The sequence below is a fragment of the Pseudomonas sp. IPO3747 genome (assembly GCF_013385245.1).
GTDB classification, from domain to species: Bacteria; Pseudomonadota; Gammaproteobacteria; order Pseudomonadales; family Pseudomonadaceae; genus Aquipseudomonas; species Aquipseudomonas edaphica.
In genome coordinates this window covers 117,585-232,927 of record NZ_JACAQL010000009.1, presented here as the reverse complement: position 1 = coordinate 232,927, position 115,343 = coordinate 117,585, and the positions used below count along the sequence as shown (strand labels likewise).

The 115,343-nt window shown below is 60.7% G+C and carries 104 protein-coding genes, 2 tRNA genes and 2 pseudogenes (1 of these 108 only partly in view); 62 read left to right on the top strand and 46 right to left on the bottom strand.

What is annotated here, in order from left to right; genetic code table 11:
- A protein-coding gene (locus tag HX790_RS14285; RefSeq protein ID WP_099549501.1) for an OFA family MFS transporter crosses the window boundary here: on the bottom strand, positions 1–532 show its 5' end (the start). Its footprint begins 1,130 nt before the window's first position; the window shows 532 of its 1,662 coding nt (coding positions 1–532); the start codon lies at positions 530–532; the stop codon falls past the left edge of the window.
- A gap of 326 nt (positions 533–858) precedes the next feature.
- On the opposite strand from HX790_RS14285, the gene HX790_RS14280 reads away from it, so the two are divergent.
- The 5 genes from HX790_RS14280 to HX790_RS14260 all read left to right on the top strand — a co-directional run bounded on the left by HX790_RS14280 (position 859) and on the right by HX790_RS14260 (position 5,428).
- Entirely contained in the window at positions 859–3,075 is a 2,217-nt protein-coding gene (locus HX790_RS14280; RefSeq protein WP_176991711.1) for an AsmA family protein, read from the top strand.
- Entirely contained in the window at positions 3,072–4,139 is a 1,068-nt protein-coding gene (gene mutY / locus HX790_RS14275) for an A/G-specific adenine glycosylase (RefSeq protein ID WP_176991710.1), read from the top strand. The genes HX790_RS14280 and mutY overlap by 4 nt, the downstream gene beginning before the upstream one ends.
- Entirely contained in the window at positions 4,136–4,408 is a 273-nt protein-coding gene (locus tag HX790_RS14270; RefSeq protein ID WP_017138649.1) for an oxidative damage protection protein, read from the top strand. The genes mutY and HX790_RS14270 overlap by 4 nt, the downstream gene beginning before the upstream one ends.
- 103 nt (positions 4,409–4,511) lie before the next feature.
- Positions 4,512–4,587: transfer RNA gene (locus tag HX790_RS14265), tRNA-Phe, on the top strand.
- A gap of 166 nt (positions 4,588–4,753) precedes the next feature.
- Entirely contained in the window at positions 4,754–5,428 is a 675-nt protein-coding gene (locus HX790_RS14260; RefSeq protein WP_176991709.1) for a hypothetical protein, read from the top strand.
- 8 nt (positions 5,429–5,436) lie between these two features.
- Here HX790_RS14260 and HX790_RS14255 read toward each other — a convergent pair whose 3' ends face one another.
- Both HX790_RS14255 and HX790_RS14250 read right to left on the bottom strand, forming a co-directional pair.
- Positions 5,437–7,044, bottom strand: coding sequence for a glycosyltransferase family 39 protein (locus HX790_RS14255; protein ID WP_176991708.1), 1,608 nt, complete (start codon positions 7,042–7,044; stop codon positions 5,437–5,439).
- 88 nt (positions 7,045–7,132) lie between these two features.
- Complete coding sequence (locus tag HX790_RS14250; protein ID WP_176991707.1) at positions 7,133–8,098, bottom strand: arsenic resistance protein; 966 nt, start codon at positions 8,096–8,098, stop codon at positions 7,133–7,135.
- A 171-nt stretch (positions 8,099–8,269) separates the two neighbouring features.
- Here HX790_RS14250 and HX790_RS14245 point away from each other — a divergent pair, with 171 nt between their 5' ends.
- Positions 8,270–9,178: an alpha/beta fold hydrolase gene (locus tag HX790_RS14245; protein WP_176991706.1), complete on the top strand. Its 909-nt coding sequence runs from the start codon at positions 8,270–8,272 to the stop codon at positions 9,176–9,178.
- Positions 9,179–9,250: 72 nt separating this feature from the next.
- Positions 9,251–9,664: a hypothetical protein gene (locus HX790_RS14240; RefSeq protein ID WP_017138654.1), complete on the top strand. Its 414-nt coding sequence runs from the start codon at positions 9,251–9,253 to the stop codon at positions 9,662–9,664.
- A 282-nt stretch (positions 9,665–9,946) separates the two neighbouring features.
- On the opposite strand, the gene gabP is transcribed toward HX790_RS14240, so the two are convergent.
- Positions 9,947–11,338: a GABA permease gene (gene gabP, locus HX790_RS14235; RefSeq protein WP_017138655.1), complete on the bottom strand. Its 1,392-nt coding sequence runs from the start codon at positions 11,336–11,338 to the stop codon at positions 9,947–9,949.
- 554 nt (positions 11,339–11,892) lie between these two features.
- Between gabP and HX790_RS14230 the strand changes: the two genes are divergently transcribed.
- The 5 genes from HX790_RS14230 to HX790_RS14210 all read left to right on the top strand — a co-directional run bounded on the left by HX790_RS14230 (position 11,893) and on the right by HX790_RS14210 (position 16,101).
- Positions 11,893–12,666 (top strand): ABC transporter ATP-binding protein, encoded by a 774-nt coding sequence (locus HX790_RS14230; RefSeq protein ID WP_169986642.1) that lies wholly within the window; start codon positions 11,893–11,895, stop codon positions 12,664–12,666.
- A gap of 13 nt (positions 12,667–12,679) precedes the next feature.
- Positions 12,680–13,432, top strand: a complete 753-nt coding sequence (locus HX790_RS14225) for an ABC transporter substrate-binding protein (RefSeq protein WP_017138657.1) — start codon at positions 12,680–12,682, stop codon at positions 13,430–13,432.
- Between the two features lie 77 nt (positions 13,433–13,509).
- A complete protein-coding gene (locus tag HX790_RS14220; protein ID WP_017138658.1) occupies positions 13,510–14,205 on the top strand; it encodes an ABC transporter permease in 696 nt (231 codons plus the stop codon).
- Between the two features lie 38 nt (positions 14,206–14,243).
- Complete coding sequence (locus HX790_RS14215; protein WP_026013808.1) at positions 14,244–14,933, top strand: ABC transporter permease; 690 nt, start codon at positions 14,244–14,246, stop codon at positions 14,931–14,933.
- Entirely contained in the window at positions 14,914–16,101 is a 1,188-nt protein-coding gene (locus HX790_RS14210; RefSeq protein WP_176991705.1) for a methyltransferase, read from the top strand. Before HX790_RS14215 ends, HX790_RS14210 begins: the two co-directional genes overlap by 20 nt.
- Before the next feature lie 241 nt (positions 16,102–16,342).
- Here HX790_RS14210 and bcsQ read toward each other — a convergent pair whose 3' ends face one another.
- Together bcsQ and HX790_RS29595 are read right to left on the bottom strand one after the other, a co-directional pair.
- Positions 16,343–17,242: a cellulose biosynthesis protein BcsQ gene (gene bcsQ, locus HX790_RS14205; RefSeq protein ID WP_176991704.1), complete on the bottom strand. Its 900-nt coding sequence runs from the start codon at positions 17,240–17,242 to the stop codon at positions 16,343–16,345.
- A gap of 247 nt (positions 17,243–17,489) precedes the next feature.
- Positions 17,490–17,654 carry a hypothetical protein gene (locus HX790_RS29595; RefSeq protein ID WP_240792791.1) on the bottom strand — a complete coding sequence of 55 codons (165 nt, stop codon included), beginning with the start codon at positions 17,652–17,654 and terminating at the stop codon, positions 17,490–17,492.
- Positions 17,655–17,964: 310 nt separating this feature from the next.
- Between HX790_RS29595 and HX790_RS14195 the strand changes: the two genes are divergently transcribed.
- The 4 genes from HX790_RS14195 to HX790_RS14180 all read left to right on the top strand — a co-directional run bounded on the left by HX790_RS14195 (position 17,965) and on the right by HX790_RS14180 (position 19,441).
- Positions 17,965–18,198, top strand: coding sequence for a DUF2790 domain-containing protein (locus tag HX790_RS14195; protein WP_176991703.1), 234 nt, complete (start codon positions 17,965–17,967; stop codon positions 18,196–18,198).
- A 127-nt stretch (positions 18,199–18,325) separates the two neighbouring features.
- A tRNA-Thr gene (locus tag HX790_RS14190) sits at positions 18,326–18,401 on the top strand.
- A gap of 508 nt (positions 18,402–18,909) precedes the next feature.
- On the top strand, positions 18,910–19,194 hold the full coding sequence (locus HX790_RS14185; RefSeq protein ID WP_176991702.1) for a DUF3077 domain-containing protein: 285 nt from the start codon (positions 18,910–18,912) through the stop codon (positions 19,192–19,194).
- A 67-nt stretch (positions 19,195–19,261) separates the two neighbouring features.
- On the top strand, positions 19,262–19,441 hold the full coding sequence (locus tag HX790_RS14180) for a hypothetical protein (protein ID WP_256351592.1): 180 nt from the start codon (positions 19,262–19,264) through the stop codon (positions 19,439–19,441).
- 18 nt (positions 19,442–19,459) lie between these two features.
- Here HX790_RS14180 and HX790_RS14175 read toward each other — a convergent pair whose 3' ends face one another.
- From HX790_RS14175 to HX790_RS14165, 3 genes are all read right to left on the bottom strand, one after another.
- A complete protein-coding gene (locus tag HX790_RS14175; RefSeq protein ID WP_169986650.1) occupies positions 19,460–20,161 on the bottom strand; it encodes an SDR family NAD(P)-dependent oxidoreductase in 702 nt (233 codons plus the stop codon).
- The gene (locus tag HX790_RS14170; RefSeq protein WP_176991701.1) at positions 20,158–20,379 is read right to left on the bottom strand and encodes a 4-oxalocrotonate tautomerase family protein; all 222 of its coding nucleotides are present in this window, start codon (positions 20,377–20,379) and stop codon (positions 20,158–20,160) included. Before HX790_RS14170 ends, HX790_RS14175 begins: the two co-directional genes overlap by 4 nt.
- 338 nt (positions 20,380–20,717) lie before the next feature.
- A complete protein-coding gene (locus tag HX790_RS14165; RefSeq protein ID WP_017135394.1) occupies positions 20,718–22,004 on the bottom strand; it encodes an OprD family porin in 1,287 nt (428 codons plus the stop codon).
- 408 nt (positions 22,005–22,412) lie between these two features.
- Here HX790_RS14165 and HX790_RS14160 point away from each other — a divergent pair, with 408 nt between their 5' ends.
- Positions 22,413–24,500, top strand: coding sequence for a TonB-dependent siderophore receptor (locus HX790_RS14160; protein ID WP_176991700.1), 2,088 nt, complete (start codon positions 22,413–22,415; stop codon positions 24,498–24,500).
- Positions 24,501–24,798: 298 nt separating this feature from the next.
- Here the strand turns inward: HX790_RS14160 and HX790_RS14155 are convergent, their stop codons facing one another.
- Both HX790_RS14155 and aguA read right to left on the bottom strand, forming a co-directional pair.
- A complete protein-coding gene (locus HX790_RS14155; protein WP_017135392.1) occupies positions 24,799–25,017 on the bottom strand; it encodes a hypothetical protein in 219 nt (72 codons plus the stop codon).
- Positions 25,018–25,251: 234 nt separating this feature from the next.
- Positions 25,252–26,358 carry an agmatine deiminase gene (aguA, locus tag HX790_RS14150; RefSeq protein ID WP_176991699.1) on the bottom strand — a complete coding sequence of 369 codons (1,107 nt, stop codon included), beginning with the start codon at positions 26,356–26,358 and terminating at the stop codon, positions 25,252–25,254.
- 365 nt (positions 26,359–26,723) lie between these two features.
- On the opposite strand from aguA, the gene rfbB reads away from it, so the two are divergent.
- The 5 genes and pseudogenes from rfbB to HX790_RS14125 all read left to right on the top strand — a co-directional run bounded on the left by rfbB (position 26,724) and on the right by HX790_RS14125 (position 31,818).
- Positions 26,724–27,806: a dTDP-glucose 4,6-dehydratase gene (gene rfbB, locus HX790_RS14145; protein ID WP_017135390.1), complete on the top strand. Its 1,083-nt coding sequence runs from the start codon at positions 26,724–26,726 to the stop codon at positions 27,804–27,806.
- A gap of 88 nt (positions 27,807–27,894) precedes the next feature.
- Positions 27,895–28,089: pseudogene (locus HX790_RS14140) on the top strand (dTDP-4-dehydrorhamnose 3,5-epimerase family protein); the annotation flags it as partial.
- A 65-nt stretch (positions 28,090–28,154) separates the two neighbouring features.
- On the top strand, positions 28,155–29,963 hold the full coding sequence (locus tag HX790_RS14135; RefSeq protein ID WP_176991698.1) for an ATP-binding protein: 1,809 nt from the start codon (positions 28,155–28,157) through the stop codon (positions 29,961–29,963).
- A complete protein-coding gene (locus HX790_RS14130) occupies positions 29,960–31,345 on the top strand; it encodes a sigma-54 dependent transcriptional regulator (protein ID WP_017135387.1) in 1,386 nt (461 codons plus the stop codon). Before HX790_RS14135 ends, HX790_RS14130 begins: the two co-directional genes overlap by 4 nt.
- A 17-nt stretch (positions 31,346–31,362) precedes the next feature.
- A complete protein-coding gene (locus HX790_RS14125; protein ID WP_017135386.1) occupies positions 31,363–31,818 on the top strand; it encodes a thioesterase domain-containing protein in 456 nt (151 codons plus the stop codon).
- A gap of 129 nt (positions 31,819–31,947) precedes the next feature.
- Here the strand turns inward: HX790_RS14125 and cysQ are convergent, their stop codons facing one another.
- Together cysQ and nudE are read right to left on the bottom strand one after the other, a co-directional pair.
- The gene (gene cysQ / locus HX790_RS14120) at positions 31,948–32,784 is read right to left on the bottom strand and encodes a 3'(2'),5'-bisphosphate nucleotidase CysQ (protein ID WP_017135385.1); all 837 of its coding nucleotides are present in this window, start codon (positions 32,782–32,784) and stop codon (positions 31,948–31,950) included.
- Positions 32,781–33,347 carry an ADP compounds hydrolase NudE gene (gene nudE / locus HX790_RS14115; protein ID WP_017135384.1) on the bottom strand — a complete coding sequence of 189 codons (567 nt, stop codon included), beginning with the start codon at positions 33,345–33,347 and terminating at the stop codon, positions 32,781–32,783. The genes cysQ and nudE overlap by 4 nt, the downstream gene beginning before the upstream one ends.
- An 87-nt stretch (positions 33,348–33,434) precedes the next feature.
- Between nudE and yrfG the strand changes: the two genes are divergently transcribed.
- A complete protein-coding gene (gene yrfG, locus HX790_RS14110; RefSeq protein WP_017135383.1) occupies positions 33,435–34,097 on the top strand; it encodes a GMP/IMP nucleotidase in 663 nt (220 codons plus the stop codon).
- Between the two features lie 154 nt (positions 34,098–34,251).
- Here the strand turns inward: yrfG and lysM are convergent, their stop codons facing one another.
- On the bottom strand, positions 34,252–34,692 hold the full coding sequence (gene lysM, locus HX790_RS14105; RefSeq protein WP_017135382.1) for a peptidoglycan-binding protein LysM: 441 nt from the start codon (positions 34,690–34,692) through the stop codon (positions 34,252–34,254).
- Positions 34,693–34,926: 234 nt separating this feature from the next.
- Between lysM and fdhD the strand changes: the two genes are divergently transcribed.
- The 3 genes from fdhD (at position 34,927) to HX790_RS14090 (ending at position 38,918) form a co-directional block, all read left to right on the top strand.
- Positions 34,927–35,766, top strand: a complete 840-nt coding sequence (gene fdhD / locus HX790_RS14100; RefSeq protein ID WP_017135381.1) for a formate dehydrogenase accessory sulfurtransferase FdhD — start codon at positions 34,927–34,929, stop codon at positions 35,764–35,766.
- The gene (locus HX790_RS14095) at positions 35,763–38,111 is read left to right on the top strand and encodes an FdhF/YdeP family oxidoreductase (protein ID WP_017135380.1); all 2,349 of its coding nucleotides are present in this window, start codon (positions 35,763–35,765) and stop codon (positions 38,109–38,111) included. Before fdhD ends, HX790_RS14095 begins: the two co-directional genes overlap by 4 nt.
- 327 nt (positions 38,112–38,438) lie before the next feature.
- Positions 38,439–38,918, top strand: a complete 480-nt coding sequence (locus HX790_RS14090; RefSeq protein ID WP_017135379.1) for a YMGG-like glycine zipper-containing protein — start codon at positions 38,439–38,441, stop codon at positions 38,916–38,918.
- A gap of 157 nt (positions 38,919–39,075) precedes the next feature.
- On the opposite strand, the gene HX790_RS14085 is transcribed toward HX790_RS14090, so the two are convergent.
- Complete coding sequence (locus tag HX790_RS14085; protein ID WP_176991697.1) at positions 39,076–39,507, bottom strand: thioesterase family protein; 432 nt, start codon at positions 39,505–39,507, stop codon at positions 39,076–39,078.
- A gap of 23 nt (positions 39,508–39,530) precedes the next feature.
- Positions 39,531–41,468, bottom strand: coding sequence for an ATP-dependent DNA helicase RecQ (locus HX790_RS14080; RefSeq protein WP_176991696.1), 1,938 nt, complete (start codon positions 41,466–41,468; stop codon positions 39,531–39,533).
- A gap of 163 nt (positions 41,469–41,631) precedes the next feature.
- Between HX790_RS14080 and HX790_RS14075 the strand changes: the two genes are divergently transcribed.
- From HX790_RS14075 to HX790_RS14055, 4 genes and pseudogenes are all read left to right on the top strand, one after another.
- Positions 41,632–41,853, top strand: a complete 222-nt coding sequence (locus HX790_RS14075; protein WP_138453849.1) for a hypothetical protein — start codon at positions 41,632–41,634, stop codon at positions 41,851–41,853.
- 142 nt (positions 41,854–41,995) lie between these two features.
- Positions 41,996–42,118: pseudogene (locus tag HX790_RS14070) on the top strand (serine protease); the annotation flags it as partial.
- 1,054 nt (positions 42,119–43,172) lie between these two features.
- Complete coding sequence (locus tag HX790_RS14060) at positions 43,173–43,529, top strand: DUF1493 family protein (RefSeq protein ID WP_017135374.1); 357 nt, start codon at positions 43,173–43,175, stop codon at positions 43,527–43,529.
- Between the two features lie 158 nt (positions 43,530–43,687).
- Positions 43,688–44,551: a DMT family transporter gene (locus tag HX790_RS14055; protein WP_236447282.1), complete on the top strand. Its 864-nt coding sequence runs from the start codon at positions 43,688–43,690 to the stop codon at positions 44,549–44,551.
- A gap of 56 nt (positions 44,552–44,607) precedes the next feature.
- On the opposite strand, the gene HX790_RS14050 is transcribed toward HX790_RS14055, so the two are convergent.
- Both HX790_RS14050 and hslO read right to left on the bottom strand, forming a co-directional pair.
- Positions 44,608–46,149: a phosphoenolpyruvate carboxykinase gene (locus HX790_RS14050; RefSeq protein WP_017135372.1), complete on the bottom strand. Its 1,542-nt coding sequence runs from the start codon at positions 46,147–46,149 to the stop codon at positions 44,608–44,610.
- A 179-nt stretch (positions 46,150–46,328) separates the two neighbouring features.
- On the bottom strand, positions 46,329–47,231 hold the full coding sequence (gene hslO, locus HX790_RS14045; RefSeq protein WP_017135371.1) for an Hsp33 family molecular chaperone HslO: 903 nt from the start codon (positions 47,229–47,231) through the stop codon (positions 46,329–46,331).
- 104 nt (positions 47,232–47,335) lie between these two features.
- On the opposite strand from hslO, the gene HX790_RS14040 reads away from it, so the two are divergent.
- Positions 47,336–48,139: a phosphatase PAP2 family protein gene (locus HX790_RS14040; RefSeq protein WP_017135370.1), complete on the top strand. Its 804-nt coding sequence runs from the start codon at positions 47,336–47,338 to the stop codon at positions 48,137–48,139.
- Positions 48,140–48,215: 76 nt separating this feature from the next.
- On the opposite strand, the gene HX790_RS14035 is transcribed toward HX790_RS14040, so the two are convergent.
- Complete coding sequence (locus HX790_RS14035) at positions 48,216–48,623, bottom strand: RNA-binding S4 domain-containing protein (protein WP_017135369.1); 408 nt, start codon at positions 48,621–48,623, stop codon at positions 48,216–48,218.
- Between the two features lie 115 nt (positions 48,624–48,738).
- On the opposite strand from HX790_RS14035, the gene HX790_RS14030 reads away from it, so the two are divergent.
- From HX790_RS14030 to rimK, 3 genes are read left to right on the top strand one after another with little or no spacing between them, the layout of a single operon-like run.
- Positions 48,739–49,518 carry an EAL domain-containing protein gene (locus HX790_RS14030; RefSeq protein ID WP_169986658.1) on the top strand — a complete coding sequence of 260 codons (780 nt, stop codon included), beginning with the start codon at positions 48,739–48,741 and terminating at the stop codon, positions 49,516–49,518.
- Positions 49,519–49,549: 31 nt separating this feature from the next.
- Positions 49,550–50,014, top strand: a complete 465-nt coding sequence (locus HX790_RS14025) for an ATP-dependent zinc protease (RefSeq protein WP_169986753.1) — start codon at positions 49,550–49,552, stop codon at positions 50,012–50,014.
- Entirely contained in the window at positions 50,011–50,916 is a 906-nt protein-coding gene (gene rimK, locus HX790_RS14020; protein WP_003171022.1) for a 30S ribosomal protein S6--L-glutamate ligase, read from the top strand. Before HX790_RS14025 ends, rimK begins: the two co-directional genes overlap by 4 nt.
- 154 nt (positions 50,917–51,070) lie before the next feature.
- Here rimK and HX790_RS14015 read toward each other — a convergent pair whose 3' ends face one another.
- Together HX790_RS14015 and ompR are read right to left on the bottom strand one after the other, a co-directional pair.
- Positions 51,071–52,384 (bottom strand): ATP-binding protein, encoded by a 1,314-nt coding sequence (locus tag HX790_RS14015; RefSeq protein ID WP_017135367.1) that lies wholly within the window; start codon positions 52,382–52,384, stop codon positions 51,071–51,073.
- Positions 52,385–52,501: 117 nt separating this feature from the next.
- Complete coding sequence (gene ompR, locus HX790_RS14010; RefSeq protein WP_017135366.1) at positions 52,502–53,242, bottom strand: two-component system response regulator OmpR; 741 nt, start codon at positions 53,240–53,242, stop codon at positions 52,502–52,504.
- Between the two features lie 357 nt (positions 53,243–53,599).
- Here ompR and HX790_RS14005 point away from each other — a divergent pair, with 357 nt between their 5' ends.
- The 7 genes from HX790_RS14005 (at position 53,600) to tauD (ending at position 61,823) form a co-directional block, all read left to right on the top strand.
- On the top strand, positions 53,600–55,927 hold the full coding sequence (locus HX790_RS14005) for a Tex family protein (protein ID WP_169986660.1): 2,328 nt from the start codon (positions 53,600–53,602) through the stop codon (positions 55,925–55,927).
- Complete coding sequence (locus HX790_RS14000; RefSeq protein ID WP_017135364.1) at positions 55,927–56,310, top strand: PaaI family thioesterase; 384 nt, start codon at positions 55,927–55,929, stop codon at positions 56,308–56,310. The genes HX790_RS14005 and HX790_RS14000 overlap by 1 nt, the downstream gene beginning before the upstream one ends.
- Before the next feature lie 214 nt (positions 56,311–56,524).
- A complete protein-coding gene (gshA, locus tag HX790_RS13995; RefSeq protein ID WP_176991695.1) occupies positions 56,525–58,108 on the top strand; it encodes a glutamate--cysteine ligase in 1,584 nt (527 codons plus the stop codon).
- Between the two features lie 258 nt (positions 58,109–58,366).
- Positions 58,367–59,344, top strand: coding sequence for a taurine ABC transporter substrate-binding protein (gene tauA / locus HX790_RS13990; protein ID WP_176991694.1), 978 nt, complete (start codon positions 58,367–58,369; stop codon positions 59,342–59,344).
- 18 nt (positions 59,345–59,362) lie between these two features.
- On the top strand, positions 59,363–60,142 hold the full coding sequence (gene tauB / locus HX790_RS13985; protein ID WP_017135361.1) for a taurine ABC transporter ATP-binding subunit: 780 nt from the start codon (positions 59,363–59,365) through the stop codon (positions 60,140–60,142).
- Positions 60,139–60,975, top strand: coding sequence for a taurine ABC transporter permease TauC (gene tauC / locus HX790_RS13980; RefSeq protein WP_017135360.1), 837 nt, complete (start codon positions 60,139–60,141; stop codon positions 60,973–60,975). The genes tauB and tauC overlap by 4 nt, the downstream gene beginning before the upstream one ends.
- 11 nt (positions 60,976–60,986) lie before the next feature.
- A complete protein-coding gene (gene tauD / locus HX790_RS13975; RefSeq protein WP_176991693.1) occupies positions 60,987–61,823 on the top strand; it encodes a taurine dioxygenase in 837 nt (278 codons plus the stop codon).
- A gap of 555 nt (positions 61,824–62,378) precedes the next feature.
- Here the strand turns inward: tauD and mgrA are convergent.
- The 4 genes from mgrA to epsC all read right to left on the bottom strand — a co-directional run bounded on the left by mgrA (position 62,379) and on the right by epsC (position 68,435).
- On the bottom strand, positions 62,379–63,416 hold the full coding sequence (gene mgrA / locus HX790_RS13970) for an L-glyceraldehyde 3-phosphate reductase (RefSeq protein ID WP_176991692.1): 1,038 nt from the start codon (positions 63,414–63,416) through the stop codon (positions 62,379–62,381).
- A gap of 108 nt (positions 63,417–63,524) precedes the next feature.
- Positions 63,525–64,853, bottom strand: a complete 1,329-nt coding sequence (locus tag HX790_RS13965) for an OprD family outer membrane porin (RefSeq protein WP_017135726.1) — start codon at positions 64,851–64,853, stop codon at positions 63,525–63,527.
- Positions 64,854–65,144: 291 nt separating this feature from the next.
- Positions 65,145–67,106 carry a choline transporter BetT gene (betT, locus tag HX790_RS13960; protein ID WP_169986756.1) on the bottom strand — a complete coding sequence of 654 codons (1,962 nt, stop codon included), beginning with the start codon at positions 67,104–67,106 and terminating at the stop codon, positions 65,145–65,147.
- Between the two features lie 402 nt (positions 67,107–67,508).
- Complete coding sequence (epsC, locus tag HX790_RS13955; protein ID WP_176991691.1) at positions 67,509–68,435, bottom strand: serine O-acetyltransferase EpsC; 927 nt, start codon at positions 68,433–68,435, stop codon at positions 67,509–67,511.
- Between the two features lie 166 nt (positions 68,436–68,601).
- On the opposite strand from epsC, the gene HX790_RS13950 reads away from it, so the two are divergent.
- The 12 genes from HX790_RS13950 (at position 68,602) to HX790_RS13895 (ending at position 80,625) form a co-directional block, all read left to right on the top strand.
- On the top strand, positions 68,602–69,597 hold the full coding sequence (locus tag HX790_RS13950; protein ID WP_176991690.1) for a D-cysteine desulfhydrase: 996 nt from the start codon (positions 68,602–68,604) through the stop codon (positions 69,595–69,597).
- Positions 69,598–69,877: 280 nt separating this feature from the next.
- A complete protein-coding gene (gene tcyJ, locus HX790_RS13945; protein WP_170039524.1) occupies positions 69,878–70,672 on the top strand; it encodes a cystine ABC transporter substrate-binding protein in 795 nt (264 codons plus the stop codon).
- The gene (gene tcyL, locus HX790_RS13940; protein ID WP_017135731.1) at positions 70,672–71,337 is read left to right on the top strand and encodes a cystine ABC transporter permease; all 666 of its coding nucleotides are present in this window, start codon (positions 70,672–70,674) and stop codon (positions 71,335–71,337) included. Before tcyJ ends, tcyL begins: the two co-directional genes overlap by 1 nt.
- Positions 71,338–71,339: 2 nt before the next feature.
- Positions 71,340–72,086, top strand: coding sequence for an L-cystine ABC transporter ATP-binding protein TcyN (gene tcyN, locus HX790_RS13935; protein ID WP_017135732.1), 747 nt, complete (start codon positions 71,340–71,342; stop codon positions 72,084–72,086).
- 375 nt (positions 72,087–72,461) lie between these two features.
- Positions 72,462–73,247, top strand: coding sequence for a hypothetical protein (locus tag HX790_RS13930; protein WP_176991689.1), 786 nt, complete (start codon positions 72,462–72,464; stop codon positions 73,245–73,247).
- A 187-nt stretch (positions 73,248–73,434) separates the two neighbouring features.
- Positions 73,435–74,676 carry an SfnB family sulfur acquisition oxidoreductase gene (locus tag HX790_RS13925; protein ID WP_176991688.1) on the top strand — a complete coding sequence of 414 codons (1,242 nt, stop codon included), beginning with the start codon at positions 73,435–73,437 and terminating at the stop codon, positions 74,674–74,676.
- A 24-nt stretch (positions 74,677–74,700) separates the two neighbouring features.
- The gene (locus HX790_RS13920) at positions 74,701–75,894 is read left to right on the top strand and encodes an SfnB family sulfur acquisition oxidoreductase (RefSeq protein ID WP_176991687.1); all 1,194 of its coding nucleotides are present in this window, start codon (positions 74,701–74,703) and stop codon (positions 75,892–75,894) included.
- A complete protein-coding gene (locus HX790_RS13915; protein ID WP_176991686.1) occupies positions 75,895–77,247 on the top strand; it encodes an LLM class flavin-dependent oxidoreductase in 1,353 nt (450 codons plus the stop codon). It begins immediately after the preceding gene.
- A gap of 142 nt (positions 77,248–77,389) precedes the next feature.
- Entirely contained in the window at positions 77,390–78,205 is an 816-nt protein-coding gene (locus HX790_RS13910; protein ID WP_176991685.1) for a MetQ/NlpA family ABC transporter substrate-binding protein, read from the top strand.
- Positions 78,202–79,314: a methionine ABC transporter ATP-binding protein gene (locus HX790_RS13905; protein ID WP_176991684.1), complete on the top strand. Its 1,113-nt coding sequence runs from the start codon at positions 78,202–78,204 to the stop codon at positions 79,312–79,314. Before HX790_RS13910 ends, HX790_RS13905 begins: the two co-directional genes overlap by 4 nt.
- Positions 79,304–79,948: a methionine ABC transporter permease gene (locus tag HX790_RS13900; RefSeq protein ID WP_017135739.1), complete on the top strand. Its 645-nt coding sequence runs from the start codon at positions 79,304–79,306 to the stop codon at positions 79,946–79,948. The genes HX790_RS13905 and HX790_RS13900 overlap by 11 nt, the downstream gene beginning before the upstream one ends.
- 50 nt (positions 79,949–79,998) lie before the next feature.
- Positions 79,999–80,625, top strand: coding sequence for a bifunctional 2-polyprenyl-6-hydroxyphenol methylase/3-demethylubiquinol 3-O-methyltransferase UbiG (locus HX790_RS13895; RefSeq protein WP_176991683.1), 627 nt, complete (start codon positions 79,999–80,001; stop codon positions 80,623–80,625).
- A gap of 115 nt (positions 80,626–80,740) precedes the next feature.
- Here the strand turns inward: HX790_RS13895 and HX790_RS13890 are convergent, their stop codons facing one another.
- The 4 genes from HX790_RS13890 to HX790_RS13875 all read right to left on the bottom strand — a co-directional run bounded on the left by HX790_RS13890 (position 80,741) and on the right by HX790_RS13875 (position 88,236).
- Entirely contained in the window at positions 80,741–82,921 is a 2,181-nt protein-coding gene (locus tag HX790_RS13890; RefSeq protein WP_176991682.1) for a glycoside hydrolase, read from the bottom strand.
- A gap of 115 nt (positions 82,922–83,036) precedes the next feature.
- A complete protein-coding gene (locus HX790_RS13885; protein WP_176991681.1) occupies positions 83,037–86,090 on the bottom strand; it encodes an efflux RND transporter permease subunit in 3,054 nt (1,017 codons plus the stop codon).
- Complete coding sequence (locus HX790_RS13880; RefSeq protein ID WP_176991680.1) at positions 86,087–87,157, bottom strand: efflux RND transporter periplasmic adaptor subunit; 1,071 nt, start codon at positions 87,155–87,157, stop codon at positions 86,087–86,089. Before HX790_RS13880 ends, HX790_RS13885 begins: the two co-directional genes overlap by 4 nt.
- The gene (locus HX790_RS13875) at positions 87,154–88,236 is read right to left on the bottom strand and encodes an efflux RND transporter periplasmic adaptor subunit (protein ID WP_176991679.1); all 1,083 of its coding nucleotides are present in this window, start codon (positions 88,234–88,236) and stop codon (positions 87,154–87,156) included. The genes HX790_RS13880 and HX790_RS13875 overlap by 4 nt, the downstream gene beginning before the upstream one ends.
- A gap of 120 nt (positions 88,237–88,356) precedes the next feature.
- Here HX790_RS13875 and HX790_RS13870 point away from each other — a divergent pair, with 120 nt between their 5' ends.
- Complete coding sequence (locus tag HX790_RS13870) at positions 88,357–89,517, top strand: AAA family ATPase (RefSeq protein WP_176991678.1); 1,161 nt, start codon at positions 88,357–88,359, stop codon at positions 89,515–89,517.
- Between the two features lie 116 nt (positions 89,518–89,633).
- Here HX790_RS13870 and HX790_RS13865 read toward each other — a convergent pair whose 3' ends face one another.
- From HX790_RS13865 to HX790_RS13815, 11 genes are all read right to left on the bottom strand, one after another.
- Entirely contained in the window at positions 89,634–90,485 is an 852-nt protein-coding gene (locus tag HX790_RS13865) for a transporter substrate-binding domain-containing protein (RefSeq protein ID WP_138452525.1), read from the bottom strand.
- On the bottom strand, positions 90,482–91,258 hold the full coding sequence (locus tag HX790_RS13860; protein ID WP_017135747.1) for an amino acid ABC transporter ATP-binding protein: 777 nt from the start codon (positions 91,256–91,258) through the stop codon (positions 90,482–90,484). The genes HX790_RS13865 and HX790_RS13860 overlap by 4 nt, the downstream gene beginning before the upstream one ends.
- Positions 91,255–91,914, bottom strand: a complete 660-nt coding sequence (locus HX790_RS13855; protein WP_065930871.1) for an amino acid ABC transporter permease — start codon at positions 91,912–91,914, stop codon at positions 91,255–91,257. The genes HX790_RS13860 and HX790_RS13855 overlap by 4 nt, the downstream gene beginning before the upstream one ends.
- Positions 91,895–92,560 (bottom strand): amino acid ABC transporter permease, encoded by a 666-nt coding sequence (locus HX790_RS13850; protein ID WP_017135749.1) that lies wholly within the window; start codon positions 92,558–92,560, stop codon positions 91,895–91,897. The genes HX790_RS13855 and HX790_RS13850 overlap by 20 nt, the downstream gene beginning before the upstream one ends.
- Before the next feature lie 518 nt (positions 92,561–93,078).
- Positions 93,079–93,861: a MetQ/NlpA family ABC transporter substrate-binding protein gene (locus HX790_RS13845; RefSeq protein WP_017135750.1), complete on the bottom strand. Its 783-nt coding sequence runs from the start codon at positions 93,859–93,861 to the stop codon at positions 93,079–93,081.
- A gap of 125 nt (positions 93,862–93,986) precedes the next feature.
- Positions 93,987–94,925 (bottom strand): sigma 54-interacting transcriptional regulator, encoded by a 939-nt coding sequence (locus tag HX790_RS13840; RefSeq protein ID WP_017135751.1) that lies wholly within the window; start codon positions 94,923–94,925, stop codon positions 93,987–93,989.
- A 48-nt stretch (positions 94,926–94,973) separates the two neighbouring features.
- Entirely contained in the window at positions 94,974–95,555 is a 582-nt protein-coding gene (locus HX790_RS13835; RefSeq protein ID WP_058422586.1) for an alpha/beta hydrolase, read from the bottom strand.
- A gap of 309 nt (positions 95,556–95,864) precedes the next feature.
- Positions 95,865–96,266, bottom strand: a complete 402-nt coding sequence (locus HX790_RS13830; protein WP_169986689.1) for a biopolymer transporter ExbD — start codon at positions 96,264–96,266, stop codon at positions 95,865–95,867.
- A 1-nt stretch (position 96,267) separates the two neighbouring features.
- Positions 96,268–96,990: a MotA/TolQ/ExbB proton channel family protein gene (locus HX790_RS13825; RefSeq protein ID WP_085985974.1), complete on the bottom strand. Its 723-nt coding sequence runs from the start codon at positions 96,988–96,990 to the stop codon at positions 96,268–96,270.
- 51 nt (positions 96,991–97,041) lie between these two features.
- Entirely contained in the window at positions 97,042–97,854 is an 813-nt protein-coding gene (locus tag HX790_RS13820) for an energy transducer TonB (protein WP_176991677.1), read from the bottom strand.
- A 284-nt stretch (positions 97,855–98,138) separates the two neighbouring features.
- Positions 98,139–98,990, bottom strand: a complete 852-nt coding sequence (locus HX790_RS13815; protein WP_176991676.1) for a LysR family transcriptional regulator — start codon at positions 98,988–98,990, stop codon at positions 98,139–98,141.
- Positions 98,991–99,099: 109 nt separating this feature from the next.
- Here HX790_RS13815 and HX790_RS13810 point away from each other — a divergent pair, with 109 nt between their 5' ends.
- On the top strand, positions 99,100–100,299 hold the full coding sequence (locus HX790_RS13810) for a CynX/NimT family MFS transporter (protein ID WP_176991675.1): 1,200 nt from the start codon (positions 99,100–99,102) through the stop codon (positions 100,297–100,299).
- Here HX790_RS13810 and HX790_RS13805 read toward each other — a convergent pair.
- A complete protein-coding gene (locus HX790_RS13805; RefSeq protein ID WP_176991674.1) occupies positions 100,270–102,585 on the bottom strand; it encodes a TonB-dependent receptor in 2,316 nt (771 codons plus the stop codon). The genes HX790_RS13810 and HX790_RS13805 overlap by 30 nt on opposite strands.
- Before the next feature lie 155 nt (positions 102,586–102,740).
- Between HX790_RS13805 and HX790_RS13800 the strand changes: the two genes are divergently transcribed.
- Together HX790_RS13800 and HX790_RS13795 are read left to right on the top strand one after the other, a co-directional pair.
- A complete protein-coding gene (locus HX790_RS13800) occupies positions 102,741–103,685 on the top strand; it encodes a LysR family transcriptional regulator (RefSeq protein WP_169986699.1) in 945 nt (314 codons plus the stop codon).
- Between the two features lie 190 nt (positions 103,686–103,875).
- Entirely contained in the window at positions 103,876–105,483 is a 1,608-nt protein-coding gene (locus HX790_RS13795; protein ID WP_176991673.1) for an alkaline phosphatase family protein, read from the top strand.
- Positions 105,484–105,622: 139 nt separating this feature from the next.
- On the opposite strand, the gene HX790_RS13790 is transcribed toward HX790_RS13795, so the two are convergent.
- Positions 105,623–106,528 carry a TauD/TfdA family dioxygenase gene (locus HX790_RS13790; protein ID WP_017136707.1) on the bottom strand — a complete coding sequence of 302 codons (906 nt, stop codon included), beginning with the start codon at positions 106,526–106,528 and terminating at the stop codon, positions 105,623–105,625.
- A 181-nt stretch (positions 106,529–106,709) separates the two neighbouring features.
- Here HX790_RS13790 and HX790_RS13785 point away from each other — a divergent pair, with 181 nt between their 5' ends.
- Positions 106,710–107,630 (top strand): LysR family transcriptional regulator, encoded by a 921-nt coding sequence (locus tag HX790_RS13785; RefSeq protein WP_017136706.1) that lies wholly within the window; start codon positions 106,710–106,712, stop codon positions 107,628–107,630.
- Between the two features lie 98 nt (positions 107,631–107,728).
- Here HX790_RS13785 and HX790_RS13780 read toward each other — a convergent pair whose 3' ends face one another.
- On the bottom strand, positions 107,729–108,730 hold the full coding sequence (locus tag HX790_RS13780) for an ABC transporter substrate-binding protein (protein ID WP_169986703.1): 1,002 nt from the start codon (positions 108,728–108,730) through the stop codon (positions 107,729–107,731).
- Positions 108,731–109,009: 279 nt separating this feature from the next.
- On the opposite strand from HX790_RS13780, the gene HX790_RS13775 reads away from it, so the two are divergent.
- Positions 109,010–110,596, top strand: a complete 1,587-nt coding sequence (locus HX790_RS13775; RefSeq protein WP_099549544.1) for an ABC transporter permease — start codon at positions 109,010–109,012, stop codon at positions 110,594–110,596.
- Complete coding sequence (locus HX790_RS13770) at positions 110,593–111,408, top strand: ABC transporter ATP-binding protein (RefSeq protein WP_017136703.1); 816 nt, start codon at positions 110,593–110,595, stop codon at positions 111,406–111,408. Before HX790_RS13775 ends, HX790_RS13770 begins: the two co-directional genes overlap by 4 nt.
- Here the strand turns inward: HX790_RS13770 and HX790_RS13765 are convergent.
- Positions 111,395–112,465, bottom strand: a complete 1,071-nt coding sequence (locus HX790_RS13765; RefSeq protein WP_026013676.1) for a fatty acid desaturase — start codon at positions 112,463–112,465, stop codon at positions 111,395–111,397. The two genes, HX790_RS13770 and HX790_RS13765, sit on opposite strands and share 14 nt — an antisense overlap.
- A gap of 101 nt (positions 112,466–112,566) precedes the next feature.
- Here HX790_RS13765 and HX790_RS13760 point away from each other — a divergent pair, with 101 nt between their 5' ends.
- Entirely contained in the window at positions 112,567–113,571 is a 1,005-nt protein-coding gene (locus tag HX790_RS13760; protein WP_176991672.1) for an AraC family transcriptional regulator, read from the top strand.
- Positions 113,572–113,656: 85 nt separating this feature from the next.
- Here the strand turns inward: HX790_RS13760 and HX790_RS13755 are convergent, their stop codons facing one another.
- Positions 113,657–114,016, bottom strand: coding sequence for a response regulator (locus HX790_RS13755; RefSeq protein WP_017136700.1), 360 nt, complete (start codon positions 114,014–114,016; stop codon positions 113,657–113,659).
- Positions 114,017–114,054: 38 nt separating this feature from the next.
- Positions 114,055–114,741, bottom strand: coding sequence for a Crp/Fnr family transcriptional regulator (locus HX790_RS13750; RefSeq protein ID WP_169986705.1), 687 nt, complete (start codon positions 114,739–114,741; stop codon positions 114,055–114,057).
- Between the two features lie 83 nt (positions 114,742–114,824).
- On the opposite strand from HX790_RS13750, the gene HX790_RS13745 reads away from it, so the two are divergent.
- A partial coding sequence (locus HX790_RS13745) for a DUF962 domain-containing protein (RefSeq protein WP_176991671.1) occupies positions 114,825–115,343 on the top strand: 519 nt, incomplete at its 3' end.

The following is a 115,343-nucleotide window of genomic DNA, read 5'->3' as shown; positions in this document are numbered from 1 at the left end:
TGTCCGGGAACCACTTGATAAGCGTCGATACAGGCGAGATATAACCCAGGCCCAGGCCAATACCACCGATCACACCGGAGCCGATCCACATCAGCCAGATCTGGTGGGTATAAATCCCCAGCGCCGAGATCAACAGGCCGCCGCACCAGCACAACGCCGATACAACGCCCGCCTTACGTGGCCCGGCATGTTCCAGCCAGCCGCCCCAGATGGCTGCCGAGCAACCCAGGAAGATGAAGAACAGGGTGTAGATCCAGCCCAGCATGGAGATGGGCCAGTCGCACTGGGACGAGAAGACTTGCGCGATAAAGCTCATGTCCGGCGCGCAGGCGACCGGCGCGGTGATACCCAGAGCCTTGGACAGAGGCAGCCAAAACACCGAGAACCCGTAGGCCATGCCGATGCAGAGGTGGATGGCCAGGGCGGCCGGCGGAACCAGCCAGCGGTTGAAGCCGGGCTTGGCGATAATGCGCTCCTTGGACAGGAACGCGGGCTGCGCGGCAGTACTACCGGCCGCAGTGCTAGTGCTCATTGGTGTTTCCCCCAGTTATTAGTATGTGTCCGTCAGGCGCTCTCTCCCTCGACCTTGCACGCAGAGCGTTGGCCGTTGTTGTTGAGTAAAGCTCCTTTTAAGCGCGACGCTGTGTCGCAGACGACAGACGAACCCGCGAAGATTAGCACCAGTGGATGACAGAAAAACCAAACTGACATCACCTTTTTCACTCAACCTGATCTGCCTGACGGCAAAATCCTATTTTGCCGTCCCTGGATACAATGTAACGATGCGTGAACTGACGCAGGCCTTCGGGCGTTATACTCTGCGGCTAAATTTTGAAATCGACATACAAGGACTCGCCCATGAAAGCGTTCGGCAAAATCCTGGGTCTGGTACTCCTCGGGCTGTTGCTGATCATTGTGGCCCTGGGCTTTGCCCTGACCCACCTCTTCGATCCCAACGACTACAAAGACGAGATTCGCCAGATTGCCCGCGACAAGGCCCACATCGAGCTGACGCTCAATGGCGATATTGGCTGGAGCCTGTTCCCCTGGCTGGGCCTTGAGTTGCACGAAGCCAGCGTGGCAACCCTGACCACCCCGACCCAACCGTTCGCCGACTTGCAAATGCTCGGCCTGTCGGTGCGCGTGCTGCCACTGCTGCGCCGCGAAGTGCAGATGAGCGATGTGCGTGTCGAAGGCCTCAACCTGCGCCTTAACCGTGACAAGCAAGGCCACGGCAACTGGGAAGACATCGGCAAGAATGTGCCCGACGCGGCCGAAATCGCCAGCGCCCCTGCCCCAGCGCAAGCCCCCGCCGAACCCGAACCGGAAAAGCCACCCAAGCCGATCCGCCTGGACATCGACAGCTTGACCATCAACAACGCCCGCGTTGAATACAACGATGAACAGACCGGCAAACAGTTCAGTGCCGAAAGCATCCAGTTGAGCGCCGGCGCCGTGCACGAAGGCGCGAGTATTCCACTCAAACTCACTGCATTCCTGGGCAGCAACCAGCCGCTGATGCGCGTCAAAACCGAACTGAACGGCAACCTGCGCATCCAGCGTGCCCTGCAGCGCTACCAGTTCGAAGACATGAAACTCAGCGGCGAAGCCACCGGCGAGCCGCTGCAAGGCAAGACCGTGACCTTCTCCACCCAGGGCCAATTGCTGGTGGACCTGGCGGCCAACATCGCCGAGTGGACCAACCTCAAGCTCTCCGCCAACCAACTGCGCGCCTTGGGCGAACTGAAGGTCAATGACCTGAACAAATCCCCGCAAGTCAGCGGCGCGTTGTCGATTGCCCAGTTTGACCTGGCCAAGTTCCTCGACAGCATCGGCCACCCGCTGCCGCCCATGGCTGACGGCAGCCTGAGCAAGGTCGAGCTGGTCAGCCGCCTCAAGGGCACCCCGACCAGCGTGGCGCTGGAAGACCTGAACCTGAAACTCGACGGCAGCACCTTCACCGGTCGCATCGCCGTGGATGACTTCGCCAAGCAAGCCTTGCGCGTGCAGCTCAAGGGCGACACCTTCAACGCCGACAACTACTTGCCGGCCAAGTCCGAATCGGCCAAAGGCGCAACCGCTGCCCGCCAGGCTGAAGTACAGAACAGCGAAGCCGGCGCCATGGCCGCCGGTGGCACCACACCACTGCCGGAAGCCCCGACCAAAGGCGCGTGGAGCACCGACAAGCTGCTGCCACTGACCCGCCTGCGCACCCTGGACGTCAACGCCGACCTGGCTTTTGGGCAACTGACCCTGAGCAAGCTGCCGATCCAGAATGCAGCGCTCAAAGCCTCCGGCGCCGATGGCCAGCTCAAGCTCGACACCTTGAGCGGCGGCCTCTACAACGGCACCTTCCAGGCCAACGGCACACTCGATGTGCGCCAGGACATCCCGCTGCTGGCGCTGCAAACCCACATCAAGCAAGTACCGGTTGAACGCATCCTGCAAGCCCAGGGGCAAAACCCGCCGGTCAAAGGCCAGGTTACTCTCGACAGCAACCTAACCGGCCGTGGCAACAGCCAAAAAGCGCTGATCGACAGCCTTAACGGTACCGCCAGCTTTGTGATCAATAACGGCGCGCTGCTCAACGCCAACATTGAACAGCAGCTGTGTACCGGTATTGCCTTGCTCAACCGCAAGACCCTGAGCACCACGCCGCAGGGCAAGGACACGCCGTTCCAGGAACTGCGCGGCACGCTTAACTTCCGTAACGGGGTGGCGAGCAACCCGGACCTCAAAGTGCGCATCCCGGGCCTGGCGGTCAACGGCAACGGTGACGTCGACCTGCGCGTGCTGGGCATGGACTACCGCGTTGGCATCATCGTCGAAGGCGACCAGCGCGACGTGCCGGACCCGGCCTGCCAGGTCGGCGCCAACTTCCAGAACATCGAAGTGCCGCTGCGCTGCCGTGGCCCGCTGGAGCTGGGCGCCAAGGCCTGCCGCCTGGACAAGGACGGCTTGACCCAAGTCGCCATCAAAGCCGCCGGCAACAAGCTCAGCGACAAAATCGAAGAGAAGCTCGACAAGGTTAATCCACAGCTTAAAGACGCCCTTAAAGGCCTGTTCAAACGATGAGAAACGAGCAGTTTTCACAGGCGGTGCTGGATTGGTACGACCGCCACGGTCGCCATGACCTGCCCTGGCAACAGGGCATCACGCCTTACCGGGTGTGGGTCTCGGAAATCATGTTGCAACAGACCCAGGTGAGCACCGTGCTCAATTACTTCGACCGGTTCATGGCTTCCTTGCCGACGGTTGAAGCCCTGGCCGCCGCGCCGGAAGATGAAGTGCTGCACCTGTGGACCGGCCTGGGTTACTACACCCGCGCACGCAACCTGCAGAAGACCGCCAAGATTGTCGTTGCTGAATACGGCGGCGAATTTCCCAAGGATGTTGAAAAACTCACTGCGCTGCCTGGCATTGGCCTGTCCACTGCCGGCGCCATCGCCAGTTTGAGCATGGGCCTGCGCGCGCCGATCCTAGACGGCAACGTCAAACGCGTGCTGGCGCGTTTTACTGCGCAAGAGGGCTACCCCGGCGAACCCAAGGTCGCGAAGCAGCTCTGGGCCACCGCTGAGCGCTTTACGCCCCACGATCGCGTCAACGCCTACACCCAGGCAATGATGGACATGGGCGCCACCCTCTGCACGCGCAGCAAGCCAAGCTGCCTGCTGTGCCCGCTGGAAAAAGGCTGCGAAGCCCACATGCTCGGCCTGGAAACACGCTACCCGATCCCCAAGCCACGCAAGACCATCCCGCAAAAGCGCACGCTGATGCCACTGCTGGCCAACGCCGAGGGCGCGATCCTGCTTTACCGTCGCCCGTCCACGGGCCTGTGGGGCGGCTTGTGGAGCTTGCCGGAACTCGATGACCTGCAAGACCTGGAACACCTCGCCAACCAGCACGCGCTGGCACTGGGCGAGCAACAGGCGCTGCCGGGGCTGATCCACACCTTCAGCCACTTCCAGCTGGCCATCGAGCCCTGGCTGGTGCAGGTCGAGGAATCCGCCCATCACGTGGCCGAGGCCGACTGGCTCTGGTATAACCTCGCCACCCCGCCGCGCCTGGGCCTTGCCGCCCCGGTGAAAAAACTGCTGAAGCGCGCGGCCGACGTATTGAACGCAGGAGTTTCGTCATGACCCGCACCGTAATGTGCCGCAAGTACAAAGAAGAACTGCCAGGCCTGGAACGCCCTCCGTATCCAGGTGCCAAGGGCCAGGACATTTTCGAGCATATCTCTGCCCAAGCCTGGGGTGACTGGCTGAAACACCAGACCCTGCTGATCAACGAAAAACGCCTGAACATGATGAACGGCGAAGATCGCAAATACCTGGCGGGCGAAATGGACAAGTTCTTTTCCGGCGAGGATTACGCCAAGGCCGACGGTTACGTGCCGCCTGCTCAATAATTGATCAAAAACCGGGGTCGGCACGTAAGCGACGGTAATAATTAAATATTTTTTGAAAACTTGCTTGACGACCCCCTGAAAAACCCGTTTAATGCGCCCCGTTGCCCAGATAGCTCAGTCGGTAGAGCAGGGGATTGAAAATCCCCGTGTCGGCGGTTCGATTCCGTCTCTGGGCACCACTAATACCGAAAAACCCCAAGCGAAGATGATTCCTTGGGGTTTTTTATTGCCTGCGATTTGATGGCCGCGGGCCAATGCCCCGCCCGATTCACACCCGAGGGTTATTTATCCCGCTGCTCGATCGTTTAGCTGTTACTGAATTTTCTGTTGCAAGGTAGTTATTTGATGAACCGGTACTTGATCTGCGCGCTGTTGCTGCTGACGGCGTTGCTCAGTGGCTGCGCCACACAAATGGATGTCTCGATCAACGCAACCCCCGATCCGGACTATCACTTTGATCGACAGGCGCTGGTGCTGGTGACCACATCAGTGGGCGGCAGCGCGCAAAACACGCTCAATGCCCGCTATTACCTGCGGGACATGGTCAGCGCCATGAAGGACCAGGGCTTTCGCGAGGTGTACACCGATGCCAGCCTGCCCAAGAACCATGGGCCAATCAAAATGACCATCATCCTGGACGTCGACAGCAAGCAGGTCACTTACCGCTATACCGCCACCGATTACGGCCAGGTGCCCACCAGCACCACCACCGAGTGCAAGAAGAACAAAAAGAAAGCCGACCAGCTGACCTGCACCAGCAAGCCGAACACCACCTACGGCCCGGTGGGCACCTCGGAGCGCACCGGCTACACCACGCTCACTACCTTCACCGCCACCGCGCGTGACGAAGCAAGCCGGCGCGCGGTGTACGTGTTGCGGGTGATGTCCTACAACGAAGACTGCCAGGCCACCAAGATCGAAGCGTTCCTGGTCGAACAGGGCCTGCAGAACCTCAACTTCCAGGACCGCGTGCAGCGCAACTACACCGTGACGATGCCCGAGGGCTACCAGTGCAAGTAGGCGCCTGCCTACTGCAGTAGAAACACCATCAGCGGGTTGTCGTTAAGCCGCCCTTCGAAGTTTGGCGCCTGCTGCTCCATCGGCGTGCCCTTGAGCAGTGCTGCTTCTTTGCGCGGCACCAGCACCCAGGATGGACGCGGCAGGGTGGCGAGCTTCTCAGGCTCGTTACCGGCGACGAACAGCGGTTGCTCATCGTACGTCAGGTTCATCATGTAGCGGATAGCCCAGGTGTCGCGGCCAAGGTCGACAAACACCAATGGCCCCGGCTGCGTCGCACGTAATGCCTCTACCTGGCTGACAAACTTGCGGGTGTCGTATTGCAGGTCCTTGGCCGGGTCGATCACCACCACCAGCAGCAACCATTGCGCCGCCAAGGCGATCACACTGAGCCACACCAGGCGCAACGGGCGACGCCAGGCAATCAGCGCCGCCACTTGCAGCACCACCCACACGCCAATCAACGGCAGCAGCGACACGTCGGGCCAGTAACCGTGCTTCTGCCAGGTGTGCCGGCAGATAAACAACACCACCACGCACAACGCCGGTAGCGCCACGACAAGCCATTCGTAGCAGCGGCGCACGCCGACGAACCAGTTTTGCGCCTGGAGCAGCCCATAGGCAGCGACAGCGGCAAACATCGGCACCATCGGCAGAATGTAGTAAGCGCGCTTGAAGTGCGGCACCGACAGCCCGAGCAGGATCATCAGGCCACAGGCCGCCAGCCGCACCACCATTTGCACGTCTTCGTTGACCCAGCGCTCAGACCAGCGATGCCGCAGCGCGATCATCGCCGCCAACGCCAACGGCACCACCGGGAAATAGCGATACAAACTCAGCTTGAAGTAGAAGTAGAACGGCTCGCCGGACTCGTCGAGGCGCCCACTGACCTGCATCCTGAACACATCGTCGGCAAAGGCCTCGCCACCGCTGAAACGCGCCAGCTTCATCAACGCCCACCAGCAGGCCCCGAGCAACGCCAGCCCCACAAAACCATGGATCAGCACTTGCTTGACCCGCTCGCCCGGCTTGCCCAACGCCCAGTAAACGCACACCACGCCGCAGACTTCGATAAGCCCCAAAGGCCCACGAATCGCGAAGGCCAGCACAAACAACGGGAACACCGCCAACTGTCGAAGCCGTGACCCGAGACGCTCGCCCGTGTGCAGCAGGTAGAAGCCGCCTACGCATAAGAGCGCGACCATCAGGTCCAGGCAGACCGAGCGCGACTTATCGAGCAATTGGGTGGTAAGCAGCGTCAGCAGCACCGTCAGCAATGCCCAAGGCCGACTGAACGGCACCAGCAGGCGATAGATCAGGGTGATCACGCCCGCCGCAGCAAGGGCCGTCGGCAGTACGTTGGCCAGGTGGTTCGGCGCGCCGAACAGGCGGGCAAACACAAAGCTGAAGAAAGTCGCAGTGCCGGGATAGTCCGGGTACGGCTGGCCGTAGGTGGTAGGAAAAAGACTCGCGCCATGGCGAAACATTTCCTGCATGAACAACGCCCAGCGCCCGTCAAAGCCTTGGGGTTGCTCGTCCCAGATACCCAAGGTAAACAGCAATAAAGCGATCAGAAACAGGCCCAGAGACTCCAGGCGATAACGGCTGCGGTGGTCCATCGAATGTCCTTTCAGGTGGGGTACGCCGACTCCATGGTGCCGACTCCACCCCTGAATAACGCCTGAACAAATCCGAGTATTTATGGACTTATCGACCGGCGCGCCACACCAGCGCGGGAATCAGCCGGATGTAGAGTAGCTCGCCCACCAGCTCAAGCAGGGTTTGGAGGATCACCGCCGTTGCGGCCAGCCCGCGCACGTCTTCAGGCAGGGCCAACGCCAGTGGCAGCACCACCAATGAGTTGCGCGTCGAAGCACTGAAGGTCACCGCCCGCGCGGCAACAGCAGGCAACGCAAACAACCGCGCAGCCAGCGCGCCTATCAGCGGCGCCAGCAACAGGAAGCCGAGGTACACCGGGATCACCGGCAACAACAACGCAATATCGCGCACCACCGAAGTGATCTGCGAGCCGATCACCACAAACAGCACCAGCGCCATCGCCGGCACCGGCAGCCAGGCCCAGGCGTTGCTCCAACGCTTGATAATGCTTGAGCGCCGCGCCAGGGAGGTGGTCAGCACCGCCAGGACCATCGGCAGCACAATCAGCAACAGGAACGCCTCGACAAACGGTCCCACCGCCACCACCACGGCGGACTGCCCGCCCAGCATGAAGCTCAGGTACACCGGCAGCAGCACCAATTGCAGCAACAACAACACCGGCGTCGCCGCCAGCATCAGCCGCGAGTCACCCTTGCCGATATGGGTAAACACCACCACATAGTCGATACACGGCGTGAGCAACACCAGCAGCGCGCCCACCAGCAACGCCGGGCGTTCCACCAGGCCTCGGGTCAACGCCCACACCAGCAAGGGCACCAGAATGAAATTGGCCAGCAGCAATGCGCAGATAAAGCGTTTATTGCCCAGGCCCTGGCGCAGGTCCAGAAACGGAATTTGCAGGAACATGGCGTACATCAGCACTGCGATGGCAGGTGTGACCAGCACGCCAAGACCTTGGGCTGACAAAGGGGCGAACACGCCAAATGCGACCGCCAGGAGCACGGCGACGAAGTAGATCGGGATTTGGTTGTGTTCGAGGGTGTCACGGGTCATGGGCTGACTCTGGTTGATCAATTGATCGCAAGCCTAAGCACCGGGAGCGCCGAGGTCGAGCATCGCGACATTTCCTGCGCCCATCACGCGCCAAATTTGTTAGTTTCGGCTTCTTATAAAAGCGCGCGGTCCTCAAGCCCAGACCAAAAAGCGCAAGTATCGAGCCGAACCATGAACCTGCCCACCCGCCCTGCCCCACAAACATTCTGCGAGCCCGCTGCCGACGGCTACCCAATCGGCGGCTTCACCTGGCGCCACCCGTGCACCGACTTCGAACGCCCGGTCGTCATCATCAACGCCGCCACCTCGGTCCGCTGCCGCCACTATTCACGCTTTGCCGACTACCTGTTTGCCAACGGCTTCGACGTGATCACCTACGACTACCGTGGCATCGGCGAATCCCGCAGCGGCGCGTTGCGAGGCTTCAAGGCATCCTGGTCGGATTGGGGCGTGCTGGATTTCGAGGCGATGCTGCAGCGCGCACAGCGGGAGTTTCCGGGGCAGCCGATTGATGTGGTCGGCCACAGTTTCGGCGGGTGCGCGACAGGGCTCGGTGCTTGCGGCGCAGTGATTCGGCGCATCGTCACGGTCGGCGCGCAGTTTGCGTACTGGCGCGATTACGCGGCGAGCGGGCGCTGGCGCATGTTTGCCAAGTGGCATGTGGTGATGCCGCTGGTGACGGCCCTGTGCGGCTACTTCCCCGGCAAGCGCATGGGCTGGCTGGAGGACACGCCGGCAGGCGTGGTGCGCGACTGGAGCATGCCGACACCGCGCTATGAAACGCGCCCCAGCGGGCGTGGCCTGAGCGAGCTGCCCTTTGCCCGAGTGAAGGCGCAGTTGCTGGCCATCAGCATCACCGACGACCCTTTTGGGACTGTGGCGGCTATTGAGCGACTGCTGGGCTATTTTGAAAACAGCGCGCGCACTCACCTGCGAATCGCGCCCGATGACATCGGCGAAAAAGCCGTCGGGCATTTCGCTTTCTTTCGCAGTGAATATCAGGACCGGTTGTGGCCGATTGCGCTGGGATGGCTGCAGAAAGGCGAATTGGCGCCCGGCACACCCGGCGTGCGTGTCTAGATTTCCTTGGGATTTCCCCCAACCTGCGCTTCAATACCCCACCCCGATTAAGAACCCAAGGACGTTGAGCCCATGGCCTCGCCGAACAAGCAGCAAAAACGTGCCCACCGGGCCAAGGCCAAGGCCAAGCAAAACCGCACCCAGCGCGCCGTCGCGACCAAGCCGGATGCGTTCGCTGGCGACGACAGCCGCATTGACCTTGAGTCGGTGGATTTGACCGAATTGTTTGTCGAGATGCGCGCAGCCGGCGAGAGCAGCCAGCAGGCGTTGTGTGCGGCATTCCTGGCGCACCCACTGTTGGCCGTGGTGCTGGAGCAGGAAGGCGAAGAAGACGCGACAGATTTTATCCTGGCGGCGCTGATCGAGTATCGCCAGTGGGCGACGGACACCGAGGATGAAGCAGCGGCGCTGGCGTGGATTGAATCCCCGCAGTTTCAGGCCGATTACGTGGCGGCATCCCAGGCGCTGGCCAACTCCCAGGACTGATACACAACACAATGTGGGAGCGGGCTTGCCCGCGATGGCGGTGTGTCAGGCGAGGAATTTATCGACTGCCAGCCCGTCATCGCGGGCAAGCCCGGCTCCCACAGGGTTCAGTGTTTCTAGCTGATACTGCGGACTGACACAAAACAACTGTGGGAGCGGGCTTGCTCGCGAAGGCGGCGTGTCAGCCGAAGAATTTATCGCCTGCCAGCCCGTCATCGCGGGCAAGCCCGGCTCCCACACTTTTTTTGAACTGCGGCGCACTGCGCACCGCAGTTCATCACATCAATTGAGCACCGCAGCGCCTACCTTCTGCGCCTTGCGACGGCTCGCCACGAACAGCCCCGCCAGCACCACCAACAAGCTCAGAATGCCGGTTGCGATGATCTCGACGCGGTGGGCTTCCTGGAACAGCATGATGGTCAACGTACCGACGATGAACACCATCACCGCGTAGGTCAGGCCCGGGAACAGCCACATCTTGAAGACAATTTTCTCGCCAGCAGCGGTACGCTTCTGGCGCATGCGCAGTTGCGATACGGCGATCACCAGGTACACCAGCAACGCGATAGCGCCGGAGCTGGCCAGCAGGAATTCGAACACTGCAGCCGGCGCCACGTAGTTGGCGAATACCGCCAGGAACGCAGCACCGGTCGACAGCAACACCGCCCAGTAAGGCGTGCCGCTTTTGTTGGTGCGCTTGGCCACGGCCGGTGCATCACCGCGACGGCCCAGGGAGAACAGCATGCGCGAGGCGGTGTACAGCGCCGAGTTGAGGCAGCTGGTCACGGCAACCAATACCACCAGGTCGACGATCAGCTTGGCATTCGGGATGCCCATGCGTTCCAGCACGGTCTGGTAGGAACCTACCGCCGCCAGGGTCGGATCGTTCCATGGCACCAGGGACACCACGATGAAGATCGACAGCAGGTAGAACAAACCAATCCGCCAGATCACCGAGTTGGTGGCCTTGGTGATTTGCTGGCCAGGGTTCTTCGATTCGGCCGCTGCAATGGTGACGATCTCGGTCCCCATGAACGAGAACATGGTGGTCAGGATCGCCGCCAATACCGCGCCCATGCCATTAGGCATGAAGCCCTGGGTGTCGAACAGGTGCGAAACACCGCTGACCTGGCTGGTCGGCAGGAAGCCGAAGATCGCCGCGAGGCCAAGGATCACAAAGGCTACGATCGCCACGACTTTGATCAGCGCAAACCAGAACTCAAACTCGCCGTAGTTCTTCACGCTGAACAGGTTGGTGGCCGTGAGCAGCAAGGTGATGATCAGGGTAAACGCCCAGATCGCCACATCGGGAAACCAGGCATGCAGGATGGTCGCGGCGGCGTTGGCTTCCAGTGGAATCACCAGCACCCAGAACCACCAGTACAACCAGCCGATGGTGAAACCGGCCCAGTGACCGATCGCACGGTCGGCATAGGTGGAGAACGAACCGGTGTCCGGGGAGGCCACGGCCATTTCGGCGAGCATGCGCATCACCAACACCACCAGCGTGCCCGCAGCGGCGTAAGCCAGCAGCACGGCGGGGCCGGCGGCAGCAATCGCGTGGCCGGAGCCGACAAACAAACCGGCACCAATAACGCCGGCAATCGACAGCATGGTGACGTGACGCGGTTTGAGCCCCTGTTCGAGGTCATTGGAGCTTTGCGTACTACTCATTGACACACCTTTGCGAGGAATTGCGAAAACGGTCCGCCCGGCCTGCGATCCTTCTCGTGAAAAGAAACCAACGGGGCGTTCTTTATTTTTTACGCAAGATTTGCGCCAAAATATTACAAAGCCACGATTGACGCGGGCTGTAGGACAATTCATTAGCTCACGCAAGTCGTTGAGAACTATGGCATTCCGCTATAGCGTTACCGTGCGACCCAACTGCGACACGAAAATACGCACCAAAAACACACACAAAAAGTACGTGACGCTCCATAAAAGGGCTGATAAGGACCGTTTGCCCGGTTAACCCTTCCAACACCCGGCCAAAGCTGGCACCATCGCGCCCTTTTTTACGCGAAGCCTGTGGATTTATCGGGTTCAGACGTCTGTAGGTTGTTGATAGCGCGACACGCTGCTGTGCCGATGCGACACCTTGCCGCAGACCACCCGTTAACCGTCCGCAGCGCTGTTGGCTGCCATCCGAACGCTATGCTAGCTTGGCGCCTCGCCAGGAAGGCGGCCCAACAGCAAGAATGCACTGAACACAATGAGGACCGCACATGGCTGAGGCCGCGCCCGCGCTTGAAATCCGCAACTTGCATAAACGCTATGGTGAGCTGGAGGTACTCAAAGGTATCTCGCTGACCGCCCGCGACGGCGACGTGATCTCGATCCTGGGTTCCTCCGGTTCCGGCAAGTCCACCTTTTTGCGTTGCATCAACCTGCTGGAAAACCCGCATCAGGGCCAGATCCTGGTGGCCGGTGAAGAGCTCAAGCTAAAAGCCGCGAAAAACGGCGAGCTGATGGCCGCCGACGGCAAACAGATCAACCGCCTGCGCAGCGAAATCGGTTTTGTGTTTCAAAACTTTAACCTGTGGCCGCACATGAGCATCCTCGACAACATCATCGAGGCGCCCCGCCGTGTGCTCGGCCAGAGCAAGGCCGAAGCGATAGAAGTGGCCGAAGCCCTGCTGGCCAAGGTCGGCATCAGCGACAAGCGCCACGCCTACCCTGCGCAACTGTCCGGCGGCCAGCAACAACGCGCGGCCATAGCGCGCACCCTGGCCATGCAGCCCAAGGTCATCCTGTTCGACGAGCCGACATCGGCGCTTGACCCGGAAATGGTCCAGGAAGTACTTAATGTGATCCGCGCGCTGGCCGAAGAAGGCCGCACCATGCTGCTGGTCACTCATGAAATGGGCTTTGCCCGTCAGGTTTCCAGTGAAGTGGTGTTCCTGCACCAGGGCCTGGTCGAAGAGCAAGGATCGCCACTGCAGGTGTTTGAAAACCCGCTTTCGGCGCGCTGCAAACAATTCATGTCCAGCAACCGCTAACGGAGCAACATGCATGCAGAACTATAAAAAATTCCTTCTGGCCGCGGCCGTTTCGATGGCGTTCAGCGCCACGGCCATGGCAGAAACCTTGAAAATGGGGATCGAAGCGGCCTACCCGCCCTTCAACAATAAAGACGCCAGCGGCAACGTCGTGGGCTTTGACAAAGACATCGGCGACGCCCTGTGCGCCAAGATGAAAGTCGAAAAATGCGAAGTGTATGTGTCTGATTGGGACGGCATCATCCCGGCCCTGAACGCGAAGAAGTTCGACTTCCTGGTGTCTTCGCTGTCGATCACCGATGAGCGCAAGCAAGCCGTCGACTTCACCGACCCGTACTACTCCAACAAGCTGCAATTCATCGCACCTAAAGCCACAGCCGACTTCAAGACCGACGCCGGTTACCTGAAAGGCAAGATCATCGGTGCACAGCGCGCAACGCTGGCCGGTACTTACCTGGAAGACAAGCTGCCGGACACCACCGCCAAGCTCTACGACACCCAGGAAAACGCCTACCTCGACCTGACTTCCGGCCGTTTGGACGGGATTCTCGCCGACAAGTACGTGCAGTACGAATGGCTCAAGAGCAAAGACGGTTCGGCCTATGAGTTCAAAGGCGACCCGGTGGTAGAAAGCGACAAGATCGGTATCGCCGTACGCAAGGGCGACCCGCTGCGCGAGCGCCTGAACAAAGCCCTGGCAGAGATCAAGGCAGACGGCACCTACAAGAAGATCAACGACAAGTACTTCCCGTTCAGCATCGAATGATCTGAATGGCCTGACCGGCGCGCTTCTATAAGTAGCGCGCCGGCTTTCAGCAATGCCTGCCGCGATATGAAAACACCATGAATTTCGATCTCTACGGATTCGGCCCGGCGCTTGCCGCTGGCGCGCTGATGACCGTCAAACTGGCGCTCACGGCCCTGTGCCTGGGGCTGGTGCTCGGCCTTGCCGGCGCCTTGGCCAAGACTTCACCGTACAAGCCGTTGCAATGGCTGGGCGGTGCTTACTCGACCATCGTTCGTGGCATTCCCGAGCTGTTGTGGGTGCTGCTGATTTACTTCGGCACCGTCAACCTGATGCGTGCCCTGGGCGAGTTTTTCGGTAACCCCGACCTTTCTCTCAGTGCCTTTGCCGCCGGGGTTATCGCCCTGGGCCTGTGCTTTGGCGCCTACGCCACGGAAGTGTTCCGTGGCGCGATTCTCGCCATTCCCAAAGGCCACCGCGAAGCCGGTGTGGCGCTGGGCCTGTCGAAGGTGCGGATTTTCACCCGCTTGATCATGCCGCAGATGTGGCGCATCGCCCTGCCGGGCCTGGGCAACCTGTTCATGATCCTGATGAAAGACACCGCGCTGGTGTCGGTGATCGGCCTTGAAGAAATCATGCGTCACGCACAAATCGGCGTGACCGTGACCAAGCAGCCGTTCACCTTCTTTATGGTGGCAGCCTTCATGTACCTGGGCCTCACCGTGCTGGCCATGACGGGCATGTACTTCCTGGAAAAACGCGCCGCCCGCGGCTTTGCAAGGAGCACCCAATGAGCGGTGACTACAGCTGGCTATCGCACTTCGACCTGGGCCTGAACTGGGCCGTGATCATCAAGTGGCTGCCCAAACTGGCCCAAGGCGCAACCCTGACCCTGGAACTGGTGGCCATCGCCGTGATCGCCGGCCTGCTGCTGGCGATTCCGCTGGGTATCGCGCGTTCCTCGCGCCGCTGGTACGTGAGCGCCCTGCCCTACGCCTATATTTTCTTCTTCCGTGGCACGCCGCTGCTGGTGCAGTTGTTCCTGGTCTATTACGGCCTGGCGCAGTTCGATGCCGTGCGTGAGAGCTTCATGTGGCCGTACCTGCGCGATCCGTTCTGGTGCGCCACGGCCACCATGACCTTGCACACCGCCGCCTATATCGCCGAGATCCTGCGCGGCGCTATCCAGGCCATCCCGCCGGGTGAGATCGAAGCGGCGCGCGCCCTGGGCATGTCCAAACCCAAGACGCTGTTCTACATCATCCTGCCGCGTGCCTCGCGCATTGGCCTGCCGGCGTACAGCAACGAAGTGATCCTGATGCTCAAGGCCAGCGCCCTGGCCAGCACCGTCACCCTGCTGGAACTGACCGGCATGGCGCGCACCATCATCGCCCGCACCTACCTGCCGGTGGAGATCTTCTTCGCCGCCGGGCTGTTCTACCTGCTGATGGCCTACATCCTGGTGCGGGGCTTCAAACTGCTCGAACGCTGGCTGCGCGTCGATGCTTGCCAGGGACGTTGAGGCTCGCTTTGCGGCGCTGGATGCGTTTCTAATCGAGCACCAAGGGCTGTGGCGACCACGGCCCTTTACGCACCTGCACTTACCCTGGGAACACCAGCACCCCGAGCTGGCCCAATGGCTGCGCCAGCGCTCGCTGGCCGATGCCGAAGCCAGTCACAACCACCCCTATGACCTGCCGGCGCCTGCGCCATTTCCACAGCTGGCTTTTCAGGCAGCGCAGCTTAGCGCTGTGGATAAGTTACCCGCACACAGGCTGGAGCCTGCCCGCCATCGCCTGAACGTGGATGTGCCAGGGCGTAAATGGCAGCAAATTGAAGCGTTCGGCGCCGCGCTGAAGTTTGCCGCAACCCCCAAGCATTGGCTGGACTGGTGCGCCGGTAAAGGCCACCTCGGCCGGCGCTTGCTGCAACCTGGCCAACAGCTGACCTGCCTCGAGTACGACCCGGCGCTGATCGCCTCGGGCCAGGCCTTGAGCGACCATCACGGCCTGGCCATCACCCATCGCCTGCAAGACGTGATGGCCGATGTGGCGATCAGTGCCGAGCACACGCCCGTCGCCTTACACGCCTGCGGCGATCTGCATGTGCGACTGTTGCACGTGGCCAGCGCGACGGGCTGCAAGCAGCTCGCGCTGGCACCTTGCTGCTATAACCGCATCGGCGCCGAGCGCTATCAGGCCTTGTCGACCGCCGGGCGCGCCTCGTTACTACAGCTTTCGGTCGATGACCTGGGGTTACCGCTGAGCGAAACCGTCACCGCCGGTAATCGCGTTCGCCAGCAACGGGACACGTCCATGGCCCGGCGCCTGGGTTTCGATCAGTTGCAACGCCAGCTGCGTGGCTGCGATGATTACCTGCCCACGCCTTCCCTGCCTGCCAGTTGGCTGGACAAACCCTTCGCTGACTACTGCCGGGAACTGGCGCGTCTCAAGGATTTATCCACAGGTGAACAGGATTGGGTGGCGCTGGAGGCACACGGCTGGCGGCGCTTGGCCGAGGTGCGCAACCTGGAGTTGGTCAGAGGATTGTTTCGGCGGCCGCTGGAACTGTGGCTGGTCTTGGATCGCGCGCTGTTCTTGAAAGACCAGGGCTACAAGGTTGAGATAGGCACCTTCTGCGAACCTACGCTAACGCCGCGCAACTTGATGGTGCTGGCAGAGCGCGATTAAAGGGCGAAACTTCCTACACGCGCCCTGTGGATAACTCTGTTGATGAATTCTTTACAGAGGCCGTAGCCATCAGCGCTACAGACCAAAACCCACCCTGGTCATTTTTTGTTCACAAAATAAAACGCACACAAAACAGGCAGTTGCAGCGTGTTGAGAACGGCTCCACAAAATGGCTGTTTCGTGACAGGCCCGACCAACCGATTGTGCATAAGCATCTGGCGCTAACTGCATAAAGCGCGATTTATGCGGTTCTTTTCGGTGCTTTCAGCACGCGACAAATCTCGTTGATATCGTCGCCAGCCAGCCGCTTTGTGGCGTTATCCAACGGGTCGGCCGCAAACGCCAACGCTTCGTTGATCGCCATATCGCGGTGCATCTCCAGCGGCGCTTTGCCCAGCCGCTGTTTGAACGCCTCCAGCATGTCCAGGCTAAAGGCGTTGCTCTCATCCACTTGGTTGACCACCACATGCACCACTGGTGGGCGTTCACCCTCAAGGTGCGGCGCGAGCAATCCATCCAAATGATCAAGGGTACCCAGGCAGGCGGCGTCGGCCTGGGTGATAACCAGCACCACATCGGCCACGCTCAGCGCTTGATGGGAGTAAACGTTATTGCCGGCGGGCGTATCGATGATCACCGTCTGCCGCTCGCTCAAGCCCAGGGCCGCCAGGCGCTGCGCCAACCAGCTGGGTTCATGTTTGAGCCAGCGCTCGAGGCTTTCCTGCTGCTCAATGTCGATATCGCCAAAGGTTATGACCTGGCAACCGGCAAAGCCAAGCTGCTGCAGTGGGCTCCACTGCCCATGCTCCAGGCTGGTACGGCCGATACCCGGCAATGTCGCACTGAAGCCAAAGTGATGGTGCAAGGCATTCTGTGGGTCCAGGTCCAGCGCCACCACCGATTCGCCATGGCGCTGCAAACCGCTGCTCAACGCTGTGGCTAGGGTGCTGCGGCCGACACCGCCATTGATCGACACCAACGCCACCACTTTGGGGCGCAGCGCTGCTGAATGAGTCGATTGGGAATGGGGGTTTTCGTTTGCGGGCACACTGCCAAAAACGTGCATGCGTGCATTGATGCCGTCGGCATCATGGCTGACGTTCTTACCGAACAACGTCAACAGCTCTTCGCTAAGGCTCATGGGCAGCTCCTCACGACGCAGCTAAAGACGTGAAGGTCGGCAAGCAGGCACTTACCGCAGGTCTTATTATGGGCGTCTTAGTGAGGCATTCTGTGTCACACGCAGGCAGGTGTCATTATTTTGGTGTTTTAGCTGATCGTTTTTTAGACAAGCGGTAAATAGTCAATTTAATGGCTATTTCCAGGCTGATGCATCCGAAAGCTCAACGCACGGCATAACGCAGTTACATCCTGGCAGCCGCCGCTATTCAACGCTGGGTCAAACGTGTCGCGCCCATAGGCCTGCGCCGCCCCGCAAGGTACGGCGCGAGCACCTCGTCCATCTTGGCCAAACGGCGAAACGAAGCGGCCAGGCGCTTGGCGAGAAATGCCTGGTCCTGGCCGAGCCAGCGATTAAGGCTTTGCTGCTGCACAGCATCGGTTTCACCAAAGGTCGCCAGCCGGCAAACCCGCGCCTGGGCAACGCCTGCCAGGTTTGAAGATGAGCGGCATTACGCCATTTTTATGGCTGTTCTTTTGCCAGGTGATATACATCTATAAAACAACGCATGACGCGATCACTGTGTGTTTTTTAACCAATACAAGCTCGCCGTTCGTATCAACAAGTACATAGATCCACACGCCATACACAACGAAACAAAACCCGCCCTGCGCGACACAGCCCGGATACCTCCCCGGCATTCAATGGCCTCACCCCACCACTGCACCTCAGAGGCCAACACCATGAACACCAACAACTGGAAAACCCTAATCGCCGCCAGCCTGCTTGGCCTGACCTTCACCGCCCATGCCGAGGCAAGTCATAAGCCGGATATCCAACGGGTACTGTCGACCACCGAAGACACCCGCTATGGATGCGGCGTGGTGAACGCACGCATGACCTACCTGGACTCTAAAGGCGAGACGCAGGTGTTGGCGTACATGAAATTTACCGACCAGTGTGGCGACGGCAATTGAGTCGGATTTGAGGCTCATGAGGGTAAGAAAAAGCAGCGAGCGTAAAAAAACCTTGGTATCTGCAAAAATAGTCAGAATTCAGGGGTTTACAGAAGCTTGGCAATCGCTATAATCGTCGCCCTAACACGCCGGTATAGCTCAGTTGGTAGAGCAACTGACTTGTAATCAGTAGGTCCCGGGTTCGACTCCTGGTGCCGGCACCATATCTCAAAGCCCCGCAATGCGGGGCTTTGTGGTTTCTGGGGTTTGGGAAACCGCAAAAAGTCAGATCACTGTTTTGGCCGAAATGCCCAAAAAGTGTCCACACTTAACATCTCGGGCTGCTTGCCTCAGTCCAAATCTCGACTTCTATGATGCCTTGCTCAGCTCAACGTCAGCCCCGGGAGACGTATTCTCCAAACCCACCGGACCACCAAAAGCCACCCTCACCCGCCTCCCAAGCTTTATTCAAAATTATGCCCAGCCAATAATTATGCCGCCCTCATAAAACCAATAATTCCCCCAGCCACCTATCCGTACCACCTGACCCAACCGAAAAAACAACCCATCAATTTTCCCGATTGCTCCCCACCCCTCACCACGCTAACCTCCCCCCGTCGCTACCACCCAGCGACCGGGCCTGAGAACCCGATTTGATGCAGGCGCCACTAGCGCCACGCATTCGTTGTCACAACGAACGTGTTGCTCTCACTCAATATGGGAGTTCCACCAATGACCGCAACAAATTCACCCGCACTCACCACCCTCGGCGTCACCCCTTTCTCCTTTCACTCCGACCAACCTCTGTTCCGCGTCAACAGCGGTGTTTCCCTGCATGAAGCCTTGCACCACGTTTCCGATTTGCTCCACGTCGCCAAGTTGCTCGCAGAAGATGCGGCGATGACGAAGGAGACGGACCGTTATGCCTGGGCGTCGCATTATTTGCAGGAGATGAGCAAGGCGGTGATTGATGATGTGGTGAAGGTGTTGGCGTCGCCCTGTAATGCTGAGCAGTAAGCGGTAAATGGGCTCGCCGGGCGGGCGCTGTCGCATCTCAGCCCGGCTCCCACATAGAAGCGCTTGGTTGTCGGATGTGCGTATCGCTCGGGCGCTAAGGGCTATTCATGCAACGCCGGCCAAGCAGGAAGGTCGCATCGGCGAGGTGGGTTTTGCGATTGGCTATGAGTCCGAGGCCGCGTTCAGCCGTGCCAATAAGGCCTTTTTCGGGCGCTCGCCACGGGATGACCACGCCCGGCCGGGTTAGGCCAGGCGCGTCAGCGTATCAGTGCCCGGCGCTTTGCCCGCCGTCCACATGCAGGATCTCACCGGTGACAAACCCCGCGCTCTCCAGGTAGGTGATCGCCTGGGCGATATCACTCACTTCGCCCATGCGCCCCACCGGGTGCAGTTGCCCCAATGCAGCGTGGGAGTCTTCGCCATGCATCGGCGTCTTGATGATGCCCGGGCTTACCGCGTTCACTCGAATGCCGCGTTTGGCGTATTCAATCGCCAGGGATTTGGTCGCGGCATTCAGCCCGCCTTTGGTGAGGCTGGCGAGTACCGAAGGCACGCCGTCGATGGCGTGGTCGACCAGGCTGGTGGTCACATTGACGACGTGGCCGGCGCCGTGTTTTTCCATCTCGGCAATGGCCAGTTGGGTGATGTAGAAAAAGCCGTTGAGGTTCACCGCCAGCACGTTGGCGTAGTCGTCCTGGGTGTAGGCGGTGAAGGGTTTGGCGATGAAGATGCCGGCGTTGTTGATCAGGCTGTCGACGCGCCCGAAGGTGGCCAGGGCTTCGCGGATGACGCGCTGGGCGGTGGCCGGGTCGGCGATGTCGCCGGGCACCGTGAGGATGTTCGGGTCGGTGGATGGCTGGATCGAACGCGAGGTGGCCACCACGCGATAATCGAGGGCGCGGTAGGCTTGGACCACGGCGGCGCCGATGCCTTGGGAGGCACCGGTAATGATCACGACTTTGCTCATTTTGTTTCTCCGTTAAGGGCTTGGGATTTTCGGTATTCGGTGGTGGTGATGCCGGCGTAGCCCCAGTTATCGGTGTCGATTTCTTCGATGACGATGTGGGTCAGGTCCGGGCGCTTGTTGAGCACGCGTTCGAGGGTTTCGGTGAACTCGGCGATGACCTGGGCTTTTTGCTCAGGGGTCACGCCGTCACGGGTGATGCGCAGGCTGACGAAGGGCATAGTGATGGCTCCAATGGGCGGGCATCGGGGTGATGGGCCGGCAGTGGGGTCAATTTAGGCGTGCGCTGAGTCGAGATAAATGGGGGTTTGAGTACTACATTAGTGATGTGGTGTAACAAGTTCCCGCGGTACTTCTACACGATTGGACGCCTCCCGCTGGCGTCCGCAAAACTGATAAAAAACCACCCTTGATCGTTGACGGCGGGACGCGGAGCGTCCCTAGAGGCGTTCCCACGCAGAGCATGGGAACGATCACCGTCGCTGATCCAAAGGCATAAAAAAACCCCGAACCAGTCGGGGTTTTTTATCGCCTGGCATCAGGCGCGACGTGCGATCAATTAGAAAACGTTGATCGGGTAGTCGGCGAACAGACGGATTTCGTTACCGCCTACGTTGTAGTTGCTGGCGTTGTTGGAGACGCGCAACCACGACGCACGAGCGCGCAGGCTCAGGTCTTTGGCTGGGCCGCTTTGAACGACATATTTGAACTGGTTGAAGATTTCACGCTCGGTGCCACTGCCACGGTTGGAACCGTCGTCAATGTTGGTGCCGCGCACGTAAGCGATGTTGTAGGTCAGGCCAGGCACGCCGAAGGCGCTGAAGTCCAGGCCGTAGCCTGCTTGCCAGGAGCGCTCGTCCTTGCCGTTGAAGTCGGACCAGTAGGAGTTGGCCAGCAGGATGGTATTGCCGCCGTCGCCGATACCGCCAGCGTTGCGGTAGCCGCCGTACAGGTAGCCGGTGTCACCGGTGCTGCGCTGGTGAGCGAGGGTGAAGCTGTGCGGGCCAACAGCCCAGGTAGCGCCCAGGCTCCAGATTTTGTTGTCGCGGGCGTCCGCATCACCTTGGTTTTCCAGGGCGAAGCTGCGGTCCAGCTTGGTTTTGTAGCCGTTGAAGTCAAAGGTCAACGATTGCTTTTCTGGCAGGGCCAGCACGTAGTTGACGTTGACGTATTGCTTCTTCAGCACGTCCTGCATGTTGGAGGCGTACAACGCGGCCGACAGGCTTTCGGTGAATTTGTAGCTACCACCGATGTAGTCGATGCTTTTCAGCGCGCCACTGTCAGAACCTTCGGCGCTCTTGCGAGCTTCCTTGGTGAAGTGACCAGCGTCCAGTTGCAGGCCGGCGATCTCTTTGGAAACGATCGAAGTACCGGTGTAGGTTTCCGACAACAGACGGGAGTTGTCGTACTGCAGCACAGGCACAGCCGGCATCTGGTCACCGTACTTGAGTACAGTGTTGGAGACACGGAACTTCACGGCAGCGCCGCCCTTGGCCAGGTCGTTGGCGGCTTCGCCGCTGTCGCCTTGCTTGAAGAAGTCGATACCGCCAGCGCCGCTGCGACCTTTACCACCGTCCAGGCGAATGGCGTATTGGCCGATCACGTCCACACCCACACCGACGGTGCCTTGGGTGAAGCCGGATTCGAACTTGCCGATGAAGCCCTGGCCCCATTCGGCTTTGTCTTGCTTGCCGTTTTTGTAGTCACGGCTGATGTAGGCGTTACGTGCTGCGATGTTCAGGTGGCTGTCGTCCACGAAACCCTTGGATTGCTCCTGGTCGTTAGCCATTGCTGTCGATGCGCTCAAAATCCCCAGAGCGATCAGACTCATCCGTTGCTTCAACATTTCTTATATTCCTTATTACTGGTTGAGTACGCGCTGTGACACCAGGCTCCGTGTCGCTTTTCTGGTGTCGACTTCCTCCAGAAAAAACAAGGCCCGCGGACGACTGAACTGCCGCGGGCCTTTTTTTATTGGATGAGTCATGGCGGTGAGCCACAGGCGTTGGGCGCAATCCTATGCGCGCGTTGAACTATGTGTCAATTTCGTGAATCGTCTGTATTTAGGCGAAATAATTCTAAGCGGTGCATTCCAAGGCCCTCGCTCGAGCCTGAAAAATCGTCTGATTCGTCAAGAAAACACATTATGTAACATTTTTAGCGAAGGTATGTTTGGGAATAGATAACTCGCGCAAATGCAAAGCATTACCATTCGCGCACTTTCCTTTTTCCAACACTTTTGGATTTATTCCCCATGCCTGCCTCTCGCCTGACGCCCATCACTTTTGGGCTTTCTGTTTTGCTGTCTGCCGGTTTCGCCTGTGCCGCCACGGTCTTGCCCGAAACGTCGGTGAGCGCCGAAGCCGACGAAGACGACCCGCGTGTCAAGGAGACCAACACCGCCACCCGTACTGCCACCTCGGTGCGTTACGTGCCCCAGGCCATCGACTCGGTTAAAACCGAAAGCCTGCGTTCCTACGGCACCAACGACCTGGGGCAGGCGTTAAGCGGCATTCCCAACGTCAGCAGCGGCGCCGATACGCGCTTCGACAGCCTGCGTATCCGGGGTTTTGACGCGAGCAATGACTTCTACCTGGACGGCATCCGCGACGACAGCCAGTACGTGCGCGACCTGCATAACATCGAGCGCATCGAAGTGCTCAAAGGCCCGGCCGCCGTGCTGTACGGGCGCGGCGGCCAGGGCGGCATCGTCAACCGCGTAAGCAAACTGCCCCAGGCGGGCCACACCTCCAGCATCGAAGCCCAAGGCGGCAGCCAGGATCTGCGCAGCCTGTATGCCGACCTCAGCACCGACCCAACGGATAACATCAGCCTGCGTCTGAACATGGGCAACCAGGACAACAACAGCTTTCGCGACGGTGTGAGCGGCAATCGCCAGTTGTTCGCGCCGTCGATGAGCTGGCAACTGACGCCGGACCTGAACTGGCTGGTGCAATACGAATACAGCCGTTACAACCGCACGCCGGACCGTGGCATTCCCGGGGTCAACGGCCGCCCGGCCGATGTGAGCCGCAGCACGACCTACTTCGATAGCCGCGATTACATCGACGATAAATCCCAGTCCCTGCGCTCCAAGCTGGCTTATGAACTCAACGCCAACTGGCAGCTGCGCCACACCCTCGGCGTGTTCAAGCTCGACAGCGATTTCGACAACACCTACCAGGTCGGCTACGACTCAAAAACCAACAAAGTCTCGCGCCAGCGCTGGCAACAAGACCTGAACACCCGCAACGTGTTCAACAACCTTGAGCTGGAGGGCGGGTTCGACACTTTCGGCCTGGAGCACCACCTGCTCACCGGCCTGGAGCTGGGCAGCCAGCGCCGTGATCCAAAGTTGTACAGCGCCACCGCCACCAACCGTGGCGGCCAGGCCGTGCCGAGCCTGGACCTCAACCAGCCCGACCGCCACTTGAGCCACACCGGGCGCATGAGTGTTTCCAGCAACAACCACACCGAAGTCGAAAGCCGCGCCCTTTACGTGCAGGACCAATTGCACCTCAACGATCAATGGCAAGTGCTGGCCGGCCTGCGCTACGACCACTTTGAAGTGGACACCACCAGCAAGCTGCTCAACACCCAGCAGGCGGTCGACAGCCACAGCACCAGCCCGCGCATCGGCCTGGTCTGGACGCCGCTGGAACACCACTCGTTCTATGCCTCATGGAGCAAAACCTTCTCGCCGGCCGGCGGCGGCTTGATCGGCATCACCCCCAATGCTGCAGGCGCCGTCAACGACCTGAGTCCCGAGTTGACCAAGCAAAAGGAAATCGGGGTTAAAAGCGACTGGCTCGACGACCGCCTGAGCACCACCCTGGCCGTGTACGAGCTGGAACTCTACAACCGCCGCACCAGCGACCCACTGGACCGCACCATCACCCTGCTCACCGGCGAACAACGCTCACGCGGCGTGGAGCTGACCGCCACCGGCAAAGTCGTCGGCAACTGGTATGTACGCGGCGGCATTGGCCTGCAGGATGCCAAGGTGGTGAAGGACAACAACGGCTTTGAAGGCAAACGCATCAGCGACGTCGCCAAGCGCAATGCCAGCCTGTTTATTACCTGGAAACCGGAGATGGGTTGGTACGCAGAAACCGGCCTGACCCTGGTGGGCGACCGTTACGCCGACAACCTCAACACCGTGGTGCTGCCTGGTTATGGCCGCTGGGATGCACTGGCCGGGTTCCGCCAGAAAGAATGGGACGTGCGTGCGGCGCTGAACAACATCGCGGACAAAAACTACTACGCCTCGGCCACCAGCGCAGCGCAGATCCAACCGGGCGAGCCACGTAGCCTGGTGGTAACCGGCACCTACAATTTCTAAGTTTCACTCGGTCAATGTGGGAGCTGGCTTGCCTGCGAAAGCGGTGTATATGCTGGAAAGTCGCTGGCTGACAGAATGCCTTCGCAGGCAAGCCAGCTCCCACTATTGATCTCAGTGGTCTTCAGTTTTTGCACTAGCTCACCGAGCCTGCGGGCAACAAGCACCTACAACTTCTAAATTTCACTCGGTCAATGTGGGAGCTGGCTTGCCTGCGAAAGCGGTGTATCTGCTGGAAAGTCGCTGGCTGACAGAATGCCTTCGCAGGCAAGCCAGCTCCCACAATTGATCTTGGTGTTCTTCAGGTTTTCAGTAGTTCGCACAACGCCAGCAGCTCATCCTCACTGAACAACCCCGCCGGGTAGCGCTCACTCATGACACTGCGCACATCAGGCTGTTGCTGCCTCACCTGTCGCGAGCCGTTTGCCTTCAACCAAAGCGCCAGCGCATGGATCGCATCACCACTAACCCGCGTCGGGTGGAACGGGCGCGTGTAGATCGGGTTGATATCGGCATTCATTTCAGCGCTCTCTCCTACTGCGTGAGCGGCTAACTTACTCAAGGTTTGTGACAGAACTGTGCAGTCATCACCTTGGGACACTGTGGCAACACCGATACAAGAGCTATGCCAATGTCCCGTGTTTATAGGCATTCGGACACAAAAAAGCCCGCAACCTAGCCAGGCTGCGGGCTTGCTGCAAGCGCTATAAACAAGTAGCGCTCGGCGTTCACTCAAACGCTGTTACAACCGCACTCAATTTTTGTGCGGTGCCGGCTGTTGTTGGGTCAGGCAATGGATATTGCCGCCGCCCAGTAACAGTTCACGGCCCGGCACCATCACCACTTCGTGCTGCGGGAACAGGTTCTGCAGGATCTCTTTGGCCTGGCTGTCCAGCGGGTCGTCGAAGCTTGGCGCGATGATGCCGCCGTTAACGATCAGGAAGTTCACGTAGGAACCCGCCAGGCGCACAGTAGGATTACGCTCCTGCGAGCCGTCTACCGGATCGACACCGGCGCATTCTTCTTCGGTCGCGTACAACGGGCCTGGGATCGGCATTTTATGCACTGTGAACGGGCGGCCTTTAGCGTCCGTGCTGCTTTGCAGCACGGCCATGGCGGCGTGGCAGCGCGCGTAGTTAGGGTCTTGCGGGTCATCGGTCCAGGCCAGCAACACTTCGCCGGGGCGCACGTAGCAGCAGAAGTTATCCACATGGCCGTCGGTTTCGTCGTTGAACAGGCCGTCCGGCAACCAGATGACTTTATCCACCGCCAAATTGTCACGCAGCACCGCTTCGATCGCCGCACGGTCCAGATGCGGGTTGCGGTTGCGGTTCAACAGGCATTCTTCGGTGGTGATCACGGTGCCTTCGCCGTCGACATGGATCGAACCGCCTTCCAGCACGAAGCCTTCGGTGCGGTAGCGCGGCGCACGTTCGATCTCGAGGATCTTGCCGCCCACCTGCGAATCGCGGCTCCACGGCGCATACAGGCCGCCGTCAAAGCCGCCCCAGGCGTTGAAATCCCAGTTCACGCCGCGCACTTCGCCGCTGTTATTGATCACAAAGGTCGGGCCGGTGTCGCGCACCCAGGCGTCGTCGTTGGACATTTCCACCACGCGGATATTGGGCACATCCAGGCGCGCACGGGCGTTCTCGTACTGGCCGGCAGACACTACGACGGTCACCGGTTCAAAGCGCGCAATGGCCTTGGCCACCGCCACATGGGCCGCCTGCGCCGGCTTGCCGCCCAGGCGCCAGTTGTCCGGGCGCTCGGGCCAGATCATCCAGGTTTGGGTTTGTGGCGCCCATTCGGCAGGCATGTAGAAGCCATCGGCGCGAGGTGTGCTGTGCAGGGTGGTCATGGCGTTCAGGACTCCGAATGGGGTGAAGGTCGACTTTATAACGGATAAAAATCGGCTTTAGAAGTGATAAAAGATCATAGCCGACAAGTATGACAAGCCTTAGTCGATAACAATCGACTACCTATAGTTGCTCATCGAGCACCTTCGACAACATGTCGACAAAGAAATCCACGCTGCGTTTAGACGCCACCATCGGCGGCTTGATCTTGAGGATTTTGAGGTAGTCGCCGGTCCGCAGCATGGAAACCCAACTCGCGCAGGCGATCAAGGCAACCCTTCTTCACCCGAGTATGCTTGCGCCGCCCCGCCGCGTAACTCAAGCTATGCTCTGGCTTAATGTCTGTCTTGGAAAAAAGGCTCTCTGAATGCGCATTCTCATCACCGGCGGCGCCGGCTTCATCGGTTCTGCCCTGGTTCGTCACTTGATTCAACACACCGAGCACGAAGTGCTCAACCTGGACAAACTCACCTACGCCGGCAACCTGGAGTCACTCACCAGCATCGCCGCCAACAGCCGCTATGAGTTCGTGCAGGCCGACATCATCGACCAGGCCGCCGTCAGCTCCGTGCTGGCGCGCTTTGAGCCGCAGGCCATCATGCACCTGGCCGCCGAGTCGCACGTCGACCGTTCCATTGATGGCCCCTCGGACTTTATCCAGACCAACATCGTCGGCACCTACAGCCTGCTGGAAGCCACCCGCGCCTATTGGCAGACCCTGGAAGAACCGGCCAAGAGCGCGTTCCGTTTCCACCATATTTCCACCGACGAAGTGTACGGCGACCTCCACGGCGTGGATGACTTGTTCACCGAAACCACGCCTTACGCACCCAGCTCGCCGTATTCGGCCAGTAAAGCCGCCTCCGACCACCTGGTCCGCGCCTGGCAGCGCACCTATGGCTTGCCGGTGCTGCTGACCAACTGCTCAAACAACTACGGGCCGTTCCACTTCCCCGAGAAACTGATCCCGCTGGTCATCCTCAACGCCCTCGCCGGCAAGCCACTGCCGGTCTACGGCGACGGCCTGCAGGTCCGCGACTGGCTGTTCGTCGAAGACCACGCCCGCGCCTTGTTGAAAGTGGTCACCGAAGGTGTGGTCGGCGAGACCTACAACATCGGCGGTCACAACGAGCAAAAGAACATCGACGTGGTACGCGGCATCTGCGGCCTGCTCGAAGAACTGGCGCCACAACGCCCGGCCGGTGTGGAGAAGTTCACCGACCTGATCACCTTCGTCAAAGACCGCCCAGGCCACGACCAGCGCTACGCGATCGACGCGAGCAAGATCGAAAACGAGCTGGGCTGGGTTCCGGAAGAAACCTTTGAAACCGGCCTGCGCAAAACCGTGCAGTGGTACCTCGATAACCTGGACTGGTGCCGCAGGGTCCAGGACGGCAGCTATCAAGGCGAGCGCCTGGGCAATACCGACCCAAAAGACCTGATCGCATAAGGTTTTGATCACACGACCTGTTCACCCGGCGAGTGCAACCGATGAGTGTGATCGCTACGGAGTTGCCCGAAGTATTGATCCTCGACCCCATGGTTTTGTGGTGCTCAGCGACTCTGCCGAGTTCCTTTACAAAACCACCGATTACTACACGCCTTCGGCAGAGCGTTGTATTCGCTGGGACGACCCGGAACTCAATATTGACTGGCAGTTTGAGGGCGCACCGACCTTGTCCGCCAAGGATCAGAACGGCAAGGCATTGGCAGACGCCGATCTGTTTGCATGACCGGCGAGTGCCTTGCACGCCGGCCCTAGGCATAATGCGCCTGTTCCCACAGGCGCATGACTCCCATGACTCCACCCCTCCCGCGTAGACCTCGCTGGCGCAGCCTCGCCTTATTGGCGTTGTGCCTGGCACCGCTGCTGTGGCCGCTGGAGCATCTGGCCGAGCGCTATTACCGCAGCGAACTGGCCGGGCAAAACCGTCAGACCCTCGACCTGTACGTCGCCAACCTCCTCGGCACCCTGCACCGCTATGAAGTGCTGCCGCAGATCCTCGGTGACTTGCCGGCCCTGCGCACCGCGCTGGATGCGCCGCAGGTCAGTGCCAACCTGACCAACGCCAACCTGCTGCTCAAGGACGTTGCCGCCCAGGCCGGGGTGGAAGTGATGTACCTGATGGACACCACCGGCAAGACCCTCGCCGCCTCCAACTGGGACAAGCAGGACAGTTTTGTCGACCGTAACTTCTCGTTCCGGCCCTATTTCAGCGAAGCCATGGCCGGGCGCCTGGGACGGTTTTTCGGCCTGGGCACCACCTCGGCCAAACGCGGCTACTTCTTCGCCGCCGCTGTACGCGATGGCGCCAAAATAATTGGCGTGCTGGTGGTCAAGGTTGACCTGGACCACACCGAAAGCCTATGGGGCAAAACCCCCGAGCAACTGCTGGTGACCGACCACAACGGCGTGGTCATCCTCACCTCACGCCCGCAATGGCGCTTCCGGGCGACCCGGCCGCTCACGGCGCAAGAGCGTCAGGCAATCATCGCCATCCAGCCCTACCCGACCCGCGACCCGCAACCGCTGGCGTTGAGCACCACGGCATGGCTGCGCCAATCCACGGCCATCGCCGAGACCGGCTGGACCGTGGAAATTCTTGCACCGCGCTCGCTGATCAATCGCCCGGTGCGCACCGTAGTGGCCGTTGGCGGCGCGACGCTGTTGGTGCTGATGTTGCTGCTGGGTTTGATGATGCAGCGCCGTCGCCACTACCTGGAGCGCATCGCCTTCGAAGCCGAGGCCCGCCGCGAACTGGAAGCGCGTGTGATCGAGCGCACCAGCGACCTCGAAGGCCTTAACCGCCGCCTCAAACAGGAGGTGCTGGAGCGTGAGCACGCCCAGCAGGAACTGGTGCGCGCCCAGGATGACCTGGTGCAGGCCGGCAAGCTGTCGGCGCTGGGCACCATGTCGGCGAGTATCAGCCACGAACTCAACCAGCCGCTGGCGGCGATCCGTAGCTACGCGGAAAACGCCGAGATCCTGCTCGACCACGAACGTACCAACGACGCCCGTGGCAATCTCAAGCTGATCAGCGAACTGACCGGGCGCATGGCCTCGATCATCGCGCACTTGCGCGCCTTCGCCCGCCGCGACCGCCACGCCCCGGAAAGCGTAGCCCTGCAACCGGCACTCGACGATGCCCTGGCGTTGCTGGCCAAACGGCGGCGCTCGATGGAAGTCGAGTTGATCCGCGACTTGCCCGAGGCGACCTTGTGGGTGCAAGCCGGCGAAACCCGCCTGCGCCAGGTGCTCGGCAACCTGCTGGCCAACGCCCTCGACGCCCTCACCGAAAAAGGCCCGCCGCGCAAACTGTGGCTGAGTGCCCAAACCACCGAACAGGGCGTCAACCTGTACATTCGCGACAACGGCCCAGGTTTTTGCATGGAAGCCCTGGGCCGCGCCAGCGAGCCGTTCTACACCACCAAGACCCGCACCCAGGGTTTGGGGTTGGGCCTGGCGATCTGTGACACCTTGATGCGTGCCTTTGGCGGCGAATTGTTGTTCGCCAACCACAAGGAAGGTGGCGCACTGTTAACCCTGAAATTGCGTGCCGGCTCGCCGGGCGTGAGTCTGCAACCGTCCGAGGACCGCAGTGTATGAGTATCGATAACCAGATCCAGGTGGTGTTGATCGACGACGATCCACACTTGCGTCAGGCTCTGTGCCAGACCCTGGACCTGGCCGGGCTGAAAGTCCTGACTCTGGGCGAAGCCACGGGCCTCACGGCGCGCCTGTCCCGCGATTGGCCGGGCGTGGTGGTCAGCGATATCCGCATGCCCGGCATGGACGGCCTGGAGCTACTGGCTGAACTGCACGGCCAGGACCCGGACCTGCCGGTGCTGCTGATAACCGGCCACGGCGATGTGCCGCTGGCGGTGCAGGCCATGCGCGCCGGGGCCTATGACTTCCTCGAAAAACCGTTCGCCAGTGATGCCCTGCTCGACAGTGTGCGCCGCGCGTTGGCTTTGCGCCGCCTGGTGTTGGATAACCGCAGCCTGCGCCTGGCCCTCAGTGATCGCCAGCAACTGAGCACGCGCCTGGTCGGGCATTCGCCGCAGATGCTGCGCTTGCGCGAGCAGATCGGCGCCCTGGCGGCAACCCGCGCCGATGTGTTGATCCTCGGCGAAACCGGCGCCGGCAAAGAAGTGGTAGCCCGCGCCCTGCATGACCTGTCGAGCCGCCGCAGCGGGCCGTTTGTGGCGATAAACGCCGGCGCCCTGGCAGAATCGGTGGTCGAAAGCGAACTGTTCGGCCATGAGCCGGGCGCCTTTACCGGCGCGCAGAAACGCCGCATCGGCAAGTTCGAGTTCGCCAATGGCGGCACGCTGTTCCTCGATGAAATCGAAAGCATGAGCCTGGATGTGCAGGTCAAATTGCTGCGTTTGTTGCAGGAGCGAGTGGTCGAGCGTTTGGGTGGCAATCAGCTGATCCCGCTGGATATCCGCATCATCGCCGCCACCAAGGAAGACCTGCGCCAGTCCGCCGACCAGGGACGCTTCAGGGCCGACTTGTACTACCGTCTCAACGTCGCGCCGCTGCGCATTCCGCCACTGCGCGAGCGCGGTGAAGACGCACTGATGTTGTTCCAGCATTTTGCCGACGAAGCCAGCAGTCGCCACGGCCTGCCGTTGCACGAGCTGCAACCGGGCCAACGCGCCCTGCTGTTGCGCCACAGCTGGCCGGGCAATGTGCGCGAACTGCAAAATGCAGCCGAGCGCTTTGCCCTTGGGCTGGAACTGGCACTGGACGCCACGGCGGACAACCCCGCCGCGGGCGTGCTGACGTCAACCTCTGGCGGTTTGAGCGATCAGGTCGAGCAGTTCGAAAAAAGCCTGATCGCCGCCGAGCTGACCCGCCCCCACAGCTCGGTGCGCAGCCTCGCCGAAGCCCTGGGCATCCCGCGCAAAACCCTGCACGACAAACTGCGCAAGCACGGCCTGAACTTCGCCGACAGCGCCAGCCACAGCGCCGACGACGAATGACCCGCCAAGAGACCGCCATGAACCGCGACAGCCGCTACCTGGAATCGATCCTTCACCACGACATCCCCCTCACCCGGGAAATGGGCCTCAAGGTGCTCGGCTGGCAACACAGCCAATTGCAGCTGCACCTGCCCTTACAGGCCAATATCAACCACAAGAGCACCATGTTTGGCGGCAGCCTCTATTGCGGCGCCGTATTGGCGGGTTGGGGTTGGCTGCACCTGAAACTGCGCGAAGAAGGTGTCGAAGACGGGCATATCGTGATTCAGGAAGGGCAGATCAGTTATCCACTGCCAGTGACTCAGGATGCGATCGCTATTTGCGCGGCGCCGGAAGACAAGGTGTGGAAGCGCTTTGTGGCGACATACAAACGCTATGGCCGGGCGCGGTTGGCGTTGGAGACGTGGATTGTGAATGAGGGCAGTGAGGAGCGGGCTGTAGCCTTCACTGGCCAATACGTCCTGCACCGCTAACCGTCACAACACAAAACCAACTGTGGGAGCTGGCTTGCCTGCGATGAGGCAGTGTCAGTCGAATCAACTATCGACTGATACACCGCTATCGCAGGCAAGCCAGCTCCCACATTTTGACCTGTTGTGGCCTTAAGAACGGGCCAGGGTCAGCAGGCGCTCGCGCCACGCTGCCTTGGCCGGCAACGCCAGAAAGAACGGGTTTAACAACGAAGCCCGCGCCGGATAGCTGAACGGCGCGCCACTCAACTCCAACACTTCACCACCCGCCCCTTCCAGCACACCCTGGGCTGCGGCCGTGTCCCACTGCGACGTCGGCGCCAGACGCGGATAGCAATCGGCACTGCCTTCGGCCAACAGGCAGAACTTCAGCGAGCTGCCAATATTCGCCAATTTCAGCTCACCCAAACCTTCGCTCAAGCCACTGAGCAGGCGTTCCTGTTCCGGGCTGCTATGGCGGCGGCTGGCTACCACGGTAAACGCCTCGCCGGCCGCCGGGGTCTGGCGTACCTGGATCTGCTTGGGCGCCTCACTCACGTCCGAGCGCCACGCGCCCAGGCCCGCGCCACCGAAGTAGCAACGGCCACTGGTGGGCATCGACACCACGCCAAACACCACGCGGCCTTGCTCGATCAACGCAATGTTGACGGTAAATTCTTCGCTGCCGGAAATAAACTCCTTGGTGCCATCCAGCGGGTCCACCAACCACCAGCGCTGCCAGCCGGCGCGCACGTTCTGGTCGATATCGGCGTCTTCTTCGGACAGCACCGGGATGCTCGGGTCCAGAGCGGTAAGGCCCGCCAGGATCAGATGGTGAGCCGCCAGGTCGGCCGCCGTCACCGGTGAATCATCCGCCTTGGCGGTGACCGCTACGTCCGCACGCCAATACGGCAGGATGACTTCACCTGCCTGGCGTGCCAGCTCGATCACAGGGGCAATAAACGGATGGCCTAAAAACAGTTCGCTCATGCGACAAAAGCTCCACGCTGGGTCAACAGGTCTCGTACCAAATACAGGGCCGCCAATGCACGGCCTTCACTGAACTGCTCGTTTTGCGCCAGCATCGACAGCTCGCGCAGGTTGACGCGCTCCACACGCATGGGCTCAGGTTCATCGCCTTCCAGGCGCTCTTCATACAGCTCGGTGGCCAGCACCACCTGGATTTTCTGGCTCATATAGCCAGGCGACAAGGACAGTTCGGTAATGTGCTCCAACTGGCGCGCGCCATAACCGGCCTCCTCCTTGAGCTCGCGGTTGGCCGCCGCCAGTACGTCCTCGCCAGGTTCGATCAGGCCCTTGGGCAACGACAATTCATATTCGTCGGTACCGCCGCAGTACTCTTCCACCAGCAACGCGTGGTCGGCATCGATCATCGCCACGATCATCACCGCGCCGTAACCGGCACCGCGGCCTACCAGGCGCTCGTAGGTCCGTTCAACGCCATTGGAAAAGCGCAATTGCACTTCCTCCACGCGGAACAAACGGCTACTGGCGACTATTTCGCGGGCGAGGACGGTGGGTTTCTGGCGCATAAGCGGCTCCTTGGCGTGATCGGGTTACTATACCGTGGCTTTTCCGATTGTCTGTGTCGGATATCTTTACTTACATGAGAACGCCCCATGCCCTCTTTGCCCTGGCACGCCATCGACACCGTCCTGCTGGACATGGACGGCACCTTGCTCGACCTGCACTTCGACAACCACTTCTGGATGGAGCACCTGCCCCAGCGCTACGCGCAACTGCACGGCGTGAGCCGGGCCATGGCCGACATGGAGTTGCAGCCGCTGTTCGAGCGTAACGCCGGACAGTTGCAATGGTATTGCCTGGATTTCTGGAGTGCCGAGCTGAACATTCCGGTGCGCGAACTCAAACTGGAAACCGCTCACCTGATCGCCCTGCGCCCGGACGCGGACACCTTTCTGGCGGCGATCAAACAGGCCGGCAAGCGTGTGATTTTGATCACCAACGCCCATCGTGATTCGCTGTCATTGAAGTTGGAGCGCATTGAGCTGGCGCCGTATTTCGAGCGGTTGATCAGTTCCCACGACTACGGTTTCGCCAAGGAACACCGGCAATTCTGGGATGCGTTGCAAGCCGACATCCAGTTCGACCCGGCCCGCAGCCTGTTTATTGATGACACCTTGCCGATCCTGCGCAGTGCGCGCGAGTTTGGCGTGGGGCATTTGCTGGCGGTCAAAGAGCCGGACAGTAAGAAAGGGCCAAAGGACACAGGGGAGTTTGCGGCAGTCGATGATTACCGAGATCTGATTGCCGGGCTCTAATGTAAATGTGGGAATGTGAATGTGGGAGCTGGCCAGTGTGAGAGCTGGGCTTGCCCGCGATGCAGGCACCTCGGTGTATCAGTGATACCGAGGTGATGCTATCGCAGGCAAGCCAGCTCCCACATATACCTGCTCCCACAGTTATGCCTGTGTATTACTCAGGAATACGCAGTGTCTGGCCTGGGTAAATTTTGTTTACATCTTTAAGCAGCGGCTTGTTGGCCTCGAAGATTTTGTTGTACTGGTTGGCATTGCCGTACACCGCCAGGGAAATCGCGCTGAGGGTGTCGCCTTTCTTCACCACAACAAAACGAGCGGCCGTGACCGCGGGGCCGGACACAGTAATCTGGTCATCCACGCTGGCAACACCGGCGATATTACCCGCCGCCAGAAGGATTTTTTCTTTCTCTTCCTGACTGGCAACTTCACCGGTGATCGTCACCTTGTCACCGTCTACGGTGGCGTGAACGTTCGGGTTACCCAGCCCTACCGCTTCGATATGCTTTTTCAACTCTTCGCCAGCATTGGCATTACCCGGCGTCAACAGGTCAATCAACTTCTCGCCTGCTTCCTTAACAAAGCTAAAAATACTCATGGTGCGCTCTCCTTGGGGTTTAAGTTCCAGATGCCCAAGACTAGACCAGTCCTGCAGTCTTGGGTTCCAGGCACGCCAAAGACCCAAACACGCTAGCCTGCGCGCTGCCAGGAATAAGCCCGCAACACGCGCCTTGATCGACGCCATCTATCAATAGATCAGTACAGCCGATTAGACGCGACCCTTTGTCGCGCCTAGTCTAAACATTGATCATTCCCTCGGTGGTACTGCCCCATGAACGCCAAGCGCCCAGTCTGCGCGGCGCCTGCCCTCGAAACGCCCGCGCCGGCCGCCAGCCAGAGCTACCAGTTTTGCAATCTGGAACACACTGAAATTGCCAGCACTGCATTGGCCGAAGAAGTGGCGTTGGCGATTGCCTACAACGACATCAGCCAGGCGGTGATGCTGGTGACGCCCACCGACTTGGAAGACTTTATCGTCGGCTTCAGCATCGGCAGCGGCATTATCGCCGACGTTAGCGATATATATGATCTAAAACTCAGCGGCACGGGCTCTGCCCAATACGCTCACGTACAGATTTCCAGCCGCGCCTTCTGGAACCTCAAGCAGCAACGCCGCCAGTTGGCCGGCACCAGCGGCTGCGGCCTGTGCGGCGTAGAGGCCGTAGAACAAGCCTTGCCGGACCTGCAAGTGCTGCCCGGTGCGCCCTTGCCGCCCGCCGAATGGCTCGACGGCCTGCGCCAACGCATCAGCGCATTTCAGCCCCTGGGCCAGTACAGCGGCGCGGTGCATGCGGCGATCTTTATGAATAACCAGGGCGAGTTGCTGATGGGCCGCGAAGACATCGGCCGACATAACGCCCTGGATAAATTGATCGGCGCGCTGATCCGCCAAAAAATTCCGACCGACGGCGGCCTGGCCATTGTCACCAGCCGCTGCAGCCTCGAATTGATCCAGAAAGTCTTGCGCGCAGGCATCCAGACCCTGGTCAGCCTGTCGTCGCCCACCGGCCTGGCCCTGCAATGGGCGCGCCGGCACAACCTCAATCTCATCCACCTGCCGCAGAAAAGTGCGCCGCGGGTCTACAGCCCTGCGATGGAGAACCAGCCATGAGCCTGCATCACCAAGCCGACCAAACCCCGACTCCGCGCTACAAGCCTTACAAAGGCCCGGCCGGCGGCTGGGGCGCACTGATCAGCGTGGCGCAGGCCTGGCTGACCAGCGACAACGCCATGAAAAACCTGCGCATGATGCTCAAGACCAACCAGAACGGCGGTTTCGACTGCCCTGGCTGCGCCTGGGGCGACTCGCCGGAAAGCGGCATGGTCAAGTTCTGCGAGAACGGCGCCAAGGCGGTCAACTGGGAAGCCACCAAGCGCCGTGTGGACGCGGCCTTCTTCGCCAAGCACAGCGTGACTGCACTGCTGGAGCAGAGTGACTACTGGCTGGAATACCAGGGCCGCCTGACCGAGCCGATGCGCTACGACGCCGAGACAGATCGCTATAAAGCCATCAGTTGGGATGCCGCCTTTGACCTGATCGGCAAGCACCTCAACGCCCTGCCAAGCCCGGACATGGCCGAGTTCTACACCTCGGGCCGGGCCAGCAACGAAGCAGCGTACCTGTACCAGCTGTTTGTGCGCGCCTACGGCACCAACAATTTCCCGGACTGCTCGAACATGTGCCACGAAGCCAGCGGCGTCGCCCTGGCGCAAAGCGTGGGCGTAGGCAAAGGCACCGTGACCTTTGATGACTTCGAACATGCCGATGCGATTTTCGTCTGGGGCCAGAACCCCGGCACCAACCACCCGCGCATGCTTGAGCCGCTGCGCGAAGCGGTAAAACGTGGCGCCCAGGTGGTGTGCATCAACCCGCTCAAAGAGCGTGGCCTGGAACGCTTCCAGCACCCGCAACACCCGCTGGAAATGCTCACCAACGGCGACAAACCGACCAACACCGCGTACTTCCGCCCGGCACTGGGTGGCGACATGGCCATCCTGCGCGGCATGGCCAAGTTCCTGCTGCTGTGGGAACGCCAGGCCCAGGCCGAGGGCAAAGAGGCGGTGTTCGACCACGACTTCCTCAATGAACACAGCGTCAACGTGCTGGAGTACCTGGGCCAGATCGACGACACCCCATGGGATGAAATCGTCACGCAGTCCGGCCTCACCCTGGTCGAGATCGAGCAAGCGGCGCGCATGTACGCCAAAGGCAAAAACGTGATCATGTGCTGGGCGATGGGCATTACCCAGCATCGCCATTCGGTGCCGACCATCCAGGAAATCGCCAACCTGATGCTGCTGCGCGGCAACATCGGCCGCCCAGGCGCCGGGCTGTGCCCGGTGCGCGGCCACAGTAACGTGCAGGGCGACCGCACCATGGGCATCAACGAACGCCCGCCGGTGGCGTTTTTGGATTCGCTGGAGCGCCGCTTCCAGTTCCAGGTGCCGCGTACCAATGGCCACAACGTGGTCGAAGCGATCCACGCCATGCTCGAAGGCCGCTCCAAGGTGTTTATCGGCCTGGGCGGCAACTTCGCCCAAGCCACGCCAGACAGCCCGCGCACCTTTGAAGCCCTGCGCAGTTGCGACCTGACCGTGCAGATCAGCACCAAACTCAACCGCAGCCACCTGATGCACGGCAAAGACGCGCTGATCCTGCCGTGCCTGGGCCGTACCGACATCGATATCCAGGCCGACGGCCCGCAAGCCGTGACAGTGGAAGACTCGTTCAGCATGGTGCACGGCTCCAATGGCCAGTTGCAGCCGCTGTCGAAGCTGATGAAGTCCGAGCCGGCGATTCTGGCCGGGATTGCCGCCGCCACGTTGGGCAGCAAGCCGGTGGACTGGAACTGGCTGGTGGCCGACTACGGGCGCATCCGCGACTTGATCGCCGATACCATCCCAGGCTTCAAGGACTTCAACGAACGCATCAAACACCCAGGCGGTTTCTACCTGGGCAACTCCGCCGGTGCACGCCGCTGGAACACGCCGTCGGGCCGCGCCAATTTCCGCCCGAACGTGCTGCCCAAAGACCTGATCCACGAACGCACCCACGCCACAGGCCGGGTGCCGGACCTGATCATGCAGTCGATGCGCTCCCACGATCAGTACAACACCACCATTTACGGCCTGGACGACCGCTACCGTGGGGTCAAGGGCCAGCGTGACGTGCTGTTCGTCAACGAAGCCGACATCATCCGCCTGGGCTTCAAGCCGGGGCAGAAGGCTGACATCGTGTCGCTGTGGGAAGATGGCCGCGAACGCCGCGTGAAGGGCTTCACCTTGCTGGCGTTTGATATTCCGGCGGGCCAGGCGGCGGCGTACTACCCGGAAGTGAACCCGCTGGTGCCGCTGGAAAGCACCGGGGATGGCAGCCATACGCCGACGTCGAAGTTCGTCGCGATTTGCCTGGAAGCGGCGAGCGACAGTGGCTTGATCATGGCCCGTTCAGCCTAAGCAGAGTCCCTCGTGGCGAGGGAGCTTGCTCCCGCTCGGGTGCGTAGCGCCCGTAATAATGTTGGGGTCGCTGCGCAACCCAGCGCGAGCTTGCTCCCTCGCCACAAGAGAACAATGCCGGCAGTTTTACTCAGGCACAAAAAAAGGCCGCTTTTGCATAAAAGCGGCCCTTCCGAAGTAGCTAAAGACTCACAAAATCGACTTAAGTTCCCTATACAAAACAGCAACTTAGCGAATTGTATACAACCTCTACCGCCGGTCGGTTTTCGATTGTCAGCGCCTCGATACAACCTCAGGATCGCGCCGTCATCCTCTTGAGGTCTCTCTATGAAGTTCTCCTCGATTCTCTTGTTGTCCCTTGGCCTGGTCAGTGGCGCAGCCATGGCCGGTGGCACCACCGAAGCCGGTGTGGGCGGCGCATTGGGCGGGGTTCTAGGTTCGGTTGTCGGCCAGCAGTTGGGCGGCAACACAGGTTCCACCATCGGCGCAGCCTTGGGTGGCGCAGGCGGCAGTGCGGTGGGTGCCGATAGACGCAGCCGTGGCGAAGCCGCCATTGGTGGCGCACTGGGCGCAGCCGGCGGCAACGTCGTGGGCCGCAGCATGGGCGGCAGCACCGGCGCACTGGTCGGCTCAGCAGCCGGCGGTGGTGCAGGTGGCGCGCTGGGCAACTACATGGGCAACAAGAGCGATGACGACGACCGCCGCTACCGCGGGCGTGACAACCGTCGTTACGATCGAGATGACCACCGTGGACGCGGGCATGCCTATGGGCATCGCAAGAACAAGCATCACTACCGTCATCGGTAAGTTCTAAAGAACACAGCTGGCCCCCTGTGGGAGCTGGCTTGCCTGCGATAACGGTGGGTCAGGACGCACATCTAATCCTGACCCACCGCTATCGCAGCGATGCGGCGACCCAACAAGCCAGCTCCCACATTTGATTTTCATTGCATGAAAAAGGGCCTCAAACCACCAACCGCTCCAACGCCTCGCGCAACTTCCCCGCAATCGCCAGCGGCTGGTTTGACGCCCGGTCCACAAACACATGCACAAAGCGCCCCGCCGCACAGGCTTCATCCTCGCCGGCCTTGAACACCGCCAATTCATATTGCACCGAGCTGTTACCCAGTTTGCCCACCCGCAGGCCGATATCCAGGCGATCCGGAAACGCGATCGAGGCGAAATAATCGCACGCCGAACTCACCACAAACCCCACCACCTCACCGTCATGAATATCCAGCCCACCTTCTTCAATCAGGTAGGTATTCACCGCCGTGTCGAAAAAGCTGTAATAAGTGACGTTGTTCACATGGCCATACACATCGTTGTCGTGCCAACGCGTGATGATCGGCTGGAAGTGACGGTAGTCGGCGCGTTGCGGCATTGAGTTAGGCATGGGCGGTTCTCTGGAAAGTGGGTTTACAGGTCATTCAGGTGGGCTTGCGCCCACTCACGCACCTCGGCGTATGGGTAGTCCTCCAGCGCAGCAAAACCCGGTATGCCCCGCGCCTTCAGCTTGGTAAACAGCGGCACGCTGATACCGCCGAGAAACCGCGCCAGCCGTTCCGCTTCTGGCAGGCTCATGGTGTGCTCATGATGCCTGTGGATAAAATCACCGCACAGCCCCATGAAGTTTTTATCCACAAGTGGCGGCAAACTCGGCGGCGGCGGCAAATGTGCGACGTGGCCGTGGCATACCGAACAATGCCCGCAGCGTTGAGGGGCATTTTCATCACCAAAGTACTTGGCCAGACGCTGCCCCAGGCAATGCTCGGTAGCAAAAAGCTCGAGCATGGCGTGGATCCGCGCCACTTCCGTCACTTCATGGTGCTTGAAGCCTGTGTATAACTCGGCGCTCAGCACCCGTGGATCAAAGTCGGTATCGAGCAGGCTGTAGACCTCGGTCATCTGCTTGCTTTCCAGCTCAATCAGGCCCTGTTCCTGGAAGTAGTCCAGCGCCTTCACCACCCGGCTGCGCTCGGCATTGTGCTGTTGGTACAGCGCATCGAAATCCACCGTCGCCCAGGTTTTGGCGCGTTTACATACCTGGATGATCGCCGCGACAAACTGCTGCCGCTCGCCGGAAAACCGCGCCAGCAACGCCTCGGGCTCGATCAGGTATTTGAAGCGGTATTCGGCGTAAAACGCATAACGCGGTGCGATCACACCCTTGAGCTCCAACTGCACCAGCAGCGTCTTGAGCGGCAGCTCGCGGATGTTGCTGTGGTCCGACAGCGACCTCAGCAGGAACTCCCACTGGCCCTCGCTTCGCGCCGCCTGCAACTCCTCCAGTACACGGCGAATGCCCTCCTGCTCCGGCGTATCGCCATACACAAAGTTTTCCAGCACATTGAGGCTGTCGCGGTTGGCCAGCACCAGGCAATCGGACGGCTGTCCATCACGCCCGGCGCGGCCGATTTCCTGGCTGTAGTTCTCGATAGACTTGGGCAGGTCGAAGTGCATCACGTTGCGAATATCACTCTTGTCGATGCCCATGCCGAACGCGATGGTGGCAACAATGCAATTGGAGCGCCCGCCCATGAAACGCTGTTGGATACCTTCGCGTTTATCGTGGGGCAACCCGGCGTGATACGCCTCGGCCTGGATGCCATTGCGGTTCAGGTGTTCGGCAATCTGCTCGGCGGTTTTTTGCAACGTGACGTAAACGATGCTCGGCTGATTGGCCCGCGCGCTCATCCACTCGACCAAGCGCCGGCGTTTGTCGTGGCCGCTCACCGGCTCTACCAACAAGTTGAGATTGGGCCGGTAGAAGCCCGTGGTGATCACATCATCCGGCGCAATGGCGAACTTGGCCTGCATGTCGGCAATCACCTTGGGCGTGGCTGTAGCCGTCAGCAGCAGCGCTTGTGGGATATTGAACTGGCGCTGGTAGTCCGGCAGCTTCAGATAGTCCGGGCGGAAGTTGTGGCCCCATTCGGAAATACAGTGCGCCTCATCCACCACCAACAAGGAAATCTGTACGCTTTGCAGGAAGTTACGGAAGCGCTCGTTCTTTAAGCGCTCCACGGAAATCATCAAAATCTTCAACTCACCCGAACGCGCGCGGGCCATCACCTCATTGGCATCTTCACGGCTCTGCGCCGAATCGATACTGCCAGCACAAATGCCATGGCGTTGCAGGAAACCCAACTGGTCCTGCATCAGCGCCAACAGCGGCGACACCACCAGCGTCAGGTGCGGCAACAGCACCGCCGACAGCTGATAACACAAAGACTTGCCGGAACCAGTGGGGAAAATAGCGGCAGCCGAACGACCGGCCAGCACCGCGCTGATCGCGGCCTCCTGGCCCAAACGAAACTGTGGGTAACCAAAGACCTGTTGGAGGGTGTTGTGCATAAGCTGTCACTCCGTTGACCGCTGAACGAGTCAAAAACATAGACCAGCGATCAGTAAAAGGTCGGGGATAAACGCTACAAACTGATACAGAGAAAACCAGCAAGACCGCGCAAAAATGCAGACAGTAGCACGCTTGATTACAAGCCCCGACAAGGAGTCGTGAATGTCTCGCATGCCACCGTTTTCTTTGCTCCTCGCAATGCCCTTGCTGCTGATGGGCTGTGCAACGCCGCCGAAACCCACCTCCGAGCAACTGGCCGTGCATGCCTTTGAAACGCCCGAATACTTCTCCGCAAATGCACTGCCTATCGTCAAGGCATCCACCCTCTATGCCCAGTTGATCCCCATGCAGTCTGTCGACGACCGTCCCATGACCCCGTCCTGACTGAGCGTTCCTCACGCTCTGCGTGGGAATGCCGCCTGGGACGCTCCGCGTCCCGCCACCCGCGCCCGGCTTTAAGCTTGGGCATTGGTGACGCAGAGCGTCACGGGAGGCATTCCCACGCAGGAGCGTGGGAACGATCTAAAAAATGACCCCGCAGCAGGTTCGCGAACGCTTGCTCAGCACCGCCAATCGGACGGGCATCTATGCCAACAGCGAAGCCTACGGACGCGGGTTGATGGACCTGGATGCGGCTTCGCGTCTGTAGGATTGGCGATGGCCGTCCCTTGAAGCCGTTCTGACTGATCGTTCCTCACGCTCTGCGTGGGAATGCCGCCTGGGACGCTCCGCGTCCCACCTCCGCGCACGGCTTTAAGCTTGGGCACTGGTGACGCAGAGCGTCACGGGAGGCATTCCCACGCAGGAGCGTGGGAACGATCTAAAAAATGACCCCGCAGCAGGTTCGCGAACGCTTGCTCAGCACCGCCAATCGGACGGGCATCTATGCCAACAGCGAAGCCTACGGACGCGGGTTGATGGACCTGGATGCGGCTTCGCGTCTGTAGGATTGGCGATGGCCGTCCCTTGAAGCCGTTCTGACTGATCGTTCCGCACGCTCTGCGTGGGAATGCCGCCCGGGACGCTCCGCGTCCCACCTCCGCGCACGGCTTTAAGCTTGGGCATTGGTGACGCAGAGCGTCACGGGAGGCGTTCCCACGCAGGAGCGGGGGAACGATCAGGAAACCTGTGGGAGTCGGGCTTGCCCGCGATGGCGGTGTGTCAGGCAGGGAAATATTGCCTGACACACCGCCATCGCGGGCAAGCCCGGCTCCCACATTGGCTGGGTGTTGCCAAAAAAAACACTGTCAAACCGCAAATGCCGGAAAGCTTTGTGGGAAGCAGACAAACACCGTGTAGTCCTCTTCCCAAACTGATCAAAACACCTGCCAAGCCCTCTACATAACCTCCCTTCACATGACCGAAACTAGTGACCTCTCAACTGTCCCGGCAAAAACCGTGAACATCGAAAGGACTCAACGATGGTCGACTACAGCTCTTGGGGCTCGCTCCTCATTCTTATTGCCCTTACTGTCCTGCTCGATAGTAAGTTGAAGCATCCCGAGCTCAGAAAATGGTTCGGACTGGCCCTCATCCTCACCGGACCAATGCTTCTAATCGTCGCCACTTCCTGGCTGAGCGAATTACAATTCGACAGTCTTCCGACATTCGCCTTTATCATTGGCATCCGTCTCTTTTTCACCCGAAACAAATTCCGTCACCAACGCAATCCTCCCCCCCACCCACTCCTGCGTGCCCCCACCATGAACCTGGCCCCCAACTTCCCCGAAGACCCCGTGATGCAGCAGCTTCTGCAACTGTTGCACGAAGAAATCGGACTGCCGAAGCACAAGACCCTGCGCCTCGAAACCTCGATCAACCTCGAGCTCGGCTGCGACGGCGCCGAGGCCAAGCAATTGATGGAAGCGATGGAGCAAGAGTTTGCCCTCGACTTGGGCGACTACGATGCTTATCGTTACTTCAAACCGCCGGTGTTCGATGTGTTCCTCAAGCGCCGCGCCAAGGGCCGGGGCGATAAGGTGCCGCTGACCATCGGCATGCTCTACCTGGCGATCAAGACCCATAGTTGGGATACGCAAACCCTGGAAAACTTGAGCTGATCCCAAGACCACCGAATACCGGTGTGGGAGCTGGCTTGCCTGCGATGGCATCACCTCGGTATTACTGACAGACCGAGTCGCCTGCATCGCGGCGGTGCGACGATTCGACAAGCCCGGCTCCCACACTGAAGTTGCTGACACAACAACAAGGACCTTACATGGACGTAATAATGGGCCTGCTGGCCGCCCTGCTCTGGGGCGGCACGGACTTTCTCGTGGGCCTCAACGCCCTAGCCGTGGGCGTTAAACGCGCGGTGTATTTCGGCCAAGCCCTTGGCTTTTTGATCATGACGCTGTTGCTGGTGATCTTCCCGGCCTTCCTGTTCAAATCTCTGAATGCCCCATTGAGCGTCTGGCTCCTGGGCATCACCGCCGCCCTGCTCACCGTCTCCGGCGCGCTGGCGCTGTCCAAGGCCTTCGCCCTGGGCAAAGCCGCCATCGTTGCGCCTTTGGTAACGTCTTACGGCGTAGTGACCACCCTGCTGTCCTGGGCCAGTGGCGAACACATCAACCTGATCCAACTCGGCTGCATCGGCCTGTGCGTAATCGGCGTGATCCTGTCCAGCATCCACAAGGACAACGGCACGCCCCACAACAACCCGCGCCAGTCCATCGCCTACGCCATGCTCGCCGCCTTGCTGTACGGCACCAGCTTCTGGTTGCAAGGTCGCTACACGCTGCCGGCGCTGGGGCCGATCACCATGTTGTGGCTGGGTTACCTGGTGGGCCTGTGCGTGCTGGTGGTGATGGTGCTGAAGATCAAGGACGGCCTGAAGATCCCGCCGTTGAAAAACTGCGCAACCTTGACCGGTGCGAGCCTGATGAACCTCGGCGGGTTCTCGGCGTTTTCCTGGGGCGCGATGACGGGCTCGGTTTCGGTGGTGACGGTGATCAGTACATTGTCCGGCGGGATTGCGGCGATTCTGGGGTATGTGTTTTTCAAGGAGCGGTTGTCGGCGGTGCAGGTGCTGGGCGTTGCATTAGTGCTGGTCGGCGCCGTGGTTTTGCATATCGCCATCTAACCTGTCGCCCACAAAAAAGCCGCCCCGGAGGGCGGCTTTTTCACAACAACCGAACCTTACAACTTAGGCCCGGCCGCCTTGATCGCATCGCTCACTTCAAACTTCTTGAAGTTCTCGATGAACAGACCAGCCAGCGCTTTCGCCGCTTCGTCGTAGGCAGCCTTGTCAGCCCAGGTGTTACGCGGGTTCAACAGGCCGGTATCAACGCCCGGTACGGCCAAAGGCACGTCGAGGTTGATGGTGTCGAGGTGTTCGGTTTGTGCACCGATCAACGCGCCGCTCTGGATCGCTGCGATCACGCCGCGAGTGGTCGGGATGTTGAAGCGCTTGCCGACGCCGTAGCCGCCGCCGGTCCAGCCGGTGTTGACCAGGTAAACCTTGGAGCCGAAGCCGCGCACACGCTTGATCAGCAGTTCTGCATACTCACCGGCTGGGCGTGGGAAGAACGGCGCGCCGAAGCAGGTGGAGAAGGTCGACTTGATGCCGCTGCCCGAACCCATTTCGGTCGAGCCCACCAGAGCGGTGTAGCCGGACAGGAAGTGGTAGGCCGCTTGTTCTTCGCTGAGGATCGAGACGGGCGGCAGTACGCCGGTCAGGTCGCAGGTCAGGAAGATCACAGCGTTTGGCTCGCCGCCCAGGTTCTTCTCGGAACGCTTGGCAACGTGCTCCAGCGGGTAGGCGGCGCGGCTGTTCTGGGTCAGGCTGACGTTGGTGTAGTCGGCGTGCTTGGCATCGTCGATCACCACGTTTTCGAGCACGGTGCCGTGCTTGATGGCTTTCCAGATTACCGGCTCGTTCTTCTCGGAGAGGTCGATGCACTTGGCATAGCAACCGCCTTCGATGTTGAACACCACGCCTTCGCCCCAGCCGTGTTCGTCGTCACCGATCAGGTAACGGCTTTCGTCAGCCGACAGGGTGGTTTTACCAGTGCCCGACAGGCCGAAGAACAGAGTCACGTCGCCTGCTTCGCCAATGTTGGCGGCGCAGTGCATTGGCAGCACGTCGGCGGCCGGCAGCAGGAAGTTCTGCACCGAGAACATGGCTTTTTTCATTTCACCGGCGTAACGCATGCCGGCGATCAGCACTTTTTTCTGGGCGAAATTGAGGATCACGCAACCATCGGAGTTGGTGCCGTCACGCTCTGGCACGCATTCGAAGTTGGCGACGTTAAGCACTTGCCACTCATCACGGCCGGCTGGGTTGTACTGGGCCGGGTTGATGAACAGGCAACGACCGAACAGGTTCTGCCAGGCAGTCTGGGTGGTCATTTTCACGGCCAGGTAGTGGTCTTCTGCAGCCCCTACGTGAACATGGGAAACGAAATGCTCTTGCGCGTTGTTGAATGCCTCGACGCGAGCCCACAGGGCATCGAACTTGTCGGCCGGGAACTTGCGGTTGATCGGGCCCCAGGCGATTGCGTCCTGGGTGGAAGGCTCTTCAACGATGAAACGGTCAACCGGCGAACGACCGGTGCGGTGACCGGTTTCTACGACCAGCGCGCCAGTATCGGCAAGCACGCCTTCACCGCGCTGCAGGGCTTCTTTGACCAGATCGTCAACACTCAGATCGGTGTATACGGCGTTATTGGCTTGCGTCATGAGGTTCCCCGTCGGCCTATGGCCGAGTGCTCCAAACGTTTTGTAGTAGAAAGTTGCGCACTACTACCGCGAAAAAAGTGGGCCGGATTATGCCAGAAAAGCCCAAAAAGAGTAGGGTCCTCCCGTCAGAACTGCGCTAATCCGGCGTTTGTCAGGTGATTTACCTGTGCTTAAACGTTTTAGTGGCGGGTGTCGGAGGGGGTGTCGATGCCTGCGCCGGCGAATAATTGGGCTACATCGGCCGCATCGAACAGGTAGCGCTGGTTGCAGAATTGGCAGTCGATCTCGATATTGCCGCCATGTTCCACCACCAATTGCTGCGCATCTTCAAGGCCCAGGCTAACCAAGGCGTTGGCCGAGCGCTCACGTGAACAACTGCAACGGAAGCGCAGGCCCTGGGCGTCGAACAGGCGCACGGCTTCTTCGTGGTAAAGGCGATGCAGGATGGTTTCGTTATCCAGGCCCAGCAGTTCTTCAGCCGTCAGGGTGCCGGCCAGGGCGGTCAGTTTTCGCCAGCTGTCGGTGCGCTCATCGTCGTCCTTGATGCGGTCAGCCGGCAATTGCTGAAGCAGCAGGCCACGGGCGCGCTTGCCGTCAGCGTTGAGCCAGAATTTGGTGCCGACCTGCTGGGACATCACGAAATAGTTGGTAAAGCAGTCCGATAGGGTTTCGCCGTCGAGGTCGACGATGCCCTGGTAACGCTGGCCTTCGGTCGGGTCGACGGTGATCGCCAGCACGCCATTGGCCATCAGGTCTGACAAGGTCGCGTCCGGGGCGATCTGGTCCGCTTCGTAACGGGCCAGGCCACGGATTTCGCGCTCGCTCGAGCACTCGATCATCAACATCGGCACCGGGCCTTCGGAACGGGCCTGCAAGATCAGCAAACCATCGAACTTCATGGTGCCTACCAGCAGCGAGGCCGCCGCCATCAGCTCACCGAGCAGTTGCGCAACCGGCTCCGGATAGGGGTGCTTGGCAAGGACTTCGGCATAGCTGCGCTCCAGCGAGACCAGTTCGCCGCGGGCGTCGTTCTCATCGAAGATGAAGCGTTGGGTGAAGTCGGTATCCGGTAGATCAGTCATAGGTCTGGGTATCTGAATTGATGACAAATTGGTTACAAGGTTTATAGAATTAAACGCTTTGGCACCTTTTTGGTGCGTTTTTACAGAGCGAAGAGGGACAGTTTATGAACAATCCGGGTTTGTTCCAAGCCAGGTGGAACCTCCGGGGGTGGGCCTTTTGCAATCTAGTCGCTATCGGGCTGCTGTGTTTTTGGCTGTGGCCCACGGGACAGATGCTGTGTGTGGTTTTCGACGAATGGCTGTTTCATCTGCTTAATGACCCATTGGCAAGCAATTCGACATGGTTGCATGTGTGGGCGGTGGCCAGTTTGCGACCGTTTGATGCCGTGGTTGGGGTGATTTTGCTGGCACTGCTGATTCGCGGCGACTGGGTGTTCAAGGCCATTCAGGTGCGACAGGCATTCTTCGGTTTCCTCAGCATTCTGCTGCTGTTGCTGTTTATCCGTATGCTGTTTTCCAAGCTCACGGCGCAAATGGGCTGGCAGCACAACAGCCCGTCGATGGTGATCAGCGGCGCGATTCATATGAGCGATTATTTCCCGGGCCTGGAGAAAACCTGGGAGTTGAAGGATCGTTCCAGCCAGAGCTTCCCGGGCGATCATGCGTCGGTTCTGCTGATCTGGGGCATGTTCATGACGGTGTTTGCCCAGCGTTTCACCCAAGTAGTGGTGATCTGGGGCTTGGCATTGTTGTTCATGATGCCGCGGCTGGTGGCGGGCGCACATTGGGGCCAGGACGACTACATCGGCGGAGTGCTGCTGGCGTTGCTGGCACTGGGGTGGGGGTATTACACGCCGTTTGCGGCAAAGGTGTCGGGGTTGCTGATACGGGTGACGGCGCCGGTTTTCGGGTTGCTCGGGAAGCTGCCAGTCATCGGGCGGTTGAGTGTCATGCGCATAGCCGCGTAACACCGCAGCCCTAATGTGGGAGCTGGCTTGCCAGCTCCCACATTTTTGATCTCCTTTTGAAGGAAGATCCGTGTCATCAATCATCATTGCCGCTGCCGCGAAACTTGAACAGATCACGCCGCTGCTTCTTGCTCGGCTTGCCGTCGGTGGTCATGCCGGTTGCGCCAGCCTTACGCATAGCCGCCGCATTTTCGCGTTTTGCGATGCTGGCTTCGGTTTCGGCATACAGCGCCTGCGCCTCAGGCGCGCCACGACGCACTACAGACAGTGCCTGCACCACCACAGTCTTTTCGTCAAAACCTGTACGAATCTGCAGCTCGTCTCCGACGCGCGGTTCCTTGCCCGGCTTGCAGCGCTCGCCGCGATGGTGCACCTTGCCGCTCTCGATGGCCGCCTTGGCCAGGGCACGGGTTTTATAAAATCGCGCCGCCCACAACCACTTGTCCAAACGGACCTTTTCTTCCTCTTCCTGCTTTTGAGCCACTTGAATTCCTCGCTCTGAAAAATGTCGCAACTTTACCGTTGAACCCCTTCAACGCATAAATCCCAAGCCTCACCTAAGATACGCCAGACACCCCCTGTTTTCGCGAGGATACGCTGTGACCGACTTTCCCACCTCACTCACCTCGCCCAACCAGCGTTGCGTAGGTTGCCAGCAAAGCGAAGACTTGGGTTTCGATTTTTCCTTCGCCTACCAGCCTATCGTAGACCTTCGCGACCGGTCGATTTTTGCCCACGAAGCATTGGTGCGCGGTATTCACGGTGAAGGGGCGTTGTCGGTGCTGGACCAGGTCAACGACAGCAACCGTTATCGCTTTGACCAACGCTGCCGTACTCAGGCGATTGCGGGGGCCGCCGCGTTGGGAATGCAAAGCTATCTTTCGATCAACTTCATGCCCAATGCCGTGTACCGGCCGGAGCTGTGCATTCGCAGCACGCTGGAGTCGGCCCGTGCGCATAATTTCCCGCTGGATCGGTTGATTTTCGAAACCCTTGAAAACGAGCATGTAGATAACTATCGCCATTTGACCAATATTCTGCGTGAATACCGCGAATTCGGCTTCAAGACCGCCATCGATGACTTCGGCGCCGGCTATTCGGGGCTGAACCTGCTGGCCGATTTCCAACCCGACTTGATCAAACTCGACATGGCGCTGATTCGCGATGTAGACCAGGATCGTGTCCGGCAGGTTATTGTCCAGGGGATTGTCACAATCTGTGAGCAGTTGGGCGTTACTGTCATTGCCGAAGGTATCGAAAGTGCCGGCGAGCGCGACTTTCTGTCCGACTGCGGAATATTTCTGATGCAGGGCTACTGGTTCGCCAGGCCTGCATTCAAAGCCCTGGCCGAGGTTTCCCCTCAGGCCTGGGCGAACTGACCGGTTACCCATATTGAAGACATTTGACCATTTGACCGTTGTGGGTCTGCGCGAGTGGGTGGCCCTTCCCGACCTGGGAGTGGCTGGCCTGCGCGCGAAGATCGACACCGGTGCCAGCACCTCGAGCCTGCACGCCACCGATATCGAGCCCTTTGAGCGCGACGGTGAGAAGTGGGTGCGCTTCACTGCGCACCTGGGCAGCGTGGTGCAATTGCGCCATCGTCGCTGCGAAGCGCCCCTGGTGACGATGAAAACTATCAAGAGCTCCAACGGCCATGCGCAGGTGCGGTATGTAATCAGCACCACCCTGGCACTGGGTGACCGAGTATGGCGGGTGGAATTCACCCTGGCCTGTCGCAAGGCCATGCGTTACCGCCTGTTGCTGGGCTCCAAGGCGCTGATTGACGGCCAGTTGGTGGTCAACCCCGGCGTCAAGTACGTTCAAGACAAGCCGGTGTTCCCGGTCTCTACTATTTCTGCCCCAGGTGCTGCATGAAGATTGCTGTGCTGTCGCGAAACCCGCGTCTGTATTCCACCCGCCGCCTGGTCGAGGCCGGCACCGAACGTGGCCATGAAATGGTGGTGATCGACACGTTGCGTGCCTATATGAACATTGCCAGCCACAAGCCGCAGATCCACTACCGGGGCAAACCGCTGGAAGGCTTTGATGCGGTGATCCCGCGGATCGGCGCTTCGGTGACGTTCTACGGCTGCGCGGTGTTGCGCCAGTTTGAAATGATGGGCGTGTTCCCGCTCAATGAGTCGGTAGCCATCGCCCGTTCGCGGGACAAGCTGCGCTCCCTGCAATTGCTGTCGCGCCGGGGTATCGGCCTGCCGGTGACCGGCTTTGCCCACTCCCCCGATGACATCCCCGACCTGATCGAGATGGTCAACGGCGCACCGCTGGTGATCAAGGTGCTCGAAGGTACCCAAGGTATCGGCGTGGTGCTGTGTGAGACGGCGACTGCCGCCGAGTCGGTGATCGAGGCGTTCATGGGCCTCAAGCAGAACATCATGGTGCAGGAATACATCAAGGAAGCCGGCGGTGCGGATATCCGCTGCTTCGTGGTCGGCGACAAGGTGATCGCAGCCATGAAGCGCCAGGCCAAGCCAGGGGAGTTCCGCTCCAACCTGCACCGTGGCGGCAGTGCCAGCCTGATCAAGATCACCCCGGAAGAGCGCATGACCGCGCTGCGGGCCGCCAAAGTGATGGGCCTGGCAGTGGCGGGCGTGGATATCCTGCGCTCCAACCACGGCCCGCTGGTGATGGAGGTAAACTCATCACCGGGCCTGGAAGGGATCGAGACCACCACCGGCAAGGATGTGGCGGGGATCATCATTCAGCATTTGGAGAAGAATGGTGGGCCGAATATGACCCGGACCAAGGGCAAGGGCTGATACAACCCGGCCTTCCACCCACCGAAAAAACCTGTGGGAGCTGGCTTGTCGGGTCGCCGCATCGCTGCGATAGCGGTGGGTCAGCAACCCATTTGTTAACTGATACACCGTTATCGCAGGCAAGCCACCTCCCACATTGGGTTGCTGTTGTTTTTTAGACCGCATCCCTTGGCAGCATCAAGCCCAGCGGCAAGCGCACCCGCGCTTCCAGGCCGCCTTCTTCGCGGTTGCGCAGCTCAACATTGCCGCCATGCATCGAAGCAATTCGCCGCACAATCGCCAGCCCCAGCCCCGTACCCTTGCCGCCCCGCGCACGGTCGCCACGGGTGAATGGGTTGAAAATACCTTCCAGCTCCGCCGGGTCGATGCCCGTACCACGGTCCATCACGCTCAACACCACATAGGGCGCCGTGCTGTCGCCGGACACATAGGCGGCCACTTCCACATCTGAACCCGCGTGATGCAAGGCGTTGCCGATCAGGTTGTTCAACAGGCGCTTCATCGACACCCGACGCAATGCAAACGGCTGGATCGGCTCCAGGCGCATGCGCACCTGTTCGCCATTCTGGTTGTAGGGCGCTACCACCTCACGCACCAGGTCCGTGAGGTCGACTTCCTCCACCACCTCATCACGGCCATCGCGGATAAACGCCAGGAACTGATCGAGAATCGCGTCCATGTCCTCGATGTCGCGCACCATGTCGTCGGTCAGGTCGTTATGGTTGCCCATCAACTCCAGGGACAGCCGCAAACGCGTGAGCGGCGTGCGCAAGTCATGGGACACGCCCGCCAGCATCAGCTCGCGTTCGCGCCCGGCCTGTTCGACATCCTCCGCCATCTGGTTGAAGGCACCGTACACCTCGGTCATCTCACTGGGCGTATCGCTGATCGGCAGGCGCACACTGCGCCCCTGCCCGAGTTGGCGGGCGGCAAACACCAGGCGTTTAAGCGGTTGGTTGAGCTGTCGGACGAAAATCCACGCGGACGCGGTTGAAAGTAAACCGATGGCCAGGAACCAGCCCAACACGTTCCAGATTTTTTGCCCGCGCAGCGGATGGGGGTAAAGGGGCACCTTGATCCAGGCATCTCCCAGACTCGGAGCCCTGACCCAGAGTGCAGGTGAAACATGCATGCGCAGGCGCACCTCGGTGTCCTCTCCCAGCTCAGCCTGCATCTGACGCTGATAAATCTCGCTGTAAGGCCAATGCTGCTCACCTTCGGGCACACCAGCGCCGTCGACTCGAATCAGCGTCGAAGCCTTTGCTACCTTTTCGCGGTTTTCAGGGTCAACGGCCCAGTAGGCACGCAGTGTCAGGGCGACACCGTGGCTGTACTGCCTGTCTACCAGCACGTCTTCGTTCATCAATAGATAAACCAGCGTGAGCGCCTTGGAAAACAGAACGACGATCAGCACCAGCCAAAGGGTGCGAGAGAAGAAACTTTGCGGGAACCACAACGGGGTTTTCATAGGAGACAGCTAAACACCTTGCAGGAACGAGCGGCGCTCGCAGAATTGCAGACGCCGGGCATCCCGTCGACCCTCATGGAGTCAAACGCCGGGATGCCCGCCCCTGCAAGTCATCGGTCACTTGGTTGCAGTGCCATCCGGCACAAACACATAACCCACGCCCCACACCGTCTGGATGTACCGCGGCTTGGCCGGGTCCGGCTCGATCATCCGGCGCAGACGCGAGATCTGCACGTCGATGGAGCGCTCCAGGGCGTCCCATTCGCGGCCACGGGCCAGGTTCATCAGCTTGTCGCGGGTCAACGGCTGGCGAGCATTCATCACCAATGCCTTGAGCACGGCGAACTCGCCGGTGGTCAGCATGTGCACTTCTTCGCCACGCTTGAGTTCGCGGGTCGCCAGTGACAGCTCGTATTCGCCAAAGGTGACGCTCTCGTCTTCGCTGCCTGGCGCGCCCGGTACCGGCGGTGCCTGGCGACGCAATACGGCCTTGACCCGGGCCATCAACTCGTCAGGGTTGAACGGCTTGGCCAGGTAGTCATCAGCGCCCAGTTCCAGGCCCTTGATGCGGCTCAGCTCATCGCCCTTGGCGGTCAGCATGATGATGGGGATCTGGTTGTTCGCACCGCGCAGGCGCTTGCAGGCGGTAAGGCCGTCTTCGCCGGGCAGCATCAGGTCGAGTACGACCAGGTTGAACACTTCGCGCCCCAACAGGCGGTCCATCTGTTCGGTGTTCGGCACCGCGCGGGCACGGTAGCCCTTGGAGTTGAAAAAACGTTCCAGCAGGCTGCTCAGCCCCGGATCGTCGTCAACGATGAGAATTTTTTCGCCTTCAGCAGTTTGTGCAGTGCTGCTCATTAGATGCTCCTCTTATCTCGGCGCGCATTATGGCGTAGCTGCCGTTATACGCACCGTGTGCATTGTTAGCAGATTTTTCCTCCACCGCCAGCGAACCCGCGTCCTACAACCACCGGCGCAGTACCCCCCAAGGGCAGAACGCTGGTTATAATGCGGCGCCTTCACGCAGGGCACTGTCAGACTTTACTGTTTGCAGCCTCAGCCGTTTTTTCAACGCGGGGCAGCAATTTCCCGATTTCGAGGGTCAATAGGCAGCCTTTTGACCCAGGCAGCGGTGCCGCTGGCGCCGCTCAACCAGCCTCGCAACGCCTTGTTTTCCGGGTCTGCGAGCTGCTTTCAAGAATTTCAGGTGGTTTTATGGACAGCATCAACAGCCGCATTGCCGAGGAACTCGGTGTACGCCCACAACAGGTCGAAGCGGCCGTCGCGCTACTGGATGAAGGCTCCACGGTGCCTTTCATCGCCCGTTACCGTAAAGAAGTGACCGGCAGCCTCGACGACACCCAATTGCGTCACCTGGAAGAGCGCCTGCGCTACCTGCGAGAACTCGACGAACGGCGCATCAGCATCCTCGCCAGCATCGAGGAACAGGGCAAGTTGACCCCGCAACTGGAACGCGACATCAAGCTCGCCGACACCAAGACCCGCCTCGAAGACCTTTACCTGCCGTACAAACAGAAGCGCCGCACCAAGGGCCAGATCGCCCTGGAAGCCGGTTTGGGCGAGCTGGCCGACGGCCTGTTCAACGACCCGTCGCTGGCCCCGGAAGCCGAAGCCGCGCGCTTTATCGATGCCGAAAAAGGCGTCGCCGACGTCAAGGCCGCCCTCGAAGGTGCCAAGTACATCCTCATGGAGCGTTTCGCTGAAAACGCCGGCCTGCTGGAAAAACTGCGCACCTACCTCAAGCAGGAAGCCATTCTCAGTGCTCGCGTTATCGCCGGCAAAGAGGAAGAAGGCGCCAAATTCCGCGATTATTTCGAGCACGACGAGCCGCTCAAGAGCATGCCGTCGCACCGGGCACTGGCGATTTTCCGGGGTCGCAACGAAGGTATTCTCAGCTCCGCGCTGAAAGTCGGCGACGAATTGCCGGGCACCATGCACCCGTGCGAAGGCATGATCGGGCAACAATTCGGCATCCAGAATCAGAACCGTCCTGCGGACAAGTGGCTCGGTGAAGTCGTGCGCTGGACCTGGAAGGTCAAGCTCTACACCCACCTGGAAACCGACCTGCTCGGCGAGCTGCGCGACGGCGCCGAAACCGAGGCGATCAACGTGTTCGCCCACAACCTGCACGACCTGCTGCTGGCCGCACCGGCCGGCCCGCGCGCCACGTTGGGCCTCGACCCGGGCTTGCGTACCGGCTGCAAGGTTGCGGTGGTCGACTCCACCGGCAAGCTGCTGGACCACGCCACCGTGTACCCGCACGTGCCGCACAACAAGTGGGACCAGACCCTCGCCATTCTGGCCGCCCTGTGCGCCAAGCACGCCGTGGACCTGATTGCCATCGGCAACGGCACCGCCAGCCGTGAAACCGACAAGCTGGCCGCCGAGCTGATCAAAAAATACCCCGCCATGAAGATGACCAAGGTCATGGTTTCCGAGGCCGGCGCTTCGGTGTACTCGGCGTCGGAACTGGCTTCCAAGGAATTCCCGGACCTCGACGTGTCGATCCGTGGCGCCGTCTCCATTGCTCGCCGCCTGCAGGACCCGCTGGCAGAGCTGGTGAAGATCGACCCTAAATCCATTGGTGTCGGCCAGTACCAGCACGACGTGTCGCAGCTGAAACTGGCGCGCGGCCTGGATGCGGTGGTGGAAGACTGCGTGAACAAGGTGGGCGTGGATGTAAACACCGCCTCGGTCGCGCTGCTGGCGCGTATTTCCGGGCTTAACACCACCCTGGCGCAGAACATCGTCACCCACCGCGACGAAAACGGTGCGTTCAAAACCCGCGCCGCGCTCAAGAAAGTCGCACGCCTGGGCGAAAAAACCTTTGAACAGGCCGCCGGCTTCCTACGGGTCATGAACGGCGATAACCCGCTGGACTCGTCTGCGGTTCACCCGGAAGCCTACCCGCTGGTGCAGCGTATTGCCGCCGAGACCGACCGCGATATCCGTTCGCTGATCGGTGACGCCGCGTTCCTCAAGCGCCTGGACCCGAAGAAGTACACCGACGAAACCTTCGGTGTGCCGACCATCACCGACATCCTGCAAGAGCTGGAAAAACCTGGCCGCGACCCGCGTCCCGAGTTCAAGACCGCCGAGTTCCAGGACGGTGTTGAAGACCTCAAGGACCTGCAACCGGGCATGATCCTCGAAGGCGTGGTCACCAACGTGACCAACTTTGGCGCCTTTGTGGATATCGGCGTGCATCAGGACGGTTTGGTGCACATCTCTGCGCTTTCGGAGAAGTTCATCAAGGATCCACGCGAAGCGGTAAAAGCCGGTGACGTGGTCAAGGTCAAGGTCATGGAAGTCGATATCCCGCGCAAACGCGTGGGTCTGTCGATGCGCATGAGCGACACCCCAGGCGAGAAAATCGACGGCGCCCGTGGTGCACGCCCAGGCTCGGCCCCGCGCCAATCCCAGGGTAACGCGCCGCGTAAAGAGCCCACCGCCACGGCCGCGCCGAGCAACAACGCGATGGCGTCGCTGTTTGCCAACGCCAAGCAGTTGAAGAAACGCTGATGGAAATCCCGGCCGGTTTGACCCAGAGCGCGTTCAGCGAACTGATCGGCTGCCGCCTGCAACGCCTGGACGAGGGCGTTGCCGAGGTGGCCCTGACCCTGGAGCCGCAACTGCGCAACCGCGCGGGCAAGCTCCATGGCGGGGCGATTTTCAGCCTGGTCGACATCACCATGGGGCTGGCCTGTTCCAGCGCCCATGGATTTGACCAGCAGAGCGCGACCATCGAGTGCAAGATCAACTATATCCGCGCCGTCGAAGACGGTGATGTGCTGTGCACCAGCCGGGTGATTCACGCCGGCAGACGCACGTTGGTGGTCGAAGCCGATGTGTATCAAGGCGAAAGACTTGTCGCAAAAGCACAAGGCACCTTCGCTGTCCTCTAGCTCCCCGCCCTCGATTTGAGTTAATTTCGGCGCTGCGACAACAGCGTCGGAATTTTCTTGCTGCGCTATAGCCCAATTCATGGAGTGAAGTAGGCTTTTTCAATGTGAGCCAAATCGACTCTAAACCAGGCGATAACGCCAGTTTCAACTTCACCCTTGTAGACCGTCCTGCCCACCCCCATATTGGGGCGACTGACGCGTGAAGGAATCCAACTTGAGCGAACTTCTCAACCGCCGCCTGGCCCTGCTCGGCAAGCGCGAACACCTCTCCCTGCTAGAGCAATGCTTGCACGGCATCGAGCGTGAATGCCTACGCGTCACCGGTGAGGGTCGCCTGGCACAAACGCCGCATCCAGAAGCCCTGGGCGCCGCGTTGACCAATGAATTGATCACCACCGACTACTCGGAATCGCTGCTGGAGTTCATCACTCCCGCCCTGCCCAACCCGGCCGACACCCTGAGCAGCCTGGACAAGATCCATCGGTTTGCCTACAGCAAGCTCGGCAGCGAGTACCTGTGGAGCCCTTCGATGCCGTGCCCGTTGCCGGCCGAGGAAGATATTCCGATCGCCTACTACGGCACCTCCAATATCGGTCAGCTCAAGTACGTGTACCGCAAGGGCCTGGCCCTGCGTTACGGCAAGACCATGCAGTGCATCGCCGGCATCCACTACAACTTTTCCCTGCCGGAACAGCTGTGGCCGTTGCTCAAGGAGACTGAAGGCTTCGTCGGCACCGACCGCGACTACCAGTCCACCGCCTACATCGCGCTGATCCGTAACTTCCGCCGCTACAGCTGGCTGCTGATGTACCTGTTTGGTGCTTCACCGGCCCTGGACGCGGGCTTCCTGCGCGGTCGTTCGCACCAACTTGAAGTGCTGGACGCCGACACGCTGTACTTGCCGTACGCCACCAGCCTGCGCATGAGCGACCTGGGTTACCAGAGCAACGCTCAGGCTGGGCTGACGCCGTGCTACAACGACTTGAACAGCTACACCGACAGCCTGCGCGAAGCGGTGGCAACGCCCTACGCGCCTTACGTCGAAATCGGCACCCATAAGGATGGTGAATGGGTGCAGCTCAACACCAACATCCTGCAGATCGAAAACGAGTACTACTCCAACATCCGCCCCAAGCGCTTGACCTACACCGGCGAGCGGCCGATCCAGGCGCTGATGGCCCGTGGCATCCAGTACATCGAAGTGCGCTGCCTGGACATCAACCCGTTCCTGCCGATGGGCATCGACCTGCCGGAGTCGCGTTTCCTTGATGCGTTCCTGCTGTACTGCGCGTTGAACGACAGCCCGCTGTTCGCCAACAACGAGTGTGGCAATGCCACCTCCAACTTCCTCAGTGTGGTCAAGGAAGGCCGTCGCCCAGGCCTGCAATTGCAGCGTGAAGGCCAGGCGGTGGACATGAAGGAATGGGCCACCGAGCTGCTGGAGAAGATCGCCCCGCTGGCGGCCTTGCTGGATGAGAGCCATGGCATCACCGAGCACAGCCAGGCGCTGGACGCTCAGTTGGCGAAGGTCAAGGACTCGTCCCTGACGCCGTCGGCCCAAGTGCTGGCAGCGATGGCCGAGCGCAAAGAGAGCTTTGCGCAATTCTCCCTGCATCAGAGCGAGGTGCACGCCGCGCACTTCCGCCAGGAGCCTTTACCAGCCGAGGAGCAGGCACGCTTTGAAGAGTTGGCACGTAAGTCGCTGGCTCAGCAGGTGGAGCTTGAGCAAAACGAAGTGGGCGACTTTGACGTGTTTGTCGGCTCGTACCAGGCAAGCATTCTGGCGATCAGTAACTAAAGCATCACGCCATCTCCTGTGGGACCTGGTTTGTGTGGGAGCTGGCTTGCCTGCGATGCAAACACCTCGGTGTATCAGTGATACCCAGGTGATGCTATCGCAGGCAAGCCAGCTCCCACATTTGCCTTCATTGGGTTGAAGATTGCGCTCACTCTTCTCCTCATAAGCTAATTCGAAAATGTTATTTATTTTCGAGTTCTTAGATCATTTAGTCTCCTCACACGCCGATCCTCGGCCGCCTGATTGAGGAGCTTCCCCTTGAAACTGCTTACCCCATTGCGCCTCTTGGCCGCATTGTCCCTGGCCGGTGCCAGCCTGTTTGCCCAGGCGGCAGATGTGACCATTGCTTACCAGACCACCGTAGACCCGGCGAAAGTCGCCCAGGCCGACGGTGCGTATGAAAAAGCTACCAACGCCAGGATCGACTGGCGCAAATTCGACAATGGCGCCGACATCATCGCCGCCATTGCTTCCGGCGACGTCCAGATTGGCTACCTCGGTTCCAGCCCGCTGACCGCTGCGGTAACGCGCAAAGTGCCGGTTGAAACCTTCCTGGTCGCCACCCAGATCGGCGCCGCCGAAGCGCTGGTAGCGCGCAATGGTTCGGGGATCAACAGCCCACAGGACCTGGTCGGCAAAAAGATTGCCGTGCCTTTCGTGTCTACCGGCCACTACAGCCTGTTGGCCGCGCTGAAACACTGGAACATCGACCCTTCCAAAGTGACCATCCTCAACCTCGCACCGCCGGCAATCATTGCGGCGTGGAAGCGCGGCGATATCGACGCGACTTACGTGTGGGACCCGGCCCTGGGCGTTGCCAAGGAAAGCGGCAAAGTGCTGATCACCTCCGGTGAGTTGGCCAAGTTTGGCGCGCCAACCTTCGATGCCTGGATCGTGCGCAAAGACTTCGCCGAAAAACACCCGGAAATCGTCACGGCCTTCGCCAAAGTCACCCTGGACGCCTACGCCGCCTACCGCAAAGACCCACAGGCCTGGCTGGCCGACAAAGGCAACGTCGACAAGCTGGTGAAGCTCTCCGGCGCCAAGGCCAGTGATATCCCACTGCTGCTGCAAGGCAACGTCTACCCACTGGCCGCTGACCAAGTAACCCTGCTGGGCGCACCGACCACCAAGGCTGTGACCGACACCGCCGCGTTCCTCAAGGAACAAGGCAAAGTCGACGCCGTGCTGCCGGACTACGCCCCTTACGTCAGCGCCAAGTTCATCACTAACTGATTCAAGGAGTTCATCGCGATGGCCTTGCTACAACTGGAGCGCATCAGCGCACAGTACCCAGGCGCCACAGAACCGGTACTGTCCGATATCTCACTCGACCTTGGGCCTCAGCAATTGCTGGTGGCCCTCGGCCCGTCCGGCAGTGGCAAGACTTCGCTGTTGAACCTGATTGCCGGCTTCGTCGAACCTTCTGCCGGGCGCATCACCCTCGATGGCGTGCCGGTCAAAGGCCCGAGCGCCGAACGCGGCGTGGTGTTCCAGGACGACGCTCTGCTGCCCTGGCAGGACGTGCTGGCCAACGTCGGCTTCGGCCTGGAACTGGCCGGTGTGCCCAAGGCACAACGCGAAGTGCGCGCCCGGGAAATGCTCGCACTCGTCGATTTGGCCGGTTTCGACAGCCGCCGTATCTGGCAGCTTTCCGGTGGCCAGAAACAGCGTGTCGGCCTGGCCCGCGCGCTGGCGGCTGACCCTCGCGTGCTGCTGATGGACGAGCCTTTCGGCGCCCTCGATGCCTTCACCCGCGAACAGATGCAGGAGTTGCTCCTGCAAGTCTGGCGGCGCACGGCCAAGCCGGTGTTCCTGATTACCCATGACATCGAAGAAGCGGTATTTCTCGCCACCGACCTGATCCTGCTGGCGCCCAACCCAGGCCAGATCGTCGAGCGCCTGCACCTGGACTTCGGTCAACGCTACGCCGCCGGTGAATCGGCGCGGGCGATCAAGTCCGACCCGCGCTTTATCGAAACCCGTGAACACGTGCTGGGCAAAGTGTTCTCGCAACGGCAGGTGCCTGCATGAGCAGCTACGAACTTCCCGCCACGGCCGCCAAGCCGGTAGCGCACAAGGTTATTCCAGTACGTCGCAGCCTGAGTACACGTTGGATCAGCGTACTCACCCTGGTCGCCTTGCTGGCAATCTGGTGGGCCGTCACCGCCACTGGCGTGATCGAACCGTTGTTCCTGCCGCCACCTTCCGCCGTGCTGCAAAAAGGCTGGCTGCTGGCGACCACCGGCTATATGGATTCCACCTTGTGGCAGCACCTGGGCGCGAGCCTCACGCGCATCGGCCTGGGCCTGGGCTTTGCGGTACTGACCGCCGTGCCGGTGGGGATTGCCATCGGTGCCAACCGCATTGCCCGTGGCATCCTCGACCCGCTGATCGAGTTCTATCGGCCGATTCCGCCCCTGGCTTACCTGCCGCTGATCGTGATCTGGTGCGGCATCGGTGAGCTGTCCAAGGTATTGCTGATTTACCTGGCGATCTTTGCGCCTATCGCCATCGCCACCGCGACCGGCGTGCGCACGGTCGACCCGGCCAAGCTGCGTGCCGCGCAGTCGTTGGGCGCCACCCGCGCCCAGTTGATTCGCCATGTGATCCTGCCGAGCGCGCTGCCCGACATCCTTACCGGCGTGCGCATCGGCCTGGGTGTGGGTTGGTCGACCCTGGTTGCCGCCGAGCTAATCGCCGCCACCAGCGGCCTGGGCTTTATGGTGCAGTCGGCGGCGCAGTTCCTGGTCACCGACGTGGTGGTGCTGGGGATTCTGGTGATCGCCCTGATTGCCTTCGCCATGGAAATGGGCCTGCGTGCCCTGCAGCGCAAATTAGTGCCTTGGCATGGCCAGGCACATTGAGTGAGAACCGCATGAGCAGCCTGACCGTTACGCCAATAAGCACCGCCCTGGGCGCCCTGATCAGTGGCGTCGATATCACCCAACCGTTGAGCCTCCAAGAACGTGACGCCATTGAGCAGGCGCTGCTCAGCCACTCGGTGCTGTTCTTCCGTGGCCAAGCCGTCACGCCGCAGCAACAGGCGCGGTTTGCGGCAAATTTTGGCGACCTGCACATTCACCCGATCTACCCCAACGTGCCGGAGCAGCCCGAAGTGCTGATCCTCGACACTGCCGTGACTGACGTGCGCGACAACGCCGTATGGCACACCGACGTGACCTTCCTGCCGACGCCGGCGCTCGGCGCGGTGCTCAGCGCCAAGCTGCTGCCGGCCTTTGGTGGCGACACGTTGTGGGCCAGTGGCATTGCGGCGTATGAAGCCTTGTCGGAACCCTTCAAGCGCCTGCTCGGCGGCCTGACGGCGACTCATGATTTCACCAAATCCTTCCCGCTGGAGCGCTTTGGTAACACCGCCGAAGACCTGGCGCGCTGGGAAGAGACCCGCAAGAAGAATCCACCCCTGTCACACCCGGTGGTGCGCACGCATCCGGTCAGCGGGCGTAAGTCGCTGTTTGTCAGTGACGGCTTCACCACCAAAATCAACGAGCTGGAGCCGGTGGAAAGCGAGGCCATACTCAAGCTGCTGTTTGCCCACGCAACACGGCCGGAATTCACCATTCGCTGGCGCTGGCAGGAGAACGACGTGGCGTTCTGGGACAACCGCGTGACCCAGCACTACGCCGTGGATGACTACCGTCCGCAACGGCGCGTGATGCATCGCGCCACAATCCTGGGCGACGTCCCCTTCTAAACCAGGCACAGCCTCTGCATCAATGAAGGTCAAAATGTGGGAGCTGGCTTGCCTGCGATAGCGGCGGACCAGCCCATACATTCATCGACTGACACACAGCCATCGCGGGCAAGCCCGGCTCCCACTTTGACCGCGTACTGCCGAATGAATTTGCCACACTGAAGATCAAAGTGTGGGAGCTGGCTTGCCTGCGATAGCGGTGGACCAGCCACTACTTCATCGACTGACACACCGCCATCGCGGGCAAGCCCGGCTCCCACATTGACCGCGTACTGCCGAATGAATTTGCTACACTGAAGATCAAAATGTGGGAGCTGGCTTGCCTGCGATAGCGGCGGACCAGCCCATGCATTCATCGACTGACACACAGCCATCGCGGGCAAGCCCGGCTCCCACTTTGGCCGAGTACAACCGAGTGAATTTGCCACACCGAAGATCAAAATGTGGGAGCTGGCTTGCCTGCGATAGCGGCGGACCAGCCCATACATTCATCGACTGACACACAGCCATCGCGGGCAAGCCCGGCTCCCACATTTTTGACCGGCTTGTACCGGCTTATTCAGCAGTGGACGGTTTTTCCCACAGGTTAATCCCGCCTTCCTGCGCAAACCGATCAATCTCCGCCAGTTCTTCCGCGCTGAAGCTCAGGTTCTTCAACGCGCCAACGTTTTCAATGATCTGCTCCGGCCGGCTCGCACCAATCAAGGCACTGGTCACCCGTGGGTCACGCAGGGTCCAGGCCAGGGCCAGTTGCGCGAGGCTCTGGCCACGGCGCTTGGCGATTTCATTCAACCCGCGCACATGGGCAATGTTGGCTTCAGACAAGTGCTTGGCCTGCAACGAGCCGCCACCTGGGCGGTTGACCCGCGCATCGGCTGGCACGCCGTTGAGGTACTTGTCGGTGAGCAAACCCTGGGCCAGTGGTGTGAAAGCAATCACCCCTGCGCCAAGTTCGTCGGTGGTATCCAGCAGGTCTTTTTCAATCCCGCGGTTGAGCAGGTTGTAGGCCGGCTGGTGGATCAGCAACGGCACTTTCCACTCTTTGAGCAGCGCCGCCATTTCGCGGGTTTTCACCCCGGAATAAGACGAGATACCGATGTACAACGCCTTACCCTGTTGCACGGCAGTGGCAAGGGCGCTGGCGGTTTCTTCCAACGGGGTGTCGGCGTCAAAACGGTGAGAGTAGAAAATATCCACGTAGTCGACGCCCAAGCGTTGCAGGCTCTGGTCCAGGCTCGCCAGTACGTATTTGCGCGACCCGCCACCCTGGCCGTAAGGGCCGGGCCACATGTCCCAGCCGGCTTTGCTGGAAATGATCAGCTCGTCGCGGTAGTGCTTGAAGTCTTCACGCAGCAAACGGCCGAAGTTGATCTCGGCGCTGCCATACGGTGGGCCGTAGTTGTTGGCCAGGTCGAAGTGGTTGATCCCCAGGTCAAACGCAGTGCGCAGCAGGGCGCGCTGGGTGTCAATCGGGGTGCTGTCGCCAAAGTTGTGCCACAGCCCCAGGGACAGTGCCGGCAGCACCAACCCACTGCGACCTACGCGGCGGTACGGGATAGATTCATAGCGGTTTTCGGCAGCAATGTAAGTCATCGAATCCTCTCTTGGACGTAGGCAAATAAGGCCCGGGAATAAGGTTATTCCCAGGCCTTTTAACCAGCTGAATCGCTTAAGCCTGCCGTTCCGTTCTACAGCAATTTCCTACCAGAGTGGAACGACGTAGCTGACATAAAAGCGATTTTCATCTTGAACGGTGGCACCGGTAATATCCGGGCTGGCGTGGGCATTTTTCCAGGTCACGCCCAGGCCCTTGAGGGTGCCGGTCGGTACTTGGTAAGCCACGGCAATGTTGCGTTCCCACTCGCTGGTGGTGCCTTGCACGGTGCGGATGTCATCACCGTGGGCATAGGCCGCCGAGAACGTCAGGCCGGTAAGGCCCAGCTTACCGAAGTCATACTTGTACTGCGCAAGCCAAGTGCGCTCACCGGCGTGTTGAAATTTATTCAACTGCATGTTGGTGAGCGCCGGGGTGTCTGCGCCTGAGCCCGGCCCTTGGCGGTTGTCGCCGCTGTTGAGGCCGGAATCGAGGTACGGGAAGTCGCTGTCACCGCTGTTTTTCTGGATGCCCAAGCCGACGGTGTGACCGTCCAGGCTGTAGCTCTCCAGCAAACTGGCGGTGGTTTGGTTGATGCGGCCCTTGCTGGTGCCGTCGCCATACAGACCGGCGCCGGTAAAGTCTTTATCGCCGTCGGCGTTGGCGCCTACACCAAGGCTGCGGAACACGCGCACGTCGGTGTCGATGGCGCCCACGGACAACGCGTCATGGCGCTTGGCACCAAGGAAGAACTGCTGGTAGTAATCCTCAAGGTTGGAGTACCACAGGCTCACGGTGGTGTTCTGGATGCCGGTGTAATCCGCACCGCCGAACAGGAAGCGATCGCTTTCTCGGGTGCCGCCGGCGGTGATCATGCCTTGGTCGCCGGTTTCGTTGCGGATCTTGGTCTTGAAGATATCGCCGCCGGTGAAGGTGAAGTCGCTGAGGTCTTTGGAGACCAGTTGCACGCCGGTATTGGTCTGCTGGTACAGGCGGCCGTCGGTGTTGGCCAGTACCGGGTTGTTGCCATACAGCGTGCCAACCCGCAGTTCATCTTTGGCGAAACGCATCTTGAAGGTCGGGCTGAGTACACCGAACTGGTCGGCGGATTTGCCGTTGTCCAACGGGAACATGCTGCCTGGGTAGCGGCCCTGGTGATCCTTGTCGTTGAGGTCGCCGCCGGAGTCGAGTTTCAAGCCGTAAAACGCCTGCAAGTCCAGGCCAAAACCTACCGGGCCTTCGGTGTAGCCGGACTTGAAGTTGAACTCGAAACCCTGGCCCCAATCCCGCACGCTATGCGCCTTGGCATTGCTGCCCACCACATCACGACCTTGCTGGTTGAGATAGCGGTTGAGCAGGGTCACGTCGGCGTGGCTGTCGTCGATAAAATCGGCATGGGCGGACAGCATAAAGCTCGCCATGGCGGCACCTACCATGGGGCTTATTAACGTCTTCATTGTTACCGGTCTCCGTCACTGTTCTGAAATGAAAGCGTCAAACGCTTCACACAATTACGCAGTGGCCAGATGACAGTTCGGAGTCAAAACACTTGGTTCACGAATGAAATTAAGTTTAAGAAAGCCTTTAATTACACGGGTTTGCGGGCATTTGATCGTTCCCACGCTCTGCGTGGGAATGCATCCATTGACGCTCTGCGTCATCCCTGCGGCGGGACGCGGAGCGTCCCAGGCGGCATTCCCACGCGGAGCGTGGGAACGATCGGTGGGTCAGCGCACCAGGTGCAGGAACTGCAGGTGGCGCTCGTACTGGTCGAGGATGTCGTTGATGATCTGCTCCTTGGTGTAGCCGACCAGATCGTAGTCCTGGCTGCCCTCACTCAAGTGCACTTCCGCGCGGTAATAGCGGCGGTTGTTGATCTCTTTGGAACCCATGCCACCCCGGGCGAACGACGGCGTGAAGTAACCGCGCATCTGCACCTGGTAAACGAATGGATGCTCCTCGCCATGCCCGATTTCCAGGCTGACGCTGTCGTTGGACGGGTCCGGCTGAGTCACCACATTCAGGCCTTTCTCGACAAACACCGCCGTCACTTCTTCGATCGCCGGGCGCACCGTCGATTCGAGGAAACGGTACACCTCATCACGTGACGGGAAGTGCACGGCCTGGCTCAAACGCTGGCGCCAACCGCCTCGGCCTTTGCGCGCCGCCGACACCGGTGCCAGCGAATGCAGCTGGGCAATCTGCTTCTGCGATTCGAGGTAGAAGGCCTTGTGCAGCCCCCACATCATCAGCAGCAAAATCAGCGAGAACGGCAACGAGGTCAGCACCACTGCCGACTTGAGCGAGTCGATACTGCCGGCAAACAGCAGGGCACTGGTGACCAGCGCCGTCATCGCGCCCCAGAACACCCGCAGCCATTTCGGCCCGTCTTCATCGGCGTTGCCGCCTTTGGACGAAAGCGTCGACAGCACTACAGTGCCGGAATCCGCCGAAGTGACGAAGAACACGAAGCTGATAAACACCGTGACGGCGATCACCGTCTTGCTCCACGGGTAGGTTTCCAGCAGCAAGTAGAGGCTCATCGAAGGGTCATCGATGGCCGACTGGCCTAACGCGGTCATGCCGTGGTTGAGTACCTGGTCGATGGCGCTGTTGCCGAAGATCGACATCCACGCCAGGGTGAAGCCCAGCGGAATCAACAGCACGCCGAAGACGAACTCGCGGATGGTCCGACCACGGGAAATACGCGCGATGAACAGGCCCACGAACGGCGACCATGCGATCCACCAGGCCCAGTAGAACACCGTCCAACCGCCCAGCCAGTCGCTGGGTTTGTCGTAGGCGTACACATCGAAGCTCTTGGTCGGCAAGGCGCCGAGGTAGTCACCGATGTTCTGGATCAAGGTGTTGAGCAAGTGCTGGGTGGGGCCTGCGAACAACACAAACAGCAGCAGCGCACAGGCCAGCAGCATGTTGATGTCGGACATCACTCGCACGCCCTTGTCGACGCCGGCGACGGCAACCAGGATCGCGGCGCCCATCATCAAGGTGATCAGGCCGACCTGGATCCACTGCGTATGCGCGATGCCAAACAGGTAGTCGAGACCGGAGTTGAGGTGCAACACGCCAAAACCCATATCGGCGCCCAGGCCGAACACCGTGGCGATGATGCCGAAGCCGTCCACCGCATAACCGATGGGGCCGTTGATGCGCTTGCCGATCAATGGGTACAGCGCCGAACGCAGCGCCAGCGGCAGGTTATGCCGGTAGGCGAAGTACGCCAGGGCCATGCCGACAAAGGCAAACACGCCCCAGCCATGCAGACCCCAGTGCAGAAACAGGATCTGCATGGCCTGGCGAGCCGCATCGGCATTCATCGGCGCGCCCTGAGGCGGCTGCACCAGGTGCGTCAATGGCTCGGAGACGCAGAAGAAAAACAGCGTGATGCTGATCCCCGCGGCGAACAGCATGCCGGCCCAGGACAGGTAACTGAATTCGGGCTCGTCGTGGTCGGCACCGAGTTTTATCTTGCCGTAGCCCGATAGCGCGGTGACCACCACGAAGACCAGATACAGCGTCATCGCGAGCATGTAGTACCAGCCGACCGTGTTGGCCGCCCAGTTTTGCGCTGCCAGCAGCCAGGCACCGGCCTGTTGCGGAATAGCGATGACAGTGATGCCAAACAGCAAAATGAAGGTTGCGGCAAAGTAGAAAACCGGCGCATTCATGCGCACCAGGCCGCTGGATGGGGTGGACGATGCACTCATGAACGATGCACCCCGAAGGTGTGTGATGTGGCTGTAAATAACGGACTCAGCAAAGGTAAGCCTCCTGTTGTGAGCGGGCAGCGAACCACCGGGTTTAACTTGAACGAGCATTCAAGTTAAACATAGGTAGGCGGTTTGGGACTAATCGCAGGGCTGAGTGGTAGACAATTCCTACACTAGCTCAAGGATTGGTATGACGGGCGGGGATGGCAAATCGTTCAGTGGCTCGGAATTGAAATGCGGACACTACTGTGGGAGCTGGCTTGCCTGCGATAGCGGTCTGTCAGCTACAAATGTGCCAACTGGTCCTCCGCTATCGCAGGCAAGCCAGCTCCCACAGTTGATCGGTGTTTGGCTCAAATACTATTTCTGCGCGCCGTCGTCATGTTGCAAATTCGCCTGCGTGATGTTCGCCCCCGCCGGCACGCTGCGGGTCAGCCACACATTGCCACCAATGGTCGAGCCCTTGCCGATGGTGATGCGCCCCAGGATCGTCGCCCCGGCATAAATCACCACATCGTCCTCAACGATCGGATGGCGCGGGTGGCCTTTCTGCAACTGCCCGTCCTCATCCGCCGGGAAACGCTTGGCGCCCAACGTCACGGCCTGGTAGATGCGCACGCGCTCGCCGATGATCGCGGTCTCGCCGATCACCACACCTGTCCCGTGGTCGATAAAGAAACTCGGACCGATCTGCGCACCAGGGTGAATATCGATGCCGGTGGCCGAGTGAGCAATCTCTGCACTGATCCGCGCCAGCAACGGCAGCCCGGCGCGGTACAGATGGTGGGCCAGGCGGTGGTGAATCACCGCCAGAATCCCCGGATAGCACAGCAGCACTTCATCCACACTGCGCGCAGCCGGGTCGCCGTGGTAGGCGGCGAGCACGTCGGTGTCCAACAGGCTGCGCAGTGAGGGCAAGGCCAGCGCGAAATCCTGGATCAGGCGGATGGCCAGGGCATCGACCTCGCTGTCATCCTTTGCGCCCTGGCGCGCGGCGTAGCGCAGCTCCAGGCGGGCCTGGGCGAGCAAGGCATTCAGGGCGACGTCGAGGGTATGCCCGACGTAAAAATCTTCACTTTCTTCACGCAGGTCCACCGGGCCCAGGCGCATCGGGAACAGCGCGCCGCACAACGCTTCAAGAATCTGCGCCACCGCCTCGCGGGACGGCAACTCGCGGCCACCGTGTTCGCCACTCAGGCGGCCATTGCGCGTTCGCCACTGGTCCCGGGCGCTGCGCAGCTCGCTGACGATGGTCTGTAATTGCCAATGACTGGAACGCTCACTCACGGTATTCACTCCTGACGAAATGGCCATCACTTTACGGTATGCACCCTGGCCGCCCTTAAGAACCAATGGTGTGATGCTAAGAACTATCCGGCATAAGCGATTGGCGGTTGCCGGTTGAAAAGTGCCTGCCTATAGTCGCCCCATCACTTAGCCACTGTATGTCGCCATGATCAAACAACAGCTCGACCGTTTTAACCGCCTGGAACTGCTGGGCGGCGCCACCGCCCTGGAAAAACTCGAGCGGCTGTCGGCCTGGCTGGGCAGGGACATTTACGTCAAGCGCGACGACACCACGCCGCTGGCCATGGGCGGTAACAAGCTGCGCAAGCTTGAATACCTGGCCGCCGATGCCATCGCCCAGGGCGCCGACACCCTGGTGACCGCCGGCGCCATCCAATCCAACCATGTGCGCCAGACCGCCGCGCTGGCCGCCAAGCTTGGCCTGGGCTGCGTGGCGCTGCTGGAAAACCCCACCGGCACCGAAGACCCCAACTACCTCGGCAACGGCAACCGCCTGCTGCTGGAGTTGTTCGACGCCAAAGTCGAATTGGTCGAGAACCTCGATAACGTCGACGACCAACTCAACGCCCTCGCCGACCGCCTGCGCAGCAACGGCAAGAAGCCCTACCTCGTCCCCATCGGCGGCTCCAATGCCTTGGGTGCCTTGGGTTACGTGCGCGCCGGGCTGGAGCTGGCCGGGCAGATCGAAGACAGCGGCATTGAGTTCGCCGCCGTGGTGCTGGCCTCGGGCAGCGCGGGCACCCATAGCGGCCTCGCCTTGGCGTTGAGTGAAGTGCTGCCGGACCTGCCGGTGGTGGGCATTACCGTGTCGCGCACCGAAGAAGCCCAGTTCCCGAAAGTACAGGGTCTGGCCGAACGCACCGCCGAGTTGCTGGGCGTGGACATTCCCGAAGCCTTCAAAGTGATCCTGTGGGACGAATATTTCGGCCCGCGCTACGGCGAACCGAACGCCGGCACCCTGGCGGCGGTCAAGCTATTAGCCAGCCAGGAAGGCTTGCTGCTGGACCCGGTCTACACCGGCAAGGCCATGGCCGGTTTGCTCGATGGCATCGGGCGTCAGCGGTTTGAGGACGGCCCGATCATTTTCCTGCACACCGGCGGGGCACCGGCGTTGTTTGCGTATGACTCCGTGTTTAACTGAATAAACACCGATCAAAATGTGGGAGCTGGCTTGCCTGCGATAGCGGTTCGTCAGCTACAAATGTGTTGGCTGATACACCGTTATCGCAGGCAAGCCAGCTTCCACATTAGATCAACCTAATATTCCAAAAAGAAATATCAAATTAATTTTATATTATTTTCAAGTCTTAAAAACTCGCTTTATAGTCGCGCCGAAGGCGAAGACGCGCACCGCGCTTTAAGGCAGGATACGACTACTGCGTCACCTGCTTCGCTCAACATAAAAAACACAGGGGCTGTTCATGACTATTTCTGTATTGCGTCGCACGTTGCTGGTTGGCACTTTGGGCTTGGCACTCGGGGCTGGTCTGATGGGCCAAGCCATCGCCGGCGAACAGCTGAGCACCATCAAGAAGGCGGGCGAGATCAAGATCGGCCTGGAAGGCACCTACCCGCCGTTCAGCTTTGTCGATGAAAGCGGCAAGCTCAGCGGCTTTGAAGTCGAGCTGTCCGAAGCGCTGGCCAAAGAGCTGGGCGTCAAGGTCAAGCTGCAGGCCACGCCATGGGACGGCATCCTCGCCGCCCTGGAATCCAAGCGCCTGGATGCTGTGGTCAACCAAGTGACCATCTCCGAGGAGCGCAAAAAGAAGTATGACTTCTCCAAGCCTTACACCGTGTCCGGTATCCAGGCGCTGGTGCTGAAGAAAAACGCCGACAGCATCAAGACCGCCGACGACCTGGCCGGCAAGAAAGTCGGTGTGGGCCTGGGCACCAACTATGAGCAATGGCTCAAGGACAACCAACCCAAAGCCATCATCAAGACTTACAACGATGACCCAACCAAGTTCCAGGACCTGCGCATTGGCCGTATCGACGCCATCCTGATCGACCGCTTGGCCGCTCTGGAATACGCCAAGAAAGCCCCGGACACCGCCGCTGCCGGTGATGCCTTCTCCCGTCAGGAAGCCGGTATTGCCCTGCGCAAAGGTGAGCCAGAGCTGCTCGACGCAGTGAACAAGGCCCTCGACAAGCTGCGCGCCGATGGCACCTTGAAGAAGCTGTCCGAGAAGTACTTCAACGCTGACGTCACTAAATAATGGAAGCAGGTTTCCAACTCGCGCTGGACTCCGCGCCCTTTCTGCTCAAGGGCGCGTACTACACGGTGATTCTTAGCCTCGGCGGGATGTTTTTCGGCTTGCTGCTGGGCTTCGGCCTGGCCTTGATGCGTTTGTCGCGCTTCAAGCTTCTAAGCTGGACCGCCCGAGTCTACGTGTCGTTCTTTCGCGGCACGCCCTTGCTGGTGCAGCTGTTTTTGATCTACTACGGCTTGCCGCAAGTGGGCATCGAGCTGGATCCGATTCCGGCGGCCATGATCGGCTTTTCGCTGAACATGGCCGCTTACGCCTGTGAAATCCTGCGTGCCGCGATCAGCTCCATCGAACGCGGCCAATGGGAAGCGGCCGCCAGTATCGGCATGACGCGCGCGCAGACCCTGCGCCGGGCCATTCTGCCGCAGGCCATGCGCACGGCCTTGCCGCCGCTGGGCAACAGCTTTATTTCGCTGGTCAAGGACACGGCACTGGCCGCCACCATTCAGGTGCCGGAGTTGTTCCGCCAGGCACAGCTGGTGTCGGCGCGTACTTTCGAAATCTTCACCATGTACCTGTCCGCCGCCCTGATCTACTGGATCCTGGCAAGCATCCTGGCGCACTTTCAAAATCGCCTGGAAGACCGGGTCAACCGGCATGACCTGGAGTCCTGAGCATGATCGTGGTTGAAAAACTGACCAAACAATTCAAAGGTCAGGTAGTACTCAACGGCATCGACCTGGAGGTCAAGGAAGGCGAAGTGGTCGCCATCATTGGCCCCAGCGGTTCCGGCAAGACCACCTTGCTGCGCTGCCTGAACTTCCTCGAAGAACCCACCAGCGGTCGCATCAAGGTCGGTGATATCGAGATCGACAGCAGCAAACCGCTCAGCCAGCAACAAGGCCTGGTGCGGCGCTTGCGCCAGCATGTGGGTTTTGTGTTCCAGAATTTCAACCTGTTCCCGCACCGCACCGCGCTGGAAAACGTCATCGAAGGCCCGATCGTGGTCAAGAAGATGCCGCGCGAGACGGCGACCGCGCTCGGTCGCAAGCTCTTGGCCAGGGTCGGCCTGGCCGGCAAGGAAGACGCCTACCCACGGCGTTTGTCCGGCGGCCAGCAACAGCGCGTGGCGATTGCCCGTGCCTTGGCCATGGAACCGGAGGTGATTCTGTTTGACGAGCCCACCTCGGCGCTCGACCCGGAGCTGGTCGGCGAAGTGCTGGCGACCATCCGCAGCCTGGCCGAAGAAAACCGCACCATGGTCATCGTCACCCACGAAATGAGCTTCGCCCGCGATGTTGCCAACCGGGTGATCTTCTTCGACAAAGGCGTGATCGTGGAGCAAGGCGAAGCCAAGGCACTGTTCGCCAACCCCAAGGAAGAACGGACCAAGCAGTTTTTGAGCAAGTTTTTGGCCCACTGACTGGCTTGCAGCGTGGCGAGGGAGCTTGCTCCCGCTGGGCTGCGCAGCGGCCCCAAAATCCTGGGAGCGCTTCGCACTCCAGCGGGAGCAAGCTCCCTCGCCACAGTCCTACGCAAAACCCTCGCAACTATGGGTAAAACGCCCCGCCAAACCCGCCTTAAAATCCCCCGCCGCGTCAGCCTTTTCTGAATCTGCTCCAACTCGCCGTTTAGCCTTTTGCCGCCATTGACGCCCGCTGGCCAACCCTCTTATCTAGCGCTCAGAGGATTGGATCCTATCCCGGCTACTCACTGAATCGTTCCTTTCGGCACCCTGCGCGCAATCGCGCCACGGGCGCCGGAACGATTGCTGCTGGCTGCATCAAGGAGATTACTTATGACGCGCACCGCACCCCAGGCCACGCTCACCGCCCCGACCCTGCCCCAGGCGAATCGACACGGCATCAATGCCCTCGCCGCCACCCAATTGCAGGTGGATATCGCGCCTTACCCTGGCATGGACGAGGGCGACCTGATCGAACTGTTCTGGAACAACTGCTTTGCCGACTCACGTCGGATTACCGCGTGCAAGGTCGGCACGCTGACCCGCCTGCGTGTACCCGAAAGTTTTATTCAGGATGGCACCGCAGGGGTTCACTACCAGGTCATGCAAGTCGGCCACGGCCCGGCGCGCTCAGACCTCACTCAGGTGCCCGTGAAGACCTGCTATCCGGGTGGCCACCCCTGCGCACTGCTGGACGATGAAAACCAGAACCTCGCCCCCGTGGGTCTGCCCGAGACCATCCGCCGCTACGGTGTCAACGGCAGCCAGGTGCGGCGCGGCATCCCGCTGACCATCCAGCCCTACCTGAACATGGCCACGGGCGATGCCATCACCCTGCGCTGGGGCGATGTGCGCCTGGACCTGCCGAGAATCCAGGCCAAAGGCGTCGGCCTGCCGGTGCAGGTGTGGGTGCCTTCCACAGTGATTATCGAAGCGGGCGACGACAGCCGCCTGGACGTGACGTACTGCATTCTCGATCGGGTCGGCAATAATTCGCGCTGGGCACCGGTACGCACCTTGAACATCGCCACCTGCGCGCCACAACCGCCAGCCCGCCCCGCCAGGGCCGCGACGACCTATCAACCGCGCCAGCCCGGCTCGCCCTGCGAGCCTGGGTGACAGCCCTTCTATGCATATTCCAATAAGTTAGTTTATTTAAAAATTTAACACGCTTAGGGTATATGCACCGGACCACCGGACATCTCTGATTTTTCTGTTTTTATTTCATTGAATGCGAGGTCGGTATGGTCAGAATTACCCCGGTGCATAACGCCAGGGCATTACGTGCAGCCAAGGAGCGGCGCTGATGTCTAACTTGGCTCTAACACCCCCCCAGAGTGATCTGGACGTAGCCCCACTGCTGTTGCCGGCCACGGTGCTGCGCAACGACGCCCAGGCGTTGAGCGCGGCCCATGAGCTGGCTCAGGCCGCGCGCCTGCAAGCGGCCAAACGCGACCAGCAGCGCAAGCTGCCCTGGGCGCAGCTTGAACAGTTCACCCGCAGCGGGCTGGGCAGTATTTCCATTCCCCGTGAATACGGCGGCCCCCAGGTGTCATTCGTGACCCTGGCCGAAGTGTTCGCGATCATCAGCGCAGCGGACCCGGCCCTCGGGCAAATCCCGCAGAACCATTTCGGCATTCTGCACCTGCTGCAAAGCACCGCCACCGAGCGCCAGAAAAAGCAGCTGTTCCAGAGCGTGCTCGACGGTTGGCGCATCGGCAATGGCGGCCCCGAACGCGGCACCAAAAACACCCTGGAACTCAAGGCGCGCCTCACGGCCAAGGATGACGGCTATGTGATCAGCGGCCAGAAGTTCTACTCCACCGGCGCCTTGTTCGCCCATTGGGTCGCAGTAAAAGCACTCAACGATGACGGCAAGCAAGTCATGGCGTTCGTGCGCCGTGGCACGCCAGGACTGCGCATCGTTGACGATTGGTCGGGCTTTGGCCAACGCACCACCGCCAGCGGCACGGTATTGCTCGATCAGGTGCCGGTGGACGCAGAGTTGGTCGTCGACAACTGGCGCCTCGGCGAAAGCCCGAATATCCAGGGCGCCGTTTCGCAACTGATCCAGGCCGCCATCGATGCCGGCATCGCCCGTGGGGCGCTGGATGACACCATCGCCTTCGTGCGCGAACGTTCGCGCCCGTGGATCGACGCCAAGGTCGAGCGCGCCAGCGATGATCTGTACGTGATCGCCGATATCGGCAAACTGAAAATCGAACTGCACGCCGCCGAAGCCCTGCTGCGCAAGGCCGGCAAGCTGCTGGACGAGGTCAGCGCCGCACCGATCACCGCGCAATCGGCCGCCCGCGCCTCGATTGCCGTGGCCGAGGCCAAGGTGCTGACCACCGAAGTGTCGTTGCTGGTCAGCGAAAAGCTCTTCGAACTGGCCGGCAGCCGCGCCACCCTCGCCGAATTCAACCTCGACCGCCACTGGCGCAACGCCCGCGTCCACACCCTGCACGACCCGGTGCGCTGGAAGTATCACGCCATCGGCGCGTATCGGCTGAACGGCACTTTGCCTGCTCGACATTCCTGGATCTGACCGACCAGACATCTGGAGAAACCCATGACTTTTTCCCCTAACGTCGCGGTCATCACCAGCGACGAACACGCCCTTATTGTCGCCAGCGATCTGGCCGAAGACTTCCGCCGTGACAGCGCCCAGCGCGACCGCGAACGCCGCCTGCCCTTGCCTGAACTGGACGTGTTTTCGCGCTCCGGCCTGTGGGGTATCAGCGTGCCCAAGGAGTATGGCGGCGCTGGCGTTTCCAACGTCACCCTGGCCAAGGTCATCGCCCTGATTGCCCAGGCCGATGCCTCCCTGGGCCAGATCCCGCAAAACCACTTTTATGCGCTGGAAGTACTGCGCGTGAATGGCAGCCCGGCCCAGCAACAACGACTGTACGCCGAAGTACTCGCCGGGCAACGTTTCGGCAACGCCTTGGCGGAACTCGGCACCAAAACCGCCCATGACCGCGTCACCGCCATCACCCGCGATGGCGACGGTTTTCGCATCACCGGGCGCAAGTTTTACTCCACCGGCGCGATCTACGCCCAGCGCATCCCCACTTCGGTGGTGGATGAACACGGCGTGCAGCAACTGGCGTTTGTGCCCCGCGACAGCGAGGGCTTGAGCGTGATCGACGACTGGAGTGGTTTCGGCCAGCGCACCACTGGCAGCGGTTCGGTGGTGTTCGACAACGTCTGGGTGGTCGCCCAGGACGTGATCCCGTTCCAGAGCGCCTTCGAGCGCCCGACCACCGTCGGCCCGCTGGCGCAGATCCTTCACGCCGCCATCGACACCGGCATCGCCCGTGCCGCCTTTGAGGATGCGCTGCACTTTGTCCGCACCAAAACCCGCCCATGGATCGACGCCGGCACCGACAAGGCCAGCGAAGACCCGCTGACGCTCAAGAGCTTCGGCCACTTGAGCATCCGCCTGCACGCAGCCGAAGCCTTGCTGGAGCGCGCGGGCGAATACCTCGACCGCGCCCAGGCCGATAGCAATGCCCAGACCGTCGCAGCAGCCTCTATTGCTGTCGCTGAAGCGCGCGCCTTGAGTACGGAAATCTCCCTGGCTGCCGGCAGCACCTTGTTCGAACTGGCCGGCAGCCAGGCGACCCTGGCCGAGCATGGCCTCGACCGCCACTGGCGCAACGCCCGCGTGCACACCCTGCACGACCCGGTGCGCTGGAAGTACCACGCGGTGGGCAATTACTACCTCAACGATGAAAACCCACCCCTGCGGGGGACCATCTGAATGGCCAAGAAAAAAATCCTGCTCAATGCCTTCAACATGAACTGCATCGGGCATATCAACCACGGCCTGTGGACCCACCCACGGGACACCTCCACGCAATACAAAACCGTCGAATACTGGACGGAACTGGCGCAAACCCTGGAACGCGGGCTGTTCGACGGTTTGTTCATCGCGGATATCGTCGGCGTGTACGACGTGTACCAGAACGCTATCGACGTGCCGCTCAAAGAGTCGATCCAACTGCCGGTCAATGACCCGCTGCTGTTGGTCTCGGCCATGGCCGCCGTGACCAAAAACCTCGGTTTCGGCCTCACCGCCAACCTCACCTACGAGCCGCCGTACCTGTTCGCCCGACGCATGTCCACGCTCGATCACCTGAGCCGTGGCCGGGTTGGCTGGAACATCGTCACCGGCTACCTCGACAGCGCCGCCAAGGCCATGGGCCTGACCGAGCAGGTTGAGCATGACCGCCGCTATGACCAGGCCGATGAGTACCTGCAGGTGCTGTACAAACTCTGGGAAGGCAGCTGGGAAGACGACGCGGTGCTCAACGACCCCACGCAACGGGTCTACGCGCAGCCGGGCAAGGTGCACAAGGTCGAGCATCACGGCGAGTTCTATCAGGTCGAGGGTTATCACCTGTGCGAACCGTCGCCGCAGCGCACGCCGGTATTGTTCCAGGCCGGCAGTTCGGACCGTGGCCTGCTGTTCGCCGGGCAACATGCCGAGTGCGTGTTCATCAGCGGCCAGAACAAGGCCGCGACCAAAACCCAGGTGGACAAGGTGCGCGCCAGTGCCGTCGAGGCCGGGCGCAACCCGGATGACATCAAGGTGTTCATGGGGCTTAACGTGATCGTTGGCGCCACCGAAGCGCTGGCCTGGGCCAAGCACGCCGAGTACTTGAGCTACGCCAGCCCGGAGGCCGGCGTGGCGCATTTTTCGGCGTCCACGGCGATTGATTTTTCTCAATACGAGATCGACGAACCGATCCAGTACGTGAAGAGCAACGCGATTCAGTCGGCCACCAAGAACCTGCAGAACAACGACTGGACCCGGCGCAAATTGCTGGAGCAGCACGCCTTGGGTGGGCGTTACATCACTTTGGTTGGCTCGCCCGAGCAAGTGGCTGATGAGCTGGAGTCCTGGATCAGCGAGACGGGGTTGGATGGCTTCAATTTGACGCGGATTGTGACGCCGGAAAGCTATGTCGACTTTATCGACCTGGTGGTGCCGGAGTTGCAGAAGCGTGGGTCGTACAAGACGGCTTATGAGCAGGGAACACTGCGCGAAAAAGTCTTCCACGCCGGCGCTCGCCTACCCGAGCAACACACCGGTTCCACTTACCGACACTGAACCAAAACTGTGGGAGCTGGCTTGCCTGCGATGGCGGTGGGCCAGCAACACATATGTGGCTGACAGACCGCTATCGCAGGCAAGCCAGCTCCCACAAGTGACCGCATTGTTCTTACCCATCCCTTATGACTGGAAATCGATTATGAAAAAAACACGGCTCTCCCACCCAGTCAAAGCACTGGCCCTGGCCTTCGGCTTGTTCAGCTCGGCCGTATTTGCCGCTGACGCACCGCTGAAAATCGGTACCACCGCCGCCTTCGCGATTCCCCTCGAAGCCGCCGTGGCCGAAGCCGGCAAGCAAGGCCTGAAGGTCGAGCTGGTGGAGTTCACCGACTGGATCGCGCCCAACGTCAGCCTGGCCGCCGGCGATATCGACGTGAACTACTTCCAGCACATTCCGTTCCTGGAAAACGCCAAGGCTGCCGCCGGTTTTGACCTGGTGCCCTACGCGCCCGGCATCATCAACAACGTCGGGCTGTATTCCAAGAAGTACACAACCATCAACGACCTGCCCCAAGGCGCCAGCGTGGCGATTGCCAACGACCCGATCAACAGCGGTCGCGGCCTGCAATTGCTGGCCAAGGCCGGGCTGATCAGCCTCAAGCCGGGCGTGGGCTACAAGGCCACCGAAGAAGACATCATCGCCAACCCGAAAAAGCTCAAGATCCTGCAAGTCGAGGCCGTGCAACTGGTGCGTGCCTATGACGACGCCGATCTGGTGCAGGGCTACCCGGCGTATATCCGCCTGTCCAAGACCTTCGATGCCGAGTCGGCGCTGCTGTTCGACGGCCTCGATCACCCGGAATACGTGATTCAGTTTGTGATCCAGCCCAAGAGCAAAAACGACCCGCGGGTGATCAAGTTCGTCGACATTTACCAACACTCGCCGGTGGTACGTGCGGCGCTGGATAAATCCCTCGGCAAGCTCTACCAAGTCGGCTGGGAAGATAAAAAATGACCGCCGCCAACGCCCAACTGCGCGACCTGGGCACGCCGCCCAGGGCCGCCGAGCAGACAGAGCTGCACCCGGACCTGAACCGCGCCCATGTGCGTTTTATCAACCTGGGCAAAACCTATGACGGCGCCGTGCATGCCCTGCAAGGCATTGATCTGGCGATCCAGCACGGTGAAGTGTTCGGCATCATCGGCCGCAGCGGCGCCGGCAAGTCGTCGCTGATCCGCACCATCAACCGCCTGGAGCAACCCAGCAGCGGGCGCGTATTGATTGATCAGGTGGACATCGGTGAGTTCGACGAAGACCGCCTGGTGGCGCTGCGGCGGCGCATCGGCATGATCTTCCAGCACTTCAACCTGATGTCGGCCAAGACCGTGTGGCAGAACGTCGAACTGCCGCTGAAAGTCGCCGGTGTGCCCAAGCTGCAGCGTGAGCAAAAAGTGCGCGAGTTGCTGGAGTTGGTCGGCCTCAAAGACAAGCACAAAGCCTATCCGGCGCAACTCTCCGGCGGGCAGAAGCAGCGCGTGGGCATCGCCCGCTCGCTGGTGCATGACCCGCAGATTTTGCTGTGCGACGAAGCCACTTCGGCCCTCGACCCGGAAACTACCCAATCGATCCTCGGCCTGTTGCGCGAGATCAACCAGCGCCTGGGCCTGACCATCGTGTTGATCACCCACGAGATGGCGGTGATTCGCGATATCTGCGACCGCGTGGTGGTATTGGAACACGGGCGCATCGTCGAGCAAGGCCCGGTGTGGCAAGTGTTCGGCAACCCGCAGCACGAGGTCAGCCAAACCCTGCTGGCGCCGTTGCAACACGGGCTGCCGGACGAACTGCAAAGTCGCTTGCAGGCTGAACCTTCGTCGACGGCGGCGGTGGTGTTGCGGTTGCAGTTCACCGGCAGCGTCGCAGACGAACCGGACCTGGCCGCGCTGTTCGCTGCCCTCGGAGGGCGCGTGCGCTTATTGCAAGGCGGTGTGGAACGGATTCAGGGGCATGCCCTGGGGCAATTGCTGTTGGCGGTAAATGGCTCGCCCCACAACGCCGAAGAGTTGCGCAGCCGCGCGGGGAATTGGGCGCAACAGGTAGAGGTGCTGGGCTATGTGGTTTGATCGTTTATTGCAGGGCGCCATCGACACCTTGTTGATGGTTGGCGTGTCATCACTGATCGCGTTGCTGGCAGGTATTCCGCTGGCGGTGTTCCTGGTCACCAGCGACAAGGGCGGCATCTACCAAGCCCCCACGCTGAACCGCGTGCTGGGGGCGTTCGTCAATCTGTTCCGCTCCATTCCGTTTTTGATCCTGATGGTGGCGCTGATCCCGTTCACCCGGCTGATCGTCGGCACCACCTATGGCGTGTGGGCCGCCGTTGTACCACTGACCATCGCCGCCACGCCGTTCTTCGCGCGGATCGCCGAGGTGAGTTTGCGTGAGGTCGATCACGGCTTGATCGAGGCTGCACAAGCCATGGGCTGCCGGCGCTGGCACATTATCTGGCATGTGCTGCTTCCCGAGGCGCTGCCGGGGATTGTCGGCGGGTTTACGATTACCCTGGTGACGATGATCAACTCATCGGCCATGGCCGGGGCGATTGGGGCTGGAGGCTTGGGGGACATTGCGTATCGGTATGGCTACCAGCGGTTTGATACGCAGATCATGCTGACCGTGATTGTGCTGCTGGTGGCGTTGGTGGCGGTGATTCAGTTGGGTGGGGATCGGTTGGCGCGGGTGCTTAATAAGAGGTGAGGGAGAGGTGAGGTATAGTCGGGCAATCTCAGCGCCCGGTATTACCCGTCATGACCCTAAAGCCCGACGACCTCAACCAGATCACCACCACCACCCTCGGCCACTACAACAAAGTCGCCGAAGACTTCCGCGAAGGCACCCGCGATCACGATGTGAGCCAAAACATCGACGCCCTGCTGCGGCATATCCAGGGCACGCCCCCGTTCACCGTGCTGGATTTCGGCTGCGGCCCTGGGCGGGATTTGCAGACGTTTACGCGCATGGGGCATATCGCCGTCGGGCTGGATGGCTCTGAGCGCTTTGCGCAGATGGCGCGTGAAGACAGTGGTTGTGAAGTGTTGCAGCAGGACTTCCTGAAGCTGGATTTACCCGCCGCGCGCTTTGATGGGGTATTTGCCAATGCGGTGCTGTTTCATATTCCCAAACAGGAGCTGCCTCGGGTGCTCGAGCAGCTGCATGGGGCGCTGAAGCCGGGTGGTGTGTTGTTCAGTTCCAACCCTCGGGGTGAGAATCAGGAAGGCTGGAACGGGCCTCGGTACGGGGCTTATCACGACCTGGAGGCGTGGCGGGATTTGCTGACGGCGGCAGGGTTTGTGGAGTTGGAGCATTACTACCGACCGGCTGGGTTGCCGCGCGAGCAACAGCCTTGGTTGGCGAGTGTTTGGCGCAAGGCCTAGAGATTTGTTGTTTGATCTGACGCTATCGCAGGCAAGCCAGCTCCCACATTCGAAGGTATTCACACATCAAAATGTGGGAGCTGGCTTGCCTGCGATGGCGATTTAAGCAGCGCCGCTATTTCACCTGATACACCACCGGTTTCTCACCCGCCACCAACGCCGTCACACTGCGCCCCACATACCCCGCTTGCTCCTGCACAGAAAAATTCGCCACCAACCTTGTGCCATCGGTAAAGGTAGTCTGTTGCACCTGTTTGTCCGCTGTCAGCCAACGGAAATCGGTCATCGCCTGAGCCGCCAAACGCTGATGCAACGGCCTGAAAAACCGATCCTGATGCTGAATCACCGGCAGCCGCTGCTTAAGCGTCGCATCCGTGAGGTGATACAAAGGCGGCACGTTGTAGAGCAGTTGGGTCAGCTCGTTCTCGGCCTGCACATTGCTCAGCTTCAGGCTGTCGAACAGCCAATGGTGGGTGGTAATCACCGAGCCGTGGAACACCGCCTGATACAGCGGCAGGCGCATGGTCGGGTCGAAGTACAGCGTGCGAAACGGCTCTTTTAACGGCACAGGCTTGAAGAACACTGCCGGCTGCTCCGGCGGGTACCAGTTGCCGACGTAATAGGGGGATTGCTTGTCCTGGGTCATCTGTCGATCGCCCCAGCCGATCACCGGCGTCTGCATGCCGTGGGCGAACAGAGTGCCTTGGGCGGTGCTGGCATTGCCATCTTCGGAACCCGCCGGCAACTTGAGTACCGTGTTGATCCAGCGGGAGGCGTCGATATTGCCTTCGGCGTTCTGCGCCTGAGTCATGGGCGCACTGTCACGGTAGCTGTCGAACACCATGCCGGTGGCGTAGGCATCCAGGAACCAGGCGTTGAAACCGGCCCTGGCCTGCACCGCCTTCACCCGCGCTTCCAGCAAAGGCCGTATACAGCGCGGGTCGATGTAGTGGCCCGATTGCTGGAAGCCGGTTTTCAGCTTGCCGTCCTTGAGCACAATCGCGCAGTCACGGTAGGCCTTGGCGCCCAGGTGCGCGGTGGTCCAGTCCGGGTTTTCGCTGGCGGACAAGGCGGTTTCATAGGAGTCGTAGGGCGCCACCAGGTAACCGGCTGCGACACCGGCGCGAATTGCTTCGGGATGCCACAGGCCACCTTCCCAGCCTTCGCCCAGGGTCAGCAACAGGCGCGGCAGCCCGGCGTCGCGCAGGGATTGAATCGTCTGGTTGCCCCAGGTCTCGGGGGTGCCGGTCAAGGCCCCGGCAAAGTCCTTGGCCAGCTCGCTACGCAGTTCACCATAGCGGGCGGCGAGTCGGGTCATGTCCGGGTCTTCGACTTGCCAAGCCTGCCGCGCTTGCTGATTGATCGCCGCATTCAGGCCCCGCAACAAAACGCCTTGCTCATAACGGTTCAAAGCCTTGGCCTGCGCCAGAACCTGAGTCGCCTCTTTGTCCATCAACCCCTTGAGTGCATGGCCGCGCAAGCGTTTGACCAGCAGCGGCCAATCACGCACATCAGCGGGGGCCAGCAGGCTGTTGCCCCACAGGTAGACATGGCTGGCGCCCAGCAGTTTTTTGGCCTCGGGGGTTTGTTGCAGCTTGTCCGCCAGCGGCTCGTAGCGGCCCTGCTCTACCAGCCATTGGCGATAGCGCTTGGCACCGGCCAATGGGTCGGCGTCACCCAGGTGCAAGCGCAAGGTCATCGGCGCCGTGGGGTCAAGACGGGTAAATTCGTGAGCCACCGAAAGTGCCAGGCCCTGGCCGTCGGCCTGCCATTGCAAGTGGTTGTTGTAGGGGTTGGTCAGCAACCAGCTCAACGTGAAGCGGCCGTGATCCATGCCCCATAACGGCAGGCTGAGGTCCTGGGTAGTATTGAGTTCGCCCTGCTCCAGCAAAAACGCTTTCCACACGGCGTTACCGGCCGGTACGTAATGACCTTCGGCCAAGGGCCAGATCAACCCCTTGCTCATGGCCGCAGCGGGTTGGCGCAGCAGCGGCAGTTCACCCGGCTCGCGGGCGCTGAGGGTCAGGGACAGGTCGCGCTGCTCAAGGCGAGCCGTCAGGCGATAGGCGCCGTTGTCCCACTGCCAGGCAGCCTGCTCGGCACCCGCTTGCATATCACTGACAGCATGGGCAGCCACACCGCTGGACGCCTGCACCGAGGTCTCGCCTGCGGGCGTAACGCGCAGCGCGAGCGTGGCGGGGTCGAGTTCGACACGCCACAGGGCGTTTTCCAACACGGTGCCGGCTAATGCCAGTGGAGATAACAACAGGCTGACAACCAGCAAAAAATGACGCATGGCACGGGCCTTCCAGACAAGATCAGGCCCGGAGGGTAATGCACATAAGCCTCAGCAAGTGTTCGAAAAGTGTTTCAAAGAACCTTCCCACATCCTTGCAGGAAGGCTCCGATGGTCAGGCCTGTTCTTTTTTCGGCTCGCGAATCTTGTACCAAGCCACATACAACGCCGGCAAAAACAGCAGCGTCAGCAAGGTCGCAATGATGATCCCGCCAATCATCGCGTAAGCCATCGGCCCCCAGAACACTTCCCGCGCAATCGGGATCATGCCCAGGCTGGCCGCCGCTGCGGTGAGCAGGATCGGCCGGCGCCGGTGCTCGGTGGCTTCAACCACCGCGTCCCACGCTGTGTAGCCGGCCACTTCATATTCGTGGATCTGCGTTACCAGAATCACCGAGTTGCGGATGATGATGCCGATCAGCGCCAGAATGCCGAGGATCGCCACAAAGCCCATGGGCGTGCCGGTAGGAATCAGCGCCAGCACCACGCCAATAAGGCCCAGCGGCGCGACACTGGCCACCAGGAACATCTTCTGCACGCTGTGCAGCTGGATCATCAGGAACGTCGCCATCAGGAACAGCATCAGCGGCACCACCTTGGCAATCGGGCCTTGGGCCTTGCCGCTTTCTTCGACGGTGCCGCCGGTGGCCACCTTGTAACCCACCGGCAGCCCCGCGCTGAATTTCTCGATGGTCGGCGCCAGCTGTTTGACCAGGTCCGTGGGCTGCATCTCATCGCGCACCGAGGCCTTGATGGTGATCGTCGGCTTGCGGTCGCGACGCCATACCAGCGGCTGCTCCAACTCATAACGCACGGTGGCGAAGGCCAGCAGCGGAATCGAGGTGCCGTTGGGTGTGACGATCTGCAGGTTCTGCAAGGTTTCCGGCGTACCGCGCTCGGCATCTTCGGCGCGGCCGACCACGTTGATCAGGTAGATATCGTCGTGTACCTGGGTCACCGAAGCGCCGCTGACCACGCTGTTCATCAACTGCGCCACGTCTTCCGACGACAGCCCGAGTTGGCGCGCCTTGTCCTGGGCGATGTCCACGCGCAGCACTTTGCCGGGCTCGTTCCAGTCGTAGATGATCTCGCCCAGGTGGCTGTTTTTATCCAGCAAGGTCGCCAGTTCGATGGCGTGTTTGCGCACCTGATCAATGTCTTTGCCCGACACCCGATACTGGATCGGCCGCCCCACCGGCGGGCCCATTTCCAGCGGCTGCACATAACTGCCGATGCCGACAAAATCATCGCGCAGGCGCTTTTGCAGGCGTGCAATTAACGCACCGCGCTCTTCCAGGCCTTTGCTCACGATGACCAACTGCGCGTAGTAGGGGTTTTCCAGTTGCTGGTCCAGGGGCAGGTAGAAACGAATCGCACCCTGGCCAATGTAGGTGCTCCAGCGCGCAATGTCCGGGTCGTCCTTGATGATCGCTTCAAGGCGGTCGACGGCCTTGCGCGTCTCATTGATCGAGGCGTTTTGCGGCAGGTTGAGGTCGACGAGGATTTCCGGGCGGTCCGAGGACGGGAAGAACTGGTTCTGCACAAATTGCATCGAAAACACCGAGGCTACAAACAGGCCCACGGTGATGCCGATGGCCCACCAGCGGTTGCGCATGGCCCAGAGCATGCCGCCGTTGAAGGCGCGGCCGATGCGCCCAGGCTCAGCGTCATGCGGTTTTACCTTGGCGCTGAGGATATGCACGCCGATCACCGGCGCAAACAGCACCGCCACCACCCACGACACCAGCATGGCCACGGCAATCACCGCAAACAGGGTGAAGGTGTACTCACCCGCCGAACTGGCGTTGAGGCCAATCGGCACAAAGCCGGCGACGGTCACCAGCGTACCGGTGAGCATCGGGAAAGCCGTCGAGGTGTAGGCGTAGGTCGCCGCCTGCTCCTTGGTTTCGCCTTTTTCCAGGCGCGTGATCATCATCTCGACGGTGATCATCGCGTCGTCCACCAACAGGCCGAGGGCGATGATCAACGCGCCCAGCGACACCCGCTGCATGGTGATGCCGCTGTATTCCATGAACACGAACACCAGCGCCAGCACCAGTGGAATCGAGCACGCCACCACCAGGCCGGCACGCATGCCAAGGCTGATAAAGCTCACCACCAACACGATGATCACCGCTTCAAACAAGGCGCTGGTAAAGCCGCCGACGGCTTCTTCCACCACTTCGGCCTGGTCGGAAACCTTATGCACGCCGACGCCCACTGGCAGGTCGGCGGTCAGTTCGTCCATGCGCGTGTGCAGGGCCTTGCCGAAGGATTGGATATTGCCGCCCTTCTGCATGGCGATGGCCAAGCCAATCGCCTGTTTGCCGTTGAAACGGAACATCGGCCGCGCCGGGTCGACGTAGCCACGGCTGATATCGGCAATGTCCGCCAACCGGTAGAAACGGTCATTGAGCCGCAGGTTGACGTTGGCCAGGTCTTTCTCCGAGGCGAATTGCCCGGACGTGCGCACCGAAATCCGTTCCGGCCCGGCCTCGATCACCCCGGCAGGCGTCACGGCGTTCTGTGATTGCAGGCTTTGCACCACTTGGCGTTGATCAATGCCCAACGCGGCGAGTTTGCGCGTGGAGAAGTTCAGGTAAATCACTTCGTCCTGCTGGCCGATCATCTCGACCTTGCCCAGCCCCGGCACCGAACGAATTTCGGCACGCACCTGCTCCACATAGTCACGCAGTTGGCGCATCGACAGGCCGTCGCCGGTAAAGGCGTAGACCGAGCCGAACACATCACCGAACTCATCGTTGAACGACGGCCCCTGCAAACCCTGGGGGAAGGTGCCGCGAATATCGTCGATCTTCTTGCGCACCTGGTACCAGATCTCCGGGATGGCCTTGGCGCTGGTGGTGTCCTTGAGGAAGACGAATACCGTGGATTCACCCGGCCGCGTGTAGCTCTTCACGTAGTCAAGGGAGTCGAGTTCTTCGAGTTTTTTCTCGATGCGGTCGGTGACCTGCTTGAGGGTTTCTTCCTGGGTCGCGCCCGGCCAGCGGGTCTGGATCACCATGGTCTTGATGGTGAACGACGGGTCTTCCTCGCGGCCCAGGTTCATGTAGGAGAACACGCCCATCAGCAGCGCGACGAACATCAAGTACCAGACGAAGGACTGATGCTTAAGGGCCCAGTCGGATAAGTTGAAGCTCCCTTTCATCGCGGGCTGTCCTCGTCGATTTTGACTTTTTGCCCGGGTTTCAGGCTGTTCACTCCAGCGGTGACGATGCGTTCGCCGGGTTTGACGCCGCCGTTGAGCAAGGCGCTGTTGGCATCACGGCTGATCACCGTGACGTCACGCGGCAGCACGGTCTGGCTCTGGGTGTCGAGCAACCAGATACGGGTTTTGCCGTCGGCTTCCTGCAAGGCGGTCAGCGGTACTTCGATACGCGGTGCAATGGCCGTGCTCAGGGTCACGCTGATGGCGGTGCCGAGGCGGAACGCAGGTGGCGTCTCGGCCAGGGTCAGGCGCGCGCGGCGGGTGCGCGTGGCGCTTTGGGCCTGGGGTTCGATCTCGCGCACGATGGCGGTGGTGTTGACGCTGGGGTCGAGCTGCCCGGCGACCAGGAATACCACGTCCGGCGGCAGGCGCTCGGCAAGCCCGGCGGGCAGGTCGATCACCGCTTCCTTGATGTCCGGGCGCGCCAGGGTCACCACTTGCTGGCCGGCGCTGACCACTTGTCCGGCCTCGGCATTCCAGGCGGTGACGATCCCGGCGTGGTCGGTGCGCAGTTCGGCGTAGTTGAGTTGGTCTTTAGCCTGGTTGACCGAGGCTTTGGCTTGATCAAGGGTCGCCTGGGTGGTTTTCAAGTCGGTCTGCGCCACATCCAGCTGGGCCTGGGCACCGACGCCGCGATTGAACAGTTCCTGCTGGCGCCGGGCGTTGGCCTGGGCATTGATGAACTGCGCCTGCACGCGGGCCAGGTCGCCTTGGGCGGCGCGCAACTGGTTTTGCTGGTCGGTGGGGTCGAGCACCGCGAGCAAGGCGCCCTTCTCCACTTCGGCGCCGACATCCACGGCGCGGCGGGCGATACGGCCAGGCACGCGGAAACCCAGGTTGCTTTCGTAGCGGGCCTGGATGGTGCCGGCGAAGCGGCCGAGGTTTTCCTGGTCTTCGGACTTCACTTGCATGGACAGCACCGGGCGCACGGGATCGGGCGGCGTTTCCTCTTTGGAACAAGCGACCAGCAACAGGCTGGCGGCAAGCAATGCCGTCAGGCGCTTCATGGCTGGACTCCTTGCTGGGCGATCTCGACGATCATGCCCGGGTGCAGCAATTGCCCGCCGGCCACCACGACTTTTTCACCGCCTTTAAGGCCGTCGCCAATAATCACTTTGCCGGTCAGATAGCGCGCTACCTTGACTTTGTGCAGTTGCGCCTTGCCGTCGCCGTCAATCAGCCACACGGCGGGTTCGTTGAGGTCTTTGGTCAGCGCCGACCACGGCAACTCCACACTGGCCTTGGCCGGGCCATTGGCCGTGGCACTGACCACTGAGCCCAGTTGCATGCCTTTAGGCAGCGATTGCAGGGCGATTTTCACTTGCACGGTGCCGGTATTGGCCGCCACGGCGGGCGTGACTTCGCGCACTTTACCCACGGCCTTGATGCTCGGGTTATCCAGCAGGCTCACGGTGATCGGCGCATCGGGCGGCGGCTCCACCAGCAAGGATTCATAGACATTGAACACCGCATCGCGCTCGCCATCGGTGGCCAGGCTGAAAATCGGCACGGTGGCCTGCACCACCTGGCCGACTTCGGCCTGGCGTGCAGTGATCACGCCAGGTGCATCGGCGACCAGCGCGGTATAGCCGAGTTGTTCGCGGGCATTGGCCAATTGGGCTTGGGCGGCAGCCAGAGCGCTCTGGCTGCTACGCAGCGCGGCTTGGGCGGCGTCGTATTCGCTGCGGCTGGTGTAGCCCTTGGGCAGGAGCTTTTCCTGGCGTACGAAGGCGGCGGCGGTTTGCTTGACCCGCGCCTGCTCGGCCACGACCTGGGCCTGGGCGGAATCGACGTTGGTCTGCAAGTCTTTGGGGTCAAGTTTGGCCAGCACTTGCTTGGCGGTCACGCGGTCGCCCACGTCGACCATGCGCTGGATAATCTTGCCGCCCACGCGAAAGGACAAATCGGTTTGCACGCGGGCCTGGATATCGCCGGTCAGGGTCACGGCGGCGGCAAAATCCGCAGGTTGCACGGCCTGCACAAACACCCGCGAATGTTCCTTGGGTTCGGACTTTTCCTGGCCGCAACCGCTCAGCAGCGTCAGCAGGCCAAATCCGAAAATACAGGTGTAAATACGACCGCCCATGCAGGCTCCTTTTGCGTGACGCGATGTGACAGTGAGTATGCGACTGTGAGCTTAGATCAGGGTTCCTTATCTGCATTGAGCATCCCATACTCCAAGGGTTCCCACGCCGGCTAAATACACATGCTCAAAACCCTCGCGGTGGCCAACTACCGCTCGATCAATAAATTGGTGGTGCCACTGGACCGGTTGAACCTGGTCACCGGCCCCAATGGCAGCGGCAAGTCCAACCTGTACCGTGCCCTGCGCTTGCTGGCGGAGACGGCCCAGGGCGGAGTGATCAATGCACTGGCGCGTGAGGGTGGGCTGGATTCGACCTTCTGGGCCGGGCCTGAGAACGTCAGCCGACGCATGCGCAATGGCGAGGTGGCGGTTGAGCCGACCGTGCGCCAGGGCGTCAAACGCCTGCGCCTGGGGTTTGCCGCTGAGGACTTCAGCTACGCAATCTCCCTTGGGTTGCCGGAAAAGACCCTGTCCGCGTTCCAACTGGACCCGGAGGTAAAGAAAGAATGCATCTGGGCCGGTCACATCTACCGCCCGGCCAGCCTGCTGGTGCAGCGGTCCGGGCCGATGGTGCGCGCACGCGATGGCCGCGCCTGGGACGTATTGACCCAGCACACACCCAACTACCACAGCCTGTTCGATCAGGTCGGCAGCCTGCGCGGCTCGCCGGAAGTGTTGCTGCTGCGCGAAAGCATTCGTGGCTGGCGCTTTTATGATCATTTTCGCAGTGATGTGGATGCCCCCGTGCGCCAGCCGCAACTGGGCACGCGCACACCGGTACTGCATCACGATGGGCGCGACTTGGCTGCGGCATTGCAGACCATCCGCGAAATCGGCGACACCGAGGCGTTGCAGCGCGCAGTCAGTGATGCCTTCCCCGGCGCACGGCTGAATATCGAGCCGTTGCAAGGTGGGCGTTTTGCAATTGAGTTTTATCAGGAAGGTTTGCTGCGGCCATTGTCGGCAGCGGAATTGTCAGACGGCACCTTGCGCTACCTGCTGCTGATCGCGGCACTGCTGACACCACGGCCGCCGACCATGATGGTACTGAACGAACCGGAAACCAGCCTGCACCCGGATTTATTACCGGCGTTGGCACGTTTGATTATCCAGGCCTCGAAGCAGTGCCAGGTGTGGGTGGTGTCGCATGCCAGCCGCTTGATCGCGGCGTTGCAGCAGGATGAGCAATGCAATTGCATCGTGCTGGAGAAGGTGCTGGGGCAGACTCAGATTGTGGGCCAAGGGATTCTGGATGGGCCGGCCTGGCATTGGCCGGAATAAGAGATGACTGGGCCGGCCTCATCGCGGGCAAGCCCGCTCCCACATTTTGATTTGCGAACACATTCAGAGGTGGGAGCTGGCTTGCCTGCGATAGCGGTAGAGCAGTCAGCACACAATCAGCCCTGCCACTTCCCGCCTTCAACAATCACACTCTCAGGCTTGGTGTCATCGCTCAGCTCTTTACGCACATACTGGTCATACAGCTTGAGCAAAAACTTCTCCTCACCCAACTTCGCCAGCTCCGCGTTCACCCAGTCGCGCAGTTCGATATTGCCCTTCTTCACCGCCGGTGCAATCGGCGCTTCATCGCCGAGTTTCTCTTCCAGCACGCGGTAGCCAGGGTTCTGCTTGGCCCAGCTGAACAGCACCAGGTTGTCTTGCGCGTAGGCATCGCCACGCCCGGCCGACAGGGCTTGCAGTGACTCGGAGTTTTTCTCGAACTTGAGCAGTTTCCAGTCCGGGTGGTTCTTGGTCAGCCAGATATCGGCGGTGGTGCCGGTGGTGACGATGATGGTGCGGGTCGCCAGGTCATCCAGGCTTTTCACCGCGCTGTCATTCGGCACCAGCGCCTGCACAGCGACCTTCAAGTTGGGGTTGGTAAAGTCCACCGCTTCCTTGCGCTCCGGCGTCACGGTCATGTTGGCGAGGATCAGGTCGACCTTGTCGCTTTGCAGGAACGGAATACGGCTGGCCGGCTCGACGGCTACGAACTCAACCTTGTTTTCATCGCCCAACAGGTCCTTGGCGAATTGGCGGCCAATGTCGGTATCAAACCCCACATAGCGGCCCGCTTCGTTGACGAAACCAAACGGTGGTTTGTCGGTAAACACGCCGACGATCAGCTTGTCGCGTGCTTTGATCTTGTCGATGTAGCTGGCAGCAGCGACGGGTTTGGCAGGCTCTTCGGCCTTTTTATCGCAGCCGGCCAGCAAGGCAACGGCAAACAGTGGCAGCAGTAGTTTTTTCATATCAGCTCCAATTCCTTGGTCTTTTTGGGCAGTGTTGAAACAAAGGAGAACTTCTCCAGGAACTGCTGCGCGCGTGCGGTTTGCGGGTTCGTAAAGAATGCCTCGGGGGTGTTGTGCTCGAGGATGCGACCGGCCTCCATGAACACCACGCGGTCAGCGACGGCTCGGGCGAAGGCCATTTCATGGGTGACAATCAACAGGGTCATGCCATCGCGGGCCAGGCCTTGAATCACTTCCAGCACTTCCTTGACCATCTCCGGGTCGAGGGCGGCGGTGACTTCATCAAACAGCATGACCTGCGGGTTCATGCACAGCGAACGGACGATGGCGATGCGTTGCTGCTGGCCGCCGGAGAGCTGTCGCGGGAAGGCGTCGCGCTTGTCGGCAAGTCCCACACGCTCCAGCAGGTTCTCTGCTTGCTCACGGGCTTCACGCGGGTCGCGCTTTTGCACCTTCAGCGGGCCGAGCAGGATATTGTCGAGCACGCTCATGTGCGGGAACAGGTGGTAGCTCTGGAACACCATGCCCACGTCCTGACGCACCTGGCGCCAGTCGGTGTGTTTGTCCAGTAACTCCTTGCCGGCAAAACGCAGGCTGCCGCTGTGGGCGACTTCCAAGCCGTTAAGGCAGCGCAGCAATGTGCTTTTGCCGCAGCCGCTGGGGCCGAGGATCACCACCACTTCGCCACTCTGCACGCTCAGGTCGATGCCCTTGAGCACCTGCGCCTCGCCGAAAAATTTGTTGAAACCCTGGAACTCGATCAATGCGCTCATGCCTGGCCCCAGCGCCGTTCCAGCACCTTGGAGGCGGCCGACAACGGGTAGCAGATAAAGAAGAAAAACAGGAACAGCACGCCGTAGATCAATACCGACTCGTAGGTGCGCTCGATGATTTGCTGGCCGACCTTGATCACATCCACCACGCCGATCAGCACCGCCAGCGAGCTGGTCTTGATGATGCGCGTATAGACGTTGATGGTCGGCGGCGTCATGCGTTTGAGGGCTTGGGGCAGCAGTACGTAGCCGTACAGTTGCGGGTCGGATAAACCAATCGACAACCCCGCCTCGCGCTGGCCGCGTGGCAGCGAATGCAGCGCGCCACGCACCACTTCGCCCACCTCGCTGGCGCCCCATAGCGACAGCACCAGTACCGCGCACCAGAAGCTTGGAATGCTCAGGCCAAAGAAAATCGGCAGCCCGAAAAACAGCAGGTACAACCACACCAGCACCGGGATCGCGCGAAACAGCTCGAGATAAACCCGCAGCACCGCGTTAATCACCTTGTTATTCAAGGTGCGCAATACGCCATACAACACGCCGCCGACAGTGCTGAAGGCGATGCTCAAAAATGAAATCGACAGGGTTTGCGCCGCGCCCTTGCCCAATTGCGGCAACGACACCCACAACAACTCAAGACCCGAACTGGCCATGCTGGAGCCTCCTTTCCAGACGGCTGAGCAGCAGCGACAGCGGCAAGAACAGCAACACGCAAATCAGCGTCAGCACGGCGAGCATTTCGTAGGTCTTGTAGTAGAGCGCGATGTAGCTCTTGGTGGTGTAGAGAATCTCCGGCACCGCCACGGCGGACACCACGGTGGTCTCTTTGAGCAAAAAGATGAAATTGGCAAACAGCGCCGGCAGGCTGAGGATACTGGCCTGGGGCAGGATCACATGACGCAGCAATTGCCAGTCCGACAGGCCGATGGACTTGCCCGACTCGATCTGCGCCAGCGGCACCGCTTCCACGCCGGCGCGCAGCACTTCGGTGAGGTAGGCGCCGCCGAGGAAGGTCATGGTGATGATCGCCGCCCAGAACCCGGAGATATTGAAGCCCAGGGCCGGCAGTGCGAAGTACACGAAAAACAGTTGGATCAGCAGCGGTGTATTACGCGCCAGTTCCACATACAGCGCCACCAGGCGCGACAGGTAGGGCGTGCGAAACACCAGCAGTGCGGCGTTGATCAGCGCCACCAGCAGGGAGGTGGCAATGGCGATCAAACCCACTTGCAGCGTGACCCCCACGGCTTTGAGAAACGCCGGCAAGGTGCTGAGGATAAAAGCAAAATCGAAGGTCATCTTGAGTCCATGACGCCGCAGGGGTAATGCGGCGGGCGCTGTCCGTTCCGGCATGGGTAACGCCGGGTAGCGCGAACTTTAAAGGCATAAAAAGTAAAATTTAAATACCCAAATAGAATATTGATATCACCCAAAAAGATAACCCGCGGATTCGCGGGTTTGGCGGGCTGCGGCTATGGTTGCTGGGTCTGTGTTTCGAGGGAATGAATAATGAACGAAGCGAAACCGATTGATCCGCAGGAACTGGTGAAGTGGCTGGTGGCGTTGCGTCGGGCGATCAATAGCCGCGATATCTGAAACGCTGATCGTTCCCACGCTCTGCGTGGGAATGCAGCACAGGACGCTCTGCGTCCGCTCGTGACGCGGAGCGTCACAGGAGGCATTCCCACGCGGAGCGTGGGAACGATCAATCGCAGGCAAGCCAGCTCCCACAGGGTTTGATTTTGTTTCAGGCATAAAAAAACGCCGACGCTGCAGTAGCCGTCGGCGTTCAAACCTTGAAGGGGGTTTGGTTTACATCAGAACGCAGGCACTACCGCGCCGTTGTACTTCTTCTCGATGAAGGCTTTGACTTGCGGGCTGGTCAGGGCCTTGGCCAGTTTCTGGATGGCGTCGCTGTCCTTGTTGTCCGGGCGCGCCACCAGGAAGTTCACGTACGGCGACTTGGCGTCTTCGATGATCAGCGCGTCTTTGGCTGGGTTCAGGCCAGCTTCCAGGGCGTAGTTGGTGTTGATCACATCCAGGTCAACCTGGTCCAGCACACGTGGCAGCAGCGCCGATTCCAGCTCTTTGAATTTCAGGTTTTTCGGGTTGCTGGCGATGTCTTTCGGCGTAGCCAGTGCATTGGTCGGGTCTTTCAGCGTAATCAGGCCGTTCTTTTGCAGCAGCAACAGGGCACGGCCGGCGTTGGAGCCTTCGTTAGGGATGGCCACGGTGGCGCCATCTTTGAGTTCAGAAATGTTCTTGATCTTTTTCGAGTAACCGCCGATGGGCTCAACGTGCACACCAATCACGGTGACCAGGTTGGTGCCCTTGCCCTTGTTGAAGTTTTCCAGGTACGGCAGGGTCTGGAAGTAGTTGGCATCCAGACGCTTCTCGGCAACCTGGGTATTGGGTTGCACATAGTCAGTGAAGACTTTGATTTCCAGGTCCACGCCTTCTTTAGCCAGGGTCGGCTTGACCAGCTCAAGGATCTCCGCGTGCGGGATCGGGGTAGCCGCTACCACCAGTTTCTCGTTGGCCTGGGCGAAGCTTGCAGTCAGGGCAGCCGCCAGTGCGGTAAACAACAGAACCTTTTTCATGCAGTGTCCTTATCGAAATTCCGGGGCGTCTCTGACGACCGTTTTTTATGGTGTGCCAGCGAAGTGCTATCGCGGCGTGGGATGGACAATACCTAGATTTTTTATTCCCGAACAATATCTTTTATTCACGTTGATATTCCATTTTGTTCATGTAGCGGCTGTTCATTTAGAAAGCTGAGCAAGCTTTGCTGTTCGGCGGCGCTGGCACTCGCGAAGATGCGCTGCAGTTGTTCCAACGGCGAACCGGCGGCGGGCAGGTTCAAATGCTCGGGTAAAATCTCATCGCCACTGCTTACCAAGAGCGCAAAGTGAATAACGTTTTCCAGCTCACGGGTATTGCCCGGCCAGCTGTGATGCTCGAGCACACGCTGGGCGGCGTCACTGATCAGTGGCACCGGCAGGTCGAGGCGCTGGCTGTAGATGCCGAGGAAATATTCAGCCAGGGACAAAATGTCGCCCACCCGCTCACGCAGAGCCGGCAGGTCCAACTGGCCTTCGCTCAGGTAATGGAACAGGCGTTCATGAAACTTGCCCGCGGCCACGGCCTGGGCCAGATCGATACTGGTGGCGGCGACCAGCCGCACATCCACCGGGCTTGGCTGATGAGCGCCGACACGGGTGACTTCGTGGTTTTCCAGGGCGGCGAGCAATTTCACCTGGATCGGCAGCGGCAAATCGCCGATCTCGTCCAGGTACAAGGTGCCGCCATTGGCCGAGCCAAACCAGCCGGCGCGGCTGCTGGCTGCTCCGCTATGGCTGCCGGCGGCATAGCCGAACAATTCGGCATCCGCGTAGGTAGGGCTGATGGCGCCGCAATTGACCGACACAAACAAACCCGTGCGGTCGCTGCCCCGGTGAATATGTCGCGCGAGCAGCTCTTTACCGCTGCCGGTCTCACCGCGAATCAACACCGGCAATGCACGCGGTGCGAGGCTTTCCAGCTCTTCACGCAGCTGGCGGGAACGCGGGTCGACAAACACCAGCGCCTTGGCGCGGATGCTCAGCGGGCTTTTTTCAGCATCGGGAAAGGTCAGCAACGGCTGGCCAAAGGTGTCATGACTCATGGCAGGCTCCCGCCCCAAATCCGCTCAGGGACGGGGCGTTGAAAAAATTTATGCACGGCGCCGGGCGTGATGCTCAAGGCGGTTTTGCAGGCGATAGAGGTAGGCAAAACCCTGCTCCCAGCGTTGGTGGCCGGACTTCACATTGATATGCCCGGCTCCGGACAAAATGCCGGCCTCGGCGCCCCAGTTGCGTGCCAGCTCCAAAGCGCGGGTGGCGCTGACGGCGCTGTCGTTGTCGGAGCTGACCACTTGGCTGGGAAACGGCAACAGGTGCGTGGGAATCGGTGCAAAGTTACGCAGGGCGGGGGCACAGGCGGGGCGCTCGACATCCGCCGGCGCCACCAGCAAGGCGCCGCGCACCTGGCGTAGAAAATGCACCGGCGCGGTGGCCGCCCAATGGGCGACCGTGATGCAACCCAGGCTATGGGCAATGAGAATCACCGGCGTGCTGTCGGCGGCGATGGCCTCCGCCAGTGCCGCCACCCAGTCTTCGCGACGCGGGGTAAGCCAATCGGCCTGCTCCACACGCGCACTGTTGGGCAGGCTGTTCTGCCAATGACTTTGCCAATGATCTTCTGGCGATCCTTGCCAGCCCGGCACGATCAGATAACGAATCGACTCGCTGTGCATGGGTGTGCCCTCCTGCAGCGTTTAACGTTGCTGGTCAGTATAGGGACGAGGGTTATATTCGTTAAGGAATAAGAAGCTATTTATTAATAACCAAAATATCAATCACACGGATAATCAAAAATGTGGGAGCTGGCTTGCCTGCGATAGCGGTGGGTCAGTCGATACATCTGTAACTGAGAGACCGCTATCGCAGGCAAGCCAGCTCCCACATGGACCGGGTTGCACAGTGGAAATCAGGTAAATACCAGGCAAAAAAAAGGCCGCACCCTGCCAAGGAGACGGCCAAAAAATTGTCGAGGCTTTTGAAACTTAACGTGCAGTAATCACCGACAGCTTGGTGATGCCTGCGCGCTCGATAGACGCCATGGCTCGCGCCACTTCGCCGTAATTCACACCATCATCGGCCTGCAGTTGCACCCGCACTTGCGGGTCCTTGGCCTTGGCCGCCTGCAGGTTGAACTCGAGCAGGTCGGGCTGGATTTCGTCCTTGTTGATAAACAATTTGCCGGCGCCGTCGATGCTGACCACCAGCGGGTCTTTCTGCTCCACCGGGGCTACGGCCTGGGTCTTGGGCAGGTTGATCGGGATCGAGTTGGTCAACAACGGCGCGGTGACGATAAACACCACCAGCAGCACCAGCATCACGTCCACCAGCGGTGTGACGTTGATCTCGCTCAGCACCTCATCACTGTCTTGCGTGGAGAAGGCCATTTCAGGACGCCTCCTTCACTTTTTGCGCGGTGCCTGCCGCGCTTTTGGTCAGCGTAGGGTGCAGCAGCACGCGGAAGGAATTCTTCTGCGCCAGGCTGTAGAAGTCGTGAGCGAAGTCATCCAGGTCCGCCGCCGTGAGCTTCAGGCGACGCAGGAAGTAGTTGTAGACCAGCACCGCCGGCACCGCGACCGCGATACCCACACCGGTGGCGACCAATGCCGCACCAATCGGGCCGGCCACGGTTTCCAGGCTGGCCGAGCCGGCAGCGCTGATGCCTTTGAGGGCTTCCATGATGCCCCACACGGTGCCGAACAGGCCGATAAACGGCGAGGTGCTGCCAATACTGGCGACCACGGCCAGGCCGGTTTCCAAAGAGCGGCGCTCACGCACGATCTGCTGGCGCAGGGCACGTTCAAGGCGGTCCTGGTGATTGATGGCCTGGCTCAAGTCTGCTGCGTGCGGGGCATCACCGACCTGGATCGCGGCATAACCGGCCTGGGCTACACGGGCTGCGGCGCCGGGCTGGGTCTCGGTCAGCTCAGCGGCGGAATCGAGACTCGACGCCGCCCAGAACTGTTTGTGAAACTTGCGATCCTGCGCCTTGAGGCGCCCGAACTGCACGCCCTTCAACAACGCCAGGCCCCAGGTGGCGACCGAAAAGACCACCAGCAGCCAGATTACCGCGCTTTCGATGGATTCAAGTGGAGATGCTAATGCCATGATGTTTTCCCTCTGTGCAGGTGGCGGCGTGTCCAACACACCGCTGCCGAATAGTTAGTGAATCTTGAAATCGATCGGAACGCTGACCCAGCCGTCCTGGGCCACATCGCCCTGCTTGGCCGGCACGAAGCTCCAACGCTTCACGGCGGTCAATGCGGCGTCGTCGAGTTGCTGGCGACCGCTGCTTTTCTGGACCTGGACCTCACCCGGCTTGCCGCTGGCCAACACATGCACGCGCAACAACACCGTGCCTTCCCAGCCACGGCGCTGGGCCAGTGACGGGTACTCCGGCGCCGGGTTCTTCAAGTACGCGGCGTTGGCCGAAGCAGGTGTCACCGGCGCAGGTGAAGGTGCCGGTGGCGCTGCTGGCGCTGGAGGCGCAGGCTTCGGTGGCGCAGGCGGTTGCTCGACCGCTTTTGGCACAGGTTTGGGTTCAGGTTTAGGCACCGGCTTCGGCTTGGGTTTTGGAACAGGTTTGGGCGGCGCTGGTTTGGCGGCCAACTCATCGACCACCGGCGGTGGTGGCTCCACCACAGGCGGTGGCGGCGGTACAGGCGCAGGCGGCTCCACCACCGGCGGCGCGGGTTGGGAAAATTCGATCGTCATCGGCGGGATTTCCGGCGGCACAATCGGCAACACCGGCGTGGGCTTCTGGCTCACCCAATAAATCACCGCACCGTGCAAGGCCAACACCAGCAACCCCAGCAGAATCCCTTCACGACGACTCGAAAAACGCTTCGGGGTTTTCTGCAAACGCAATTGCCCCAACGGCGCGCGGTGCGGCCGGCCAAGGTCGACCAACTCACCACCCGGTGCCTGGCGCCACTGCGCCTCGGGTGCACTGGCGGCGGTCTGGACATTGCCCATTGATTCACTCCCTACGGTTTTCACACCAAAAAACCGACAGGCCTGCCAAAGCGGCCGTCGAGGGCTGAATCATCGGGGCTAGACGCTTATCCCTTAAAGTAATCTTTAAAGTTATACATAGATCTAAATTGAATAAACGAAACACCCTGAAACGCCAAAGCCACGTTGGCCGTGGCCTGTGGCGAAGGGATTGTTTTTTAATGCTTTAGAGGCATAAAAAATATTCAGTAAACGCATGGATTGTGGCAAGCCCGCTCGCCACAAAAAAACATTCGTCGAACGCTTCAAGATGGATTGTTGGCGCATAAATCGAGCAATTGCCGCTGCAACGTTTGCCCCGCTGCCCCCAGGCCACTGCGGCCATACAGCGCCAGGCGCACGCCCTGCACCATCGGCAAACCACTGTCATCGCCGAGCACCACATGCCCTGGCTGCACCACCCGTCGCGGCAACAGGCTGATGCCCAACCCCGCCGCCACCGCCGAACACACACTGGCCAGGCTGGCGCTGGAATAACCGATGCGCCAACGCCAACCGCCGACTTCCAGGTAGTGAAGCATTTCATTGCGGTACAAACCGCCTACCGGAAACGCTACCAAGGGCAGCGGGTCGCGCCCAATCGACGGCATGCTGCGGCTGTCTACCCAACACAGCGGTTCCGGCCACGAGGCCACGCAGTCATCGCTGTCGCCCATCTGCTTGACCAGCAACACGTCGAACTCACCGGCGCGGTATTGCCGCTGCAGTTCCGGACCGAGACCGCTGGTGACTTCCAGCCGCACTCGCGGATAGGCCACCACAAAGGCCGACAGCAACGGCATCAGGCGCTCGGCGGCAAAGTCCTCCGGCACGCCGAGGCGCAACACGCCGTCGCTTTGCTGGTTGATCAACACATCGACGGCCTCCTCATGCAGCGCGAGGATGCGCCGCGCGTAGGCCAGCAAACGCTCGCCCTCGGCGGTGGCCACCACGTGGCGTTGATCGCGGTCGAGCAACTGGCATGCCACGGCGTCTTCCAGGCGACGAATCTGCTGGCTCACGGTGGATTGGGTCAGGTGCAAGCGCTCGGCAGCGCGAGTGAAATTGCCGCAATCCACCACGGCGATAAAACTGCGCAGCAACACGGGATCGAACATGTTTTTCACCATTGCGTTTGCCACTGGTTGGCATGGTTATATTTAATTTCAGAATACTCTGGCGGCTCGCCATACTTCACGCCTCTTTTGCGCAGACGACAGGCCGTGCATGACGCTCAACCATTCATTCGCAGGAAAATTGGCCGGCTGGGGCCTTTTGGTTGTACTGGGCCTGAACCTGCGCCCCATTCTCAGCTCCATCAGCCCCTTGCTCGGCGAAATTCGTCAGGCCACCGGGCTGAGCTTCCAAAGCAGCGCCCTGCTCACCAGCCTGCCAGTGGTGTGCATGGGCCTGGTGGCGCTGGTCGGTGTGCGCGTGGAAGCGCGCCTGGGCGAGCGGCGCGGCATCGCGCTCGGCTTGATGATGATTCTGCTGGCCTGCCTGGCACGTTGGTTGATGGGCCAGGCGTCGGCGCTGCTCGTTACGGCGTTGCTGGGCGGCGCCGGTGTGGCGCTGATCCAGGCATTGGTGCCGGCAATGATCAAGCGCGAATTTCATCACCGCGTGCCGGTGGCGATGGGTGTGTACTCAGCCTCGTTGATGGCTGGCGGCGGGCTGGCAGCGTTGCTCAGCCCGCTGGTGGCCACGCATTTTCAGCAATGGCAGGCGGGGTTGGGTGTGTGGCTGTTGCCGGCGCTGGGGGCGTTGCTGCTGTGGGCCTGGCTGCCGCTGGGCGCGGCGAGAAGCCAGCAAATCGCGCCTGCCTTCAAGGGGCTGCGCAATCGTCGAGCCTGGCTGTTGGCGTTGTATTTCGGGCTGGTGAATTGCGGCTACATGAGCATGGTGGCGTGGCTGCCGGCCTACTATCAGCAACTGGGTTGGGGCGTGTTGCCGAGCGGTTCGTTGCTGGCGTTCATGACTATCTTCCAGGTGACCGCTGCGCTGTTGATGCCGGTGTTGGCCCAGCGCGGTATCGACCGTCGCCCACTGCTCGGCATCAGCCTGCTGGCACAGACCGTTGGCTACCTCGGCCTGATCCTCGCACCGCTGGAGTACACGCACCTGTGGGTCGCCTTGTGCGGGTTTGGCCTGGGCGCGTGTTTCGCCCTGAGCCTGCTGCTGACCCTGGACCACCACCGCGACCCGCGCCAAGCCGGGCAACTGGCGGCTTTCGTGCAAGGCGTAGGTTTTTTGATCAACGCGATTTCACCGTGGCTGACCGGCTGGCTGCGTGAACTCACCGGCAACTTCGTCAGCGCCTGGGTGGTGCTGACGGTCACGGTGCTGGCGATGCTGGTGGTGACGCGGGTGTTCAGCCCGGCCACCTACCGCACCGACTCAGAAGTCGTAGCGGCCCGTCACGCCTAGGGTGCGCGGCGTGCCCAGCAAGCCTTCGTAGCCGCCATTGCCGCCCGTCCACAGGGTGGTGTAGTAGGTTTTGTCGAAGGCGTTTTTCAGCCACAACGACACATCCCACTGCCCTTGCTGGTAGTTGCCGCGCAGGCCGGTAGAGAGGTTGACCACCGCGTAGGCCGGAATCTGCCCATAGTCGGAATCCTCCACCGTGCCCACCGCTTTGGAGCGGAATGCATAGCTGGCGGTCACGTAAGGTTCGAAGCCGTTATCCAGGTTCCACTTGTATTCGCCGTTGGCGTTGGCGATCCACTTGGACGCGCCCACCACTTGGTGGCCGCTCAAGTCGCAGGAGGCCGGTGCACCCGGACGCAAGCTGACTTCCGGTGGGCACGGCGCATCTTTGTAAGACAGGTAACTCACATCGTTGAACGAGCCATTGATATTCAACGTCAGGCCCCGGATCGGCACCAGCGTGCTTTCCACTTCCACGCCGCGTGAGCGCACCGAACCTGCGTTGGTCAGGTATTGCACGCGGTTTTCCTGGTCGTAGGCGTTGGTCTGGTAGCCGTTGACCTGGGTCCAGAACAGGTTGGCATTAAGTTGCAGGCGGCGGTCCCACAGCGTGCTTTTAAACCCCAACTCGGCGTTATTGGCGCGCTCGGTGCCCACCAGCAGTGAATCGGCCCCGGCCGTCGGCGCAGAACCCACCACCAAATTCACCCCGCCGGACTTCTCGCCATGGGACAACGTCGCATAGCCCAACAAATTATCGTTGAAGTGATAACTCAGGTTGAGCAGCCCCGACGGCGTAGCGCTGTACTGGTTGAGATCGCCGGAGTCATACGCGCCGGTGCGCCCGCGCCGCGCCGTGGCAGCGGCGCCGGTGACCGCAGCGCCACCCACGGGTGCATTGCGGCTGACCCAGGCGCTTTTTTCTTCGTAGGTGCCGCGCACACCGGCGGTGAAATCCAGGCGTTCAGTGAGGTGCCAGGTGCCTTGGGCGAACAGGGCAAAGCTGTCGGTGCGAATATGCCCGTTGCCGACGGTGCTCACATCATTTAGCGCGCCGGTTGGCGTGCCATTCCAGATATCCGCCTTGGGCCCGTAATAGGCGAAGGATTTGTTATCCAGCGAGTTGCCGAAGTAATAGGCGCCCAGCACATAGTCGAAGAAACCACCGGTGGGCGAGGCCAGGCGGAATTCCTGGGACCACTGCTTATCCTCTACCGACACGCCAGCGTTATACGACGCCGGAACGTTGAGGCCGTCGTCATTGCGCGGGGTGAAATTCCACCAGCGATAGGAGCTGACCGAGGTCAGGGTGAAGTCACTCGGCAACGTCCAGTTGGCTTCCAATGAAGTGCCGCCCTGGAACACGGTGACATGCTGGTCGTTGTCCAGGTTGACCTTGCGATGGGTGCCATCCACCAGGGTCGCGCCCGCCGCTGCGGCCCGGGATTGATAGAGGTTGGTGCCATTGATGGTCGGCCCCGTGCTGTACAGCACGCGGGTGCCGGCGCTGGAATCTTCTTCGTTGTAGTCGCCGATCCAGCGCAGGTTGAAGGTGTCGCTGGGCTTGTACAGCAACTGCCCGCGAAAGCCCTGGCGTGAGCCGCCGTTAAGATCATGGCCGTCGTATTCGTTCTTGATGTCGCCATCGCTGCGTGTGCGATAGGCCGAAAAACGCCCCGCCAACTCGTCGGTGAGCGGGCCGGAAATCGTGCCCTTGGTCTGGAAATAACCGTCCTCGCCCAACGAGGTTTCGATGCTGCGCTCCGGGGTGAAACTCGGCGCGCGCGTGCTGATATTGATCACGCCCGCCGTGGTGTTCTTGCCGAACAAGGTGCCTTGCGGGCCGCGCAAGACTTCGAGCTGCTCGATGTCCATCAAGTCGAACACCGCCATGCCCGGCCGCCCAAGATAAACGTTGTCGATATACAGCCCCACGCTGCCTTCCAGACCGTCGCTGGCCGGGTTGTTGCCCAACCCGCGAATCGACACGCTGGACTGACGCGCATGCATATAAGCGACGTTGACGCTGGGCACCAATTGCTGCAAATCCTGAATGCGGTAGACCCGCTGGCTCTCCAGCGCCTGGCCGCCGATGACGCTCATGGGCGTCGGCACTTCCTGCGCGCTTTCGGTACGCCGCCGTGCGGTCACAGTGACGGTCTCAAGCTGGCCGCTGGCGTTTTCGCCCTTGCCGGCAGGCACAGGTGTTTCGGCGGCCTGGGTCGGCGACCAACTGGTGCTGCCGGCCACCAACATGGCCAGGGGCAAGGACTTCAACAGACTCATAAGCGGCTCCGAAACCTGGAAATATTGTTCATCCAATATTCCAATAGGTTATTTATTTATGTTTTTACGAACATTTACTGCATAAGAGATAGCCTTTATAAGGAGTCGACCTAATGCATAGCCAATGCATTTCCCGGATATTTTTGATGTGAAAAATGCATATCGACTTGCGCCAACTTCGCCACTTCATTGCCCTTGCCGAACAACGCAGTTTTGTCGCGGCGGCGTTGGCCGTGAACCTGTCGCAGTCGGCGTTCAGTCGCAGCATCCAGGCGCTGGAACACAGTGCCGGTTGCCAGTTGGTGGACCGTGGCCGCAAGGACCTGGCGCCGACCAAACAAGGCCAGGTGCTGCTCGAACATGCACGGCGCCTGGTCAGCGGCGCGCAACAACTGGCCAACGAGATCAGCCAGTTCAATGGCCTGGAAGCCGGTGAACTGCGCTTCGGCTGCGGCCCGGCACCCGCTGCCGGGTTGATCCCGCGTGCCATCGGCAGTTTTATCGGGCGCTACCCCAAGGCCCGCGTGCAGTTCCAGGTGGATGACTGGCAAAGTTTGAGCAAGCGCCTGCTCAGCGAAGAGTTCGAATTTTTCGTCGCCGACACCCGCCACTTCGAAGCCAACCCGGACTACCACACCCACCGCCTGCGTGCGCGGCGCTGGTACTTCTGCTGTCGCGCCGGGCACCCGCTGGCCAAGCGCGAAAGCGTCAGCGCCGGCGAGCTGATGAGCTACCCGCTGGCGGTGACGATTCGCCCGCCGAACCTGCGCAAGGTCATCGTCGACCTCAGCGGCCGGCCGGATTACCTGCCCAATGTGGAATGCGAAAACGGCTACAGCCTGATGGGCGTGGTGCTGCGCTCGGATGCGATCGGCATCGTCAGCGCCAACAGCGATGTGCTGCACATGGCGCGGGGTGAGTTGGTGTGTTTGAAGATTGATGGGCTGGCGGAGGACTTGGAGGAGCGCTATACGCGCTACGGGATTGTCAGTCGGGCGGGGTATCGGTTGTCGCCGTTGGCAGAGGCGATGATTGAGCAGATCAAGCAAATCGATGAGTTGGATGAGGATGTGTGCGCCTTGGAAAATCTCGCTGTTTGAGCGGGCGCTATCGCAGTCAAGCCAGCTCCCACAGGGGTACGCATTTCAAGTGTGGAAGCTGGCTTGCCTGCGATAGCGCCAGTAGCAACACCCATGCATTCCCTGCATAAAACCCAGTCCTCAAATGCACTTGCCAGCCCACCACCCGAACAGCGAAAACCTTCACCTGTCCTCAGTCCGGTGAAGCCTCATGTCCAACTCCCAACCCGTGCGCAACGTGCTCTACATCATGTGCGATCAACTGCGCCGCGATTACCTGTCGTGCTACGGCCACGCGCATTTGCACACGCCGAATATCGACCGCCTCGCCGCCGCCGGCGTGCGTTTCAGCCGCGCTTACACCCAGGGCACCATTTGCGGGCCGTCGCGGATGTCGGCGTACACCGGGCGCTATGTCAGCAGCCATCAGGTGGCGTGGAACGCGGTGCCGCTGCCCTTGGAAGAGCTGACCATCGGCGACTACCTGCGCCCCCATGGCATCCGCACCGCGCTGGTGGGCAAGACCCACGCCACGCCAAACCTGGAGGCCTTGCAGCGCCTGAATATCGACCCTGAAAGCCCGCAGGCCGAGCCCTTCAATGAGGTGGGTTTCAACGCTTATTTGCGCCATGACGGCATCTACCCCGACAGCCCGCTGTTCGCGGAAAAACGCGAGTCCGCGCCCTACACCCAGTACCTGCGCGAGCACGGCTACGACGGCACAAACCCGTGGCATGAATGGGCCAACGCTGCAGCCGGTGAAAACGGCGAAGTGCTCAGCGGCTGGCATATGCGCAACGCGGGGCTACCCGCACGCGTCGCCGAGGAGCATTCGGAAACCGTCTACACCACCGACCGCGCCATCGACTTTATCGCTGAACAAGGCGAGCAGCCGTGGTGTTTGCACCTGTCTTACATCAAGCCGCACTGGCCCTACATCGCTCCGGCGCCGTACCACGCGCTGTATGGCGCCGAGCATATCCAGGCGCCGATTCAGCCTGCGCAAACCAGTGATCATCCGGTCTACCAGGCTTTCCGTCAGCATCAGGAAAGCGTGAATTTTTCCCGTGATGAAGTGCGGCTCACAGTGGTTCCGACCTACATGGGCCTGATCAAACAAGTCGATGATCAACTCGGGCGTCTGTTCGATTTTCTGCAAAGCAACGGCCGCTGGGATGACACATTGATCGTGTTCACCAGTGACCATGGCGACTTCCTCGGCGACCACTTCCTCGGCGAAAAAGAGTTTCTGCTGGAGCCTGCGGTGGGTATTCCACTGATCGTGCGCGACCCGCGTGCCAGTGCCGATATCAGCCGTGGCGCGGTGGATGAGCGCCTGGTAGAAACCATCGACGCCCTGCCAACGTTCCTCGATGCCCTGGGCTTGCCGGCCGCAGACCATCGCCTTGAAGGCCGCTCGCTGATCCCGCTGCTGCACGGCGAACCCATCACCTGGCGCAACTACGCCATCGCTGAATACGACTATGCCTTCCAGGCCCCAGCCCGTGAGCGTTTGGCGCAGCCCATCGACCGCTGCCGCATGACCATGGTGCGCAGTGAACGTTGGAAGTACCTGGCCTATGACGGCTTTCGTCCACAGCTGTTTGATCTGGAGAATGACCCGCAGGAAGTACACGACTTGGGCGAGGACCCGGCGTATGCGGCGGTGCGCGAGACGCACTTGGGGTATTTGTTCGAATGGCTGCGTGGGTTGAAGCGGCGTACGACCATCAGCCATGCGGAGGTTGATTCGCGTGGCCAGTGGTTCCGGTACGGTGAGCCTGAGGCGGAAAAGGTAGTGAAAATCGGCGTCTGGTAAACACCACAAAACCTAATGTGGGAGCTGGCTTGTCGAATCGTCGCACCGCTGCGATAGCATCGCCTCGGTGTGACTCATACACCGAGGTGTCTGCATCGCAGGCAAGTCAGCTCCCACATTGTTTAATCTCCAACCTGGCTTAGAGGCCTTTGGTGGTCTGGCTGCGCTGCCCTTGCACACTCACCGGCACATCGCCCTTGAGCGTCACTCGACGCACGATGCGTTCCTGGGTGCCGTAGTCGTCCACCGCGTAATGCTGAGTGGCGCGGTTGTCCCAGATCGCCACGTCGCCGGTGTTCCAGCGCCAGCGCACGGTGTTTTCCAGGCGGGTGACGTGGCCCTGCAGCAGGTTGAACAGCTGCGCCGATTCGGTCTGGGAATAGCCTTTGAGCCGTTTGACGAAGTGCCCCAGCAGCAAGGTTTTTTCACCGCTGACCGGATGTACACGCACCACTGGGTGCTCGGTTTCATACACGGTGGAAGTAAAGATTTTGCGGTACTCCTCAAGCTTTTCCAGCGACACATCCGGCTTGCGCCCGGCGTAGTCGTACTCGTTGCTGTGCACGGCCCACAGGTTGTCGGCGAGTGCGCGCAGGTCGGCGCTGAGGTCGTTGTAGGCGGCGGCCGTGTTGGCCCACACCGTGTCGCCACCGGATTTTGGCGCCAGTACCGACCGCAGGATCGATGCCTTCGGGTAGGCGTCGACGAAGGTCACGTCGGTGTGCCAGGAATTGGCGCGCTGGCCACGGGCACCGTCCAGCTCCAACAGGAAGCGCGTGCCGTCGCGCACCGGCACCGTCGGGTGTGCGATCGGCTCGCCGAGCAGGTGCGCGAAGGCTTCCTGGCTCTGGTCATCGAGGTGGGTTTGCTCGCGGAAAAAGATCACTTTGTACTGCACCAGTGCGTGCTGGATGGCCTCGACGGTGGCGGCATCCAGGTCACCGGAGAGTTTGATGCCACGGATCTCGGCGCCGATGCGGCCAGCCACCGGGTGGATGTCGAGCGCCTGGGCGACGGGTTGAACAGCTAATGCGGCGTTGCTCATTGTGATGACCCTCATGTGCCTGCTGATGGTGGGATGCTTTCCTGCAACGCTCTATTCATATGCAATTTAGATCTAGCAAATGAATCAATGCTTCGTTGACGGAATAAGAGCTTGCATTTAAAACCTCAGCTCCCACGGTCGCAAATGCCTTCGACCTATTTTTCAAATGCCGGGAAAGCATATGGATCTTCGCCAACTTCGGTACTTCATCGCCCTCAACGAACACCGCAGTTTCGTGCGCGCAGCCGACGCCATGGGCATCACCCAACCGGCGTTCAGCCGCAGCATCCAAGGGCTGGAGCAGGAGTTCGGCTGCGTGCTGGTCGACCGTGGCCACAAGGACTTGCGCCCCACGCCAGAGGGCCAGGTGGTGCTGCAACATGCCTTGACCCTGGTACACGGCGCTGCGCTGCTGAGCAGTGAGGTTACGCGCATGACCAAGCTCGACGCCGGCGACCTGCGCTTTGGTTGCGGCCCGGCGCCAGCAGTAAAACTGGTGCCGGACGCGGTGGCGCGTTTTATCGGCGCGCACCCGAAAATCCGCACCAGCTTCCAAGTGGATAACTGGGAAAAACTCAGCCGCGCCTTGAGCCGCGAAGAGATCGAATTCTTTATCGCCGATATCCGCCAGTTCGAGGCCGACCCGAACTTCCAGACCCGCGCATTGACGCCCAAACGCGGCGTGTTTTTCTGCCGCCCAGGCCACCCGTTGCTGGCCAAGGACAGCCTGTCGACCAACGACATGTTCGACTACCCGCTGGCCTCGCCGCTGATCTCCCAGGGCATTCGTAAACTGCTGGCAAACCTGAGCGGGCGCATGGATTTTTCACCCAGCATTCAGACTGAACACTTCCCGGCGCTGGTAAAAATCGTGCTGCAATCGAACGCCATCGGCGTGGGCACCGAGGAAGCTTTTGCCGAGGACATCGCACAGGGTTCGCTGGTGCTGCTGCACTGGCGCAACCTGCCGCAGAACATGGAGACCATGAGCGCGCGTTGTGGGATTGTCAGCCGCACGGGATCGAGGTTGTCGCCGGCGGCCAAGGCGATGATCGAGACATTGGTGGAGGTCGACAGGCAGGAGGTGAGTGTGGCGGTCTGACGGGCCTCATCGCAGGCAAGCCAGCTCCCACAGTTGGAATGCATTCCCCTGTGGGAGCTGGCTTGCCTGCGATAGCAATATCCCAGCCACCAAAAACCTCAGAGCCCCGCCGCCGCCAGGTTCGGCGCCACCCAGTCACTCACCTGAAACGACTTGCGAATCAAGCGCTCCTTGGACGCCAAGTCCACCGCGCCCTGCAACTTGCCGAGGAACACCGGGTCCAGCGTCGCCGGGAAAATCTCGCTGAGCTGCTGGTCTTTCAAGTCGTTGGTCAGGATCACCGGTGGGTAACTGGCTCGCCCCGACACCAACTCGATGTAGGCCTGCTTGTTGCTGTCGGTGGTCAACCACTGCACCGCTTGCTGCTGGGCCTTGAGCAGCTTGGCCACCGCATCAGGGTGTTCGTCGACAAACTGTTTGCTGCCCACCAGCACCGCCTGGACGCTGCCGGCGCCGCCGAGGTCCTTGGTGGTGAGCGGTATTTCCGCCAGCCCTTTGGCCTGCAACGCCGTCAGGTTCGAACCGCCCCAAGTCGCATCAATCTGTTTGGCGGCCAATGCCGCGCCCGCCGCGTTGAAATCCAGGTTGATGACTTTCAAGTCCTTTTCATTCAAGCCCTGGCTGGCCAATGCACTGTCGAACGACAACTGGCTGGCCGTGCCACGGAACACCGCCACACGTTTGCCCTTGAGGTCTTGCAGGGTCTTGATCCCCGAGCCAGGCACCACGCCCAGGTACTGCTTGATGTCACGTGCCGTGGCGCTGAGCAAACGCGTGTCCAGCCCATTGGAGCGACCGATGATCGCCGCCAGATCGCCCAGGTAGGCCAGGTCCACCTGGCCATTGGCGAAGGCTTCATTGATCACGGGACCTGCGCCCTTGAAGTAATTCCACTGAATCTTGATGCCTTGGTCGGCAAAGGCTTTTTCGAAGATCTGCTGCTCGCGCAACACATCCGTTATACCGCCGCCGCTGTGCTGGCTGCCGGCACTCAGGTCGGGCACGGCGATGCGGATTTCCTTGAGGTCGGCAGCGTGTACCAACCCGGCCAGCGCGGTGCCCGCGAACAGGCTGATCAGACGTTTGAAGGGCAGTTTCATAAGCGCAGCTCCTGGTGGGCGACGGTCGCCTGGGGAGCAGAAAGTAGGCACAGCCCGAGCAAAACTTTAAATACTATAAATTCACAATTTAATAGCTTTTTGGACTATGCGAGCAGAAACGCTGGCTCCAGCGGCGTATGCATAAACAGCATCAAAAATATTCTTCGAATGCATTGGATGCGTGCCAGGCAGAGGCTTTAAATGATTTTTCTTATCTCACAATCATCTTGATTCCGTTTTTATAAGATCGAAATCACATAACGCCGAGGGAGGTCCGCTATGGCCCGCACTTCACAGTTGAGCCTGCCTCTTTCAGCCCCCGCTCCGCGCTGGCCCTTGCTCGGTGAGCGTCTGCTGCCCTGGCTGTTGCCGCTGGCACTGTTTGCGCTGTGGTGGTTGGCCAGCCGTAATCAGTGGATGAGCGAACAAATTTTGCCCGCGCCGTCGCTGGTGTGGAGCAGCGCCGTAGAGCTGGCCGGCGGCGAGCTATGGAGCAACCTGGCGATCAGCTTGCAGCGCTTGTTCTGGGGGCTGTTGGCCGGTATCGGCGCGGGAGCCGTATTGGGTGCGCTATTAGGTTTCAGCGCGCGCGCCGAACGCCTGGTGTTCCCCACGTTCAGCGCGTTGTCGCAAGTGCCGACCCTGGCCTGGATCCCATTGTTCATGGTGTTTTTCGGCATCGGCGAGACCTTGAAACTGGTGGTGCTGGTGAAGGCGATTGTGGTGCCCGTCACCCTGCACACGCTGGTTGGTGTGCGTGACGCGCAACCCAACCTGCGTGAAGCCGCCCGCGTGCTGCGCCTGCCCACGCACCTGCTGATTCGTCGGCTGATCCTGCCCGCTGCGTTGCCAGCCTTCATGGCCGGTGTGCGCCTGGCGCTGGCGGCGGGCTGGACCTCGTTGCTGGCCGTGGAATTGCTGGCCTCCAGCGAAGGCATCGGCTACCTGATGGTCTGGGCGCGCCAACTGTTCATGCTCGATATTGTCTTCGTGTGCATCGTGGTCATCGGTGTGCTGGGCGTGGTGATGGATCGCGGCATCGGCTGGCTGGACCGCAAATGGGCGCACTGGCCGCACCCGGCCACTGCGCAGATTCGCCGCGGCCCGCGTTATGAGGGGTGGCAACGCCTGCAACCGTGGTTGTTGCCGCTGCTCTTGCTGGCGTTGTGGCAGGTGGCGACGGATCTCGCTTGGGTGGACCCGAATATTCTGGTCAGCCCATGGGCCGTGCTGCAAACCACCGGCGCGGGTGTGCTGGATGGCAGCCTGTCCGGCGCCTTGGGCAAAAGCCTCGGCCGCACGCTGGGAGGCTTGTTGCTCGGCGCCAGCCTGGGGTTTGCCATGGGTTTGTGGCTGGGTTTGTCGCGACGCAGCGAGCGAGTGCTCGGGCCGACGCTGGCCGCGCTGCGCCAGATCGCGATTTTCGCCTGGGTGCCATTACTCACCGCCTGGTTCGGCCTGGGTGAATTGGCCAAGTCGGTGTTTATCGCCCTGGCGGCGTTTTTTCCGCTGTTTATCGCCACCCAACGCAGCGTGTTGAACCTGTCTCCACAGCTGCGCGAAGCCGCGCACGTGCTACGCCTGAACCTGTTCCAGCGCCTGCGCCGTCTGGTGCTGCCGGGCGCGGCGGCGGGGATCTTCGCCGGCCTGCGCCTGAGCCTGATCTATGCCTGGCTGGGCACCATCGGCGCGGAATATTTCATGCCATCCAACGGCGGCATCGGCAGCCTGATGATCGGCGCCCAACAGCTGCTGCGAATGGATTTGATCATGAGCGGCATGCTGCTGGTGGGCCTCACCGGCGCCACGCTCAACCTTATCGGCCAACGCATCGAAACCCGCGCCACGCGCTGGAGACACGCATGAACGCACCTATCGTCAGCTTCAACCATGTGGGCAAGACCTTTGACGTCGACGGCTTTGAGCTGGAGGCGATTCGCGAATTCAACCTGGACATTGCCGAAGGCGAGTTCGTGGCGATTGTGGGTTCCAGTGGCTGCGGCAAATCTACGCTACTGCGCCTGCTGGTGGGGCTGGATACGCAGTTTCGTGGCGAGATCCGGGTGGACGGCCATGCCGTAAAGGGCATCGGCGGCGAACGCGGCATCGTGTTCCAGGAGCACCGGTTATTCCCCTGGCTGACCGTCGCGGAAAACATCGGCCTGGGCCTGGTCAACGAGCCGTTGAGCGAGGCCGAGCGCAACCGGCGCATCGGTGACTTTATCGAATTGGTGGGCCTTACCGACTTTACCCGCGCTTATCCGCATCAGCTGTCCGGCGGCATGGCGCAACGTGTGGCAATCGCCCGTGGCCTGGTGGCCAGCCCGCGCATTCTATTGCTCGACGAGCCGTTCGGCGCCCTCGATGCGTTGACCCGCCAGCAGATGCAGGACGAGCTGTTGGCAATTCGCGCCCGCGCCAAAATCACCACGGTGCTGGTGACCCACGATGTGGAAGAAGCGATTTTCCTCGCCGACCGCGTGGTGGTGATGGAGCCGCGGCCAGGGCGCATCAAACAGGTGGTGGACATCGCCCTGCCCCACCCACGCCAACGCAGCAGCTTCGAGTTCCACCAACTGCGCGAAGAGCTGCTGCATGAACTGATCAGCGACGGCCACTATCAGCCGCCGCTGCGCGAACAGATTCGCGACCTGCCGCTGGCGTTTATTGCTTGCTGAATGCCAGCTCAGCGTCCGGCCGTTCCTGGCGCTCAAGCCGATTGGCGCGGGTAAACGTGCCGATATCATTGAAGCGCACGCCCATCTCGCGCATCACCTTGTGGGCCACCTTGGCGGTCATCTGACGGATGTAGAACGGCTCCTTCACCACAAAATGGTGGATGCCGTGAGTGCTGCCGAAGTTGAAGCAAAACGCCTGCAACGGCCACATCCACCACGGGTTGAGCACCTGGGTTTGCTGGATCACGTTGCCCAGTTCCACATCGCCGTAATAGTGCATGTTGGAGCTGACAAAGTGCAGGCAAAAGGTGCGCAGCACGTTAGGACCGATGATCACCACGGCTGCGATATCAATCACCTGCATCATCTGCAAGGTACCGGCGGACCACTGGATTGGCGCGCCCATCAGGCTGGCGATGCCATTGGCGGCATGAAAGCCCAGGAACACATACCACGCGCCCCAATGCAGCAGCGCCAGCGGTGCGTACACCAGCAGCGAGCGTTTGAGGATCTTGAGTTTGTGACTCCAGGTCTTGGCCCGCAGCATGCGGATAAACGCCGACATCACGTTATCGCCCACCATCAGCAACCGCGCGAACCCCCACGGCTCGCCATTGGTAATGGCGCGCTCTTCCATATCGGTTTCGGTGCCGGACACCTTGTGGTGGTTAAGGTGCAAATGCCGGCGTATCCACGGGTTGATGGTGCTCGGCCGCGCCAGCCACACCAGGCCCATCATCAGGTTGTGTGGCACACGTTGCTTGCGAAAGTACATGCTGTGGATCAGGTCGTGTTCCAGCTCGTGGGTCAGCGAAGCGAGGAAAGCGTTGAGCAGCAAACATGCCCACCAGGCCATATGACCGGTGATATAGAGCGCCGCCGAACCGAGCATGCCGAGCAAGGCAAAGGCCAGGATGCCCGCGCCCAACGCGTCCTGATGCAGCAGCCAGGGGTGCTGTTGGCGCAACCGCACGCCCTCGGCGAGCACCACTTCGCGGATTTTTGCCGAGCGCTGTTGCGCATTCATCTGTTGGGGACTTGCAGAAGTACCGTCCATGCTCCCATCCTCTTGTTAAGTGATACGTCCATCCTGCCCCAAGCGATCGGGCGGGACGCTAGCCCCGGACGCCAACCTGTTGACCGCAAGCGCCAATCACCATGACTGAACCCACGTCTCTCGCCAGTTGGACCCGCGCCCTGCGCAAGCAGCTCGACGCCCTCAACCTGGACAGCGCCGCGCTGTGCATCGAGGCCGGGCTCGAACCGCAGCAGATGGACGACCCCAACGCACGCTACCCGCTGTCGGCCACCACACGCCTGTGGGCGCTGGCAGTGCAGGCCAGTGGCGACCCGGCGATCGGCTTGCGCGTGTCGCGGTTTGTGAGCCCGACCACCTTTCATGCGCTGGGTTATGCGCTGGTGGCCAGCGGCAGTTTGCGTGAGGTGTTCGAGCGCATCGTGCGGTATCACCAAGTGGTCAGCGATGCCCTGACGCTGGAGCTTAGCCGAGAGGGTGAGCGTTACCGCTTTCGTCTGCTGCAACCTGCGGACAGTCCGGCACCGGCGCCGGAAGCGATTGATGCGTTTGCAGCGATCTATGTGCGCACCTGCCGTAATCGCCTGGGCCGTGACTACGCGCCGTTGGCGGTGTACCTGCGGCGGCCGGAACCGGCGGATCCAAAACCCTGGCACACGGTGTTTCGCGCACCGGTGTTTTTCGATGCCGAGGAAGACCGTCTTGAATTTTCCGCCCAGGACTTCGACAGCCACCTGGACGACGCCAACCCCGAGTTGGCCGAGCACAATGAAACCGTGCTCAAGCGCACCCTGGCCCAGTTGCAACCGCTGACCTGGGAACGCAAGGTGCGCAGGGCGATCGAGGAACAATTGCCGGAGGGCGAGCCGAGTGCCGAGCGCATCGCCCAGGCGTTGCACCTGAGTCTGCGCAGCTTGCAGCGGCATTTGGCGGATGAAGGCTGTCGGTTTGATGCGTTGCTCAATGAGTGCCGCGAGAACCTGGCGCTGCTGCACCTGCGCGATCCGCACTGCTCATTGGCCGAGATCAGTTATTTGCTTGGGTTTGCCGATACCAGCAGTTTCAGCCGAGCGTTCAAGCGCTGGACAGGGATGACGCCGGGGCAGTTTCGCGATGGGTTGCGTTAGGTAGGGCCTCATCGCGGGCAAGCCCGGCTCCCACAGGGCAATGCATTCCAACTGTGGGAGCTGGCTTGCCTGCGATAGCGGTGGCTCAGCGACCACGCCGCAAGAGTTTTTTCACCCGCGCCACCAGCACCTTGGCATCAAACGGCTTGAGCAAATAATCATCCTCATGCAGTTCCAACCCACGCAAGCGGTCTTCAATGCCACCGGGCGTGGTCAGGAACAGCACGGGTGTCTCACCCTTTAACCGAATCGCCTGCTGCAACTTCCAGGCATTCAGGCCCGGCAGCATCACATCCAGGATCACCAGGTCGTACTCGGTGCTTTCCACGAAACGCAACGCCGCCATGCCATTGGCCGCGACTTCGACGCTGTAACTGGCCTCGTTCAAGCCCTGGGCCATCCGCTGTGCCTCTTCGGATTCATGTTCCACTAACAGCACGCGCATAACACACCTCGATTAATCAGGCTTGCAGGCTAACACCCTCAGGTGTGCGCCGCCTCACGCAGTCGCCGGGCGTCGAGGATTTCGATCTCGCCGTAGCCCAGGCGCACGATGCCTTGGGCCTGCAGGTCCTTGAGCAAGGCGTTGGTGGTCTGGCGTGACAGGCTCAACATAGCGGCCAGGTCTTCCTGGGGCAGTTGCAGCACGCTTTTTGAAGACTCGGCCTCGCCGTAACCCTCGACGATCATCAACAGACGATGGGCCAGGCGCACCGACGCCGGCATCAGGCTCAGTTGCTCGATATTGATAAAACTCAGGCGCAGCTTCTGGCTCATCAACAACGCCAGGTCGCGCCAGTACTGCGGGCTTTCATTGAGGATACTGAGCAACGCCTGCTGTGGCACCTGCAGCAGCGTGCACGGCCCGACGGCGCAGGCGTCGTGGGTGCGTGGCAGGCCGTCGAACAGGCAAATCTCACCCAACCAGAAGGGTGATTCCACCAGGCTCAACAGTGCTTCCTTGCCGTGTTCATTCACCGCGCTGATGCGCAAGGCACCGTCGAGCACCGCGTACAGGCCACAGGGTGGGTCGCCACGCTTGAACAGGTACTGCCCCGCCGCCAGTTGCCGCTGCCGGGCGTGGGCCAGCAGGCTATGCTGAAAAGGCTCAGGCAGGTGGCTGAACCAGTGGCCAGAGGCCAAGCGAGTACGCCATTTCTCTGTGTCCATGAGCACTCCGAAGATTGTCGCCCAGCTGACAGTCAGTCACAGGCGGACAGGGCATGATCAAGCATCCTACAGGAGGAACAACAATGAAAAGCCTCGTCGACCACCTCAGCCAATACGCCGCCTACCACCGCGACCCGCGCAATATCGCCAGCCACTTTATCGGCATCCCGTTGATTGTGGTCGCCGTGGCGGTGCTGCTGTCGCGCCCTGAGTGGGCAATCGGCAGCCTGTGGATATCTCCGGCAGTGCTACTCGCGCTGTTTTCGGCATGGTTCTACTTGCGCCTGGAACTGGCGCTGGGCCTGCTGATGACGCTGTTGATGGGCTTGTCGGTATGGGCCGGGCATGCGCTGGCGGCACAGAGCACGCTGGTATGGCTGAGCAGCGGCATCGGTATGTTTGTGGTGGGCTGGGTGATTCAGTTTGTCGGGCACTATTACGAAGGCAGGAAGCCGGCGTTTGTGGATGATGTGTCGGGATTGATTGTGGGGCCGTTGTTTGTGGTGGCGGAGCTGGCGTTTGTGCTGGGGTTGCGGCAGGAACTTAAAGAGCAGATTGAGGCGCGGTCCGGCCCGGTAGAACGCCGCGATCTGAAGCCAAGC

Bases quoted from the DNA above. Each gene is read 5' to 3' on its own strand.
- HX790_RS14280 (WP_176991711.1), top strand. From the start codon at position 859: ATGAAAGCGTTCGGCAAAATCCTGGGTCTGGTACTCCTCGGGCTGTTG.
- mutY (WP_176991710.1), top strand. From the start codon at position 3,072: ATGAGAAACGAGCAGTTTTCACAGGCGGTGCTGGATTGGTACGACCGC.
- HX790_RS14270 (WP_017138649.1), top strand. From the start codon at position 4,136: ATGACCCGCACCGTAATGTGCCGCAAGTACAAAGAAGAACTGCCAGGC.
- HX790_RS14260 (WP_176991709.1), top strand. From the start codon at position 4,754: ATGAACCGGTACTTGATCTGCGCGCTGTTGCTGCTGACGGCGTTGCTC.
- HX790_RS14255 (WP_176991708.1), bottom strand. From the start codon at position 7,044: ATGGACCACCGCAGCCGTTATCGCCTGGAGTCTCTGGGCCTGTTTCTG.
- HX790_RS14250 (WP_176991707.1), bottom strand. From the start codon at position 8,098: ATGACCCGTGACACCCTCGAACACAACCAAATCCCGATCTACTTCGTC.
- HX790_RS14245 (WP_176991706.1), top strand. From the start codon at position 8,270: ATGAACCTGCCCACCCGCCCTGCCCCACAAACATTCTGCGAGCCCGCT.
- HX790_RS14240 (WP_017138654.1), top strand. From the start codon at position 9,251: ATGGCCTCGCCGAACAAGCAGCAAAAACGTGCCCACCGGGCCAAGGCC.
- gabP (WP_017138655.1), bottom strand. From the start codon at position 11,338: ATGAGTAGTACGCAAAGCTCCAATGACCTCGAACAGGGGCTCAAACCG.
- HX790_RS14230 (WP_169986642.1), top strand. From the start codon at position 11,893: ATGGCTGAGGCCGCGCCCGCGCTTGAAATCCGCAACTTGCATAAACGC.
- HX790_RS14225 (WP_017138657.1), top strand. From the start codon at position 12,680: ATGCAGAACTATAAAAAATTCCTTCTGGCCGCGGCCGTTTCGATGGCG.
- HX790_RS14220 (WP_017138658.1), top strand. From the start codon at position 13,510: ATGAATTTCGATCTCTACGGATTCGGCCCGGCGCTTGCCGCTGGCGCG.
- HX790_RS14210 (WP_176991705.1), top strand. From the start codon at position 14,914: ATGCTTGCCAGGGACGTTGAGGCTCGCTTTGCGGCGCTGGATGCGTTT.
- bcsQ (WP_176991704.1), bottom strand. From the start codon at position 17,242: ATGAGCCTTAGCGAAGAGCTGTTGACGTTGTTCGGTAAGAACGTCAGC.
- HX790_RS14195 (WP_176991703.1), top strand. From the start codon at position 17,965: ATGAACACCAACAACTGGAAAACCCTAATCGCCGCCAGCCTGCTTGGC.
- HX790_RS14185 (WP_176991702.1), top strand. From the start codon at position 18,910: ATGACCGCAACAAATTCACCCGCACTCACCACCCTCGGCGTCACCCCT.
- HX790_RS14175 (WP_169986650.1), bottom strand. From the start codon at position 20,161: ATGAGCAAAGTCGTGATCATTACCGGTGCCTCCCAAGGCATCGGCGCC.
- HX790_RS14170 (WP_176991701.1), bottom strand. From the start codon at position 20,379: ATGCCCTTCGTCAGCCTGCGCATCACCCGTGACGGCGTGACCCCTGAG.
- HX790_RS14165 (WP_017135394.1), bottom strand. From the start codon at position 22,004: ATGTTGAAGCAACGGATGAGTCTGATCGCTCTGGGGATTTTGAGCGCA.
- HX790_RS14160 (WP_176991700.1), top strand. From the start codon at position 22,413: ATGCCTGCCTCTCGCCTGACGCCCATCACTTTTGGGCTTTCTGTTTTG.
- HX790_RS14155 (WP_017135392.1), bottom strand. From the start codon at position 25,017: ATGAATGCCGATATCAACCCGATCTACACGCGCCCGTTCCACCCGACG.
- aguA (WP_176991699.1), bottom strand. From the start codon at position 26,358: ATGACCACCCTGCACAGCACACCTCGCGCCGATGGCTTCTACATGCCT.
- rfbB (WP_017135390.1), top strand. From the start codon at position 26,724: ATGCGCATTCTCATCACCGGCGGCGCCGGCTTCATCGGTTCTGCCCTG.
- HX790_RS14135 (WP_176991698.1), top strand. From the start codon at position 28,155: ATGACTCCACCCCTCCCGCGTAGACCTCGCTGGCGCAGCCTCGCCTTA.
- HX790_RS14130 (WP_017135387.1), top strand. From the start codon at position 29,960: ATGAGTATCGATAACCAGATCCAGGTGGTGTTGATCGACGACGATCCA.
- HX790_RS14125 (WP_017135386.1), top strand. From the start codon at position 31,363: ATGAACCGCGACAGCCGCTACCTGGAATCGATCCTTCACCACGACATC.
- cysQ (WP_017135385.1), bottom strand. From the start codon at position 32,784: ATGAGCGAACTGTTTTTAGGCCATCCGTTTATTGCCCCTGTGATCGAG.
- nudE (WP_017135384.1), bottom strand. From the start codon at position 33,347: ATGCGCCAGAAACCCACCGTCCTCGCCCGCGAAATAGTCGCCAGTAGC.
- yrfG (WP_017135383.1), top strand. From the start codon at position 33,435: ATGCCCTCTTTGCCCTGGCACGCCATCGACACCGTCCTGCTGGACATG.
- lysM (WP_017135382.1), bottom strand. From the start codon at position 34,692: ATGAGTATTTTTAGCTTTGTTAAGGAAGCAGGCGAGAAGTTGATTGAC.
- fdhD (WP_017135381.1), top strand. From the start codon at position 34,927: ATGAACGCCAAGCGCCCAGTCTGCGCGGCGCCTGCCCTCGAAACGCCC.
- HX790_RS14095 (WP_017135380.1), top strand. From the start codon at position 35,763: ATGAGCCTGCATCACCAAGCCGACCAAACCCCGACTCCGCGCTACAAG.
- HX790_RS14090 (WP_017135379.1), top strand. From the start codon at position 38,439: ATGAAGTTCTCCTCGATTCTCTTGTTGTCCCTTGGCCTGGTCAGTGGC.
- HX790_RS14085 (WP_176991697.1), bottom strand. From the start codon at position 39,507: ATGCCTAACTCAATGCCGCAACGCGCCGACTACCGTCACTTCCAGCCG.
- HX790_RS14080 (WP_176991696.1), bottom strand. From the start codon at position 41,468: ATGCACAACACCCTCCAACAGGTCTTTGGTTACCCACAGTTTCGTTTG.
- HX790_RS14075 (WP_138453849.1), top strand. From the start codon at position 41,632: ATGTCTCGCATGCCACCGTTTTCTTTGCTCCTCGCAATGCCCTTGCTG.
- HX790_RS14060 (WP_017135374.1), top strand. From the start codon at position 43,173: ATGAACCTGGCCCCCAACTTCCCCGAAGACCCCGTGATGCAGCAGCTT.
- HX790_RS14055 (WP_236447282.1), top strand. From the start codon at position 43,688: ATGGACGTAATAATGGGCCTGCTGGCCGCCCTGCTCTGGGGCGGCACG.
- HX790_RS14050 (WP_017135372.1), bottom strand. From the start codon at position 46,149: ATGACGCAAGCCAATAACGCCGTATACACCGATCTGAGTGTTGACGAT.
- hslO (WP_017135371.1), bottom strand. From the start codon at position 47,231: ATGACTGATCTACCGGATACCGACTTCACCCAACGCTTCATCTTCGAT.
- HX790_RS14040 (WP_017135370.1), top strand. From the start codon at position 47,336: ATGAACAATCCGGGTTTGTTCCAAGCCAGGTGGAACCTCCGGGGGTGG.
- rimK (WP_003171022.1), top strand. From the start codon at position 50,011: ATGAAGATTGCTGTGCTGTCGCGAAACCCGCGTCTGTATTCCACCCGC.
- HX790_RS14015 (WP_017135367.1), bottom strand. From the start codon at position 52,384: ATGAAAACCCCGTTGTGGTTCCCGCAAAGTTTCTTCTCTCGCACCCTT.
- ompR (WP_017135366.1), bottom strand. From the start codon at position 53,242: ATGAGCAGCACTGCACAAACTGCTGAAGGCGAAAAAATTCTCATCGTT.
- HX790_RS14005 (WP_169986660.1), top strand. From the start codon at position 53,600: ATGGACAGCATCAACAGCCGCATTGCCGAGGAACTCGGTGTACGCCCA.
- HX790_RS14000 (WP_017135364.1), top strand. From the start codon at position 55,927: ATGGAAATCCCGGCCGGTTTGACCCAGAGCGCGTTCAGCGAACTGATC.
- tauB (WP_017135361.1), top strand. From the start codon at position 59,363: ATGGCCTTGCTACAACTGGAGCGCATCAGCGCACAGTACCCAGGCGCC.
- tauC (WP_017135360.1), top strand. From the start codon at position 60,139: ATGAGCAGCTACGAACTTCCCGCCACGGCCGCCAAGCCGGTAGCGCAC.
- tauD (WP_176991693.1), top strand. From the start codon at position 60,987: ATGAGCAGCCTGACCGTTACGCCAATAAGCACCGCCCTGGGCGCCCTG.
- mgrA (WP_176991692.1), bottom strand. From the start codon at position 63,416: ATGACTTACATTGCTGCCGAAAACCGCTATGAATCTATCCCGTACCGC.
- HX790_RS13965 (WP_017135726.1), bottom strand. From the start codon at position 64,853: ATGGTAGGTGCCGCCATGGCGAGCTTTATGCTGTCCGCCCATGCCGAT.
- betT (WP_169986756.1), bottom strand. From the start codon at position 67,106: ATGAATGCGCCGGTTTTCTACTTTGCCGCAACCTTCATTTTGCTGTTT.
- HX790_RS13950 (WP_176991690.1), top strand. From the start codon at position 68,602: ATGATCAAACAACAGCTCGACCGTTTTAACCGCCTGGAACTGCTGGGC.
- tcyJ (WP_170039524.1), top strand. From the start codon at position 69,878: ATGACTATTTCTGTATTGCGTCGCACGTTGCTGGTTGGCACTTTGGGC.
- tcyL (WP_017135731.1), top strand. From the start codon at position 70,672: ATGGAAGCAGGTTTCCAACTCGCGCTGGACTCCGCGCCCTTTCTGCTC.
- tcyN (WP_017135732.1), top strand. From the start codon at position 71,340: ATGATCGTGGTTGAAAAACTGACCAAACAATTCAAAGGTCAGGTAGTA.
- HX790_RS13930 (WP_176991689.1), top strand. From the start codon at position 72,462: ATGACGCGCACCGCACCCCAGGCCACGCTCACCGCCCCGACCCTGCCC.
- HX790_RS13925 (WP_176991688.1), top strand. From the start codon at position 73,435: ATGTCTAACTTGGCTCTAACACCCCCCCAGAGTGATCTGGACGTAGCC.
- HX790_RS13920 (WP_176991687.1), top strand. From the start codon at position 74,701: ATGACTTTTTCCCCTAACGTCGCGGTCATCACCAGCGACGAACACGCC.
- HX790_RS13915 (WP_176991686.1), top strand. From the start codon at position 75,895: ATGGCCAAGAAAAAAATCCTGCTCAATGCCTTCAACATGAACTGCATC.
- HX790_RS13910 (WP_176991685.1), top strand. From the start codon at position 77,390: ATGAAAAAAACACGGCTCTCCCACCCAGTCAAAGCACTGGCCCTGGCC.
- HX790_RS13905 (WP_176991684.1), top strand. From the start codon at position 78,202: ATGACCGCCGCCAACGCCCAACTGCGCGACCTGGGCACGCCGCCCAGG.
- HX790_RS13900 (WP_017135739.1), top strand. From the start codon at position 79,304: ATGTGGTTTGATCGTTTATTGCAGGGCGCCATCGACACCTTGTTGATG.
- HX790_RS13895 (WP_176991683.1), top strand. From the start codon at position 79,999: ATGACCCTAAAGCCCGACGACCTCAACCAGATCACCACCACCACCCTC.
- HX790_RS13890 (WP_176991682.1), bottom strand. From the start codon at position 82,921: ATGCGTCATTTTTTGCTGGTTGTCAGCCTGTTGTTATCTCCACTGGCA.
- HX790_RS13885 (WP_176991681.1), bottom strand. From the start codon at position 86,090: ATGAAAGGGAGCTTCAACTTATCCGACTGGGCCCTTAAGCATCAGTCC.
- HX790_RS13880 (WP_176991680.1), bottom strand. From the start codon at position 87,157: ATGAAGCGCCTGACGGCATTGCTTGCCGCCAGCCTGTTGCTGGTCGCT.
- HX790_RS13875 (WP_176991679.1), bottom strand. From the start codon at position 88,236: ATGGGCGGTCGTATTTACACCTGTATTTTCGGATTTGGCCTGCTGACG.
- HX790_RS13870 (WP_176991678.1), top strand. From the start codon at position 88,357: ATGCTCAAAACCCTCGCGGTGGCCAACTACCGCTCGATCAATAAATTG.
- HX790_RS13865 (WP_138452525.1), bottom strand. From the start codon at position 90,485: ATGAAAAAACTACTGCTGCCACTGTTTGCCGTTGCCTTGCTGGCCGGC.
- HX790_RS13860 (WP_017135747.1), bottom strand. From the start codon at position 91,258: ATGAGCGCATTGATCGAGTTCCAGGGTTTCAACAAATTTTTCGGCGAG.
- HX790_RS13855 (WP_065930871.1), bottom strand. From the start codon at position 91,914: ATGGCCAGTTCGGGTCTTGAGTTGTTGTGGGTGTCGTTGCCGCAATTG.
- HX790_RS13850 (WP_017135749.1), bottom strand. From the start codon at position 92,560: ATGACCTTCGATTTTGCTTTTATCCTCAGCACCTTGCCGGCGTTTCTC.
- HX790_RS13845 (WP_017135750.1), bottom strand. From the start codon at position 93,861: ATGAAAAAGGTTCTGTTGTTTACCGCACTGGCGGCTGCCCTGACTGCA.
- HX790_RS13840 (WP_017135751.1), bottom strand. From the start codon at position 94,925: ATGAGTCATGACACCTTTGGCCAGCCGTTGCTGACCTTTCCCGATGCT.
- HX790_RS13835 (WP_058422586.1), bottom strand. From the start codon at position 95,555: ATGCACAGCGAGTCGATTCGTTATCTGATCGTGCCGGGCTGGCAAGGA.
- HX790_RS13830 (WP_169986689.1), bottom strand. From the start codon at position 96,266: ATGGCCTTCTCCACGCAAGACAGTGATGAGGTGCTGAGCGAGATCAAC.
- HX790_RS13820 (WP_176991677.1), bottom strand. From the start codon at position 97,854: ATGGGCAATGTCCAGACCGCCGCCAGTGCACCCGAGGCGCAGTGGCGC.
- HX790_RS13815 (WP_176991676.1), bottom strand. From the start codon at position 98,990: ATGTTCGATCCCGTGTTGCTGCGCAGTTTTATCGCCGTGGTGGATTGC.
- HX790_RS13810 (WP_176991675.1), top strand. From the start codon at position 99,100: ATGACGCTCAACCATTCATTCGCAGGAAAATTGGCCGGCTGGGGCCTT.
- HX790_RS13805 (WP_176991674.1), bottom strand. From the start codon at position 102,585: ATGAGTCTGTTGAAGTCCTTGCCCCTGGCCATGTTGGTGGCCGGCAGC.
- HX790_RS13800 (WP_169986699.1), top strand. From the start codon at position 102,741: ATGCATATCGACTTGCGCCAACTTCGCCACTTCATTGCCCTTGCCGAA.
- HX790_RS13795 (WP_176991673.1), top strand. From the start codon at position 103,876: ATGTCCAACTCCCAACCCGTGCGCAACGTGCTCTACATCATGTGCGAT.
- HX790_RS13790 (WP_017136707.1), bottom strand. From the start codon at position 106,528: ATGAGCAACGCCGCATTAGCTGTTCAACCCGTCGCCCAGGCGCTCGAC.
- HX790_RS13785 (WP_017136706.1), top strand. From the start codon at position 106,710: ATGGATCTTCGCCAACTTCGGTACTTCATCGCCCTCAACGAACACCGC.
- HX790_RS13780 (WP_169986703.1), bottom strand. From the start codon at position 108,730: ATGAAACTGCCCTTCAAACGTCTGATCAGCCTGTTCGCGGGCACCGCG.
- HX790_RS13775 (WP_099549544.1), top strand. From the start codon at position 109,010: ATGGCCCGCACTTCACAGTTGAGCCTGCCTCTTTCAGCCCCCGCTCCG.
- HX790_RS13770 (WP_017136703.1), top strand. From the start codon at position 110,593: ATGAACGCACCTATCGTCAGCTTCAACCATGTGGGCAAGACCTTTGAC.
- HX790_RS13765 (WP_026013676.1), bottom strand. From the start codon at position 112,465: ATGGACGGTACTTCTGCAAGTCCCCAACAGATGAATGCGCAACAGCGC.
- HX790_RS13760 (WP_176991672.1), top strand. From the start codon at position 112,567: ATGACTGAACCCACGTCTCTCGCCAGTTGGACCCGCGCCCTGCGCAAG.
- HX790_RS13755 (WP_017136700.1), bottom strand. From the start codon at position 114,016: ATGCGCGTGCTGTTAGTGGAACATGAATCCGAAGAGGCACAGCGGATG.
- HX790_RS13750 (WP_169986705.1), bottom strand. From the start codon at position 114,741: ATGGACACAGAGAAATGGCGTACTCGCTTGGCCTCTGGCCACTGGTTC.